We start from the raw sequence: 115,343 nt of genomic DNA on the forward strand, positions 1-115,343 counted from the left end.
ATACAAAACAAATTGATTGTACCAGGAGAATCCATAGATTTTATCAATATATCATGTTATACTATATAAAACATATTCAGCCGTATTGCCGCCGTCACTGCATACGGCCCGGCAAATCTCTTATGTCTGTCAGACTTACCGGGGATCTGTTCGAAGTAAAACATTCAGATAAACTTACGAAAGGAGTATTGAAAAATGAATCTGTATCATCTTCGCTATTTCGTGACACTGGCTCATCTGGAACATTATACAAAAGCTGCGGATGTTCTGGCCATCACACAGCCCAGCCTAAGTCACGCGATCTCTTCTCTGGAGGAAGAGCTTGGAGTGAAATTATTTGAAAAAAACGGACGGAATGTTTCTCTCACCAAATATGGCAAGTCTTTTCTGGAGGATGTGGAACAAACCCTGAACCGGCTGGATTCCTCCGTAAACGGTCTCCAGCTTGCAGGAAAGGGAGAAGGACAGATCGATGTGGCTTTTCTCAGAACTCTGGGTGTTGACTTTATGCCAAAGATCATCCGCAGCTTTCTTAATGCCAATAAGGGAAAACAGATCCATTTCAATCTGTTCTGTGATAAGGTTCTTACCGGCGATATCCTCACCGGACTGAAAGAGAAGAAATACGATATCGGCTTCTGTTCCAAATTTGACGACGAACCACTGATCGAATTTATTCCGGTTGCCAAGCAGGATCTGGTCGTCATCGTTCCGCCGGAACATCCTCTTGCTGAGAAATCCGAGATCCATCTGGAGGAAACGCTTCCATACAAGCAGATCATCTTCAAGAAGAGAAGCGGTCTCCGCCAGATCATTGACCAGTTATTTAAGAGCATCGGTCAGTACCCGGATGTGGCTTTTGAGATCGATGAGGATCAGGTTGCCGCAGGGTTTGTTGCCAATGATTTCGGCATCTGCATTGCACCGGATATCCCGATTCTGCACTCTCTGAACCTTAAGATCCTACCCCTTGTCTCTCCAAGCTGGCAGCGGAATTTCTACATGGCCATGCTGAAGGATGTATACCATCCGCCGGTCGTGGAAGCCTTTAAGAAATTTGTGATCGAGGAAACCTCGAGGGAGATTTTTTATAAGACCAATTAAACGATCTGTTCATCTGCAAATATATGGTCCGGATCTTTTATATCATAAAGGACAGCTGTCCGATCTCCGTTCTGTTTCTGTACGGTTTATCGGACAGCTGTCCCTTTTATATGTAAAACTATTCTGTTTTATGATCAGCAGTTATTTATTTGCCTCTGCCTCACGAAGTCTGTGGATCAGCTCCTCGCAGATCTCAAGCTCACTCTTTCCGTCTGTCTCAACAACTATATCTGCTGCTGCCTCATATTTCGCGCGACGTTTTTCCAACAGATCAGCGATAAATGAAACATTTTTGTTGTTCTCAAGTAAAGGACGGTCATGATTATCCTTTACACGTTCCAGAATAGTTTCCGGCTTTGCAGTCAGAAGTACAACACGGCCATTTTTTTTCATCTCGGTAACATTGCGCTCCCGCATCGGAACACCACCGCCACAGGATACTACAACATTAGATCTGGACTGCATCTCGATCAGAAGATTTGTCTCGAGCTCACGGAAATACTCTTCACCGTAAGTCTCAAAGATATCGGAAATGCTCATTCCCTGTCTCTCCACGATACACTGATCCATCTCCACAACATCCATGGCAAGAACATTCTTCAGATAATCGGAGATCGTAGATTTACCAGCTCCCATAAATCCGATCAGGAAGATATTATAATTGAAAAGATTTCTGGACTGGATCCTTTTACTGTTCTGTGTGATGCTTGCAAAAACATCATTGACCTCTTTCTTATGACGTCTGCCTTCCATTCTGGCTTCCAGCCATCCTTTCTGCTTCGCCTCCTGTTCCGGCTGAAGTACCGGAAGATCGTTAGCTTCCTTGTATACCATGATGTCCTCTACGATCCTGTTTCTCATAAGGAGTGCGTCCAGGATGATCTCATCGCACTGTCCAAGGCTTTCTCTTAATACTTCTAACTGGTTCATAATATCTCCTTTACTTCGTTCATTTTATTACGGATTTCCGTCATCACTTTATCACTTTAAATCAAGTATCTATCCTTATTATACCAACTGGTCATTTTTATCTCAACCCAAATTTTCATTGAATTTACGCATGTGATCTATAGATTATTTTTATATTTTTTAGGCACGGCAAAGATATCTGACGCAGGACTTCACGCTATGATGGACTGGATTGTTTGCAGTAATTTATGGAATTGCTATAGTATTCACGCCAGGATCTGTGTCAAAAAAATCTCCGCCCTTTTACAGAAGCAGAGATTTTTTACAGAAATTTTATCACCAAGATTCTACTGTATCACTTCATAGATCCGGTAATGCTTGTATATATAATCCCGGAACTGCTCCACAAGCGCACTTGGATACCGGTTTTTCATCATTCCCATGTATATGTAACGACGGCAGTGCAGATTCTCAATATTTAAGATTTTCACAGGAAGTGTATGGATCACCGGTACATCCGGCACAATGCCTACACCAAATTCCTCCGCCACCATACCTGCCAGTGCACCATCCTCTTCTACCTCAAAGGCCGTCTCCGGTGAAAGTCCTTCCTTTTCGAAAAGCTCCCGGATCACAAAATACAGTCCGCTTGCAGGGGTAAAGGTCACCTGCGGATACTGCCCCAGCTCTTTTATGGTCACTGAATTTCGGTCTGCAAGAGCATGGTTCTCAGGCACTACAGCCACCAGCTTTTCTTCTGACACCGGCACAAAGCTGATCTCCTTCTCACCCTCTGCCCGGGAACAGAAGATCACGTCGAATTTCTCTTCTTTCAGACCCCGGATCAGACTTCCGGTAGCTGCATTCTGAAAACGGAAATCAATCTTCTTCCCCTCCTGTTCATTAAGGAAGCCCCGGACAAGCTCCGGGATAAATCTGCGTCCCTGGGTATGGATATACCCGATGGAAATACTTCCTCCCGGAATCCTTGCCGCTTCCTGTATCCTCTCCACACCAAGATTCAGGATATGTAAGGAGTCCTGCACATATTTCAGAAACATTTCCCCGTATTTGGTCATGGTCACATTTCTTCCGTGACGCTCAAAAAGTGGAACCTGCAGTTCCTTTTCAAGGTTGGAGATCGCATGGCTCAGGCTTGGCTGGGTTATATCCAGCCTCTTGGCTGCTCTGGTATAATTTTCGATCTGGGCAAGAGTCACAAAATATGTGAGCTGATTTAAGTTCATATGTCAAAAAATCCTTTCTTTCCTCCGCGCGAGAGACTTTCAGGCAGGTAAGCTCAGACACCTCGCTGCCTGGTCTGTTTCACACTCCAAGGCTCAGGAGTTCTTTTCCCGCCGCAAGTCTCTCATAAAACTGCTCATAAAAATCCCGCTTCTCATCATAAGGCTTCCTGTAAAACTGGTTCACCACATACATGTTCAGGTTTCGGATCAGATCACTGTCCTCGCTCTCATAGAGAACCGACTGGACATCCAGAAGAAAATAATGCCAGTCACAGACAAATTTTTCGTAATTTCGAAAATCCGGAGTATCTACCCATTTCCGGACCTTGATCTTACTGCGGCTGGTCTTTTTGCACTCGTGGATCTGAAGGATGTATTTAAAACTCCCGTCCTCATAGTATCTTCCCAGCGGGAACAAACGGCAGAAGCCCGGACGGAAACTGTGGATGGAGCATCTTCCGTTGCCATTCAGAAATACGCATCGTTCCTCTGCCCCTGTCATCCTAAGATGCGGCAGAATATTTCCGTCTGTGACGCCAAGCTCTATTTTTCCGGCAAGCAGCTGGTCCACACTTAAGTGAAGTCCCTGACTTAACCGCCATACATCCAGCGGATCCAGTACAACAGAATCTCCCATTCCCGTACAGCAGTCAAAACAGCCCTTACAGTCCTGACAGTCTGCCTTTACCATGTCATTTGCCTCGTATAAACGACCGTCGGAAATTTCCTCCAGTGTAACCTCCCACCGCATCAGACAAGTGCCTCCAGTCCTGTAACTCCCCAGTCCTCAGCCAGGCTTTTCAACCCGTCCAGGATCTCCTCCCTGGAATAATCGTGATCATCCAGGTAATCTACGTCCATATCATTGAGATGCAGATAAAAGGTAAGGGCAAGCTCCAGATAATCCGGATCATCTTCCTCCATGTTCATAAGAAGCTCATTTTCCGCTCCGTTGATATCACCCTCATCAGCAAGTCCGATAACCTTCTTAAAAAGCTGGTCTGCCTCTGTATAATCTGCCTCTGCTGCAGGAAGTGTATACTGCGGCATATCTCCCTTAAGAAGAAGTCTTGTGATCAGTCTTGCGATATCCTGAATATTTCCTGACATTCTGTCATCCTGTAATCCCAAATCGTTTTCCTCTCTTTCTGCTGTCCTGTTCTGCCAGACACATTTCTCCGACCGATGTATCTGCATCCGGTCCTCCGCTCATCCGAACCCCGGATATCTGGACAGGCAATTTATTTAATCCAGTTTAATTCCTGACAACGCCTGTGCAAATGCATTGTTCACCGGCTCATTGGCCTCTTTCTGCTGTTTCTTAAGATAACGCTGCACATCACGCTTATTCACACCTGCACCCTCTTTGGCTCGTCTTGCCTGGAAGGATGAAAGCTTTTCTTTATAGCCGCACTGACATACAAAGGTCTCTTCTTTTCCCTTCAGAAGCATCTCCATACGCTTATGGCATTTCGGACAGCGCGCATTGGTGGTCCTGGATACTGTCTCTCTGTATCCGCATTCCCGGTCCTCGCACACCAGCATTTTGGCATTCTTTCCGTTGACTGCCAGAAGATGTTTGCCGCAGTTAGGGCACTTCTTGTTTGTCATATTGTCATGGCGGAAGGTTCCCTGTCCGCCTTTGATCTCATCTACGATCTCACAGGCATATTTACGGATCCCTGTGAGGAATTTATCCTGACGGAGCTTTCCGTTTGCAATATCACTGAGCTTCATCTCCCAGTCTGCGGTAAGCTCCGGCTTTTTCAGTTCTTCCGGAACCAGCTCCAGAAGCTGTTTCGCCTTGGAGGTAATGTAGATCTCATTGCCTCTTTTTTCCATCATAAAGCTGTTGAAAAGCTTCTCAATGATGTCCGCTCTTGTGGCTACCGTTCCAAGTCCACCGGTCTCACCAAGGGTTTTTGCCGCTTTTTTGTCGTGGCTTTCCATAAAGTGGACCGGATTTTCCATGGCACCAAGAAGTGTGGCCTCTGTAAATCTGGCCGGTGGTTTTGTTTTTCCGTTTGTAAGGGATGCGGATTCCACGGTAAGTTTCTGGCCTTCCGTAAGCTCCGGAAGCTGCTGGTCTTTCAGCTTATCCGATGAATCCTCTTCTTCCTCATCCTGCCAGCCTCCTTCATAAACCTCTCTCCACCCTGCACTTTTTACAATACGTCCGCTTGCAGCGAAAGTTTCTCCTGCTGCAGTTCCTTCCATGCTTACCAGCTCATATACAGCCGGCGGATACAGCACGCTCAGGAAACGGCGTACTACCATATCGTAAATCTTCCGTTCCTCGTTGGTCATATGATCCAGCTGTACAAACTGTTCTGTAGGAATGATGGCATGATGGTCACTGACTTTTTTGTCATCCACAAAGCCAGCACTGGTCTGGATCGGTTTATTGACCAGCGCACCGGCAAGTTTTCGATAAGGACCTGTCCCGCATGCCTGAAGACGCTCTTTAATGGTAGGAACTACATCTTTTCCTATATATCTTGAATCCGTTCTTGGGTAGGTAAGGACTTTGTGATTCTCGTAGAGCCTCTGCATGATATTCAGAGTTTCCTTTGCAGAAAAGCCGTATTTCTGATTGGCTTCTCTCTGAAGAGTGGTCAGGTCATAAAGCCCCGGCGCATAGGTCTTCTTCGGCTTTCTGGAAACCTTTGTTATGGTAAGGTTGCTTTTTCCTGCCTTTGTCTGGATCTCCTGGGCACGCTCCTTCTTAAAGGTGCGGAGGCTTCCGCTTTTTCCGTCACGCCAGGTCCAGCGTACATTTCCCGCCTGCAGAGTGATCCCGTAATAATCCTCCGGCTTAAATTCCCGGATTTCCTGCTCTCTTCTTGCGATCATGGCAAGGGTGGGGGTCTGCACACGTCCGCAGGAAAGCTGGGCATTATATTTACAGGTCAGCGCTCTGGTCCCGTTCATTCCCACCAGCCAGTCCGCCTCCGCCCTGGCCTGTGCCGCATGGTAAAGATCATCATAATCATGGCCGTTTTTAAGGTGGGCAAAGCCGTCACGGATTGCTTTGTCCGTTACGGATGAGATCCACAGACGCTTGATAGGTTTATGGCAGTCTGCCTTTGCAAGGATCCACCTTGCTACCAGTTCTCCCTCACGTCCGGCATCTGTGGCAATGATGATCTCCCCGATATCCTTCCTGTAAAGCTGAGTTTTCACCGCATTGTACTGCTTGGAGGTCTGGCGTATCACCACCAGTTTCATTTTCTCCGGCATCATGGGAAGCGTGGAAAGCTCCCATTTGGTATATTTTTTATCGTATTCTTCCGGATCTGCCAGTGTTACCAGATGTCCCAGGGCCCAGGTCACTACATAGTCTTTTCCTTCCAGGGTTCCGTTCCCCTTCTGACTGCAGTGGAGGACTCTAGCAATGTCTCTGGCAACGGATGGCTTCTCCGCAATTACTAATGATTTCATATTTTTTCTTTCACCTCTTACTCTTTGGAGCCTGTTTCCTAATGGCTCCGGGGTTCAACTATTATAGCATGAAAAAAGCACTTCGTCCAGAAAAGGGCCGAAGCCTTTTTCCGTCGAAATGCTCTTTACTTTCATATTACTCTCAGCAGCTGTTCATGCACATTTTCCGCTGATCTTATAACCCACTCCACGAACTGTTTCCACCAGATCTCCTGCCGAGCCAAGCTTCTGGCGAAGGGTACGGATATGTACATCTACGGTTCTGCTCTCCCCGTCGAATTCATATCCCCAGATCTGATTTAAAAGCTGTGTTCTGGAAAGAACCGTACCACTGTTTTTCAGAAGGAGACAAAGCATCTCGTATTCTTTCAGTGTCAGATTCACAGGCTCCTGATCAACAGTTACCTCATGTCTTCCCGGACATACATAAAGATTTTCCATACGATACTCCTCTGCGCCATTGTCCTCTGATCTCCGAAGAAGGGCACGTACCCTGGAGATCAGTTCCATCATGCGGAACGGCTTCGGAATGTAATCATCTGCACCGCTGTCCAGACCTACCACGGTATCAAACTCACTTCCTTTTGCAGTAAGCATGATCACCGGAAGTTTCCGCACATCCGGACGGATACGGATTTTTTTTAAAATAGACAGTCCGTCTTCCTCCGGAAGCATAATGTCCAGAAGCACCAGTGAAGGCAGTTCTTTTTCCAGCGCTTTCCAGAAAAGTGATGGCCGTTCAAAACCCTGTGCCTCCAGACCCTGACTGTTTAATGTATATACAACAAGTTCACGGATACTTTCATCATCTTCCACAAGATATATCATAATTTTCCTCCAGCTTCATTTTTCATCTGATACGTGCAAGTATAAAGTGCATTCGTAAAATCCAGCATAGAAAAAAGGTTAAGTTTATGTAAAATATAGAAATCCTTAAGAAATTTTAATTTGTAAAAGCCGAACGTCAATGTTATGATAAAGCAGAGAGTTGTTTGGAGGTTTTTTTTATGTATTCTTTTATTGTGAATCCCAATTCAAGATCCGGTGAGGGACGTAATGTCTGGAACCGGCTTCGCAGCATCATGGAAAGTCAGGGGATCTCATATCAGTATTTTCTCACAGAATATGTGGGACACGCCACAGTACTGGCACGAAGGATCAGTGCCGCCGGAACACCGGAGGATCCGGTAACTCTGGTAACAGTAGGCGGTGACGGCACTATTTATGAAGTACTTACCGGGATCATTGATCTGTCTTCGGTTGTTTTCGGATTTATCCCGGTCGGGTCCGGCAACGATTTCTGCCGCAGTATGGGCCTGCCCTTTGATCCTTTTGAAGCGCTTCGCTCTATCCTTGAAAACAGACGGACCATTTTCATGGATGTTCCTGTTCTCCACCTTGGCAGCCATTCCTACCGTTTCGGCATCAGTGCAGGAATGGGCTACGATGCGGCAATCTGTCAGGAAGTCCTGATCACACCTGGCAAAAAATTTCTCAACCGTCTCCATATGGGTAAACTCATCTACCTTATGGTGGCACTGAAGCAATTTCTCTTCCTTACTCCGTCCCCGGTCACGATAACACTTGACGGGAACAAGCCACAAACCTTCAGTAGGACTTGGTTTGCGGCTGTAATGAACCAGAAATATGAAGGCGGAGGCTTTAAATTCTGTCCAAACGCCAGTCCGGAGGATGGTTTACTGGATGTGATCGTTATTGAAGGAATCTCCAAGCTGAAAATGCTGTTCTGCCTGCCGAGCGCTCTCTGGGGAAAACATACCCGCATTCGCGGTGTACATATTTTACAGTGCAGGAACGTACATATTACAAGTGCCCATTCCCTTCCTGTGCATAAAGACGGAGAATCCGGCGGGATCCAGCGTGAATTTTCTGTGACCATTGAAAAGAAACCTTTAAAAATCATAATGCCTGTGTTATAGTAGCAGGTAGATACTTAACAAAAAAGAAGCTTAAGGCTGACATCAGCCATACCTCAAGAAAAGGAGCGGCAAAATGTTGAGTAAAATAAAAAAATACAGGCACGGTTTTATCATAGCTATCTATTTCGTTGCCTATCTTATCCTGTTTGGATATCTGGAGCAGCGGCCTGTACGAGCCTACCATATTGTACATACTGTTTTTGATGATATGATCCCGTTCTGCGAGATTTTTATTATTCCGTACCTTTTATGGTTTCCATATGTGATAATGACGGTTGTGTATTTCCTGTTTCGCAATAAGAATAAAAAGGAATATTTCCAGCTGATCTTCAACCTGATGATGGGAATGACGGTTTTCCTTGTTGTTTCCTACATCTATCCGAACGTTCAGTATCTCCGCCCTGCGGTATTCCCCAGAAGCAACATCTTTACACGACTGGTGGCTGAGATCTATCGGACAGATACTCCCACCAATATCCTGCCAAGTATCCATGTATTTAATTCCCTGGCTGTTTATTTTGCCATTCATCACTGCCAGGCACTAAAAGACAGGAAATGGCTTCAGCGAGGAGCTCTGATCCTTTCTGTTCTGATCATCCTGTCCACCATGTTTATCAAGCAACATTCTGTGATCGATGTATGTCTTGGCACCACACTGGCACTGTTCGGACATCTCCTGTTCTATCCACAGAGAGTGGATGATTATGAGGAACAGCGCTCCCTATCCCATATGCGTAAGAAGAAGCCGGAACAGAATTTATAAAAAAAAGCCCCGTTTGGGGCTTTTTTTAATTAAATCCATAAAACTTCTGACAGATCTTATAGGCTGCCACAAACATCTTTCTTCCACCTCTTCCGGGAAGATTGGACACCCTTCCGAAGAGACTTCTCCGAAGCTTCCGGTACAGTCCCATATTCTGGTCTTTGATGTAATCCTGCAGCTCCTGTTTTTTATCCAGGCATTCCTGCGTTGCAGCTCTTACCAGCATGATCGAAGAAACGGTTGTGATGATATCCAGATAGCTGAACATATAAGCACGAAGTCTGCGGTTGCTCACATTAGCCTTCAGATAGGCGTCCACCATCAGTTTGTTTACACGGATCTGCTGATCGATACGCTTGATCATCACTTTCTCATTGACAGACTGATCATCTCTTCCAATAAAATATCGATAGAAATTTACATCCAGATAATAGAGATTTTTTACATAGGGAAGCGGCTCAAACGCAAACAGGTTATCTACGTAGAACGTATGCTTCGGAAGCTCCATTCCACAGTCATGGAGAAGTTTTGTACGGTATATCATGGAATGCATAAGGAGATACTGGCCTTTTTTCATGTGGCGTACCTCATCCCATCCGAAAATCTGGTTTGTCGGAAAACAGTGTCTGTACTGCATGATCTTTTTGCGGGTAGCTCCCTGCTTCTCATAAACGAAATTACTGATGAGAAGATCCACGGTCTCAGCCCCACGTGTCAGTTCATAAAGTGTTTTCAGGACCTCATAGTAGGCGTCCTGATTTACCCAGTCATCACTGTCCACAACCTTGAAATAAAGTCCTGTTGCATTTTTGATCCCTGTGTTGACTGCCTGTCCATGGCCGCCATTTTCCTGATGTATGGCTTTTACGATAGTTGGATATTTCTCGGCATAATCATCTGCAATCTCGGCAGTACGGTCACTGGAGCCATCATCTACAATGATGATCTCCACTTCCTCTCCTCCGATCAGCAGGGAATTGATGCATTTTGACATATAAGCCTCTGAATTATAGCATGGTATTGCTACGCTCAAAAGTTTCATGAGTTTTCCTCCTTCATATATCTGGTGTATGCGCGAAACGCAGATGGTATTGCATATTTTTTATCGGATTCTCTCTTATCCACAAACAGGAACTCCCCCTGCGGTGCTTCTTCCAGAGAGGATACAGCGATACGATAAGCACACATCCTCCATTCAATATGGGAAAAAATGTGCTTCGCATCCGACAGTGCTTCGATCCGCAGTGGTTCCAGCCCCATGGCTTTTACCCGGGCAAGTGCCGCCTTCTCCGTCAGATGTCCTTCCACATTTGGAAGCTCATAAAGGCCTGCCAGAAGTCCTGTATCCGGACGTTTACGGATCGCTGTACCTGCTCCGTCCTGGATCACAAGGACCGTTCGCTGTTCTATGGTGCGGGCTTTCTTCGGTGCTTTTACGGGAAGTTCTTCTACAGTTCCATGCTTTCTGGCAAGGCAAAAATGCCCCAGCGGGCATTCTTCGCACTTTGCTACTCCGTTTGGAACACAGACTACAGCTCCCAGCTCCATCATAGCCTGGTTGAAATCCCCTGGTCTGTCCTCAGACATCTGCTCTGTAAGATCATTTTCCACCGATTTCCGTACAGACTGTTTCATGATATCTCCACGGTTTTCGGTGAGTCTTGCGTATACCCGCAGCACATTTCCATCTACTGCAGGGACTTTCTTTCCGTAGGCAATGGACGCAATGGCACCTGCCGTATATCTTCCTATTCCTTTTAACGAGAGAAGTGTCTCAAAATCCTCAGGGATCCTGCCTCCATATTCTTCCATGACCTGAACAGCCGCTTTCTGCATGTTGCGGACACGGCTGTAATAGCCAAGGCCTTCCCACAGCTTGATGATCCTCTCTTCCGGTGCCGCCGCAAGGGCTGCTACATCCGGAAGTTCCTGGATAAAGCGCTGAAAATAAGGTTTCACAGCTTCCACTCGGGTCTGCTGGAGCATGATCTCAGATACCCAGGTATAATAGGCATTGTCTTTATCTCTCCAGGGCAGGATCCTTTTGTTTTTATCGTACCATTTCAGAAGGGGTTCTGCAATGTTTTCAGGCATATCATTTCCTTTCTATAATCTTACCGGTATCGGATCACAGATCTTCATGGAATCTTCCGTGACGGCACAGTCATAGGCCAGGATGTGAACACCGGCATCTGCTGCCGCCTTAAGTGTCTCTCCAAATTCCGGATGTGTCTCCCGATTTGGTTCAAAATACCTTACACCCTTCATCTGGATCACCAGAAGAAGATACGCCTCATAGCCGTCAGCTGCTGCATGCATCAGCTCACAGAGATGCTTGATCCCCCGTTCTGTAGGTGCGTCCGGAAAGCGCACGATATTATTTTCTTCCAGAGTGACGCCTTTTACCTCGATAAAAGCCTTTCGCTTCCCGGATTCCACATACAGGTCAAAACGGGAATTTCCGTATGTCTTTTCTCTCCTGACAGTCACTTTCTCCGGAAAAAGATTTCCGGCCGCCACCCACTCTTCTGCTGCTTTATTTGGGGCCTGGGAATCCATATTGATCCAGCGGCCCTCCTTGTTCACACTGATCAGATCGTATTTCGTTTTCCTGGCAGGATTATCACTCTTTTCCAGGATCACTTCTGCTTCCGGAACAAGAAGTTCCCGGCATCTGCCTGTATTCTTCACATGGACCGTTTCCAGCTGATCCCCGATCTGCACATGAGCGATAAAACGGTTAGGCCTGTCTTTGAATATACCTCTGATCGTATTCTTATAATTCATAGTTTTTCCCTCGTAACCCTTACTATAACATAAAATCTTCAAAAGCGCAGTTGCTTTTTTTTCTTTTCTCATATAGAATTATTTTGATAACTGTTCACTGGTAATATTCCGCGAGGTGTTTTTTGTGAGCGAAGGCCACAGAAAACCCGAGACATACCGCGCGAATTTATGCGATTAACATAAATTCTGTGCATCGCGAAGCGTATTGCTGAGAACGGAGTGAACAGTAACTTGTTTTGTACTATGTCCAGTACAAAGGGTTGCTTTTTTTACATATCATAGTTTTTTGGGGAGGTTTTTCTGATGGACAGTATTATTTTTGATGTTGACGGTACGCTCTGGGATTCCACCGGGATCGTAGCTGAGGCCTGGAGTGATTACCTTATCCATACGGAGCACATGGATACCGATGTAAGCGCCAAACGACTGATGGGGCTTTTCGGCCAGCTGCTGCCGGATATCGCAAAGGCTCTTTTCCCTGAGCTTCCGGAAGCAGAACAGCTTCGTATCATCGACGGCTGCTGCCAGGCAGAGCACGAGGCACTGCTTCGCAAATGTGCTCCGCTGTATCCGGATCTTGAGGAAACACTGAAGATTCTTTCCAGCCGTTTTCCTCTTTTTATCGTCAGTAACTGCCAGGCCGGATATATTGAAGTGTTCCTGAAATCCACAGGCTTCGGACACTATTTCAAGGGCCATCTCTGTCCCGGTGACACCGGCATGGCCAAAGCGGAAAATATCATGAAGATCCGCGAGGATAATAATCTTTCCGATCCGGTTTATATCGGTGATACTATAGGAGACTTTAATGCCTGCCGGAAAGCAGGAGTTCCTTTTATCTTTGCTGAATACGGTTTCGGTCAGGTGGATAAACCGGATTACCGGATCACCAGGCCTTTTGACCTTACGGAGATATGCAGATGAGTATGAAAAGATCAAAATCCATAGACCTTACTTCCGGTCCGATCCTGAAAACGCTTTCAGAGCTTGCTCTTCCTATCATGGCATCTTCCCTTCTTGGAACTGCCTATAATATCACAGATATGGCCTGGATCGGGCTTCTGGGCTCCAAGGCAGTTGCCGGTGTCGGTGTGGGCGGCATGTATGTGTGGCTTTCCCAGGGACTGGTAGCCCTTCCACGAATGGGCGGACAGGTAAACACCGCACAATCCTGCGGCCGGAAGGATTATAAAGAGGCACGTTCCTACGCGGCCAGTGCCCTGCAGATGACCATTCTCTTCGGTCTCTTATTTTCTGCAGCAAGTATTATATTTCTTGATCCTCTGATCGGATTTTTTAATCTGACAGACCCGGAAGCATATTCTTCTGCCAGATCTTATATGCTGATCACCTGCGGACTGATCATTTTTTCCTTCCTGAACCTGACTCTCACCGGACTTTTTACAGCCCAGGGAGATTCCAGATCTCCGCTGATGGCCAATTTTCTTGGACTTGTGGGAAATATGCTCCTGGATCCGCTCCTGATCCTTGGCATTGGACCTTTTCCACGGCTTGAAACGTTAGGTGCTGCCATTGCCACAGTAACTGCACAGTTTCTGGTTTTTGCAGTGCTGGTTTTCCGGATCTTTACTTCCGGGCTGGAAACAAATGTACTTCGTGAACTTCATCTTTTTTCACGTTTTCCGGGAAAATTTTATAAAAATATCTTCCGCATTGGTTTTCCAACCGCTATCCAGAGCATGCTCTACTGTATGATCTCCATGGTACTGACCAGAATGGTTTCCGCCTTCGGTGCTGCTGCCATTGCTGTCCAGCGTGTGGGCGGACAGATCGAATCCGTTTCCTGGAACACCGCGGACGGCTTTGCCTCTGCCTTAAATGCTTTTACCGCACAGAATTTCGGTGCAAAAAAATACGACCGCATCCGCCAGGGCTACCGTATTTCCTTTGGTATCCTGACAATCTGGGGCCTTATCATAACTGCAGCCTTTGTGCTGCTCCCACGCCCGATCTCCGGACTGTTTTTCCATGATCCGGAATCCCTTGGGATTTCTGTAAATTACCTGATCATCATCGGCTTCTGTGAGGCTTTCATGGCCATTGAGCTGATGACCATCGGTGCACTGTCCGGCCTTGGTATGACCAAGCTCTGCAGTATCATCAGTATTATCCTGACAGGGGCCAGAATCCCGCTTGCCATGCTGCTGACTCATGCGGGAATGGGACTCAATGGTATCTGGTGGGCACTTTCCCTTACTTCTATCGTAAAGGGAATCATCTTTACTCTGACATTCCGGCAGACCAGCCGAACGAAATTAAACTAAATACAGACAGAAAAACTCCCCGCGGATACCGGAGCCTGATCAGACAGGTTACCGTTTCACGGGGAGTTCTGCTTTTTTACCTAAAGGATAGTTCTGATACTTCTGATCATTTTTTGATACATTTTGTTCTGAGTACAAACAGAAATACCGCAAGTATCACAAACAGAATTACTACATAGGCAATCTTTGCTGCTACACTTGTGGTGAATGCGTCAACTCCTGTAGCCACTCCGATAAGTATCAGACAGATTCCTGAAACTTTTTCCATTTTTTTCTCATCATACTTCTGGGCTCTGGCCTGTGTGTTTCCGCCTTTCATAAAAAAGGAACCGTGTCCGGTAAAAAGCATAAATCCTACTACCAGTGCTGCGATTGTAAGTATAAAGCTGAATGACTGATCAAACATAATATTTTCCTCCTGCTAAAGAACAGGAGCCACGCACCGGATCACCGGCTGGCTCCTGTTTGTTTTTTGACTACAGATCCGATCAATAGAAACAGACGATCGGAACATTATACTGGATAATGTTGTAAAGCTCTCCCGCTTTATCCGGCGGCATATTGATACAGCCGTGGGAACCTCCGGTTAGATACCGATCGCCTCCAAAATACGGCTGCCAGTCTGCATCATGAAATCCAATGCCTCCGTTAAACGGCATCCAGTAGGTTACTGGCTGTTCATAGGAATAGGTTCCGTCTGCTTTCTTGGTGCCCCGTAGCACATCCGGGCTCTTCTTATAGTACAAGGTGAAGATTCCAGGAGGTGTTTTTCTCTTGGGATCACTTGCAAGTCCGGATACGATATCTGATTCAAAGATCACATTTCCATCCTGATAATACCACATATACTGTTCTGTAAGGTCCACTTCAATGTAGGTATTTCCCAGATCATTCACACCATAGGAATTGGCTCTCATGGAATAAACCGGCTCTCTGGTCGTCTGAGCTCCGGACTGGATCTCCTGGGTAAGCTGTGCCACCTCTCCGTCCTGATCGATCTTCCAGCCATATGCAGAACCGGAAACCGAAACAGTTCTTCCGCTTGTTGTCTGGAACTGTCGCTCTGTACCTACTGTATCATGATCCGCTGCAAGCTGTGCCACATAATCCACGATATGCTGTTTGAAGGATGCATCATCCTGGATCAGCTGACCCTTTTCGTCAAACTGCAGCCAGTTCTTGATGGTGCTTCCATCAAGTGTTACTGTCTCATCTCCAAATGTGTAGGTGATGCTTGCCCTCGCAAAGTTATTATATGCATCCACCGTTGCCTGCAGATCTGCACTGTCGCTGGTCACATCTGCTTTCACATAAGCATCCGGGTTACTGCCAAGATCTACTTCCCCGTCATCGCTGCTGATAGCATCACTGATCATCTGATAGGCTTCTTTTACCTTCAGTTCACTTCCCACTGTCTCCGGCACGATCGTAAACTCGGAATCATTAAAGCTTACGTACGCATTCTCCGGTGCTACCTGATTCTCTTTCTGGGCACAGTTCAGTGCTTTCACTTCTGACTCCAGCTTTGACTTGTCAAAAGCTGTCTGCTCACTGGCTGTGTAAGTCGTCTTTTCAAAAAATCCTCTCACCCATTCATAGGGCTTCTGCGCTTTCAAAAGCTTCAGAACTTCACCACTGGATATATAACGATAACTGATATCCGTTCCTTCTATCGTCTGCGGTTCCTGATCTCTGGCCTTTACCTGGATGGAATAGCCTTCCATTTTTTTTGCGATCTCCTGCTCAACCTCATATGCAGTCCTGTTGGAGCTGTCGATCCCGTTAATCGTTGTGCCCTCAAAGAAATGACTGGTGTAATAATAAGATACTCCTGCATATGCACAGCCTGCCACTACCAAAACCATGGCGGCGATCATTCCGGTTACCTTCAGTGCCTTATGCTTTTTCTTTTCGGGTATAACGATAGGTTCAAATTCAGATTCATCGATAGGTACGTAGGTGATCTTCCTTGGCCTTGCTGATTTCGAAGGTCGTGCCGACTTGTGAGCAGCTGATCTGTTATTTTTATTTTCAGGCTGAGGCTCTCCTGCAGTATCACTGACGATCTTTGCCATGGCATCATTGATCCTGTCCTCGATATCCCTCTTTTCATCGTTGCTCATATTTATTCACCTCTATGTTCATGTGCCTTCAAAAAAGGCATCTTTCCATTGATACTTTCTGGTCTTACTCACCAGCTTTTTCATTATATCATACTTTCCGGAAATTGCATCTCATTTCACGGTTTTTTTATAACTTATTTGTACCGTACAGCTTCCGCGCCATATCTTTCATAACATAGAAATACATTACCCAAAGGAGCACTGACGCAAAGATCCAGGCCACCGGACTTGCAAGACAGGTACCGATATAGCTGCTTTTTCCGGCTGCAACGGTAGCGGTGATCCCTCTTCCTGCAAGCTCAGCCACACCGGCCATCATAGGAAGAAGACCATATCCCATTCCCTGGATCCCGTTTCGCAGTACATTGACAAAATACAGAGGAATAAAAAACAGTGCCACACATTTTACATAGATTGCTACCATAGGAAGCACTTCTTCAATGTTATCTGAGATAAACAGATATGCAAAATATTTTCCCGCAAAGAACAGAAAACTGCCAACAACAACAGAATATACAATTCCTATAAAATGCGAAGCCCGGAAGCCTTCCCGCACTCTCTCAAGTTTTCCGGCTCCGATATTCTGTGCATTGTAGGTAGCGCTGGCAGTTCCCTGTGCCACATATGCCTGGGTGAAGATCTGCTCGATCTTACTTCCTGCTGTAAACGCCGCCACCGCATAAGAGCCAAGCATATTTAAGGCTGACTGTACCATCATGGTTCCGATCGCCGTAATGGAATACTGCAGTCCCATTGGGATTCCCACACCGATCTGCTTGGCTGCGAGGTTACGTCTGAAATACCAGTCTTCTTTTTTCATACGGAGCTCCGGCACAAACTTCCAGATATATACCAGACATAAGACTCCTGAAACTCCCTGGGAAATAATGGTAGCCCAGGCTGCTCCAGGCGCTCCCAGCTTAAACACGATGATAAATACAAGGTCAAGCACAATATTCAGCATTGCAGATAAGATCAGAAAATACAGTGGTACCTTACTGTTTCCCAGTGCACGGAGGATACTGGCCAGGATATTATATAATGCCTGGGCAAAAATCCCTCCGCAGATGATCATAACGTAAGCATATGCATCCTTGAAAATATCATCCGGCGTATGCATAAATTTCAGAAGTGCATGCATACCTGTCATGCTGACTGCTGTCATCACTGCCGAGACCAGCGCTGTCAGGATCAGTGCATTGCCCACGGTCTGACGCATCTCATCCATTTTTCCCGCACCGTACTTCTGTGCAGTCAGTACGGTAAAACCGGCAGTAAGTCCCAGAAGAAAGCCTATGATCAAAAAGATGATAGTTCCTGTTGAGCCAACTGCCGCCAGTGCCTTTGTTCCTACAAATTTTCCTACAACCACCGCATCTACCATATTGTAGAACTGCTGAAATACATTACCAATAAATACCGGGATCGTAAATCCCAGGAGCACTTTTACCGGTTTTCCCTGTGTCATGTCTGTTTTCATGAAATCTTTTTTCCCCCCATTTAATTTGATCGTTCCTAAACTTTGTGCTGCTTTTTGTTATTCTTTTTATTATTCTTTCTGTAACTTTACAGTTGCTCAAAAGTTACCTGTTTTTATGTATCAGAGGGATTATAGTTGAAATGGAATGATTTTACAAGATGATTTTGAAATTTTTTTTCATGTGTGAAAACAGAAACAATCGGATGAAAAAATCCCGGCAGATCCGTAAAAATCTGCCGGGATTCCGTGAATCTTATTTATTTCTCAACAAGAAGAGACTCTCCTGTCATTTCCTTCGGCTGCTCCATACCCATAAGCTGGATCAGAGTCGGAACGATATCTGCAAGACATCCGTTCTCACGAAGTGTGTATTTCGGATCTGCGTTTACAAGGATAAACGGTACCGGATTAGTTGTATGAGCTGTCCATGGCTCACCTGTTTCATAATTTACAAGCTGCTCTGCGTTACCATGGTCAGCGCAGATAAAGAGCTGTCCGTCAACCTCTTTGATTGCCTCTACAGCCTTACCAACACACGCATCAACAGTCTCAACAGCCTTGATCGCAGCTGCCTCAACACCTGTATGGCCAACCATATCCGGGTTCGCAAAGTTGATGATGATCACATCATATTTGTCAGATTTGATCGCCTCTACAAGCTTTTCACAAACCTCCGGTGCACTCATCTCCGGCTGCATATCGTAGGTCGGAACCTTCGGGGATTTTACAAGGATTCTGTCCTCTCCTTTGTTTGGCTCCTCAACACCACCGTTGAAGAAGAATGTAACATGTGCATATTTCTCTGTCTCGGCGATACGTGCCTGTGTCATATCGTGAGCTGCAAGGTACTCACCGAAGGTATTGTGAAGAAGAACCTTGTGGAATGCTACCAGCTTATTCTGGATGGTATCATCATACTCTGTGAAGCATACGAATGTGGTATCCAGTCTCTTTGCTCTCTCAAAGCCCTTAAAATCGTCATCACAGAAAGCTCTTGTGATCTCTCTTGCACGGTCCGGACGGAAGTTGAAGAATACAACGGAATCCTTATCGGAAATAGTTGCAACCGGTTTGCCGTCCTTCTCGATAACAGTCGGAAGCACAAATTCATCTGTCTTGTCATCATCATAGGAAGCCTGAACTGCTGCTGCAGCATCTGTTCCCTTTACGCCTTCGCCCTGTGTAAGAGCTTTATATGCAAGCTCAACACGATCCCAGCGGTTATCACGATCCATTGCATAATAACGTCCGGAGATCACACCGATCTCACCAACGCCGATCTCTTTCATTTTAGCTTCCAGCTGCTCTACAAACTCTTTACCGGATGCAGGCGGTGTGTCACGTCCATCCAGGAAGCAGTGTACGTAAACTTTCTTGAGTCCCTCTCTCTTTGCCATCTCAAGAAGTCCGTAGAGATGTGTATTGTGGCTGTGTACTCCACCGTCAGAAAGAAGTCCCATAAAATGGATCGCGGAATCGTTGTCTTTTGCATTCTTCATAGCAGTAAGAAGTGCCTCATTCTTGAAGAAATCGCCGTCCTGGATCTCTTTTGTGATCCTTGTAAGCTCCTGGTATACGATACGGCCTGCGCCCATGTTCATATGACCAACCTCGGAGTTACCCATCTGTCCGTCCGGAAGACCTACCGCAAGACCGCTGGCATTGCCTTTTACAAATGGATAATCTTTCATGAGTCCGTCCATAACCGGTGTTTTTGCCTCATATACAGCATTTCCGTCATGTCTGTCATTGAGTCCGTATCCATCAAGGATCATTAAAACTGTTGGTTTTTTGCTCATAATTTTCCCCTTCTTATCTTTGATCGAAAATCTGTCCGGCACAGCTCTTCACTGATTCTGAAACCCTCTGTACCATTCAGGATTCTTTTGTTTTCCATTTTATATAGTACCAAAATCCAGAAATTTTGCAACGTTTTCTTTGACAAAAATTTGTCTGTTTTCAATTTCCCGACAACTGATACGGCTGATCTGTAAATTTACGCGAAAGATATTATTTCTGGTATACACGGATCATAGAAGAAATCTTTCTTACAGATGCGCTGTTTTCCAGTTCTTCCTTAACCTTAAAGAAAGCGCCCTCGCTTACAAGTTTGGTGATCACAACAACCTCTGCGGTATCCGGTCTCTTGCTTTCTTTCTGCATGATCTGTGCCACGCTTGCCTGATATTTTGCAAAATGCTCCAGGATTTCAGCCAGCACACCGCAGCGGTCCTCTACCTGCAGGCGGAGGAAATAACGGTTATGGGTATCTGCCATATTTTTTACCGGAAGTGTCTTATAGCAGGTGCAGCCTACTCTTCCGCAGCAATCTGCCTTCATATTACGGACTACCTCAAATACATCACCGGCAACCGCACTTGCTGTAGGAAGCTCACCTGCTCCACGTCCGTAGAACATGGTATCTCCTACTGCATCTCCGTGTACAAAAACCGCATTATAAGAATCATTGACGGATGCAAGGGGATGCTCTGCCGGGATCAGCATCGGGCAGACATAGGCCTCAACGCCGTCCTCCTGACAGCGTGCAACACCCAGAAGCTTGATCTCGCAGCCCATTTCTTTTGCGTAACGGATATCCTTTGCCGTGATCTTTGTGATTCCTTCTATATGAACATTATCAAGGGTAACTCTGGAATTAAAGGCAACTGATGCAAGGATGGCAACCTTTCTTCCAGCATCAATTCCCTCGATATCTGCAGTAGGATCTGCCTCTGCATATCCAAGTTCTGTAGCAAGAGCAAGAGCATCTGAAAATTCCATTCCCTCCTGGGACATCTTGGTAAGGATAAAGTTCGTAGTTCCGTTTACGATTCCCATAACTTCCGTTACATGGTTGGCCTCAAGACTGTTCTTCAACGGGCTGATGATCGGGATTCCTCCGGCAACTGCTGCCTCAAACAGAAAATCCTTCTGCGCTGCCCTGGCAGTTTCCAGGATCTCTTTTCCGTGGACTGCGATCAGATCCTTGTTTGCAGTTACAACGTTCTTGCCGGCTTTCAGTGCTGCAAGGATATAAGTACGTGCCGGCTCGATCCCGCCGATCAGCTCGATCACAATATCAATGGAAGGATCTCCCTCAATATCTGCCCAGTCTGTTGTAAGAACAGAAGGATCGTCTACCTTCCCGGACGCTTTCTCAAGGTTACGCACCAGGATCTTTGTGATCTTTACCTGGCATCCAAGCTTGGCTGTCATTTCCTGCTCCTGGCTTTTGATCACTTTATATACACCGGTTCCTACTGTTCCGAGACCAAGAAGGGCCGCATTTACGACTTTTTCGTTCATTTTCTGATGTCCCCTTTCCGTTTTTTCCAATTTTTATCAGAGTAACTCCTATGTTATGGCAGAAAACGCTTTTTGTCAAGTTCCGGCAGAGGAAGCAATTCCAGCCAGCTGCCAAAAAGTCCGGTGATCAGTTCCTGCACCATAGCTTTTGACTGTGGTTCCAGTTTATCCAGCTGGCGCACCATGGCAGCCAGACTTTTCAGACCACCTTCCTGGATTTGGGAAATGGTATCTGCTCCGGTTGCTTCCAACACAGAAAAGAGTTCCCCGATGAGATGCTCTCTCTGCTTTTTATCCATATGGTCGATCCATTTATGAAGACTTCGATTTGACGCCGCAGCTCTTCTTGTCAAACTTTCTTTCTCTATAAAGGATGACCCCATTACCTCCCAGGTAAAAGCATCATGCTGCAGGATTCCCTTCTGTGTACTGGCTACGATCCGCGGATCTTTCTGATGGCTGAGCAGCATACCGATCACAGATGCCTCGGGAATGATACGGGTGACTTTTGGCAAAACGCTTTCCACTCTTCCGGGACTGAAAAATCCTTCTGGAAAACCCGGGCCATCATTATCATAGACAGAAAGAAGCTTTTCCTGCAGGATGTCACTGCACTGCATCGCTGCATACATAGCCAGATTTCCTCCTTTGGAATGACCGCCGATCCGCAGCATGGACTGTATATAAGTTCCATGCGTTTCCAGATATTCCAACGCTTTTCTGTGCGAAGGAACAACTCCGTTGCTTAAGTTAAAATCCTCCTTCCATCCCACAATGGTATCATCGGTTCCACGAAATGAAATATATGTGGTTCCATCATCCAGTCCTATAGTCACTGCCGCAAACTGCTGAGCCTGACTGGAAATGATTTCATTGACAAAGCCCCCTACTGTACATTTCCGGAATCTCTCCGCACAGGCCATTTTTTCAAGGAGCACCGGTGTATTCTGCAGAAATGCACTTTCTGCTTTCAGATCCTTCTTCATTTCCTGTCTGGAAAAAGCCGCAAAGAGTTCTTCTACAGAAAGAGTATTTCCGTTTTTTACTTCTGCCATCTCATCCAGATCAAGATAGGAAAAACACGCCAGTATCAGATTGTCAACTTCATTAAAGGGTGACTGCTCAAAGGTAAGATCTCCTCTCCAGTCAAGATAATCCAGAATATTCCCCATAAAATCCTCCGCAAATGATCATATAAGCGTCTTACGCACAGCTGCAGGCTTTCTTTCTATTATAATACGTAACGGCTGCATCACAGCACAGCCATCTGATGCGTTTCTGCCGTTATCAGATAACCGTTTTCTGAAACGACATACCCTGCCAGATATTTATTGTTATCATACCATAAATCCTGATCATTTGCTCCTTTCATCCATTTTTTTTCTGAGATAAAGGATGTAATGAATGCAGCCGCAGGTAAAAGCCGGAAACAGTATCGACAGGCCTGCTGCTGACATCATATAGATCACTGCCCCTTTTCCGTCATCCGGTGTTCCTGCCACAAAGCAGTAGAACATGGTAGCTGAAAAATACAGTGTGATCACCACTGAAATTAAGATTTTAAAAAACTTCCTCATTGCTTCTCCTTTCTGTAGTGTCGATATAAGGACACTGTTGTGATTCCAATTTTACCTTCATAATAAGATTAATTCAAGGATGAATCGGACAGGATATATATATGATAAAATATGACAGATTTTGGGTCACGATGAAGGAGCGTGGAATCACTCAGTATGATCTTTATGAACATTACCAGATCACCCGTTCACTTCTGGACAGACTTCGAAAAAATAAAAATGTTGAAATTTATACCATAGACAGGCTGTGTTCCATTCTCCACTGCAAGATCGAGGACATTGTGGAACACGTTCCCGAGCCTGACGAAAGGAACGAACATACAGAAAAAGCTTCAGAGAAAAACAATCCTTACTCTGAAGATAAGAAAAACTCTCTCTGACTGTGATCAGATGCAGCTTTTTTGTTGGCTGTGCTATCCGTGTCAGGGAGAGTTTTTCTGGTTTTTTTTTTTAAAGATATAAAAAAAGGGGCCGAAGCCCCTTTTTAAGTGAATCTTATTTGTAGTTTACGATCTTTCCGAAATCTGGTTTCAGGGAAGCGCCGCCTACAAGACCGCCATCGATGTCAGCCTGAGCGAATAAGTCAGGAGCTGTTGCAGCGTTTACAGATCCGCCGTACTGGATACGGATCTCTGCTGCTGTAGCATCATCATAGATCTCAGCGATGCATTTACGGATATCAGCGCAAACTTCCTGAGCCTGCTCTGTTGTAGCTGTCTTACCTGTTCCGATAGCCCAGATCGGCTCGTAAGCGATAACTGCTGTCTTAGCCTGATCAGCTGTAACACCCTGGAATCCAACCTTAACCTGCTGACGGATGAAGTCCATTGTTACGCCCTGCTCTCTCTGAGTAAGTGTCTCACCACAGCACATGATCGGTGTGATGCCATGCTCGAAAGCTTTGAGCATTTTTTTGTTAACGTCCTCGTTTGTCTCACCGAAGTACTCTCTTCTCTCGGAGTGTCCAAGTACAACGTACTTAACGCCTGCATCTACGAGCATAGCCGGAGCGATCTCACCTGTGTAAGCGCCTTTCTCCTCGAAGTACATGTTCTCAGCACCAACCTGGATGTTAGAACCTTTAGCTGCCTCAACAACAGGGATGATGTCGATAGCCGGTACGCAGAATACTACGTCAACTTCATCGTTAACAACAAGCGGTTTTAAAGTCTCAACAAGCTTTACAGCCTCGCTTGGTGTCATGTTCATTTTCCAGTTTCCAGCAATAATTTTCTTTCTTGCCATTGTTTTTATCTCCTTTTTTGTGTTCTTGGAACACTTTATTTTTTATCAGTCTTTATCGTTAGCTGCTGCTACGCCCGGAAGCTCTTTGCCCTCAAGGAACTCAAGAGAAGCACCGCCACCTGTGGAGATGTGTGTCATCTTGTCGCCATATCCAAGGATATTTACAGCTGCTGCGGAATCACCACCACCGATGATGGTTGTTGCATCTGTCTCAGCAAGAGCTTTGGCAACTGCTTCTGTACCATGAGCGAAGTTCGGCATCTCGAAGCATCCCATCGGTCCGTTCCATACAACAGTCTTGGCATCTTTTACAGCGTCTGCAAAAAGCTTCTCAGTCTCCGGTCCGATATCCATTCCTTCCCATCCGTCCGGAATCTCACCACGTTTTACAACCTGGATATTGCAGTCATTGGAGAAGTTATCACCGATTCTGTTATCTACAGGAAGAAGAAGCTTCACGCCCTTCTCCTCTGCTTTCTTCATCATGTCAAGAGCATACTGAAGGTAATCATCCTCGCAGAGGGATGTTCCGATATGTCCGCCCATAGCCTTGGAGAATGTATAGGACATACCACCACCGATGATCAGTGTATCTACCTTGTCAAGAAGGTTGTTGATTACAGAGATCTTGCTGGAAACCTTAGCACCGCCAAGAATTGCTACGAATGGTCTCTCCGGATTGTTTACAGCGTTTCCAAGGAAATCGATCTCTTTCTGCATCAGATATCCTACAACTGCTGTTTTTACATATTTGGTAACACCTACGTTAGAGCAGTGAGCTCTGTGAGCAGTTCCGAATGCATCATTTACAAATACATCACAGAGGGAAGCAAGATCTTCGCTGAACTTGTCTTCGTTCTTTGTCTCTTCTGCACGATAACGTGTGTTCTCAAGAAGAACTACATCGCCATCTTTCATCTCTGCTACAGCAGCTTTTGCGTTCGGTCCTACTACCTCAGGATCTGCTGCAAATTTTACTTCCTGGCCAAGAAGCTCAGAAAGACGAACTGCTACAGGTGCAAGAGAAAGCTCCGGTTTCGGCTCTCCCTTCGGTTTTCCAAGGTGGGAGCAAAGGATAACCTTTCCGCCGTCTGCGATCAGTTTCTTGATTGTAGGAAGAGCAGCTACAAGACGGTTCTCATCTGTGATCTTTCCATCCTGAAGCGGAACATTGAAGTCGCATCTTACAAGTACTTTCTGTCCTTTTACATTGATATCGTCAACACTTTTTTTGTTCAGCATCTCTATATCTCCTTAACTTTTATTTCTGCAAAAGCAGATGAATAAGGGCGAGCGGTATTGTTGTCCGCTCTGTTAACAGTCATTCCTCAGACATTTTTTTGTTTGGTCTTTTGGAAAAAAAGGGCCCGGTCCTCTTCAGACCGGACCCTTTCTGAGTCTATTCTTCTACACCCGTTCGCAGAAAATTAAGCGTTCAGAAGTTTTCCGAAGTGCTTGATTGTACGAACCATCTGGCTTGTGTAGGAGTTCTCGTTGTCATACCAGGAAACTACCTGAACCTCTGTTGTGCCATTCTCAAGTGGAAGTACCATTGTCTGAGTAGCATCGAAGAGGGAACCAAATCTCATACCAACGATATCGCTGGATACGATCTCATCCTCGTTGTATCCGAAGGACTCATTGGAAGCTGCTTTCATAGCTGCGTTGATCTGCTCTTTAGTAACGTTTCCTTCAACTACTGCTGTAAGGATTGTTGTAGAACCTGTTGGGGTAGGTACACGCTGTGCAGAACCGATAAGTTTGCCGTTAAGCTCTGGGATAACAAGTCCGATAGCTTTAGCAGCACCTGTGCTGTTCGGAACGATGTTAACTGCAGCTGCACGGGATCTTCTCAGATCGCCTTTTCTCTGCGGTCCGTCAAGTGTCATCTGATCGCCTGTGTAAGCGTGGATTGTGCACATGATACCGGATTTGATCGGTGCAAGATCGTTAAGAGCCTTAGCCATTGGTGCAAGGCAGTTTGTTGTACAGGAAGCTGCGGAGATGATCTTGTCCTCGTTTGTAAGACCCTGATGGTTTACGTTGTAAACGATTGTCTTAAGGTCGTTTCCAGCCGGAGCGGAAATAACTACGTGCTTAGCACCTGCATCGATATGAGCCTGAGCTTTGTCTTTGGATGTGTAGAAACCTGTGCACTCAAGAACTACGTCTACACCGATCTCTCCCCATGGAAGCTCTGCAGCGTTAGCCTTAGCATAGATTTTGATCTCTTTTCCGTCTACTGTGATGGAATCCTCGCCTGCTGTTACTTTATCAGCAAGAGCATATCTTCCCTGTGTAGAATCATATTTTAATAAGTGAGCAAGCATCTTAGGAGATGTAAGATCGTTGATTGCTACGATCTCAAATCCTTCTGCTCCAAACATCTGACGGAATGCAAGACGACCGATACGTCCAAAACCATTAATTGCAACTTTTACTGCCATGATAAATTCCTCCTATGAATTGAATGGTGATTTAAATCGTTCCTTTGTTAAAGAAACATCAACCTGTTTCATATTGTACCTAATTCCAAACAAAAATTCAAGAGCTATTTATAAAAAAGAACATTAAAATAAATATTAAGAAAATTTCTGAAAAATGTGCTATAATTCTCTGATAGAAAGTTCTGTCCTGCTGATTCCCAAAACGGATATCTATATTCCCGCTGGGAGTTTGACTTTCCCGGATTCATAGCAGGCAGATACGATCATTGTCACAGAATATAAAGGCTTGAATATGGAGGTACAAAATGGACCAGAAAATTTTATGGGACTGCCATATGCACTCCTCTTTTTCCGCAGATTCCGATACACCGATGGAAGAAATGATCCAGACTGCCGCAGACCAGGGTCTCACGGGAATCTGTTTTACTGAACATTTTGATCCGGATTATCCCGATACTCCGGAAAATCTTGATTTTTCCCTGAACATCCCTGCATACCGCCAGAAACTTGAGAGTCTTGCGGATGCTTTTAAAGACCAGATCCAGGTTAACTTCGGGATCGAGCTTGGACTTCAGCCTCAGCTTGCAGAATCTTTTTCCGATCTTCTGAAAGAAGTTCCCTTTGATTTCGTTATTGGTTCCTCCCATGTGGTGCACGGATACGATCCTTATTATCCTTCTTATTTTGAGGGCCGTAAGGAATCCGCATGCTACATGGAATATTTTGAATCCATCCTGGAAAATATCGCTGCTTTTGACGAGATGGATGTGTACGGACATATCGACTATGTAGTACGTTATGGTCCAAATCAGAACCGTCAGTATTCTTACGGACGATATAAGGAGATCCTGGACGAGATCCTGCGGACATTGATCCGCAAAAATGTGGGAATCGAGCTGAACACAGGCGGTTATCACTACGGGCTTGGTGAACCGAATCCCTGTGTCAATATTATCCGACGTTACCGTGAGCTTGGCGGTGAGATCATCACCATCGGTGCAGATGCCCATACTCCGGATAAGATCGGCTATGCTTTTGACAAGGCGGCTGATGTTCTCCGTGAATGTGGTTTTTCCTATTATGCTGTATTTAAAAACCGCCGTCCTGTTTTTCATAAGCTGTAGCTCTGTTTCTCTCTCCGGTGAGAGAGTTTACATTTTTATACCGAAAATATCATTTTATCTAAGGAGGAACTCTATATGTCAACAAAAAGACTCCAGAAAAAGAAAGCTGCCATGCAGGCAAAAAAAGAAAAGCAGCTGAAAAAAAATACCTCTGCTGCCGGCACCAGTTCCAATGCTGCCAAATCTGTTGAAAATGCTAAAGCCGAAGTGAAAAAACTTGAAACCGTAAAGAAGGAAACGCTTAAAGTCGAAACTTCCAAAACTGAACCGATCAAAGTCGAGACTTCCAAGACCGAGCCGATCAAAGTCGAGACTTCCAAGACCGAGCCGATCAAGGTCGAGACTTCCAAGACTGAGCCGATCAAGGTCGAGACTTCCAAGACCGAACCGATCAAGGTCGAGACTTCCAAGACTGAGCCGATCAAGGTTGAGACTTCCAAGACTGAGCCGATCAAAGTCGAGACTTCCAAGACCGAGCCGATCAAGGTTGAGACCTCAAAGACTGAACCGGCGAAAGTTACTACTTCCAAGATTGAGCCTCTGAAAGTCGAAACTTCCAAGGAGGACACAGCTTACGATGCCCTCTACGAGAAACGTCTGAAATACTACTACAATGATCTGAAATGGCTTTACTGCGAACTGTTCCGCGATCACCCGGAAGTTACCGGCACATTCTCAAGCCTCACAAAAAAGATGAAAGAAATCTACCGTGAGCGTCCTCTTTCCATGAAGGAAGCCGACCAGAACTGCGCTGCAGATCCTGACTGGTTCCGTAAGACTACTTTCACCGGAATGGCTGTAAATCCTGCTGACTTCGCAGATACTCTTTCCGGTCTATCTAATAAACTGGACTATATCAGCGAATGTAATGCAGACACTCTGTACCTGACAGATCTTTTCCAGGCAACCTCCAATTGCTCCCTTCGCATTATCCCGGAGATCGGAACCTCCGAAGATCTGTACACACTTGCAGCTAACTGTAGGAAAGCAGGTATCCGCCTGGCTCTTGAGATCCCGTTAAGTCTTTCTGTGGATGACCCACAGTCCGGTGCGCCATGTGTGCTCCAGACTCCGGCTTATTTCAATGCAATGCTTCTTCAGATCCTGGAGCTTGCAAATGAAGGTGCTTCTATATTCAGCCTTGGTGTCCTTCCGATGATACCGGAAGAAAATCTCTGGAAGCTTCACTCTCTGCTGCGTATGACCCGAATGGTGTGTGAGATCGTATGCCCCGGAATTCTTCTCCTTGGCGAAACAGACCGCCCACCTGCAGAGGCTGCTGCATTCGGCGGAACTTCCGATATGCCGGAACTTCACATTGTAAACAGCACACAGCTGATGTCCGATCTCTGGCATACCGTTGCCACAAAGGACACTGCCCTTCTCCGCCGGGGAATCGACAGAGCTGCAGACCTTCCGCAGGCACCGGTATTCCAGAATTACCTCCGTAACCGCAACACGGTACGCTGGAATCTGGACTATGATTTCCTGAAAGGAAGCTTTATCACAGAAGGGCCTCACAGAGATTATCTGAATGAATTCCTGGCAGGTATTTTCCCTGACTCCTTTGCCCGGGGTGAAATTTATGTAAATCCGGAAACCGAGGAATCGGAGCTCTGCGGAACAACCGCATCTCTTGCAGGAATCGAGCGTTTTGATTATGAAGGAAATATGGAGGGTGTCAGCCGGGGAATCCGCTATGACGTAGCACTTCATGCATTGCTTCTTTCCCTCCCCGGAATTCCGGTACTTCGAAGCGGTGACGAGGTCGGACAGCTGAATGACTACACCTATAAAGCCGACATTTCCAAAGCAGCTGATCCTCGCTGGCTCCACAATGGACGTTTCAACTGGGCACTTGCCCGGAACAGAGCCGATGCCGAAACGATCCAGGGACGCATTTTCAACAGCCTTGAGCAGCTGGAATCCATCCGTGCCAGCCATCCGGTATTTGCACCTGAAGTTTCTGCACATACACTGGAAACCTGGGAAAAAGCTCTCCTTGCCCTGGTAAGAGAAACTTCTGAAGAAAAGCTGATCTGCATCTACAACTTCAGCGACCAGGATAAGGTAGCCTGGATCAACGAACAGGACGGTACCTACACAGATCTTCTCACAGGAGTTCAGAGAGACGCACAGGCTGTAGAGATCCCGGCCTTCGGATTTATCTGGCTTATGCACACAAAATAATAGCTTTGTCAGGCGGATATCCACAATCTGCATTCTCTACACAGCTCTGCACCGGATAACTGGATAACTGCTTCACAGTTTATTTGCAAAAAAAGGACACTGCCATTTTCAACGGGCAGTGTCCTTTTTTATTTCTCATATTATTATTTTCTCAGCTTATCAATAAATGCAGCAAATTTCCCCTGTTCCCCACTATCCAGCGAACGGCTGTAAATATTTCTGAGCCAGGCCGTGATCACATCGATCAGGATCGGAGAAAATGTCATCAGAAGGAACACCAGAATGATCATTCCGAATTCCAGCGATCCCAGTGTCAGAAGATTCTGCAGAACCACCGCCGCACCGAAAAAGATCACCTGCATACTGTAAATGATCACCTTTCGATACTTATTCAGAGGTGCGTAAACTGTCTTAAGTGCCGCCATATAATTCCATCCTGTTACAAGCACACAGGCTGTATTCAGCATAGCATTGGAATGGTATACATTCTGGCATACCAGCATCACACTGAACACACAGCCCGTGATGGTCACAGCAGCCGGAAATGCATTCATAAATACATGACGCAAAAATGTATGGTCGATCTTCTCATAATTATTCTCCTGTGCCAGAAGGAATGTAGGAATACCAACAGCGCAGGCACTGATCAGAGACATCTGGATCGGCTCAAAGGGATAGGAATCCCCGAAGAAGATCGTGATCAGTGACAGCAGCACGGAAAAAATCGTTTTGATCAGAAACATAGATGCCGCAGTGCGGATATTATTTACAACCCGGCGTCCCTGATTCACAATTTCCGGCATTGCTGCAAAATTAGAATCCAGCAATACCACATTGGCAATATTCTTGGCCGCATCACTGCCCTCAGCCATGGCAATACTGCAGTCCGCCTCTTTAAGCGCCAGAACATCATTGACACCATCACCAGTCATGGCAACCGTATGCTTCTGAGCCTGCAAAGACTTCACCATTGCCTGTTTCTGCTGAGGTGTTACACGCCCGAACACACTATATTCTGCAACTGCCTCGTCCATCTGTTCCTGAGTTGTGATCGTTGTCGCATCTATATAATGCTCTGCATTTTTAAGGCCTGCACGTCTGGCAATTGCAGAAACCGTCACCGGATCATCACCGGAGATTACTTTCAGATCAACACCCTGACTTTCGAAATATGCCAGCGTATCCGGTGCCTCTGCACGGATCACATCGGTAATAAGCAAAAGTCCGACAGGTTCCAGTCCCTCCGGAAGCTCCGCTCCCTCACTCACATTTACACTATGGGCAAGAACCAGCACACGAAGACCTTCCTCTGCAAATCTGCCACAATACTCCATCAGCTCCGGGTTCCCTTCCGGAAAAAGAAACTGCGCTGCACCCATCAGATAAGTACCTGTATCTGTAAATGCAGCTCCGCTGTACTTCCTGTCAGAAGAAAACGGGATCACATGATCCAGCTCCATATCCTGAGATACTTTAAATCTCGCCCTGAGTGCATCGGCAGTGGCATTCTGATCCTTCAGCACAGAAAGCAGATTTCCCATGATATGCTCAATCTCCCGGATCTTCTCCGGATCTTCCTGACTATGTTTCTCCGGGTCAGCTTCTGACTTTTCCTGTAATACGAGATTCGCGCTTCCATCCTCCTTTGCGATCGCATCTGTTGCTGAAACTACAAAAGTCGAAGAACTTTCAGTTCCATCGCTGTCACCTCCGCCGGATTCAGGATCTTTCCCGGATATTTTCTCTGAAATCTCATCATACACCGGCGGATAGCTCTCCACCGCCTCCACACACATGGTACCCTCTGTGATAGTTCCTGTCTTATCCAGGCAGAGCGTATCCACGCGTGCAAGAGTTTCTATACAGTACAGCTCCTGCACCAGCGTCTTCTTCTGGGCAAGCTTCAGCGCACCCAGAGTCAGTGCCACACTGGTAAGAAGGACCAGTCCCTCCGGGATCATTCCCAGGACCGCTGCAACCATATTGACAACAGAATCCCGGATATTGTCTCCCACAAAATAATACTGTTTATAAAAAAGCATCGCACCCATTGGTACGATAATGATACTGATCACCTTCAGAATGGCATTCAGGGAATTTCTAAGCTCTGAATTATGGCGTTTGAATTCCTTTGCCTCGCTGGTGATCCTTGACGCATAGTTGTCACTTCCCACATGGATGATCTGGCAGCAGGCCTGTCCCGCCGTCACAAAGCTTCCGGAAAAAAGTTCATCTCCCGGATTCTTCGGAAGATTGTCTGCCTCACCGGTAAGCAGAGATTCATTGACCTCAAGGCTTCCCTCCAGGATCTTCGCATCTGCCGGAACCTGTTCTCCGGCCTTCAGGAATATCAGATCATCGACAACCAGCTTCTCTGTAGAAATTTTCCATTTTTTTCCTTCACGCAGAACAACCGTCTTGGATTCTGTCAGGATGGCCAGCTTGTCAATCGTCTTCTTGGCACGGACCTCCTGAATGATCCCGATCACGGTATTAATAAAAATGATTCCTACAAACATGGAGTTTTTGTAGGAACCAACCAGCAGTACGAGAACCAGCAGCACCAGGTTCAGAAAATTGAAGAATGTCAACGTATTCTCCAGAATGATCTGCTTATATGTCCTGGTGTTGGGGTTTTCGTTATTATTTACCTGGCCCTGCGCAATTCTTTCCTGAACTTCTTCGTTCGTAAGTCCTGTCATGCTTCTTACTTACCTGTCCTTTCAATGGCTTACGGTTCTGTTCAACTGAAGCTTGCTCATGCCCCGGTTATGATCGTAAATAAAAGGAATCAATACTCCTCTTCTGTATCCTCTTCACCCTCGTGGATATCAGACTTCGGTTTGGAAAGACCCTCGATCTTAATGTGATGTTTCTCTGCATAATCCCAGAGAGCTGCATGAATTGCTTCCTCAGCAAGCAGGGAACAGTGGATCTTTACCGGCGGAAGTCCGTCCAGAGCCTCCATAACGGCCTTGTTGGTTACTTCCATAGCTTCCTCAATGGTCTTGCCCATTACAAGTTCTGTTGCCATGCTGCTTGTTGCAACTGCTGCACCGCATCCAAATGTTTTAAATTTGCAGTCTTTGATAATATGAGTTTCGTCATCGATATCAAGGAATATTCTCATAATATCACCGCATTTTGCATTTCCTACAGTACCCACGCCACTTGCGTTCTCGATCTCACCGACATTACGTGGATGCTGAAAATGATCCATTACTTTTTCACTATACATTATTTTTTCCTCCTGGCAAGTATTTTTATTATTTTTTCTGCTTTTTAATAAAATCTTCATATAATGGAGACATGCTTCTTAAGTTTGCAGTAATATCTTTCAGCTTATCTACTACAAAATCAACATCCTCCATAGTTGTCTCCTCGCTTAAGGTCATACGGAGAGATCCGTGTGCGATCTCATGAGGAAGACCGATAGCTAACAGAACGTGTGACGGATCCAGAGAACCGGATGTACATGCGGAACCGCTGGATGCACAGATTCCGAAATTATCAAGCATCAGAAGAAGTGACTCTCCCTCGATGAACTGGATGCTTACATTTACGTTGTTCGGAAGACGTTTTACTTTATCTCCATTGAGACGTACGTACGGGATCTCTGTGAGGATCCTGCTGATCATATGATCTCTGATCTCGATTTCTTTTGCAGTACGCTCTTTCATGGACTTGTTTGCACGCTCTGCTGCAAGACCGTATCCTACGATACCAGGAACGTTCTCTGTACCTGCACGACGTTTTCTCTCCTGTGCTCCGCCATGTACGAAGGAGCGGATCTTAACACCCTTACGGATATAGAGGAAGCCGATTCCCTTCGGTCCGTTGATCTTATGTCCGCTGGAGCTGAGCATATCAATATTGAACTCATCTACATTGATCGGGATCTGGCCGAATGCCTGAACAGCGTCTGTATGGAACAGGATTCCATGCTCATGTGCAATCTGTCCGATCTCTTTCAGCGGCTCAAGAGTACCAATCTCATTGTTTGCAGCCATAACAGAGATCAGGATGGTCTCCGGTGTAATGGCTTTCTGAAGCTCATCCAGGTCAATGAAACCATTCTCATCTACATCCAGGTATGTGACCTTGGCACCACGCTCTTTTTCAAGGTACTCGCAGGTATGAAGGATGGCATGATGCTCGATCTTTGTTGTGATGATATGGTTTCCTTTATTTTTATATGCCTCAAAGGTCGCTTTCAGAGCCCAGTTATCAGACTCGGAACCACCTGCTGTAAAATAGATCTCCTCTTTTTTGGCTCCGATCACATCTGCGATCTGCTGTCTTGCCTTTGCGATGGCAGCCTTGCTGTTTGCCGCAAAATCATAAACGGTTGAAGCATTTCCATAAAACTCTGTAAAATACGGCAGCATAGCCTCCACAACTTCCGGTGCGGTCTTTGTGGTAGCCGCATTGTCCAGATATATCATTTTTCCCATTTTCTTTTCCTCCTGTTCAGGATAATTATTTTTCGTGTATTCTCCGGCTTTCTTCGATCAGCTCACTGAGCATCAGGGTATCCACTGCATCTGTGATGCTGTCGTTGATCCTCTTCCACACTAATTTAGCCACGCAGAGATCAGAACCCTGGCAGCCACCGTCACCTTCTGTTCCCGGACATGTTGCAGCCTCCAGGCCACCCTCCAGGACACGAAGGATATCTCCCACTGAAATCTCTTCTGCCGGTCTTCCAAGAAAGTATCCTCCGGCTGCGCCGCGGACACTCTTCACAAGGCCCGCTTTCTTCAAAAGTGCCATCAGCTGCTCCAGATAGCTGACTGATATATTCTGACGGCCCGCAATACTCTGAAGCGAGACCGCTTCTTTTTCACTGTAAAGACCAAGGTCTATCAAAGCCTTAAGTCCGTATTTTGCTCTTGTTGACAGTTTCATCCGCTCACCTCTTTTTCAATTCCCAGTGTTTTCCTCGGATTTCATGTTTACTCTATCAGAAACATATGGTTCTGTCAAGACTAACTTCTTCATATACTGACAAAAAAGACTCAAGGTTATCCATGTCAAAAAAAATATTTCTCAAAGGAACCCTGATTCTTGCCTGCACAGGCCTTATCAGCCGTATCGCAGGTTTCTTTTATAGAATATTCCTCTCCCATGCCATTGGTGCGGAAGGTCTTGGTTTGTATCAGCTGGTTCTTCCTCTCCAGGGACTTATGGCCGCTTTATCCTATACAGGGATCCAGTCTGCCCTTTCACGCCTGATCGCGTCCAGACTTGCCCTTCAGGAGAAAAAGGAGGCACGTTTTTCGCTTGTCACAGGAACACTTATGGCTGTCTTTTTTTCTGCTGCAGCCGGTTTTCTGCTTTTTCAGCACGCATATTTTTTTGCTTCCGCAATTCTGAAAACACCGCAGACTGCCGGTCTTCTTCGCATAACAGCTGTCAGTATTCCTCTCTGTGCCATTCATTCCTGCATTGACAGCTATTATTATGCCCGAAAAAAAGCCTCTGTTCCGGCAGCCGTGCAGCTTTCGGAGCAGTCTGCCCGGATCGGCACTACCTATATCCTGTATCTGATCTTTCTTTCCGAAGGACGTCCGATCACTGCATTGATCGCAGCGGGAGGTTCCCTTGCCGGAGAGACTGCCGCTTCGCTAGTGTCGCTGCTGGTAGTTTCCTTTCATTTCGGAAATCACCCTGTACACGAAAAGACTCCCGTCAGGATCTTTCCGCTGATAAAGGACCTTTTCACACTGTCTTTTCCCATTTCCCTGAACAGGATCCTTCTGACACTTCTCGGCAGCATAGAAGCGGTCCTGATCCCACAGATGCTTCTGCGTTCCGGCATGACAGCCTCAGACTCACTGAAGATCTATGGGATCTTTACAGGAATGGCACTGCCCCTGCTCCTGTTTCCTTCCACACTTACGTCTTCCGCCGCTGTAATGCTGATGCCTTCCATCGCACAGCTTGATGCACTGGGAAAGCAGAAGCAGATCCGCCGTGTCACAGACCAGACCTTTTTTCTGTGCATGTTCCTGGGATTTCTATGCGGAAGCGGATTCTTTCTTTTTGGCCCATTCCTCGGAACATTGCTTTTTCACAGCCAGACTGCCGGAATCTACATACGGTATCTGTCTTTTATCTGTCCTTTTCTTTATACAAACACCATGCTCACCAGCATCCTGCAGGGACTTGGAAAACCGGGGCTCTGTCTGATCCACAGTATTGCCGGCATTCTCATCCGTATTTTCTCCGTTGTTTTTATAATTCCGGCAACGGGGATCCGAGGCTATTTTTACGGAATTTTTCTGGGTGAGCTGCTGCTTACTCTTCTACACGTGAAAGCGCTAAAATTTCCCTATCGACAATCGGCCAATAATCGTTTATAATAAATAATCGAAATGTCTATAGTTATGGAGGAATAAAGTACTATGAGTTTTGAATTCATAAAAAAACTGCCAACTCCTGAGGAAATCCGCAATCAGTATCCGCTCGATGCTGAACTTCAGGCACTCAAGGAGAAACGCGATGCTGAGATTCGCGACGTTTTCACCGGAAAATCCGATAAATTCCTCGCTATCATCGGACCATGTTCTGCAGATAACGAAGATGCCGTATGCGATTATCTTTTAAGACTTCGCAAAGTTCAGGAAAAGATCGAGGATAAAGTCCTTATCATCCCGCGTGTTTACACAAACAAACCACGTACGACCGGTGAAGGATACAAGGGAATGGTCCATCAGCCGGATCCTGAGAAAAAACCGAACCTTCTTGCCGGACTGATCGCGATCCGCAAGATGCACATGCGTGCTATCCGCGAAAGCGGCTTCACCTGTGCAGATGAGATGCTTTACCCGGAGAACTACCGTTATCTCTCTGATCTGCTTTCCTACGTTGCTGTAGGCGCACGTTCTGTTGAAGATCAGCAGCACAGACTCACTGTCAGCGGCATGGATGTTCCGGCTGGTATGAAGAATCCTACCAGTGGTGACTACAGCGTTATGCTGAACTCCATTGTTGCAGCACAGGGCGCTCATCGTTTTATTTACAGAAGCTGGGAGGTTGAGACCACCGGCAACCCACTCTCTCACGCAATCCTTCGCGGTGCGGTAAACAAGCATGGGGAAGCGATCCCGAACTACCATTACGAGGATCTTCGTCTTCTCTATGACAAATACCATGCAAAGAACCTTGCCAACCCGGCAGTGATCGTGGATACCAACCACTCCAACTCCAACAAGCATTACGAGCAGCAGGTTCGTATCGCAAGTGAGGTTCTTCACAGCCGTCAGGTAGATCCTGAGCTTCACTCCATGGTAAAGGGTCTTATGATCGAGAGCTATATCGAGCCAGGCAACCAGAAGATCGGTGGAGATCACATCTACGGAAAATCCATCACAGATGCCTGCCTTGGTTGGGATGAGTCTGAGAAGCTGCTTTACACGATCGCTGAAAATTGCTAAGTTCTGTCTGATCTGCAGTTCAGGAAACGGATATTTGTGATCCTTTTACACTTTATGTTCAAAAAAAGAACCGGCATTCTTCCATTTTGGAAGCTGCCGGTTCTTTTTTGAACGCGTTTTTTATATTATTTCTTACAGATCAATGCCTCGGATGTGCTTTCATATATACGTCTCGCATTTTCGCAACGCCAAAATTCAGATAGACCTGTGTGGTGGAAATATCCGAATGTCCAAGCATTTCCTGCACACTCTTCACGTCCGCTCCATTCTGCAGCATATGTGCGGCAAAAGAATGTCTCAGTGTATGCGGCGTGATATCATGCTGGATCCCGGCTTCCTCTGCATATCCCTTCAGAACCTTCCAGAATCCCTGTCTGCTCATGGATTTTCCTGAACAGTTGGTAAAAAGACTCTCCGTCTCATTTTCTTTCACAAATTTTCCACGGGCTTCCTTCAGATATTTCTCCATGGCTGTTTTGCATACATTTCCTATCGGGATCACCCGTTCCTTATCCTCATCGTGACAGACTACATAACCAAGCCGCAGATTGAGATCCTCCAGATTCAGCCGCAAAAGTTCACTGACACGCATTCCTGTAGCATACAAAAGCTCCAGCATGGCACTGTCCCGGATTCCCTTCGGTGTATTCAGATCCGGCTGTTTCAAAAGGCGGTCTACCTCATCCACAGTAAGGATCTCCGGCATCCGCTTCTCAACCTTGGGCGGCTTCAGTTCCAGAGACGGATCCCTCTCGATCCTGTTCTCCTGATAAAGATACTGAAACAAGGCACGGATAGATGCTACATTTCTGGAGATCGTTGAGGAAGCGAACTGTCCTCTCTCCATATAGCTGAGATAGCCTTCCAGCTCCAGTTCTCCTACATCTCGGATATCATAGATCCCACGATCTGCAAAATACACTGCCATCTTCTTCAGGTCTCTCTGGTAAGATACTTCTGTATTATGTGACGTCCTTTTTCTATTATGTAAATATGTAATAAATTCCCGTATCTCTATGTCCATTTCTCTGCATCCCGTTTCTCTAAAATCATACTCGTTTATGACTGAATTATACTGTGAATTTTACATAAAATCAAACAGTTTTTCATCGTAAAACCGCACAATTTCAACACTTTCCGGCACAAACCACCAAATATCGCAGATTTTATGGAAACCATCACTAGATATTGTGGAAATTTTCCTCAAAAAAATTTCAGGCCCTTTATAACTTTTTCTACGATCCAAGGATTCAGAAAACTTTCTGCGAGGATTCCTCCTGTATACAGCAGAAAAACTGTGATCCCCTGCCGAAAATAAGCCCCTGTTTTCTGCGGCACAAGTCCATAATTTTTCCAGATCCCATACGATTGTCTGTATACGATACCTGCAAGATAAAAATACGCCGGAATATAGACCAGATACTGCGGCATCAGAAGTCCGGCGCCGGCCACACCGCCATAAATACCAAATTCCAGAACCGATAATGCCAGAATCATTCCTGTCTCCATTCCCAAAAACAGCATATATGCGACCGTCAAAGGCACTCCGAATATTGTAAATCCGCATAAAAACAACAGAAGAAAAAAACCTCCTCTTCGTCGCAGCACTTCCAGGAAATAAGCTCCGCCGGAAATATCTTTTCCTGCAAAGCTGCGGATCAGATAAAAAGAAGCCAGGGTTTTCTGTTTCCACTCCATTTTCCAGATCAGATTCGGCAACACATTTCCCGCAAAAAATCCGGTCATAAAAAGAAGCTCCGCCGGAAAACGTCCGGCATTTTTCCACTTCCGGTTCTCTGTCTTACTCTCCATTTACTCACCCTGTACCAGTTTACGCCTGTTTTTCCAGTAATATGACCGTTTTTCCACATGACAAAAAAAGGCCGGCCAGCTAAAAAGCTGTCCGGCCTTTGATATTTCCAGAACTTTCTTCCATTGAAAGCTTATTTTGCGTAGTCAACCGCTCTGCTTTCACGGATCACATTAACTTTGATCTGTCCAGGATACTCAAGCTCTGCCTCGATCTGCTTTGCAATATCTCTTGCAAGGAGAACCATATCTGCATCACTTACATGATCCGGCACGACCATAACACGAATTTCTCTTCCTGCCTGAATAGCAAAAGATTTCTCTACACCCTTGAATTCATTGGTGATATCCTCAAGCTGTTTCAGACGATTGGTATAGGTTTCCAGGGTCTCACGTCTTGCTCCAGGTCTTGCTGCGGAAATTGCATCAGCAGCCTGTACAATACACGCGATCAGAGATTCCGGCTCCACATCACCATGATGAGACGCAACCGTGTTGATAACGATCGGGGACTCCTTGTATTTCTTGCAGAGATCTACACCGATCTGAATATGAGAACCTTCTACCTCATGGTCAATGGATTTACCAATGTCATGAAGAAGTCCGGCACGCTTGGCCATACGCACATCCACACCAACTTCTCCTGCAAGAAGTCCGGAAAGCTGTGCAACCTCAATTGAATGTCTCAGAGCATTCTGTCCATAGCTTGAACGGAATTTCATACGTCCAAGAAGCTTCAGAAGTTCCGGATGGATTCCATGTACCCCTACATCCATGGCAGCATTCTCACCGTCTTCCCGGATCTGTGCTTCCACTTCTTTCTGGGCTTTCTCTACCATCTCTTCAATTCTTGCCGGATGGATACGTCCATCCACGATCAGTTTCTCAAGAGCCACTCTGGCGATCTCTCTCCTGATCGGATCAAATGCGGAGAGTACCACTGCCTCCGGTGTATCATCAATGATCAGATCCACACCGGTAAGTGTCTCAAGTGTACGGATGTTACGGCCTTCACGACCGATGATCCTTCCCTTCATTTCATCACTTGGAAGCTGTACCACAGAAATCGTTGTCTCGGAAACATGATCCACTGCACATTTCTGAATGGCATTGACTACATATTCCCTGGCTTTCTTATTGGCATCTTCCTTGGCTCTGTTCTCAAGCTCTTTATAGAGTCTTGCAACATCCACCTTTACGTCATCTTCTACAGATTTCAGTAATTCTTCTTTTGCCTGTTCGGAGGTAAGACCTGAAACTCGTTCCAGTTCCTGTACTCCTTTTTCCTCAAGTTCATTTACTCGTTTTTCTTTTTCTTGTAACTCGTTAAATTTCGCTGTACATTCCAGCTCACGCTTCTCCACTGCATTGGCTTTTTTGTCAACAGATTCCTCTTTTGACAAAACTCGCTTTTCGTATCTCTGCAGCTCGTTTCTCCGTTCCTTGGTTTCCCTTTCCAGTTCATTTTTAGTTCGCAGAGATTCTTCCTTTACTTCAAGTAAAGTTTCGCGTTTCTTGGTCTCTGCTGCTTTCAATGCTTCATCAAGAATATTCCTTGCCTTATCCTCTGCTGTACCTATGATTTCCGCATCCTTGCGTACTTTCTTGTCAACAGCAACCTTGCAAGTAACAGGAACTGCAATAAGTAGCGTGACTACCACAGCGACAATAACACCGATAATTGTGCCTGCCACAGGAGCACCTCCTTATTTAGTTTTCATTGTACAAATACAACAATACAAGTTTAGCTGTTTTTCACATTTATGTCAAGTTTTTCTCATGAAAAAGCAGATTTTGGTTAGCATATATAAACTGGCTCTTTTTCTCCGCAGAGTTATTGTTACTGTTCACTCCGTTCTCAGTAACACGCTTCGCGATGCACAGAATTTATGCTGATCGCATAAATTCGCGCGGTATGTCTCGGGTTTTCTGTGACCTTCGCTCACAAAAAACACCTCGCGGGACATTACCGGTGAACAGTAACGAGTTATTCCATATCACGGTTCACCCGGATGTTCATTTCTTCCAGGGTATGGGAAATATCCTCATACCGGAACGCTCGTCTGGCCAGATATCCATACAACCTTCGCATCTGTCCTTCATCAAGCTCTGTGTCCGGCGCATATTTCTTTTCGATCGTCCTGCGTAATACCTCCCGCTCGTCCGGTTCCATAAGCTCTTCCATCTCATTCCAGGCATCCAAGGCAGTCTGACGGTCCACACCCTTTAACTGAAGTTCCGAGAGGATCTTCTGACGGCTCCTGGTTTCCATGCGGAAGGAGATATAGGTTCTGGCATAACGGGCATCGTTGATGTACCCATAGGACTTCACATAAGCAATGGCATCTTCTACTGCCTCCGGTGAAAATTCAGCCTGACGGAGTTTATCCGTCAGGCCTTTCTCTGTGCGGTCCATATGTTCCAGAAGCCGCATGGCTTTCTTTCTTGCACGGTTTCGTTCTTCCAGATCCAGCATGGATTACTCTTCCTTCTCTGTATCTTCTGCCTGTACTGCTGCTTCTGCTGTCTCATCTGCCGGATCCAGATGATAATGTACACGAACCTTCTTCTCGATCTCATCGCGGATCTCCGGATGCTCTCGCAGGAATAATTTGGCATTCTCACGTCCCTGTCCGATCTTATCCCCCTCATATGCATACCAGGCTCCGCTCTTGTTTACGATGGAGCATTCTGCAGCCAGATCCAGGATATCTCCCTCTCTGGAAATACCGGTTCCGAACATGATATCAAACTCTGCCTGCTTAAATGGCGGAGCGACCTTGTTCTTAACTACTTTCACACGGGTGTGGTTTCCGACCATCTCACCACCCTGCTTCAATGTTTCCACACGGCGTACATCCATACGGACAGATGCATAGAATTTCAGCGCACGTCCACCGGTTGTAGTTTCCGGATTGCCAAACATCACTCCAACCTTTTCACGAAGCTGGTTGATAAAGATCACCACGCAGTTGGACTTGCTGATAACAGCTGTCAGTTTACGGAGTGCCTGTGACATCAGACGGGCCTGCAGACCTACATGGCTGTCTCCCATATCTCCTTCGATCTCAGCCTTGGGGACCAGGGCTGCAACAGAGTCCACGATCACGATATCCACAGCACCGGAACGTACCATAGTCTCTGTGATCTCCAGCGCCTGCTCTCCGTTATCCGGCTGTGAAATATAAAGGTTGTCGATATCAACACCTATACTCTTGGCATAAACCGGATCAAGAGCATGCTCCGCATCGATAAATCCTGCGATTCCGCCTCTCTTCTGCACTTCAGCGACCATATGTAAGGCTACCGTTGTCTTACCACTGGACTCCGGTCCGTAGATCTCCACGATACGTCCCTTGGGAACACCACCTACACCAAGGGCGATATCCAGGCTTAAGCATCCTGTGGGAACTGCCTCCACCTGCATATGGGAACCGGAATCTCCAAGCTTCATAACAGAGCCTTTACCGAACTGTTTCTCAATATTTCCAAGAGCCGCTTCCAGCGCCTTCTGCTTCTCTTCACTGATCATTATGTAATCTCCTATTCTTTATTCTCTTTCTAATCAGGTTTCCTTTAATCCGAACCTTTGTTCGTGTTTTCTGTATTACATAGTATTATAAAACGGAATGATTGTCAATAAGATACTTGAAAATCCCTCTGTTTTTTTGTTGACAGGATCTCTGAAAATCCGACAAAAGGCTTCCCATACATGATTTCTTTTTCCTCTCTGAATGCAAAAAAGCAGATAAAAAGATTTCCCTCTTCATCTGCTTTTTATGCAATATATTTCCTGTCACTGATCGTTGGTCAGCTTCAGTTTGTCCAGAATATAGAATACAAGGCTTAATGCCATGGCAACCACACATGCCAGCACCATACCGGTAAGCTCAACATTTCCAAGCTTCAAGGCAATTCCGGAAAGACCTACAACAAAGACAACGCTTGTCAGCGTCAGATTTCTGGACTTACTGTAATCCACGTGATTGTCAACCAGCATACGAAGGCCGGAGGTTCCGATCATTCCGTAAAGAAGGAAGGAAATCCCACCGATCACCGGACCTGGAATGGTACTGATCAGGGCTGCCAGTTTACCAAGGAAGGAACAGCAGATAGAAAGCACTGCCGCACCACCGATCACCTGTACACTGTAAACCTTTGTCACTGCCATGACACCGATGTTCTCACCGTAAGTAGTTGTCGGCACAGAACCAAGGCATCCGGAAACTGTGGTAGAGAAGAAATCTGCAAACAGGGATCTGTGGAGACCCGGATCTTTCAGAAGATTTCTTCCAACGATCTTTCCAGTTACGATCTGATGGCCGATATGCTCGGAGGTTACCAGAAGCAATGCCGGAAAGATCGTCATAATGGCCTCAAAATTAAATTTCGGAGATGTAAAGTTGGGAAGAGCCAAAAATGCCGCTTCCCTTACCTGTGTAAAATCCAGAAGCCCGCATGCACCTGCTGCCACATATCCCACAATGATCGCGATCAGGATCGGAATCACAGAAAGGAAGCCCCGGAACAGGATCTGCCCGAATACCGCAACTCCAAGTGTGACCAGAAATACGATCACATTCTTCGGATCTACCTTCTCATCCAGAAGTCCTGCCGTACTTGCTGCATTTCCCGCAAGTTCCAGACCGATCAGTGCCACTACCGGTCCCATTGCCGCTGTAGGAAGCACGATATCGATCCAGTCTGTTCCGCACTGGCGGACGATCAATGCCACGCACATACCAGCAATACCCAGAACAACGAAACCACCAAGGGCATACTCATATCCATACTTGCTGATCACCAGAAGAGCCGGTGAAAGGAAGGCAAAACTGGAGCCCAAATAAGCCGGTGCCTTTCCTTTTGTGATGAAAATAAAAAGGAGTGTTCCCACACCATTCATCAGAAGCACAATAGCCGGACTGATACCAAAAAGGAATGGCACCAGTACGGATGCTCCGAACATGGCGAACATATGCTGGATACTTAACGGTATCAGCATCTTTGCAGGTACTTTTTCTTCGACCTGTATGATTCTTTTTTCCACTCTCAAATCCTCCTGTTTTTTATTATCTCACAGATTATAGCACAGGTTTTCACATCGTGGGATATTTTTTCTGAAAATATACGGATACTGTGTGGTATACTGTTATTATCTCCGGAAAAACAGGCGGATTCCATAAATACAGCTGCCGTCTGTTCCGGAAGGAATTTTTCAGAAAGGAATATTCTTCTATGAAAGCATACCAACGACTTCTATCCTATGTAAAAATATCCACCCCCAGCAATGAAGAAAGCTCTTCTTCCCCCTCTTCCCAGTGCCAGTTTGACCTGGCCCGGCTTCTTGTGGAGGAACTGAAAGGCCTTGGGATCTCTGATGTGTCTCTGGATGAACACTGTTACGTTTATGCACATCTTCCTGCTACCGAAGGTCTGGAGCACTGCAAAGCACTGGGCTTTATCGCTCATATGGATACGGTTTCCGATTTCTGCGACCATGCAGTCACACCGGTGGTCACAGAAGATTACGATGGAAAAGAGCTCCCTCTCGGCACAAGCGGCAGAACTCTTTCCCCGGAAATGTTCCCCCATCTTGCTTCACTTGCCGGGCGTACCCTGATCACCTCAGACGGAACCACGATCCTGGGCGCAGACGACAAGGCCGGCATTGCAGAGATCCTCACTGCGCTGGAGCATATCCTTACGGAAAAAATACCTCACGGACCTCTCTGCGTTGCTTTTACTCCGGATGAAGAGATCGGCATGGGACCGGCCCACTTTGATGTAAAAAAATTCGGTGCGGATTATGCATATACCCTGGACGGTGATACAGAAGGCGAGATCCAGTACGAAAACTTTAACGCCTGCAGTGCAAAAGTAACCTTCCAGGGTGTTAATGTACATCCCGGTTCTTCCAAAAATACCATGATCAACGCAGCCCTCGTTGCCATGGAATTTAACTCCATGCTTCCGGCAGCGGACACTCCCAGGAATACAGAAGACTACGAAGGATTTTTCCATCTGTGTTCCATGAAAGGAGATGTTTCCCAGGCTGAGCTTCAGTATATTGTCCGGGATCACGATGCCGCTTCTTTTGAGATCCGTCAGCAAACGCTCACACATATCACGGAGATCCTCAATGAAAAATGGGGGGAAGGTACCGTAACTCTTACCATCACCCAGCAGTACCGCAATATGAAAGAAATCATCGATACCTGCCCATGGCTGATATCTCTGGCAGAGGAAGCCTGCCACAGCTACGATGTCACACCGCTGATCCTGCCTATCCGCGGCGGCACAGACGGTGCACAGTTAAGCTTTATGGGACTGCCCTGCCCGAATCTCGGAACCGGCGGACATGCCTATCACGGGCCTTATGAGCATATTACAGCAGAAGGAATGGATGCCGCTGTGAACATTACTTTGGAGATCATAAGACTGTTTTCACAGAAAAAAGTCTAAAAGGAATCCATTCTTCAAAAGCCTGTATTTCCAGAGACCTGATACAATAAAAAAATACTCACAGATCCTCCGGCTGGAAATCTGCCGGAACAAATCTGTGAGTATTTTTTTCTATGCTAGCTGTGTTCACTTTAAGTTCTGCACCGAATAACTGTATTGCCGTTTACTGATCGGACTTACAGATCAGATGATCTTCATCATTCTCGCCAGTTTCTTCATATATCTTCCACCAGGCATCATACCCAGTTCTTCTTCACCGGGCTTGCTTACAAACAGATATACAATAAAGTATACAACTGCTGCCAGGATCACAGAAATACCAAGGCAGATCACATTGGAATGGATCAGTGCATACAGGCCGTAATACACCACTCCCGCAACGACTCCCATCGGGATAGATGCCAGGAACGGGCTTAAATAAGCACTTCTCCACGGATTCTTATAGCCCATATATTTCTTGATGGAACGATCATTGAGAAGACACATCACAACTGCATAAACGATCTGGGCAATGACAATGGTATAAACACCAAGATTGGTAAATACCAGAAGCAGGGCCATGGCTATCACATCTGCCACCAGTGCAATGGCTGCATGGATCATCGGGAGCTTCGGCTTGCCGATTCCCTGAAGTACACCGTTGGTGATATTGGAGTTGCCATTCAGGATAATGGTGATTCCTCCCAGGATCAGAAGCTGTCCGCCTACGCCATTGGTTCCCGGGAAGATCAGTCTCGTGATCGGTCCGGAAAGAACTGCAAGACCTACTGCCGCCGGAATGGAGATCAGCATACTGATCCATGTGGCACGGTCTGTCTTCATATTTGCACCTTCAATATCGTGCATTGCATAATGCGCGGAAACCTCAGGGATCATAGATGTCGGTGCTGTACTTGCCAGGGTAAGCGGGATATTGATCAACGTCATATAATATCCGTACTCGGAATACAAGGTCTGGATCACGTCCTTGGCAGCACCCTTGATATCCATGATACCGGAATACATATAGCTGTTGATATATCCGTTTACATTATAAATAAAAGCACTGAGAATGATCGGCATGATGATGAGCACGATATTACTCATTACATGACCCATACTCTCATTTATAGAATGGCGGTCATTGACGATCCTTTTCCGGATGATCTTACGGTTTACCCCATAAACGATCAGCATAAAGATCAGCGCAGAAGCCACACCTGCTCCGGTACCCATGGTAGCACCTGCCGCACCCCAGCGATGGACCAGATCCATATCTCCTGTTGCGGAAAAATGCTGGATAAATACATGTGACATCAGAAGCGCAAAGGTTGCCACAAAGATCTGCTCAATGATCTGCGAGATCGATGTAGGCATCATATTGCGGTATGCCTGGAAATATCCACGGAATACACCGCAGAGACCGGACATGAAAATTGTGGGCGCAAGCATCTGCAGTGCCAGACGGGCGTTCGCCATACTGTCGGGAACTAGGATTCCTGCACCAAATACACAGATCAGCGCCACGATACCGCCGGCAACTGCCGCATAGATCAGTGCACCGTAAAATACCTTCTGTGCATCCTTATATCTGTGAAAAGCGATCTTCTCCGCCATGATCTTGGATACAGCCTGAGGAATACTGAAGGACGCGATCATCAGCAGGATAAAATATACATTCTGTGCAAACTGGAAAAGTGCAAAGCTCTGACTTCCCAGTGTAGTTGAAAGCGGACTCTTGTACAGCATTCCGATGATCTTGGAGATCAGCGCCGCAACCATAAGAAAAGATGCGTTTTTCACAAGTGTGTTATCATTTTTTTTACCCATTTTACTTTCCCTAACTTAAATATTCTCAATCTGCCAGTCAACAGGTTCTACCCCATTGGCTTTCAAAAATTCATTAGCCTTGCTGAAATGCTTGCATCCGAAAAATCCCCGGTAGGCAGAAAGGGGACTTGGATGTGGTGCTTCCAGGATCAGATGCTTCGGATTATGAAGCATGGATGCCTTCATCTGAGCAGGCCGCCCCCAGAGAAGAAACACGATCGGGCGATCCTCCTGGTCCAGAATCCGGATGGCCGCATCGGTAAACTGTTCCCAGCCGATCCCTCTGTGGGAATTGGCCTGATGTGCACGTACAGTCAGCACTGTGTTCAAAAGAAGCACGCCCTGCTTTGCCCATTTTTCCAGATTACCGTTGTTTGGGATATAACATCCCATATCATCCTCAAGTTCCTTATAAATATTCACTAGAGATGGCGGTGTTTCCACACCTTTTTTTACGGAAAAGCAAAGCCCATGAGCCTGTCCGTCATTGTGATAGGGATCCTGTCCCAGGATCACAACCTTTACCTGATGCAGAGGCGTAAAATGAAACGCATTGAACATATCTTCCGGCGGCGGAAAAATCTTTCTTGTTCTGTATTCTGTCATCACGGTTTTATAAAGTTTGGCATAGTAGGGCTGATGAAACTCACCTTTCAGTGCCTCCTGCCAGTCTCCTGCTATAGGAGCCATATCTATCACCTCTCATCCAACTTATCTTCTCACGGAAATTCCTTTTTCCGCAAGGTAATCCTTCACTTCCCGGATCTCCAGCTCTTTGTAGTGGAACAGAGATGCTGCCAGTGCCGCATCTGCTCCGCCTTTTGTCAGTGCATCATAAAAATGCTCCAGGGTTCCGGCACCACCGGAGGCGATCACCGGGATGGAAACCGCATCTGCAACGGCTCTTGTAAGTTCAATATCATACCCGGCCTTGGTTCCGTCACAGTCCATACTGGTAAGAAGGATCTCACCTGCGCCAAGTTCTTCCACCTTCTTTGCCCATTCAAGAGCATCAATACCGGTATCCAGTCTTCCGCCATGTTTGTAGATATTCCAGCCGCCATCCTGTCTTCTCTTGGCATCAATGGCAACTACTACACACTGGCTTCCGAATTTCTGTGCGGCCTCATGGATCAGCTCCGGACGGTCGATAGCTGCGGAATTTACAGAAATCTTATCTGCACCTTCACGGAGAAGCTTCCGGAAATCATCTACGGTACGGATTCCTCCGCCTACGGTAAACGGGATAAATACGTTGGCTGCAACAGCTCTTACCATATCCACCACGGTATCACGCTCCTCGCAGGAGGCAGTGATATCAAGAAAAACAAGCTCGTCCGCACCGGCTGCATCGTAAGCTTTGGCAATTTCCACCGGATCTCCGGCATCCTTAAGATCAACAAAATTCACGCCTTTTACTACACGTCCTTTATTTACATCCAGACATGGAATGATTCTTTTTGTAAACATGATTATGCCTCCTTTCCGGTGCCTGACTCAAGTGCCGCAAAATTCTCAAGGATCTTCAAGCCCCACCGGCTGCTTTTTTCCGGATGGAACTGACACGCAAATACATTTCCCTTCTCCACAGACGCATGGATGCATGTGCTGTACTGAGTGGTCGCTTTCACGATTTCTTCCTCCTCTGCCTGAAGATAATAGGAATGTACAAAGTAAACGTATGTGTTTTCCGGAATACCCTTAAATAATCTTCCGCTGTTCTGAATATGCAGGGAATTCCAGCCCATATGCGGAATCTTCAGTCCCGGACTTGGCGGGATGCGCAGGATTTTCCCCTTCAGGATTCCAAGACCTTCCACTCCCGGTGTCTCATCACTGCTCTCAAAAAGCAGCTGCAGTCCCAGGCATATCCCAAGAAAGGGCGTTCCCTTTTCCACGATCTCATGTATTACCGGAACAAGTCCGTATTTTTTGAGATTTTCCATAGCATCACCAAAGCTTCCAACCCCCGGAAGGATTACTTTATCTGCTTTCAGAAGCACCTGGGGATCTCTTGAGACGACAGTCTCCTGTCCCAGATACTGAAGTGCTTTTTCCACACTTTTGATGTTTCCTGCATCATAATCAATGATTCCTATCATAATAATGCTTCCTCCTGCTCTTTTGTATCTCGATATTCCTCTCTCACCTTCGATTTACATTGCTTTAGTATAACGCAAAAACAGGCGGTTGCAAAGACTTTTCTCTGCTGCCGCCCATTTTTTCACATTATCACGGTAAAGTTTTATTATTTCCGGTCCAGTGTAAACCAGAATTCCACGCCATTATCAAAGTTCTGTACGCCATATTCCTGGTTCATGCTTTCCATGATGGCCTTTACAATGGATAAACCGATACCGCTTCCGCCGTATTCCCTGGTTCTCGCTTTATCAACTTTATAAAATTTATTCCAGAGATTCGGTACATCTGCCTCAGGGATCGGAGTCCCTGTGTTAAACACACTGATCTTCACACGGTTACCCTCATCCTGCAGCTTGATCTCGATTTCTTTCTCTCCCTCCAGATGGTTCAGGGCATTGCTTACATAGTTTGTCACAACCTCTTCGATCTTAAACTCATCGGCCCATACATAAACCGGCTTCTCCGCCTCAAAGATCACTTTTGCATTCTTCTGCCCGATCATGATATTCATGGTCTGAAGCACGCCGCGGATCAGGGATACGATATCAAACCGCTCCATTACAACTGCATCTTTGCCGGATTCCAGCTGATTCAGTGTGAGAAGATTTTTTACCAGTTTATTCATCTTGGAGGCTTCATCCATAATGACATCGCAATAGAACTCTCTGCTCTCAGGATCATCAGAAATATTTTCTTTTAAGCCTTCTGCATAGCCCTGGATCAGGGCTATGGGAGTTTTCAGTTCATGGGACACGTTATCCAGAAATTCCTTTCGCATCTTGTCGATCTTGATCTTGTCCTCAATGTCACGCTGCAATTCATTATTTGCAGATTTCAGTTCACTGATGGTAGTCTCCAGCTGTGAGGACATCCGGTTGAAATTATCTCCCAGAACATCGATCTCATTGCCGACCTTGCTCTCGTATTTTGCCTCAAAATCCAGATCTGACATTTTTCTGGAAAGTTCCGTAAGCTCACTGATGGGACGGGTGATCCTCCTGGTCACGACCATAATGACCAGACCACTTAAGATTATGATCATCAGACCTACCGCAAAGTAAAACTTATTGGAAATATCAGCGCTCTCCCGGATGCTCTCAAGGGGTGTCCTTATGATAAAATAATGTTCCTCATCCAGCTGTCCCCAGCATTCCACATAATCCATTCCCGCAAAACGGTCATGCGACTGCTGGATGGTATAATTGTCACCCTGCTTCAAGGTCCGGCTCTTATCTCCGTCCTCATCCAGATCATAGACATATCCGAACAGCTTGCTCTGAAGCATTTTTTCATTTTCGCCCCAGGAAAGCCAGCTAGTATTGCTGCTGTCAATGATAACCCAGGAAAGATTGTTTCTGGAGCAGGCTCTCTGGATCTCATCGGGAATACTCTCCATACCTTTCGAGCTGTTGCTGTTCATCATCTTGTCAATATCTGTATTTTCCAGAGTTGTTCGGAGATTCAGAAGTACATCGATCTTTTTTGTCACATAATATTTTTCAAGAAAGGCTCCGTTGATCACGGTAATAGTCAGAATGGATAAAAACAGCAGACCGATAAAGTATGCTGTGATCTGATGGCGGAGACTGTGGATCTTTTTTATTTTTTCCTTCGTTTTTTTCATTCTCCTACCTCAAACTTATAGCCCATCCCCCAGACTGTCTTGATATACTCGCCCTTATCGCCCATTTTACTTCTCAGTTTTTTGACATGAGTATCAATGGTTCTGGCATCTCCGAAATAATCATAATTCCACACAGAATTCAGGATCTTTTCTCTGGAAAGAGCGATTCCCTCATTCTCCAGGAAATAAGTCAGAAGCTCAAATTCCTTGAAGCTCAGATCCATCGGTTTATCATCTACCGTTGCCTGATGCGCTGCCTTGTCAATGACAATCCCACCTGCTGAAAGTATCTCATCCGGGTTGCTCTGTCCCGTTCTTCGAAGAATGGCTTCTACACGTGCTACAAGGATCTTGGGGCTGAAGGGTTTGGAGATATATTCGTCCACCCCGAGTTCAAATCCCAGAAGCTCATCACGCTCATCTCCTCTTGCTGTCAGCATAATGATGGGAACCTTGGAATTTTTGCGGATCTCACGACATACTTCCCAGCCATCCATCTTCGGCATCATCACATCCAGGATCAGAAGCGCAATGTCCTTTTCTTTATAAAAAATATCCATGGCCTCCTCACCGTCACCAGCTTCCAGTACCTGGAAATTCTTTTTGGTGAGAAAATCCTTTACCAGTTTTCTCATTCTGCTCTCGTCATCTACTACAAGAATTTTTAATGCATCCATTCTATCTTCCTCCGTTTCTCAGTCGCTGTTCCGGACAGCTGCTGACAGCCCGAAATGCTCTGTATCATCCCTCTTTACAAAAAGCTGAGCTTTTACTTCCGGTTCATTCTAAAGCGGATATTTCCATTCCGCTTTGCTACTGCTCATAATATATCACAGGTTTGTGTTGTGTGTGTGAACGTAATTTCATTTTTTTAATTTTATCCGCAAAAAAGGAGAACCCTCTAAAAGGATTCTCCGATCTTTTCTCCCATAAATACTCTTGTTTCAATTCCTTCACGGGAATTGTTTAAAATATCTTCATCCGGCTTTACCGCATTTTTTTCGGTGATCAGCACAATGGTGGAGCCGCCGAAAGCAAAATTCCCTTTTTCGTCTCCCCGTTTCACAAATGCTTTCCCTGGCCGGTTTTCGATTCTTCCGACAAGAAGAGCACCTACCTCCATCATCAGCACGGTACGGAAATTCTCTGTTTTCAAAAGAGAATACTCTCTGCTGTTTTCCTTGTAGATCGGATAGACATCGTTGGCCACGGGGTTGACTGTATGCAGGATCCCCGGGATCCTGATGCGTCCGGACTCCGCCGCATTGTCCGGATAAATATATCTGTGATAATCCTGAACACAGAGACGAAGCACCCACACATAGCCACCCTGATATCTTTTTCCAAGAGAAGGATTCCTGAGAAGCTCATCTATGGTATATTCGGTCTGTTTGATATGAAGACGGGCTTTTTCATCTACCGGATACACACTCACCCTGCAGTCACAGGGACTGATAAAATGTCCCGGTTCCATATCAATATGGCGGGCACCCTCCCGGATCTTCCGCTTGAAAAAATCATTGTAAGAGATGTATTTACGCTTTTCATAATCACTTATATCCAGATGATTGAACCGTATAAAGGGTTTCACCGCTGCTGCCGAAAGCCTGGAATCCAGAAGCTTTCCCATGGCAATGGAAACAACAGGAGTGACCAGTGGACGTATCAGCATGCGTCCGGCTACAGAACCGTAGATTTTTTCCAGAAGGTTGTTCTGAAAGGAATCCTCCTCTGTAATATGCCCCATTCTGTCCGCTGTCCGGATCATAGATTACCACCTCTCTCCATGGAAAGCTTATAGAGATAATTGAACTTCCACCATCCTTCGTTGTAGAAAAGTACAAGAAGAACTGCCACAGCAACTACCGCAACAATGATCACCAGCTCCCTGTTGGTGGGCTTACGGAATTTAAAATCCAGGATAAACAGAAGTCCTACCGTCAGCATTGCGATATGAAGGAGCACCACAAACCATTTATACTCCGGAAAAAGCAGGGATACCACAAACAGAAGCGGCAGGACCACAGACATGGATGTGATGGGAAGTCCCTGATAATATTTTCGGTTTTCGGAGGTTTCATTCTGACGTTTTTCCTCCATAACATTGAAGTATGCCAGACGGATCAGGCCTGCCAGACCGTAAAATAAAAGAATAGCTATTCCGTAAATATGACACATTCCAAGCTTAAATCCCAGCACAATGGGAAGGATCCCGAAACAGACGATATCTGCAAGGGAATCGATCTGGATCCCGAAGCATTTCTCTTCCTCCGTTCTGTTCTTCTTAGTTCTTGCGATCTTTCCGTCAAACATATCGCACAGTCCGGAAAATGCAAGACAGCACACCGCTGCTGAAATATGGTCCGTCACAGCGCAGAAGATTCCGATCATGGAAGAAACTACGCTTATGTAAGTCATTATTACCGTATAATCATAAAATCCTATCATTTGCACACCTCTTTTTTCTTTTTCATGTCAGGCTATATTCACAGTCCCACAGGGGACTTACCTGATCTGGGTCAAGCAGATCTCCGCGATCTGCATTCGATCAAATCTTTTCAGGATTCCTTTTTCCGATAGTGAGCTGAGCCACCGCAGTAAACACCGCACTGATCAGCAGCTCTCCGTAATATCCCAGCCCTCTGCTAAGCACCATTCCCGGAAGCAGCAGGCCACCGAATACCGGACTGAAAATGGTAAGAAACAAAGTCTCACTGATTCCCATTCCTCCCGGAAGCGGCAGCATATCCACAGATACCGATATCACTGCCTGGAGAAAAAGGATATCCCAGAAACCGGTTCCATGGAGTCCAAAAGCCTGATATACGAACCAGGTTACTGCAAACAGTGCCATACGCTGGATAAAAGTGATTCCTATCACTTTAACGATCACCAGCGAATTATTCTTCAGATATGCCGCAGTATTTCGGTAAGTATCCATGGAAGCTTCCAGTTTTTTCAGCCGTCCCTCTTTTTTCCTCATCAGATGAAACCGTTCCAGAAGCTTCATGCCCTTCACCAGGATCGCTTTTGCCAAAAGCGGATGAAATACCAGAATGGTCATAAAAGTGACACAGAAGATATTCAGCATCAGCCCCAGATAAAACACCGGCAGGATTCCTTCCAGATATTTGTGAAGAAATCCTCTTCCGAAAATCGCGATCCCAATACCGATCACCACAAGCACCAGCTTATAGGTAATCGTCACGATCATCAGGATCACCGTTGACACCGGAATGGAAATCTTCTCTTTTTTCATATAGTAGATCTGCATGGGCTGTCCGCCGCTGGCGGATGGTGTGATACAGCTGAAAAAGAATCCTACAGACGAAAACAGAAAGCAGGTTCTTTTTTTCAGATGGATCCCGCTGGAACGCATCATATACCAGATAATGATGGATTCCCCCCAGATAAAAAATGCTACCAGTACAATTCCCGGAAGCAGCCACCGTTTATCTGCCCTATGTATGGCATCCATCATGGAAGACAGGTCTTCTCCATGAAAAACGCCGTAGATAGTCAGGGCAAAAACTACTGCCAGGAACACTCCGTTAAATATGATCTTTTTTCTGCTCTTCATCACTTGACACCTTCTGTATAGCTGTTGATCTTCTTTTCAATTTTAGTTCCAAACCGTTCATAAATATGCCAGAGTTTTGTTTTCTGTCCCAGAATAAAGCATACCTGAGCCAGGATCACACCACCTGCCACATCCACAAGTACATGCTGCTTGGTAAAAATGGTAGACAGAAAAACCAGCACAGCCAGTGTAAACGATACCCCCTTATACCATGTCGGAATTCTTTTCTGATCCTTGATCCCCAGAAAACAGAACCAGCTTACCAAACAATGGATAGATGGAAACAGGTTATCTGCCGCATCAATGGAATACAGCCAGCCGGCCAGCAGATCCCAGATTCCGTTTCCTTCGATCACCGGTCTTGTATTGGTAGTGGGATATGCCAGAAATATGATCAGACACACACAACGGGATATAATATCCGCAGTAAAAAAACGGTAAACCTGTTCCCGCTCCTGCCTTGCCGCAAGGATATAATTCACTGCCCAGAATACATAACAGCCAAAATAGATAATCAAAAACTGCGGCACAAATGGGAGCCGCAGATCAAGATTACTTTCTATATTGTGATGATACCAACCGCCTGCGATCGCCCTTGAACCGGAATATACAAGACAGTTAAATACAAATGAAAAAACAAGGGGAAAAAGCCCGTACGCAGGTACGATCCCTGTTACATATTTCCAAAAACGTTTCATAAATTCACGCCTCATTATTTTATTGATATCAGGAATAAAACATATTCTTCTCCTGCTAACATCTGCTAGTCACAGTATAACAGTCGGGGCGTATGGTTTCAACTAAATATGGAAAGTTTAAGAATTGTTAAGATTTGAGTTCAGTTATTTTTTCTTTTTTGTTCATACTTTTTTCAGAATGACGTCACAGAATGACCACAAAATATGAGTATATTATTAGATGTGCAAAGGGTACTACCTTTGATAACACTTTTTTCTTTTTCATACTGCCGGGGCTGCCTCCAAACAAAGCCCCGGCCTCCTTCCTTTTTATTTTCCCATTTTTTAATTATGCCATGCAAGACGTACACTGGACGGATGTACTTCTTTTGTCATCCAGTCCACATCGTTGGTGATCCAGTCCATGATCCCGAGCTGGCGTGTCTCCCATGCGATGGTTGCCTCTCTTGCTTCCGGTGTTTCTTCCACTTCCATGGTTGTGTCGATCTCATCATATCCAAAAATATATCCGCCTGCACTCCAGATGCTGAAGTTGCTGTCCGGGCCCGGATCTATTGTTTCGCCTCTCTGCGCCACAAGTCCGTCATGACGGGCTTTATATTCTTCCTCACAGCCGTCTTTTAATTTTGTCATGAACATTCTGTGGCGGATCAGCTCTTTGTTTTCTCTCACAACACCAAAATTATGATACATCAGGCGCATGTCTTTTCCAGGAGTAGAGATCCAGGTAAAGGTATCTCCGATCTTTTCAGTCAATGCTGCCTTTACTTTCTCCTCTTCCGGAGAGATCACCTCTCCGTCTGCATTTTCGTAATATCCGCAAAGCATGTTGCCTGACACAAAGTTATCCGTAACGATTCCCTGAGATGCTCAGGCAAGATACAACATGACCATCAGTGGCATGGTTATGATACTTACCAGCGTTGTCATTACATTGATGGTGCTGGCATAGACCGGGTCCTGATCGTAGAGCTGTGCCAGCTGTACAACCGTTGTTGCCGACGGTGTGATCACTGCCATCAGACTGATAAGCAGAATGGTTTTTCCATCCTTTACCATTGAAGCCAAGGGCAGATACTTCAAAAACAACAGTATGAGCAGCGGAGTCACCACCATTTTCAAGATCGTGATCAGATAGATCCTGGAATGGCTGAAAATATCTTTCCATTTTACCTCCGTCATGGTCATTCCAAGCATGATCATACATACAGGTCCCAGGGTGGCTGAAATCTGGCTCATGGTATTTCCAAGAATCACCGGCAGTCTGATCTGCGTGAAGAACAGAACGATGCCAAGGACAATAGCGATCAGATTGATGTTGCAGAGGATTTTTTTCCAGTTGATGCCGGCCTTCGCCTCCATCAGCGACTGTCCGTGGGTCCACATCAGGATCATCTGCACACTCAGGAAAGCACTGGCATAGATCACCCATTTTTCACCAAGAACTACCGTTACAAGAGGGATCACCAGATTTCCGGAATTGGAATAGATGATGGATTCTTTTTCTACCACACTTAATTTCAGTGGCTTGCCGATGATCTGTACAAATACCAGAAGAAAAATATGGATCAGGATGGCCGCTGCCACTGCCAGAAGGAAGCCATTCCGGATGCTTCTGGAATATTCGATCTGAAAAGCATTGATCATTACACAGGGCATGATGATGTAGATACAGATGACTGAAAGTGTCCTGCTGCTTTTTGCATCGATAAGTCCGCATTTTACCACTGTAAATCCACAGGACATCATCAGAAAAAATACGATGATCTGCTGCAATAATTGTAAAGTTATCATTTTTTCTCCCCTCCGAACGCGTCAGCTCTGTCCGATCTCTTTCAGGGCTGTCTGAAGTTGCGCGTCTTCTTTATGTGTAAGTTCTGTCCAGTCTGTGATGTCTCCGGAAAGCTCTGCTTCCACATCCGGAGTGATTCCTTTTTTGTTGATATCATTGCCCTTTGGCGTAAAATATTTTGCGATGGTGATCTTTACCGCACTGCCATCGGTAAGAGGCTGGATGGTCTGCACCACGCCCTTCCCATAGGTAGTTGTTCCTACAATCGTTCCAATCCCGTAGTCCTTTACCGCCCCCGCAAAGATCTCCGATGCACTGGCACTGTTTCCGTTTACCAGAACAGCCAGCGGCATGTCCAGTTCATTTTTTCCGTCGCAGGTTTCCTCTTCCCTTTTTCCGTTTTTGTCCTCTGTATAGACGATCAGTCCTTCCGGAAGTATTTGGCGGAGTACGCCGCAGACTGCAGTAAGAAGGCCTCCCGGATTATCACGGAGATCCACAACCAGCTTCTTCATTCCCTGATCCTTCAGATCTGCAAATGCTTTTTTATACTGATCGCTGGTCACCTCAGAAAATTCGGAGATCCGGATATAGCCGGTGTCTCCGGAAAGCATCTCATGGGAAACGGTCTGAATCTCCACATCCCGGATCTCCACTTTGACATCCCGGGTTTTCTCTTCGTTTTCCCGCTGTATGGTCAGCATTACGGAATCTTTCTCACTGTCACGGACCATGGAAGCAATATCGGAAGTTTCTTTGTCTGTAACATCAGCTCCATCTACTGCCTTGATCACATCTCCCTTTTTCAGTCCCGCCTGTTCTCCAGGGCCGCCCTCATAAAGCTGTATGATCTTTGCCCCTCCGGTGTCATCCTTCTGAAGAACGGCACCGATCCCTACGTAGGAGCCTTCATTGGAAGTATTCAGCTCTTTATACTGTTCTGCTGTGTAATAGGTGGAGTACGGATCCTTCAGGCCGGCAAGCAGGCCAGCATAAAGCCCCTCACGCAGGCTGCTTTCGTCTTTTTCATCCAGATATTCTTCATCGATCAGTTCTTCCAGGTAATTCAGCTTCTGAACCGTTTTCACATCGGAAAGCGCATTGCCTTTCGGAAACAGTACTTTCTGATAGCTGGTAAAAACAGCGCCTGTCACAACCAGCGTTGCTGCCACTCCAATGGCTATACCTTTTTTGAATTCTTTATTTTTCATATTTTTCCTTTCTTCTGCACAGCCGGTAAAGCCGATAAGATCACAGATTTTCTGTACTCCTCTGTGCGCCGTCCGGTTTTTATATACCGAAAACGGCTGCCGATATTCCGACAGCCGCTGTATATCTTATGATCACACATCATGCGGATACATAAGATTCTCTGCTATTTGGTTATACTCTGAGATGTTTTCTTGTTGTGAAAAAGCTTCCCAAAAGACCGATTCCCACACCAAGTCCAAGTCCCATGGGAACCAGACCCTCATAAATCTGCCAGATCGGAATGAAATCCACGATTCCTGTCAATACATTGAATTTTGTCAGAATAAACTCTACAGCGGAATTATACAGGAAAAACAGGCAGATCAGCGGTATCGCCGCACCGATCACACCGAGGATCATACCTTCCAGAAGGAATGGCAGTCGTACAAAAGCATCTGTAGCTCCTATGTATTTCATAATTCCGATTTCTTCCTTGCGGACAGAAATACCCATAGATACTGTATTGCTGATCAGGAATATGGAAATGATCAAAAGGATTGCGATCACGGCAATCGACACATAAGAAACCAGCTTGTTAATGGAACCAAGTGTCCTGGATGCCTGTTCAGACTGATTTACCTTCCGGACATGTTCCAGTCCCTGGATATAATTCACCAGTTCTGTCTGCTTGGTAATATCATTAAGATATACCTGATAATTGGATGAATTGGCAAGAGGGTTATCATCTTTAAATCCATCTGCCGCATCTTCATCTCCAAAATATTTCTGTTTGTATTCTTCCCATGCCTGATCTGCGGACTGATAGTCCATCCTGGCCACTTCCGGCCTGGACTGAATAGCATCGCCGATCGCCTGGATCTCTTCCTCTGAAGTGCCCTCATCAAAGAATACTGTGATCGGTACTTCTTCTTCCACCTTATGGGCAATATTACCGACGTTGTTCACGATGGAATAGAAAATGCCTACCAGAAAAATGCAGGCTGCCATCGTGATGATACATGCCAGGGAAAACATCCAGTTTCTTTTTATATTCTTAAAGCCCTGCTTCAGGGTATACCAGATCGTACTAGGCCTCATGATATCCTCCCTCTTTCTCATCGCTGATGATCTTGCCGTTGTGCATGGTGACTACTCGCTTGCGCATGGCATTGACGATGTCCTTATTGTGGGTAACTACCAGAACTGTGGTTCCTCTGTCATTGATCTGCTCCATCAGAGCCATGATCTCTTCGGAGGTTTTCGGATCCAGGTTTCCGGTCGGCTCATCTGCCAGAAGGATGTCCGGGCGGTTTACCAGTGCTCTGGCAAGAGCAACTCTCTGCTGCTCACCACCGGAAAGCTCATCCGGGTATGCCTTATACTTTCCTGCAAGTCCTACCTCCTGGAGAACCTCCGGCACACGTTTGCGTATCACACGGGTAGGTCTTCCTATGACACGCTGCGCAAATGCTACATTCTCATATACATTACGGTCTTTTAAAAGACGGAAATCCTGAAATACTACCCCAAGCTTTCTGCGATACTTGGCAACGCGTCTGTGTTTCATCTTCTCCAGACGTTCCCCGCTGACTGTGATCGTTCCGCTGGTAGAATCCAGTTCTTTCATCAGAAGCTTGATCAGTGTGGATTTACCGGAGCCACTGCTTCCTACTACAAATACGAATTCCCCTTTATCAACATGTAAGTTCGCATGATTCACAGCCGGAAGACCCGGGCCGTAAGATTTGCTCACATCTACAAGATCGATCATATATATCCTCCTCTATATTATAAAAACATAATTTTCTTAATTTTTTTGTAACATTATTGTAATATATATTCTGTTTAAATGCAAGAATAAATTTCCCGGGCCCTACAACGGTTACTGTTCACGTTACTGTTCACTCCGTTCTCAGTAACCCGCTTCGCGATGCACAGAATTTATGCTGATCGCATAAATTCGCGCGATATGTCTCGGGTTTTCTGTGACCTTCGCTCACAAAAAACACCTCGCGGGACATTATCAGTGAACAGTAACCTGTTCACTCCATTCTCATTAATGCGCTCCGCGGAATATTACCAGTGAACAGTAAGCAACAGCCCTCTTCAAATTATTTATTTTAACGTAAAAATACCAAAATTACAATAGAGTCATGGATGTTATCTGTGAAGTTCATGTGAATTCGTTACTGCTCACTCCGTTCTCAGTAACACACTTCGTGAATGCTTCCAAACAGGAGGGACATTTACAACAATATTCCATGATGAAAAACGCTCATACAAAAACTGCCACCTATTCCGGGAAGGAATAAGCGGCAGTTTAAAAGTTCTAATATGTTGCCTTAATATATCAAACTATCATCCTGCATTCCGAATGCTATTAGTACTCTAAGGTCTCCATATATTTCATATATCGAACAACCATCAGCGCGATCTTAAATGTAATGGCATCCTCAAACACTCTCAAATCAAGGCCTGTACTCTTCTGGAGTTTATCCAGACGATATACCAGCGTATTTCTGTGGATATACAGCTGACGTGAAGTTTCCGATACGTTCAGACTGTTCTCAAAGAATTTATCGATGGTGACAAGTGTCTCCTCATCGAAATCATCCGGAGATTTGTTGTCAAAGATCTCGCGGATAAACATCTTACACAGAGGAATAGGCAGCTGATAGATCAGACGTCCGATTCCAAGTGAGCTGTATGCGATAACTTCCCTGTCTCCGAAGAAGATCTTGCCTACATCAAGGGCCATACGCGCTTCCTTGTAGGAACGTGAAACTTCTTTCAACTCATTGACAATGGTACCGTATGCCATGTGGACATCCTCACCATCTTTATTCAGATCCAGAGTATCCATAATCGTATGAGCCAGCTTATCCATCTCCGGATAGCCCTCTCCCTCTTCCAGTTCCTTGACTATAATGATGCTCTTCTCATCAACAGCAGTGATAAAATCTCTGCTCTTTCCGCCAAAAAGGCTTTTCACGCTCTCTACAGAGCTGTGATCTTTCTCCTGGTTCAATTCCAGGATCATAACTACACGACGGACATCTGCTTCAATATGAAGTTTCTTCGCTCTGTTGTAAATATCCACCAGAAGAAGATTATCAAGAAGAAGATTCTTGATAAAGCTGTCTTTGTCAAAACGCTCCTTGTACGCAACGATCAGATTCTGGATCTGGAAGGCTGCAAGCTTGCCTACCATATAAGTATCCTCATCATCTCCGTGGGCTACCAGGACATATTCCAACTGATAATCATCACAGACCTTAAAGTACTGAAATCCCTTGACAAGCTGGCTGTCCGCCTGGGATTCTACAAAAGCCTGGATATCTGCCGGCTGGATCTCAAAATCAGAAAAGGTAGACGCAAGTACCTTGCCGTCTGTGTCAATGACACAAAATTCCGTCCTTGATATTTCTTTAAGTCCCTCGAGCGTATTCTGTAACACCTGATTCGATATCATTCCGTTCAATCCCTTCTCACTTATGTGTATGCTTATCTTCTGTCTTTCCCTCTTTATCTATGGCTATTTTAATACAAAATCACCAAAAATGAAAGAGTAAAACTGAAAAAATTTACAAATTTTTGTTGAAATCCGCCTAATTTTTCTCTATAAAACCTTCTCCATGAACTTCTCTTGCATCGGAAACGATCACAAAAGCGTTGGGATCAATATCATCTACCAGCTCTTTCAGCTTCACAATTTCCTTTTTGTTTACCACACAGAAGATGATCGTCTTCTCCTGACCGGAATACATCCCCTTGCCACAGATCCCTGTCGCTCCGCGATCCAGGTCTTCCATAATGACTCTGGCAACCTCATCCGGCTTCTCCGTGACGATAAATGTCTGTTTGGAAAACTTCAGACCTTCGATCAGACTGTCGGATACTTTTGTTACCAGATAAACCGCAATGATGGCATACAGGGCCCGCTGGATACCGAACACATACATTCCTACGATCACAATAAGCCCATCAATAAACTGCATGATCTGTGCGATGGAATAATGACGCATATACTTCTGGATCAGTGCTGCCATCATATCCGTTCCGCCTGTGGTTCCCTGTCCAAGGAAAACCATTCCAATGCCGATTCCCAAGATCACACCACCGTATACAGCAGCCAGAAGGAGATCATCTCCCGCAATATTCCACACCGGCTGAATGGCAAGCCAGGTTGAGAGGGAGATCTCACCGACCAGAGCTTTTTTTACAAAGGAAAAGCCTTTGATCCGCCATCCCAGAAAAAACAGCGGAATGTTCAGCGTGATATTGGTAAGCCACAGCGGAACCCCGCCATCTATGATCTCACCGGTCCAGTGCTTCACCAGGATCGCTATACCGGAAAAGCCGCCTGTTACCAGCCCGGTTGCATCAAAAACGGAATTGATGGCAAGTGCCATCAGCCCGGTTCCTACTATGATCAGAAGATAATCCAGATACCAGTCCTTTTTTTTCACAAGACTCATAAAGTGCTCCTTTCATTTTTTACAGCAATTCCCGGAATTTCTGTCTTGAAATGTCCTCAATATTTCTATTCCGCTGTGAAAATCCCAGAAATGCTATAGTATCATATGACAACTGCATCAGTTTCCCGCACTGACGTGTCATAAAAAGAACGGGACCGTACACTATTCTGCGTCCGTTCCCGTTCTCCATGCTATTTTTCTGTCTTTTTATTTATAAAATGAACAAATTCATAGCTTTCCATTATCTGAAAGTATTTTACGATTCTCGGATAAAGCGGTTCTGCCTTATCTCCGAAATGCTCTTTCACCAGCAGGGCAAGCTCCTGCACGGTTTTGGCTCCATCGATCTCAGGCCAGATAAAAGTTCCCATTTCATCAAGATGAACCTTGGAAAACCTTGGCTTGCCAAAAACCTTCTGCGCGATGGTATTGAACATACCCTTATTCTCTATCTCAAGAATGATCCGCTGCTTCAGGTCCCGGTGCCACCGGATCGACTGGTTTGTTTCCGGGATCAGATCAAGATAGTTGATATCCTGTTTCTTATCCTTTTTGTTTTTTCTCATCAGGCTTTCTTCTTTCTCCAGATAGAGAATTTAAGCAGTGACAGGATCATGATGATCATCAGCACAACGCCGCCGATATTTCCAAGGTTTACAACGCCGGACATATCAAGGCTGATACCGACAACTGCAAAGATCGCAAGAAGAATTCCAACAAGACCCTCGCCGGCGATCATACCAGCACAGTACAGGGTACCATCTGTGGACTGAGCTGTCTTGGTTTTTTCGTCAACACCTTTTCTGCTGTCAAGTAATCCACGAACGATACCACCGATCATGATGGTTGCGTTCAGGTAGATTGGAAGGTAAAGACCGATTGCGAAAGGCATTACCGGGATACGGAGGATCTCAAGGCAGATTGCAAGGAATACACCTACAAATACAAGTCCCCATGGAAGGTTTCCGCCCATGATTCCCTCAACGATCATCTTCATAAGCTGAGCCTGTGGCGCAGGGATCTCTGCTGTACCGTAGCCCCATGCTGCATCCAGAAGATACAGAACACCGCCGATAGCAAGACCGGAAACAACAACACCGAGCATCTCGCCCATCTGCTGCTTCTTAGGTGTAGCACCGAGAAGGTATCCTGTCTTAAGGTCCTGAGAGGTATCACCGGCGATCGCTGCGATGATACAGATAACAGAACCAACAGCGATCGCTGCTGTCATTCCGTCGATACCTGTTTTACCGGAGCTCTTGATCGCAAATGTAGCAATCAGAAGAGTAGCGATAGCCATACCGGAAACCGGGTTGTTGGAGCTTCCTACAAGACCTACCATACGGGAAGATACTGTTGCAAAGAAGAATCCAAAAACTACGATGATACATGCACCAAGAAGAGTTACCGGGATTGCCGGAACGATCCAGATGATAAATACCATTGCTATAACACCGAGAAGGATGAACTGCATCGGAAGATCCTGTGCGGTTCTCTCTGTGCTTGTGTTCTTGCTTCCCTTCATGCTCTTCATGGAGTCACGGAAGGTTGTAACGATCAGCGGCAGGGATTTGATCAGGGAAATGATACCACCTGTTGCGATAGCACCTGCGCCGATATATTTAACATAAGTAGACCAGATTGCTGATGCTCCGCCGTTTGCGTAAAGCTGGGCAATGGTCGTTCCCTCTGCTGCCGGATACATCCATGTATCAGGTCCGAACAGGCAGATCAGCGGAATGATGACCATCCAGCCGATAAGAGAACCGGTAAACATGTAGGATGCGATCTTCGGTCCTACGATATAACCAACACCGAGAAGTGCCGGATAAACCTCCATACCGATCTCACCTTTGAAGGATTTAAATGCTGCAGAAACATCTGCCGGAAGAAGCTTCAGTCCATCAACAACAAATTTGAAGACAGCTGCAAGTCCCATACCGGAGAATACTGTGGAAGCATTTGCTCCGCCTTCCTCACCGGCAAGAAGAACGTCTGCGCAGGCAGTTCCTTCCGGATAGAGAAGAGTTGCATGCTCTTTAACAATGAGGGCATTACGAAGGGGTACCATGAAAAGTACACCAAGGATACCACCGCAAAGTGCGATCAGAGTGATCTCAACGATGCCTGGTTTGCTTGTAAGTCCTTCCTCTGCCCAGAGGAACAGTGCAGGCATGGTGAAGATAGCACCTGCTGCAAGAGACTCACCGGCTGAACCGATAGTCTGGACCATATTGCTCTCCAGAATGGAGTTTCTGCGAAGAATCACGCGGATAACACCCATGGAGATAACTGCCGCCGGAATGGAAGCAGATACTGTCATACCAACACGAAGACCAAGGTAAGCATTGGCTGCGCCGAAGATGACAGCAAGAATACATCCCATGATCACAGATGTAACTGTGAGCTCCGGAGTGATTTTCTCCGCAGGAATGTAAGGTTTGAACTCTGTGTTTTTGTTCATATTTCCTCTCCCTTTATCTAGTAAATTAGTAACGTTATATAGTATAGCAAATTTCGCAGTATTTTGCAAGAAATTATATCTGAGATATTATATATTATTTACAATTTTCTGTATAATTATAAGCAAATAATTGGTCACTATGCAGCTTTTATGCTAACATAGTGACCTTATTCCTTACAATTGAATATTATACATTTAAAATAAAATACTTTTTTTTTTCAGTTGTCCGTTTCCAGCTGTTTTGTCAGATATCGCCCTACGATCTTTGAGAAATTTCCGATATCCCGGATATAGGCAAAATCCTTTCCAAAAATCTTCTTTTCCGCCGGAAGATCCTTCTCTTCACCTGCAAATACCCCCAGAACACTGACGCCCTGGCTCCGAAGACGCCGCACCTCTGTTGCAGTATCTGAAATGGCATATTTTCCCTGATAAGGGGCCGGATTTTTTGCATTGGGGCGGTTTATGATCACATCGTAGGGGCGTCCGTCACTTAAGATGATCAGGATCTTTTTTTCCTCTTCCCTCTGCAAAAGACTATATCCCGCTGCTTTTATGGCAAGCCCGTCCCGATTATTGGAGGAAGTCACATAATTGAAAATATCCTCATCCGCCGAAACCGGATCATCATATTCCCGGAACCTGTGCAGGATCGTATGATCCCAGAATGTGCAGTAGCTCATAACCCGATGAGGGATGTCCACATTGCTCAGGGCAGAGCTGATCATATAAGCCTGCAGTGCCACATCTCCCTGTCGACTCATCTGTGAACCACTGGCATCGATCAGTATATCCACCACAAAATCCGTATTGTCTCCACGAAGAATCCTTTTGAAAAGATTTGCCTCACCGCTTCTGCCTATACGCCACAGCCTGGAAGGAACGATAGTTCCCCGGTCTGATAGGACTTCCTGGTTTTCACTTCGGATCACCAGTGCTTTTTTCAGGAGTTCAGTCAATATGGCAATATTTCGTTTTGCAATTCTGTGCTTGTCATGATAGATCCATATGTTCTTATTACGCAGACGCTTTGCATACTGGTACTGATAATTATCACGAACCGGATTTTTCAGGATTCCTTCTGTAAAATACAGGCTGCAGTCTCCGTGTATTCCTCGGCACATAAGATGGTTCATTCTTTTTTCTTCCGCAGGTGTGAGATAGGTTTTTCCAAAATTCAGTTCCACATAGGTATGAGCTTTCTGAAGAGCTTCCTCTGAAATCACCGTGATCTTGTTTTTCACCTTACGTTTTTCTTCCATATCCTGTGTCAGCGAGGAATCTTCAATATCTGTCATCCGGTCTGTGAGCTTTTCCACATAATTTTCCAGAGCTTCCTCATACATCTCTTCATTAAGGTAGTCTTCCCAGCCAAATTCCGTCAGTTCTTCCAGCGTCACCGCCATTACCCGTTCAAGGGAACCGTTTTTCTTCTCAAAGTCCGGATCGATGACCGCATTATAGAGGCTGTCGATGATCCGAATCAGTTCCATGGTGTCTCTGCTTTCTGCGCAGGCATAAATCTGATCCCGGAATGCAGACAGTTTTTTCTCCAGAGGCTGTACGCTTCCTGTAAGTACATCACGGAATACTGCAATTTTCAGCCTGTCTAACAACTTATCGTAGGAAGGCAGGGTTTCATATTCCTGATCCAGGATATCTTCCAGAGCTTTTTTTCTCATGCGGCGAACCCCGGGGCGCTCTTCACAGATCCGCTCTCCCACTGCCGCTTCGATACAGAGCTGTGTCAGCCCGGTCAGCTCCGTCTCAGAGGCATCCAGATAGATTTTTTTTACAAGATAAAGGCCAAGCAGATTTTTGTCAAAATATCTGGCAAAAGCCCCCTGTTTGATCCCATCGTAAAGAGCGATCTCTTTTGAGCGGAGAAACAGCGATACATCCGGCTTCACATCCAGTGTATAGTCGCCGCTTACCGTCCAGAGGAGATTACGGATCCGGTTTTCCAGCTCCATCTTGTAATCTTCTATAGAAAGTTCTTCTGTCAGATCTTTATGCATAGACATCGTCCTTTGTCCACTCTTCCGGGATCCTTGTACGGACTACATCGTCCACGATCTCCTTTTCAAAAATATCGAAGGTTTTGTTCACCACTCCCATCTGCACTGCTGCCAGGGGAGAAAGTCCTGCACGAACGATCTTCATGGCAGCCAGAAGGCCTCGAAGATCCAGCGCTTTTGTGGAGATCTCACTGTTTACGGATTTCTTCTGAAGATCCATAAATACACCGATAAACTGTTCCACTGCCTTTTCCTTTGCCTCCGGGAACATTTTGCGAAAAATAAATCCCAGGGTTTCTTCTGTCTGCGCTGGCATATCGATCACCAGGAAACGAGAAACCAGAGCTTCGTTCAGCTCCTTTGTTCCTGCATATCCGTAGTTCATGGTTCCGATAAAACGTGCCGCAGGATGAAGGTCGATCCGGTCATAGCCCGGAACATCAATGGAGCGGCGATAGTCCAGAGTTGCATGAAGGACAGAGACCGCATCGTTCTTTGCCATATTGATCTCATCCAGAATACCGAAGCCACCATACTCGGCACACTGATAGATGCTGCCCTTTCGGAGGCAGACTTCATTGTTTACAAAGGTATCCGTTCCGATCAGGTCTCCGCTGTTTGTATTGACATGGAAAGATACATTATAAACCGGGCGGCCAAAAGCATATGCCAGATTTTCTGCCAGGATATTTTTTCCCGTGGCCTTTGGGCCTGCAAGAAGAAGATTTTCTCCTTCCAGAAGTCCTGCAATGGCCATTTCCAGGATTTCTTTTCCGTAGAACGGTATGGACGGTCTGGTAACTCTGGCTGCAGCCCCCTCGTCAACGTTATAATTTTTTCGAAACTCCTCGATGCCGTGGATCAGGCTTTCGGAAACGTTCTGTTCTTTTAAAAATTCTAATTCTATCATATATACTTACTCCTGAATCTGATTGAATGCCGCAGATATCCTCATCCGCAGTTATTATATGATCCTATGACGGATAACCGCTTACAGATTTTTTCTCCGCCAGGTAAAAAACGGGACAGATCTTACATCTGTCCCGTCATTTGATTTCAAAGATGCCGCTGCACCCAGGGAACATCTCTTATTTCCTGATTTTATTTAACCGATCATACCTCAAAGATCAGATCACCGTAGGATGGCATCGGCCACATATCTTTATCTACGATCATCTCAAGCTCGTCTACAGGTTTTCTTAAAGCCTGCATTGCCGGTACCACGCTCTCTCTGAAGAATACAGCACGGTCACGTCCCTCTTCATGGGATTCCGACTCAGCGATCAGTCCGGAAAGCTTATCCATAGCTGTCTTGGTCTCAGCAAGAAGTGCGGAGGTTTTTTCCAGAAGACTTGTCTGTACACTGACATCAAGCGCTGCGCTCACTGCCTTCACAGAATTGATGGACTCTGCAAGAACCGTTGTATAACGGATCACTGCCGGGATGATCTGCTTAGTAGCTACATCCACCATGGTCTTGGCCTCAATGTTGATAGCCTTTGCATAGCCTTCATACTGGATCTCTGCTCTGGACTCAAGCTCTGCTCTTGTAAATACATTAAAGGATTCAAAAAGCTTCACAGCTTTATCTGTAGTCAGCGCAGGAATGGCATCTACCATGGACGGAAGGATCGGAAGTCCACGTCTCTTTGCCTCTGCCTCCCACTCCGGTGCATATCCGTTTCCGTTGAATACAATACGCTGATGCTGGATCGCATACTCCTTGATCAGGTCATGTACTGCAGTATCAAAATCGTCTGCTGCTTCCAGACGGTCGCATGCATCGCGGAATACTTCTGCTGCAATCGTGTTCAGAACTACGTTGCACTCGGAAATGGAATCACGGGAACCAACCATACGGAACTCAAATTTGTTTCCTGTGAACGCAAATGGTGATGTTCTGTTTCGGTCTGTAGCATCCTTCATGAAATCCGGAAGTGTCTTAACACCGGTATCCAGGATCTCGCCGGTCTTACTGTGTGTGGCGGTACCTGTGCTGATCAGCTGCTCCAGAACATCCTGAAGCTGCTCTCCAAGGAATACGGAGATAACTGCCGGCGGTGCCTCGTTTCCTCCGAGACGTTCATCGTTTCCAACGTCTGCTGCAGACTCTCTCAGAAGATCTGCATGCTCATCAACGGCTTTTAGGATACAGGTGAGAACAAGAAGGAACTGGATATTCTCATGAGGAGTTTTTCCCGGCTCAAGAAGGTTGATCCCGTCATCCGTTGTCAGGGACCAGTTGTTGTGCTTACCGGAACCGTTAACTCCTGCAAACGGTTTCTCATGAAGCAGGCAGCGCATACCATGGCGGCTTGCAACTTTTTTGAGGATACGCATCATGATCTGGTTGTGATCTGCTGCAATATTTACCGGTGCGTAGATCGGTGCCAGCTCATGCTGTGCAGGTGCAACCTCATTGTGCTGTGTCTTTGCTGTTACGCCCAGCTTCCAGCACTCCTCGTTGACTTCCTTCATGTATGCGGAGATTCTCTGACGGATGGTTCCGAAATAATGGTCATCCATCTCCTGTCCTTTCGGAGGCATGGCACCGAAAAGTGTTCTTCCTGTGTAGATCAGGTCTTTTCTCTGGAGCCATTTCTGTTTGTCAACCAGGAAATATTCCTGCTCAGCTCCAACGGAAGGCGTTACTTTTTTAGAAGTTGTATTTCCGAAAAGGCGGAGAAGTCGAAGTGCCTGTGTATTAATTGCTTCCATGGAACGAAGAAGCGGTGTTTTCTGGTCAAGCGCCTCTCCTGTGTAGGAGCAGAATGCTGTGGGGATACATAAGATCCCGCCGGCTGCGTCATGACGTACAAAGGCAGGTGATGTGCAATCCCATGTTGTATAGCCTCTTGCCTCGAATGTTGCACGAAGTCCTCCGGATGGAAACGAGGATGCATCCGGTTCCCCCTTGATCAGCTCCTTGCCAGAAAAGCTTAAGAGTACCTTTCCGTCCTCTCTTGGCGCTGTGACAAATGCGTCATGTTTCTCGGCAGTAACACCTGTCAGCGGCTGAAACCAGTGACAATAATGAGTAGCACCTTTCTCAATAGCCCATTCCTTCATCTCATGTGCAACCACATCAGCGATCTCCATGGACAGCTCCTTACCCTCTTCTATTGTCTTTTTCAGTTCGCGGTATACCTTCTTCGGCAAACGGTCCTGCATAACAGAATCGTTAAATACATCGCAGCCAAAGATTTCCTTTACGTTGATATAATCTCCCATTTCTTCCTCCTTTTCGTTCCTGTATATCCAGTCTTTCTTATGAGGAAAGACATTTTCACCTCTGTATGATCACCTTGTCTTCGGATACTCGGATCATTCTTCGCTCTTCTGGGTAATCTCCTTGATCTCCTGCATTTTCTGGTTCAGCCGGCTTTTTTTCTGTTCTTACTGCTGGTAAGATAAAGGTTCATGGCCTCATGAAGATTATCGATTTCCACATGGGTCTGATCTCCACCGAACTCTCCATCCAGCGTCCACGGAACAGCCTCCTCTGACTCTATCACAACATGCGCAGACTTAAAAGAATAAATCAGATCTGTATTATCCTCTGCAGTAAGAAGCGCAGTCATGATCTCCTGAAGCTCCAGCGGATTCTTCGGATTGGTGATCAGTGTCACCTCAAACAGTCCGTCATTCATATCCACGTTTTTTCCGGTAAGATTCTTAAATCCGCCTACAGATCTGGAATTGCTGATCATACCGTAGATAAAATCATTCTCCACAGTCAGCTCATCGGAGGTTACCTTCAGATGATAGGATTTCACCTCAAAAAGCTGCTTCATCCCTTCCAGCACATAGGCAACATGTCCCAGGATATTTTTCAGATCCTGGTCTGTCTCATAGGAAACATTGGTAAACAGTCCAAACGCAGCCACATAGGCAAATGTCTGGTTATTAAATTTACCGATGTCACAGTGATAGATCTGCTCCTCCATGATCATGGATGCAGCTGCAGTCATACTCTTCGGCATAAACAGACTGTTGGCAAAATCATTGGTGCTTCCTGCAGGGATATACCCGATCGGTGTCTGGCTGCCCACTTCCACGATTCCGGTAACCACCTCATCCAGTGTACCGTCACCTCCACTGCAGGCGATCAGATCTACCTGATCTGCATATTCCTTCACCTGTTCATAAGCATCCTTCGGTCCCTGCGTGGCACGGATGATCACTTCGTACCCACCTTTATTAAAGATATCCACAATGTCCAGCAGATGCATCTTGATTCTTCCTTTTCCTGCTTTGGGGTTGAAAACAAAAAGCATTCTTTTTTTCATTATACAATCCTCATTTCCCGAAATGATTCGTTCTGTCTATTCTTTTACTATGATAAAAAAAACGATGTAAAATGTCAATCTTAACTTTTCACATCTGGTCTTACCACAGGCAGCCGGGATTTTATAACAAAAAAAGTCCGAAAACCCAATAAAATTGAATCTTCAGACCTTTTGTTAAATAGCGAGAGGGGGATTCGAACCCTCGACACCACGGGTATGAACCGTGTGCTCTAGCCAACTGAGCTATCTCGCCATATTCTTTTGTAACATGGGACCTATAGGGCTCGAACCTATGACCCTCTGCTTGTAAGGCAGATGCTCTCCCAGCTGAGCTAAGATCCCATATAAATAGCGAGAGGGGGATTCGAACCCTCGACACCACGGGTATGAACCGTGTGCTCTAGCCAACTGAGCTATCTCGCCATATCTTTTTGTAACATGGGACCTATAGGGCTCGAACCTATGACCCTCTGCTTGTAAGGCAGATGCTCTCCCAGCTGAGCTAAGATCCCATAACAGTTGTTCGTCTTAGGAACTCTTCCGTTCCGCAACTCGCTTTGCTATTATATAATGGTTTGTGACTTGTGTCAACAGTTTTTTTCACTTTTTTGTATTTTTTAAAAAATATATGCTTTTTTGTATTTTTACAGTGGCAGGGAGGTCTGAAATCCCCTGCCACTGCATGCAGCTCACGTAACCCTGGTATTATCTAAAGTACTCAACACCAGATTCGAAAATCTTGATATCCTGCTCTCCGTAGATATTGACAGCCACGCCTGCGTCACGACGCTCACTGTGTGCCATCTTTCCGAGAACACGTCCATCCGGGCTTGTGATACCCTCGATGTTCATATAAGAGCCGTTTACGTTAAACTCACCCTCATATCCGGTCTCATCTACCGGTACATACTCTGTTGCGATCTGTCCATTTTCCTTGAGTTTCTTCAGCCACTCATCGTTTGCGACAAAACGTCCCTCACCATGAGAAGCCGGATTACAGTATACACCGCCAAGCTGTGCTTTCTGAAGCCATGGAGACTTGTTGCTGACAACCTTGGTGTAAACCATCTTGGATACGTGGCGTCCGATGGTGTTGTAGGTCAGTGTCGGAGAATCCTCTTTCTGTCCGCAGATCTCACCGTACGGTACCAATCCCAGTTTGATCAGTGCCTGGAATCCGTTGCAGATACCAAGAGCAAGACCGTCACGCTCATTGAGGAGCTTCATAACTGCCTCCTTGATCTTCTCGTTCTGGAACGCGGTAGCAAAGAATTTCGCGGATCCGTCCGGCTCATCTCCGGCTGAGAAGCCGCCCGGGAACATGATCATCTGTGCCTGATCGATGGCTTTCTCAAAGAGCTCTACAGAATCATGGATATCTTCTGCTGTAAGGTTCTTGAATACCTTTACGTCTACCTCAGCGCCTGCTCTCTCAAATGCACGGGTGCTGTCATACTCGCAGTTTGTTCCAGGGAATACCGGAATAAATACACGCGGTTTTGCAACCTTATGTTTGCATACATAGATGCTGTCTGCTTTGTAAAGGGAACCGTCATCTGCCTTGACGTCCTCGGTTCCTGCTGCTGTTTTAAATACATTCTCCAGAGTTCCTTCCCATGTGGAAAGCGCCTCTTTCAGAGTGATCTCTGTATCACCGTAGGTGAACTTCGCATTATCCGTAACCTCACCGATCACAGTATAGGTAATAGCAAGCTCACCGACTTTTCCATCCGGAACCTCACAGATGATATCGCCGAATGCCGGAGCAAAGAAATCTCTTGGATCAAGGTTATGCTCGATCTTTACACCCATGCCGTTACCAAAGGCCATCTTGCTGACTGCAGCAGCGATTCCATGACGGTCAAGTGCATATGCGGAGATCACACGGCCTGCCTGGATATCCTGGTGTAATTTATCATACTGCTCCATAAGAGCCGGGTAATCCGGAAGATCATAGGAATCCTTCGGTGCACGGAGCCATACCAGCTTGCTTCCTGCTTTTTTGAGCTCCGGTGTGATCACATCTTTTACCTTTGCAACATCCACTGCGAAGGACACCAGTGTCGGAGGAACATCAATGTCATTGAAGGTTCCGGACATACTGTCCTTACCGCCGATGGAAGGAAGGCCGAATCCGATCTGTGCCGCATAAGCACCAAGCAGTGCGGAGAACGGCTGGCTCCATCTCTTAGGATCTTCTGTCATACGACGGAAGTATTCCTGGAAGGTGAAACGGATCTTCTTATAGTCACCACCGGTTGCAACGATCTTGGCAACAGACTCGGTTACTGCGTAGGTAGCTCCATGATACGGACTCCATGAGGAAAGGTATGGATCAAAGCCGTAGCTCATCATGGTAACAGTCTCTGTTTTTCCGTTCTGTACCGGAACCTTTGCAACCATGGACTGTGTCTCTGTCAGCTGATATTTGCCACCGTGAGGCATAAATACACTGCCTGCGCCGATGGAGCCGTCAAACATCTCCACAAGACCCTTCTGTGAGCATACATTCAGGTCAGCAAGAGTATCCATCCATTTTTTCTTTACATCTGTTACATCCGGACGTTCCTCGAAAAGATTTCCGTCCTTTGACGGGATCTCAACCTCAACGGAGGTCTCCTGATGTGCACCGTTGGTATCCAGGAATGCACGGGAGATATTTACGATTTCTTTTCCTCTCCAGTTAAGGACAAGGCGTGGCTCCTCCGTTACAACTGCAACCGGAATTGCCTCGAGATTCTCTTCATTTGCAAATTTCAGGAAAGTATCCACATCTTTCGGGTCAACTACAACAGCCATACGCTCCTGAGACTCAGAGATGGCAATCTCAGTACCGTCAAGACCTGCGTATTTTTTCGGAACCTTGTCGAGGTCGATCTGAAGTCCCGGTGCCAGCTCGCCGATGGCAACGGAAACACCGCCTGCGCCAAAGTCGTTACATTTCTTGATGATATGACTGACTTCCTCTCTGCGGAACATCCTCTGGATCTTACGCTCGGTAGGCGCGTTACCTTTCTGCACCTCAGCGCCGCAGACCTCGATGGAAGCCTCTGTGTGGACCTTGGAGGAACCGGTTGCACCGCCGATACCGTCACGACCGGTACGTCCGCCAAGAAGGATGATGATATCTCCAGGATCGGAATTTTCACGGATGACCGCACGTCTCGGAGCCGCACCCATAACCGCACCGATCTCCATACGTTTTGCAACGTAGTCCGGATGATAGATTTCTTTTACAGCACCGGTTGCAAGACCGATCTGGTTTCCGTAGGAACTGTAGCCGTGGGCTGCGCTGCGGACAAGCTTCTTCTGCGGAAGTTTACCCTTCAGAGTTTCCTTTACGGATACGGTAGGATCTGCTGCACCTGTCACACGCATTGCCTGATATACATAGGTACGTCCGGAAAGCGGATCACGGATGGCTCCGCCAAGGCAGGTTGCCGCACCACCAAAAGGCTCGATCTCCGTCGGATGGTTGTGTGTCTCGTTCTTGAAGTTGATCAGCCACTCTTCTTCTTTCCCGTCCACGTCCACCGGTACCACGATACTGCAGGCATTGATCTCATCAGATTCTTCCTGGTCTGCAAGCTTGCCTTCTGCTTTCAGTTTCTTCATTGCCATAAGTGCAAGATCCATCAGGCAGACAAACTTATCATCACGGCCCTTGTACATATCCTTATGGGCATCCAGATATTCTTTGTATGTTTTTTCAATAGGAGTCTTATAATCACCTTCGTCAAACTTCACGCTGGTAAGCTCTGTGGAGAAAGTAGTATGACGGCAATGATCAGACCAATAGGTATCCAGAACACGGATCTCTGTCATGGAAGGATCGCGTTTCTCTTCATTTCTGAAATAATTCTGGATATGCTGGAAGTCCTTAAATGTCATGGCGAGGTTCAGAGAAGCGTACAGCTCCTTCAGATCAGCCTCAGCCATATCCTTGAATCCGTCAAAAATCTTCACATCCTCAGGATCCGGGAATACTGTTACCAGTGTTTCCGGCTTCTCAAGACCTGTCTCACGGGAATCCACAGGGTTGATGCAGTGATGTTTGATTGCCTCAAACTCTGCATCTGTAACGGTTCCTTCGATTACATAAGTAGTTGCTGAACGGATGATCGGTGCTGCATTCTCATCCAGGAACTGTACACACTGCACTGCAGAATCGGCTCTCTGGTCAAACTGTCCGGGAAGGAATTCTACGGAAAATACACGTGTGCCCTCTGCCACATCAAATTTTTCAAGATACAGATCATCTACCGGCGGCTCTGCAAATACGGTCTTGCAGGCTTTCTCAAATACTTCATCGGAGATATTCTCCACGTCATAACGGATCAGCTCACGGACTGCTGTCACAGTGCTGATACCAAGATAATGTTTGATCTCATGTTTCAGTTCCTTTGCTTTTACTGCAAAGGCAGGTTTCTTTTCTACATACACACGTCTTACGTTGCTCATAGAAGGCTCCTTTCTCTATATCCGATAATAAGGATGGTAAACGTGCAGAAAGCATTTCAGTCTTTCTTTTCTGCTGAAAATATAGTATCATAGGAAATATCATTAGTAAAATTAATATATCTTATATCATTTATAAGCGGAGGATTTTTCACATATGGATATCAATCTTGAACTTTACAAAGTGTTTTATTATGTGGCCACGACGCTGAGCTTTTCGGAGGCTTCCAGACAGCTTTTTATCTCACAGTCTGCAGTAAGCCAGGCCGTCAAAAACCTTGAAAAAAAGCTGGGCCATACTCTGTTTGTGCGCAGTACCAAACGGGTCATCCTGACTCCGGAGGGAGAGCTTCTTCTCCAGCATGTAAAGCCGGCCCTTTCCATGCTAAACGAGGGAGAGGCTGTCCTTTCCGGAGAAGGAAATCTTACCGGTCAGCTGCGGATCGGTGCCAGCGATACTCTGTGCCGCTATTTTCTCATCCCCTATCTCCGCCGTTTCCACAAGGATCATCCGGAGGTACGGATCAAGATCATCAACAGTACCTCCATCGGATGTGCGGAGCTTCTGGAAAACGGCCAGGCTGAGCTGATCGTCACCAACTATCCGAATTCCCGGCTTTCAGCCCACACCAAGCTTCAGACTGTGCTGGAATTCCGGGATATCTTCGTGGCAAATCCGGACTATTTCACCATGGGCAAATCGCCTCTTTCCATGGAAAATCTTCTGGATTATCCCATCCTGATGCTCGCTCCAAAGAGTACCACCAGCGAATATCTTCATCAGGTGTTTGCAGCCCAGGGACTGAAGCTGCTGCCTGAGGTTGAACTGAACAGCAACGATCTGCTGATCGATCTTGCAGAGATCGGACTTGGTATTGCCTGTATCCCGGATTATATGCTCCGCAACCGTCCGGGTCTGGAACCTGTCCATCTGAAAACACCTCTGCCCGCAAGAAGTGCCGTGATCGCTCATCATGAGGCACTGCAGCTTTCCCAGGCTGCCCAGTGCTTTCTTAAATATTTTTCCCAGATCTGATACGATCAAGTTCCTGCCGCTTACTGCTTTTCGCGATCGAAGCAGGATACTTCCCTGATTCAGTAAAAAAAGCCACCGGAATCTGCCATAAGGTTATTACGATCCTTATGTACTCAATTCCGGTGGTCTTTTCTGTTATTGATATCGGTCAGATATTATTCTTATTACTTACGCTTCAGCCTTCGGCATCACGTCTGCTGCCGCAGTGATATACTCATTCTCGATCTTACTGAACAGACCGCTGTCTGCAAGCTCTGCAAGCTTCACGTCAATCGGCATCTTGCCCAGGACCGGAACCTTCAGTTCTGCAGCGATCTCATCGATATGGCTCTCGCCAAAGACCTTGATCTCTTTTCCGCAGTCCGGACATTTCACATAGCTATAGTTCTCCACGATTCCAAGGACCGGAACCTTCATCATATCAGCCATGTTATAGGCCTTCTTGACGATCATGCGGACCAGATCCTGCGGAGAAGTAACGATCACGACACCCTCGATCGGCAGGGACTGGAATACTGTCAGCGGAACATCTCCGGTTCCTGGCGGCATATCTACAAAGAGATAATCCAATTCACCCCAGATCACATCACTCCAGAACTGTTTTACCATATTTGCAAGGACCGGACCTCTCCAGATCACCGGTGTCTCCTCATCCGGGAGAAGAAGGTTTACAGACATAACCTCGATTCCGTTTGCAGTTGGCATCGGATAGATCCCATTGTCACTGCCCTGTGCATTGCCCTTGATGCCATACATCTTCGGGATGGACGGACCGGTGATATCAGCATCCATAATGCCCACTTTATATCCCTTGGAAGCCATCAGGTTTGCCAGGGAGCCTGTTACGAATGATTTACCCACGCCTCCCTTTCCGCTGACAACTCCGATCACATGTTTTACGTCAGAAAAAACGTTTGGTTCTGCCATGAGGCTCTGGGGCTGTTTCTGTCCGCAGCCTTCACAGCTTGATTTGTTGCAGGATGTATTGCTACACTCTTTTGCCATAATAGATTCCTCTCATTCTTTGTATTTACACAGACAGAACTGGCTCTCTGTCCGTGCATTTTTCTCATTCATGAGCTCTCATGAACTCCTTACCTTACTTCATAAATCTGTCGATTGCTTTTTCCAGTTCCTTGATAGCATCCCTGTCTCCATGCTCCACTGCATCCACGATGCAATGTTCTATATGATCCTGCAGGATGATCTTGCCTGTATTATTGATCGCAGATTTTACGGCTGACAGCTGGATCAGCACTTCGCTGCAGTCACGTCCTTCCTCCACCATACGCTTAATGGATTCCATATGCCCGATGGCCCTGGAAAGTCTGTTGAGTACGGCCTTGGTCTGTGCGTGGCTGTGATGATGAGGATGTGTGCCATCGTGAGTATGCACATGTTCCTGATCCCCGTGGGTATGTTCAAGAACGGTTCCATCCTCGAGAACGTGCACATGTGTTTCTTTCATGTGTATTTCCTCCTTCAGATCTCCGTGAAAGAACAGCGCTGCCGAATCATAGATGTCTGAATGTCAAAAATGATGGTTCCGTCTTCCAGTACTGTCTTCTCGTAGGAGACATCCTTCCCCTGAAATTTCTGTTTCACATACGCTTCCGGATCTGCAATCTCCACTTCTTCCACAAATACATCACGCATCTGATTTCTCGGACATTTGTTAAAAATTTCCCAGATTACTTCGTACTCTTTCATCTGTGCCTGTTCCTTTCTTAGTCATCCTATCCATTATAATAATTTTATGTTTTTTTGTCAAAAATAATTGCACTCACGCAAATATTGTCGTATGATACATATTAAAAATATTACTGCTCTGTCCGTGGGCAGTAAACATATATTAATGTGATAAATCAAAGGAGATAAATTTCATGCAGCTTTTAAAAGACAGAATTCTGACAGACGGCGTAGTAAAAGAAGGAAATATTTTAAAAGTGGACAGCTTCCTGAATCATCAGATGGATATTGACCTGATCAACGAGGTCGGCAAAGAATTCAAGAAACGTTTTGACCACTGTCCAATCACCAAGATCCTTACCATCGAGGCTTCCGGTATCGGTATTGCCTGTATTGCGGCACAGTATTTCCATGTACCGGTTGTATTTGCCAAGAAAGCACAGAGTGTGAACCTTGACGGCGAGATGTACACCACCAAGGTAGAGTCTTTCACCCACAAGAAAGTTTACGATGTGATCCTTTCCAAGAAATTTCTCGGACCGGAAGATCACGTACTCCTGATCGATGATTTTCTTGCCAATGGCTGTGCACTTCTCGGTCTGATCGACATCGTTAAGAAATCCGGCGCAACTCTTGAAGGAGCCGGAATCGTTATCGAAAAAGGCTTCCAGTCCGGCGGACAGACCATCCGTGACATGGGTATCCATCTGGAATCCCTTGCTATCATTGATTCCATTGCTGATGGCAAACTTACTTTCCGTGAATAAGATTTATCATAAAAAATACTCCTGGAAACTTATATACATTGTTTCCGGGAGTATTTTTATTTTTATCACAGCCAGATCATGATATCATTTCTGATCTATGCATCTGCACCCTTTTCCGCTTTCTCTGAAGGTGTCGGAGTTACTGTTTCCTCCGGTGTCGGTGTTCCGGAAATTTCCGTTTCTTCCTTTTCCGATGAAGCCGATGCAGTTTCCGGTGTATTTTCATCTATATCCGGTTCTTCCGTCACCGTAGCTTCCGATGTCACTGTCGGCGTTGGTGTGGCAGTTGCCTCCGGCATGATCTCTTCCTCTTCATAATATCCGTCATCCACAAGCATCTGATAATTATCTGCATCGATCAGCTGGATATCACTGGTCACAGTTCCCACGATCTTGGTCCCGTTGTCATACTGCTCATAATCGGAGATCTCCGGCTTCTCCCCTTTCAGAAGAGCATCCACCATCGTCACACAGTCATTTGCCAGTACACGGTTATCAAACAGCAGATCATCCTCAATCTTTCCCTGGATCACAGCGGTCACTGCTTCTGCCTCACAGCCGCCTCCTGTGATCATAGGCCAGCCATCCTCTCCAGACACATGTCCTGCATCCTCCAGGGCATCCACAGCCCCAAGTGCAAGGTCATCAGCACCTGTGCAGATAATATCCGGCGCACCCTCTGTATAATTCTGAGAAAGGATCTCCGCCATATCATTCTTTGCGGTATTTCTTCCGGAACGCATCACTGCAGTATCATCAAAGGTCAGCTTTCCTGAAGTACATACCAGTGTTCCATCGTCGAAATATTCCTGAAGCTTCTCCAGCACGCCATTATAAAAGAACAGTGCGTCACGATCATCCGGAGAGCCCATAAGGAACTCAATGGTCAGAGTTTTCTTTTCTTCCCGGGCTTTCTCCAAATCCATTTTTTTTATGATGGAATCTCCCACCATTTTTCCTGCTTTTCTTGTATTAAAGGTAACATAATAGTTGACCTTATCTGTATCCATGATCAGCTGATCGTAAGAAATCACAGGGATAGATTTCTCATACACCTGCTCCAGCACATCGTTCAGGCTGTAAGCATCTGAAGGTGCGATGACAAGTGCAGAAAGCTCTTCATCGTCCAGAATGGACTGGATCTGTGATACCTGCGTATCACTGTCTTCATCTGCCCAAAATATCTCTGCATCATATCCATCATCTTCCAGTGTATTCTGAAGAGTTTCTCCATCAGCAGACCAACGGGGATCATCTGCTGATGAAGGCAGAAACACACCTACTTTCTTATCTGCTGCCGCAGTTTCTTTTGCAGTTTCTTTTGCTTCTTCCTCTGCATCATTGCTGTTTTTGGCTTTTCCTTCCGGGTCTTCAGACTCCACACTTTCATTGGCTGCCTCTGTCGCCTCTTTGTTTTTTCCACAGCCGGAAAAGGCTGCTGTAAAGACAAAAGCTCCCACAAGCAGGATTGCTGTTTTTTTCTTCATGATCAAATCTCTCCTATAAGCCTTTATAGTCCTTTGCCAGTGATTTCAGATAGTCTCTGTAGGCGGCTGCAGATTTCTTGGGTTTCAGGATACGTACACTGCCGCCCATCCCGGTCAGCCAGCCGTAGAATTTTCCATTTTCCGGAAGCTCTGCAGTTACCGTCAGATCTCCGCTATCTTTCATCTTATATTCTGCATCTGTACCGAAAAAGTCACGCACCTCCGCCTGTACAGCTCCGGTACAGAGAAGTTTTATTTCTTTTTTTATGGTTCCGGCTGAAGCCTCAAGAAGCTTCCGGTACCCTGTCACAGAGGTCTCATGAATATCTTTAGTTTCATGAATCTCCTTAGCTTCCGCAGTCAGCCCGGGTTCTTCAGACGGCTGTTCCTCTCCGGCACTCTCACCGGCAAGATAATACCCACCCGGCCGTTCTCTTGTATAACGGATATCCATTCCAAAAGAACGTAATACCTCCACATCATCATAAATGCTCTTTCGCTCTGCACGGATTCCCTGTTTCTCAAGATTCTCAAGGATCTTCTGCATAGATATTACCCGATGCTCCCCTGTTTCCCGCAGCATTTTTTCAAGGTACAGGATCTTCGCCTTCTGATTGTTTGATTTTGCCATACTGTCCTCTTATCCTTCGTTTTTTACAAAGCGATGGAAAATATAGGAGTTTGCCTCCTGTTCCTCGCTGTCGTCCAGTTTCTCAAGTTCGATCTTTTTACCGTATTTCTTTTCCAGTGCACGGCTGATCAGAAGATCTGCAAGCTGCGGGTTCTTGGGAAGAAGCGGTCCGTGAAGATACGTACCGATCACATTTTTGTATACAACCCCTTCCTCACCGGATTGTCCGTCATTTCCGTATCCTGACAGAACCTTTCCCAGGGATCTGTTGTTTCCGATGGTGGTACGCCCTCCATGATTTTCAAAACCTACGATGGGCATATCAAAAAGATCGCTCTGCATCACAATGTTTCCAATAAGGCGGCCTTTTCCCTGCTCAGTGCTCATATCTACAAGCTTCAGACCCTCGATCATTCCCTGATCCGTCTTATAATAATTTCCAAGGAGCTGATACCCTCCACAGATTGCGATCACAACTCCATTATCTTCCACATACGCCTTGAAATCCTTCTGGATTTCCTTCAGCTTTTCACATACCAGCATCTGTTCTCTGTCGGAGCCACCGCCAAGAAGTACGATATCCAGTTTGGAAAAATCGATTCTGTCATCCAGTTCATAAGCTATGGTTTCTGCCTCGATTCCTCTCCAGAGACAGCGCTTCATCAGACACTGGATATTTCCTCTGTCACCGTAAAGGTTCAGAAGATCCGGATATAAATGCCCTATCGTTATCTTCATTTCTCACCCTCCAGTTTCTTCAGGATATTTCTGGTGCCAAACAGCGCCGTATAATTTACAAGTACATAAAGATTGCCGCATCCATCCCCGATTCGTTTGCGGATGGCTGTCTCCACATCATTTTCCAGTATGGACGGGATATCCACATATTTCAGACGGAGGCGCATATCCTGACACCGGATACCACTGACTGTAATGGAATTGATATTGTCCCCTCCGAAAAGATCAAAATCCACATCCCAGAGCCAGGAGATATCTTTTCCATCCTGTGCATTATCATTGATCACAATGATGATATCCTTTGGTGATCCGTCCTGCATCACAGCTGAAATGTTCTGGTTAAAACCAGCCGGATTCTTGGCAAGATTCAGAACAACACTGGTGCCCTTGATCCGAAACTGTTCATTGCGTCCGTTTTCCGGATTAAACTTCCGGAGCATCTCATTAAAATGCTCCGCCTTAAAGCCTGCGGTACGAATTCCCGCATAGGCAGCCAGAATATTATACACATTATAGAATCCCTTATAATTGGCCACAATCCGTTTATCCTCCACTGTAAAGGCAATCTGATCATCCACCTTTACATCTGTGGCATCAAAGTCGATCTCCGGACGTTTAAAGCCGCATTTCGGACATCTGTAGTCTCCCAGCTGACTGTAATGATAGAAGCTGTAGATCAGCCTTTCTCCACAGCACTTACAGAACCGGCCCTCACGGATCTCGTTTGTTTTGTTCTCGATCACCGGTTTGCTGATCCCGTAGGTTACAAAAGGATTTCCGCAGTCCATGGCAAGATATGCAGACAGTGCATCATCACCATTGACAATGACCTTCATATCCGGAACCTTTTTCATCATTTCTTCCAGAATGTTCATAGTGATATCGATCTCACCATAACGGTCCAGCTGATCACGGAACAGATTGGTCATAACCATATAATCCGGTCTGATCCTTGTGAACACATGTCTTGTGGATGCCTCATCCACCTCGATACAGGCATAATCCGCATCCAGTTTTCCGCTGAATTTTGCCCCCAATACAAAGGCTGCCACAACTCCGTTGAGCATGTTGGAACCGGTATGATTGCAGATGACCTTTTTTCCCTCTGCCTCAAGGCCTGCGCACAGCATGTTATTGGTTGTGGTCTTTCCGTTTGTTCCGCATACTACAAATATTTTTTCTCTTACCTGAGAAGAAAGCTCTTCCAGGATATCCGGACAGATCTTCATCGCGACCTTACCGGCCCAGGTCACACCCTGCCGGCCCATAAGCTTACAGACATGTCCTGTGATCTTTGCTGCCATCACAGCAATGGTTGTTCTTATTTTCATAATCTTCTGATTCCTTTGTTTTTATTTCTCTTACCACAGATCTTCCGCTGTCAGGAAATCGGTACAGATTCCTTCTGCTCCCTGCGAAATGTATCTTCTGGCCTGGTCACGGTCATTAACCGTATAAACATACAGACTGATCCTGTTTTTTTCAAAGATCTTCTCCGTTTCTTCTGACCAATACTCCCAGTATACTGTTGCTGCCGGAATTCCCTTTTCTTTACAAAAGGATGCAATATACTCCAGCTCTTCCACAGAATACTCCTGCCACAGTGAATATACATAGGAAGGAAAAGAATAGAGCATGGCCGTTCCGGGAAACATTGCTTCATTGTAGATTTCCGGAATGATCCGATCCAGCGTCTCACCGGCACCTGCATTCCTGGCGATTTCCACATAATCACTGTAATCCTCCAGTGTTCTCTGATAATTGCGAAGAGAATACTGTTTGGAATCGATCAGCACATATGCATCCGGATAATCTTTCAGAAGAAGGAAAAAATCCTCCAGTGTCATGGGGGTGTATTTCCCATATATTTTACTTTGTCTGAATTCCTTTTCTGTAAGGACTTTTTTTCCGTTGCCATCCCACTGTCCCATGGAATCGTTCCAGTTATGCCTGCAGACCCATACTCCATCGGATGTCCTGGAAAGATCCAATTCAAAAAGACGAACTCCCTGTTCATACATGAACAGAAATCCCTCTCTGGAATTCAGGTAATCCTTTCCGTCCATACCTCCCAGAGCATGTGCAATGGTCCTGTAGTCCTTCCAGCTAAATCCTCCTGATGTATTCCGGGCAGCTTCTGTTTCCGGGAAACTTCCTCCCAGAAGAAAAAGCGACACAAACAGTATTTCCAATGTCAGTATAAAACGTCGCATCATCTCAGGCAACAAAAAAATGCACAAGACGTAAAGGAAAACATTTCCTCGCTGCTTTCCTTTTTATCTTCTGCAAATTTATCATATCCGGGAACCTGTCCCAAATCATTCCTATATTGTTTCTGTCCGGTAATACCAAAAGTCCCACCGACCATGTTTATCATCCTTTCGCATACGTGTAGTCGTATTTCATACATTACCGATTGTACGCTAAAAAAGGATAATAATCAAGTTAATCCTCTTCTTCCTCGTCATATTCCTGCTGAAGTCTCAGATATTCATCATATTTCTCGTGTGCATTCCGATTATAGGATCGGGAGATCGGTATTACATGCTCTCCGATATGGAAGCTGTCATTTTCAGCTCCTGTGACCCGTTCCATATTTACTATAAAACTCTGATGACACCGCAGAAATGTACCGTCGTCAAGCTGTTTTTCGAAGTCTTTCAGCTTACCTCTGCACTGGAGTATGCTTCCGTCTGTCCTATGGAAATTCACGATATGCAGACTGCTGGTAATATAGCTAACCTGACTGTAGCGTAAAGTATACACACGGGCACGATACTGAAAATGGATCACCCGCTCATCATTCCCGTCGCTAAGTCGCTTCTTCAGTGGTTCCATTACATATTCCAAAGTTTCTTCGGTTACAGGTTTCAGTAAATAGTTATATGCAAACAGGTCAAAAGCATTTCTGTAATATTCATCGCTTCTACTCATAAAAAGCACTGCCACTGACATTTCTTTTTCACGTATCTTCCGTATTGTTTGCAGTCCGTCTACTTTCTTTGAATCAATGTTCACAAAGATTGCATCATAAGGTTTCCTTTTCTTTTCCAATTCTTCCAATAAAAGCTCGCCGCTTTTAAATATCCGAATTTCTGACCCTGGAACGATCCGCTCAAGCTGTTTGTGAAGTTTTCTCGCATCCGCCTGCATATCATCACAAATGGCAATGGTCATCATCGTCATATTTATGTATCCCCTTTTACTCCATCATTGTTACTTTTTGTTCTATATATTATACCATGATTTGTTATTCAAATTATGATATCTTAATGTAATTTATGGTCGAAAACCCACCATTTATGCATTTTTTCGAGTTTTTTGGAATATTAAAAAAGGACATCTGCATTTCTGCAAATGTCCTTTAAATCGGTCAGAAGTAAATTATACAAGCTCGATAAGAACTTCCATTGCTGCATCGCCTTTACGCTGTCCGATCTTAACGATTCTTGTGTAACCACCGTTACGATCTGCGTATTTCGGAGCGATCTCGCTGAACATCTTGTCAACCATGTCAACTTCTTTTGTATTTTTCTTTCTGCCAGCGCCCTTAGCAGGAACCTCTGTTACAGGATAGAAAACTTTCATCATCTCACGACGTGCATGAAGTCTGGAAGGAGCATCTTTCTTGATCTCTTTCTGAACTTCATCGTAAACTGTTTTCTTTTTGCCGTCTACGACTTCTTTTACACGTTTTCCGTCAGCATCTTTACGAGCAACCTTAGCTGTTACTGTAACTGTCTCGAAATTGTCTTTCTCACGTACAGCCATAGCGATAAGTCCCTCAGCGATCTTACGAATCTCTTTAGCCTTAGCTTCTGTTGTCACGATCTTTCCGTGATGAAGAAGGTTTGTAACCTGATTTCTGAGAAGTGCTTTTCTCTGGTTAGATGTTCTGCTTAATTTTCTATATTTTGCCATTTTATTATCCTCCATCTGTGGGACACCAGGACATGCTTGTTCGGTCTTACTGCCCTGCTGCTGACACCCCACTCATTACTCTGTTTCCGGATTATTCCTCTGTAGGCTGGAGCTGAAGTCCCAGCTCTTTGAGTTTTGCAAGTACTTCCTCTAAGGATTTGCGGCCCAGATTACGAACCTTCATCATATCGTCAGAAGTCTTGTTGCATAATTCTTCAACCGTATTGATACCGGCTCTCTTAAGGCAGTTGTAGGAACGAACAGAGAGCTCAAGCTCATCAATGCTCATCTCCAGAACCTTTTCCTTCTCATTGTCTTCTTTCTCGATCATAACCTCTGCGGTCTTAGCATTCTCGGAAAGATCAATGAACAGGTTTAAATGCTCGCTGAGAACCTTCGCTGCAAGGCTGACTGCCTCATCCGGATCAAGTGTTCCATTGGTATATACATCCAGTGTAAGCTTGTCGAAGTCAGTTACCTGACCAACTCGTGTATTCTCTACGATCATGTTGACTCTGTCTACCGGTGTGTAGATCGCATCCACTGCGATCATACCGATCGGCATGTCATCGGTTTTGCCTTTGTCTGCACTGATATAGCCACGTCCCTTGGTAATGGTAAGCTCCATGGCCAGTCTGCAGTCTTTTCCACCGTTCAGGGTTGCAATCACCTGATCCGGGTTCATGATCTCAATATCCTGATCTGCCTGGATATCAGCTGCTGTAACAACACCTTTGCCCTCACACTCAATGTATGCGGTCTTCGGCTCATTGTCACTGCTGTGATTCTTAATGGCAAGAGATTTCAGATTCATGATGATTTCGGTCACATCTTCCTTCACGCCCGGAATAGAGCTGAATTCATGAAGTACACCATCGATCTTCACCTGGCTTACTGCAGCTCCCGGAAGGGAGGACAGCATAATTCTTCTTAAAGAATTGCCAAGGGTAGTACCATAACCTCTTTCCAGAGGCTCTACAACGAATCTTCCAAACTTCTTATCTTCGGATATTTCGGTAATTTCGATTTTTGGTTTATTGAAATCAAACACTATAAGGTTCCCTCCTTCTGGGTTAATCAACATTCGAGGGTATTACCAATTTTTATAACTGTAGACACAGTAAACAGTTACTAATTATTTAGAATACAGCTCGACGATAAGCATCTCGTTTACAGGAACATCGATCTGCTCTCTTGTAGGAAGCTCTTTAACTACACCCTTCAGGTTCTCCTGATCAACGTCGATCCACTCCGGAACAAGTCTTCCGCCAGTGATCTCAAGGATTCCTTTATATCTCTCAGAGCCTTTGCTCTTCTCTCTGATCTCAATTGTGTCTCCTGCTTTGCACAGGTAGGACGGAATGTTTACACATTTTCCGTTAACAAGTACGTGCTTGTGATCTACGATCTGACGAGCCTCTCTTCTTGTTCTGGCAAATCCCATACGGAAGACGATGTTGTCAAGTCTGCTCTCAAGCATAACCATAAGGTTCTCACCTGTCTGGCCCTGCATTCTGTCGGCTTTCTTGTAGTAGTTACGGAAAGGTTTCTCAAGAACTCCGTAGATAAATTTTGCTTTCTGTTTCTCTTTTAACTGAAGACCATACTCAGACACCTTGCGGTTTGCACGTTTTAACTGTCTTGTGGACTTCTTATCAATTCCTAAGTAAATCGGATCCAGGCCAAGGGATCTGCATCTTTTCAGAACAGGTACTCTATTTACTGCCATTTCAACTACCTCCTAATTAGACTCTTCTGCGTTTTGGTGGACGGCATCCGTTGTGAGGAACCGGAGTTACGTCACGAATGCTGGTTACTTCAAGTCCGCATGCCTGAAGCGCACGGATTGCAGCTTCACGGCCTGAGCCCGGGCCTTTTACCATAACGTCTACTGTTTTTAATCCATGAATTAAAGCAGCCTTTGTTGCAGTCTCTGCTGCCATCTGTGCTGCATAAGGGGTAGATTTCCTTGAACCTTTAAATCCAAGACCACCGGCACTTGCCCATGAAAGAGCGTTTCCTTCGTTATCTGTCAGTGTGACGATTGTATTGTTGAAGGAAGACTGAATGTGTGCCTGTCCGTGTTCAACGTTTTTCTTGACACGACGTTTTGTCGTTTTCTTTGTAACTTTTGCCATTTTAAAACTAACCTACACTTTCCTTTTATTGAAATTAATTAGTTATATCTATAAATTATTTCTTCTTGTTTGCAACAGTTCTCTTCGGTCCCTTGCGAGTTCTCGCATTTGTCTTAGTCTTCTGACCACGAACCGGGAGTCCTTTACGATGACGGATACCTCTGTAGCATCCAATCTCCTGCAGTCTCTTGATGTTAAGGGCGATTTCCCTTCTCAGATCACCTTCTACTGTCATTGTCTCATCAATAACAGCACTCAGTCTCTTAACCTCGTCATCAGTCAGATCTCTGACACGTGTGTCAGGATTAACCTCTGCTTTAGCAAGAATTTTGTCTGCGCTTGGTCTACCAATTCCATAAATGTAGGTAAGACCGATTTCAATACGTTTCTCTCTTGGTAAGTCTACACCAGCTATACGAGCCATGTACTGTTTCCTCCATTTTCTGTTTCTGAAAGTTCCGCATATCGTATGTCACTTGCTCTCGCAAGGTGAAATGGGACATATCGACCTGCCGCTTTCTTTTCTAGTTTCCTAATTGGGGTGCCTCGGTAAAACACCCAGCTGTAATTGGCGAATCACAGCCTTTCCGAAATTGCGGATCTTAACCGCTGTTGCCTCTCGGTATTAGGCAATACATGCTTATTATCTGTTCAGTAAAACAACCCTGCCGGGTGTTTCATACTGCAGCCGCACGTTTCACAAACATTCCAAAGAAGTCCCGATATGGAAATCAACCCTGACGCTGTTTGTGCTTCGGGTTCTCACAGATGATTCTGATGGATCCCTTTCTCTTAATGACCTTGCACTTCTCGCAGATCGGCTTTACAGATGATCTTACTTTCACTGGAAATCCTCCTTCCGTAAATTAGTCTCATATCTGCAGTTTCACAGGCGCACTCATACACAGTATTTGCGCGCTTGAAATATATACTAACACCTGTTTTCCTGAAATGCAAGAAAAAATTTAAAAAATTTTTGATTTTTTTTACAGGCTGTATTATAATGGGTGGCAAAGTCCGGCAGACATATGGAATCTGCCTATTTTAATGAAAGGAATCTTTACATATGCATACGGAAATGAAATATCGTTTTCTGATACATTACACCTTATCTTTTATCGGTGGATACCTGGGGCTTTATGCCATTGTGTCAAGAGCAGATCTTTTCGGCAATGCCCAGACAGCCAATCTTCTTGGTGTTGTGCGGGATCTCATAGGCAGGAATTTTTCGGATATGCTTCTGCGTGTGGGTGCGCTTCTCATATATATGGCTGCTGTTATCCTTACGGTCTGGATCCCAGAGCATTTTTCCGCAGATCTTCGTTTTATCAGTATCGGGATCGATATCTTTGCGATCCTGCTCCTGGGATTCTTTCCTTCCGGAATGTCTCCGGTTGTGGCTCTTTACCCCGTGTTCTTTGCAATGCCTTTCCAGTGGTGTACCTTCAAGGCTCCCGGCGGATATAACAGCTCCACGATCTTTTCCACCAACAACCTTCGCCAGTTCACCACAGCTGTCACTCAGTTCCTTATGAAAAGGGACAGCGCACAGTGCGATAAAGCAAAATTCTACGGAATGACGCTGCTTTCTTTTCATACAGGTGCAGCTTTGTCTCTGATCCTGTATATGACCTGCGGTCTCTCAGGTATATGGCTCTGTCTGGTTCCTGCCTTCTATGCTGTATGGCTGATCAGTGCAGACCGGAATACCACAGTCGATACACCGGCAGTTACCCGAAGCACAGCTTCTGACGGCAGCAGCTTCAGAAATCTTTCCTATAAGAAAAAAGAGGCCTGACTTTATTTTAGCTTTGATAAAATAAGAGGAAATGTGATCTGTTTTTACACTGTCACATTTCCTTTTTTGTTTACGCGTAAGCCCCTCTGGCGCTTACAGCTTATATGCGTTCGAAATCCAGTATCATGATTTTGAATGGCCGCAAATTGATTTCATCTATATTTCTCATACTATCCTCATAACATATCAATATGCTCTGTAACTTGTTTAAACATTCCACGGTATTTACATTGCGCTTACCGGGAAAATCTTTTATAATTATTCCAGAAATCATAAATCCTGCTATATATTTTTGACCGAACATGAATGGAGAATTGAAATGCCCAAAAGTATTTACGAAGATATCTATAAAGATCTGAAAATGAAAATAGAGGACAACACCTTTGCCTATCAGGAGCTTCTGCCTTCCGAAAACACTCTGATCCAGACTTACGGCTGCTCCCGCAATACCCTGCGACGTGCGGTCAGTCTTCTTGTCAGTGACGGCTATGTACAGACCATGCAGGGAAAAGGTGTCCGCAATATCTACCGTCCAAACGAGAAGACTGCTTTCACCATCGGAGAGATCGAAACCTTCAAGGAATCTGCTGCAAGGAACGGTCAGAATGCCCATACGGAGGTGGCTCTTTTTACAGAGCTTTGTATCAGCAAAAATCAGTCAGCTTACACAGGATTTCCCGCTGGTGCAGAAGTATATTATATTCAGCGTATCCATTATCTTGAAGATATCCCGCTGATCATCAACCATAATTATTTTCTGAAGGAATCCGTTCCCGGCCTTACTGCCGAGATTGCCAGTCATTCTATCTATGAATATCTGGAACAGGTGCTTCATATGACCATTGTCAACAGCAAACGTATCATGACTGTGGAAAAGGTTACAGAAATTGATGAAAAATATCTTCATCTGAATGTAAAGGATTATAACTGCGTGGCTGTGGTGTCCAGCCAGACTTATAACAGTGACGGTGTGATGTTTGAGTATACCCAGTCACGGCACAGACCGGATCATTTTCGATTTTATGATAATGCCCTGCGCCGATGAGCCCGGCTCATAACTGCTTCGCAGCTATACGGTTATGAGCAGGTGACAAATGTGGCTCACAAATATCCGCCTAGATCTGTATAGATACCTGGATCTGTATAGATGCTGCAGTTTCCTATTTTCCAAAATTATGTTATACTGAAACGATCAACGGAGAGAGGAAATTTTATTTTTATGAAAAAACGAGAATCTTTTAACAGCCGCTGGGGGTTCATTCTGGCCTGCATCGGGTCTGCGGTTGGAATGGGAAATATCTGGATGTTTCCCACCAGAGTTTCCCTGTATGGCGGGGGATCGTTCCTGATCCCGTATTTTATTTTTGTGGCACTGATCGGCTTTACCGGGGTGATCGGTGAGATGAGCTTTGGCCGCGGGACACGTTCCGGGCCCATTGACGCCTTCGGCATGGCCTGTGAAACCAAATGCAGACGAAGGCTGGGTGAAACACTGGGCTGGATACCGGTGATCGGTGCACTGGCCATGGCTATCGGTTATACCGTTGTTATGGGATGGATCTTCCGATATATGCTCGGAGCCTTTACAGGATCTACTCTGGCACCGGCAGATATTGAGTCCTTTGGCACCAAATTCGGAGGCATGGCCTCTGCCTGGGGAAATAATCTCTGGCAGCTGGCTGCTCTTGTGATCTGCATGTTTATCCTGATGTACGGCGTTGGAAGCGGCATCGAAAAAGCCAATAAAGTGATGATGCCCATCTTCTTTATTCTGTTTGTGATCCTTGGCATCTATGTTGCCTTTCAGCCGGGAGCTGCTGCCGGATACCGCTATATCTTCCGCGTGGAGCCGGAAGTTCTGGCAAAGCCTTCCACCTGGATCTTCGCACTTGGACAGGCATTTTTCTCCCTGTCTGTTGCAGGTAACGGTACACTGATCTACGGATCTTATCTTCCGGACAGCGAAGATATCCCTGCATCTGCTGCAAGGGTAGCACTTTTTGATACTCTGGCTGCTATGCTGGCAGCACTTGTTATCATTCCGGCCATGGCTACCACAGGTGCCAAGCTTGACCAGGGCGGTCCCGGACTTCTGTTCATCTACCTGCCGCACCTGATCAAAACCATGCCTGGCGGACGGATCATTGCCATCATCTTTTTCGTAGCTGTGTTCCTTGCAGGCATGACCTCGCTTATGAACCTTTATGAAGCTCCTATTGCCACAGTTCAGGAAAAAACAGGTCTTGGCAGGATTCCCTCCTGCATGGTGATCGCAGTGATCGGTGTTGTGGTTTCGCTTCTTATCCAGGGCATTGTTTCTGACTGGATGGATGTGCTTTCCATCTATATCTGTCCTCTCGGCGCGGGACTTGCAGGGATCATGTTCTTCTGGATTTTCGGCCGGAGCTATGTGGAAAGCCAGGTCAACAAAGGCCGCGAGAAACCATTCACGAAATATTTTTATCCGGTGTGTAAATATCTTTATATTCCGGTGTGCTTTCTGGTGCTGATCCTTGGTGTTGTGCTGGGCGGGATTGGATGATAAGGTGATAACATAAGTAAAATAAAAAATTATCTGCATAAACAAATCCCCCGAAAAATGATTTTTTAATCATTTCCGAGGGATTTTTATGTTTTATCTTATAATATTCGTAAAGCCAGGATTTTCGATTTGCTGCATATCCCGAATACACTCACTTCACAGTTTGTCAACAAGTTTAAGTTTTACACTGATTTTCAATTATTCTGCATTCTTAGAGTGTATCCGGTTTCTCCACTTCGTAGTCAGACCAGGATGCAGCCGTATCGCTGCCTGAGAAACGTAAAAAAATGTGAGTGATAAATTCCACTTCAGATTCTTTTCTGCAGAAAAGGCAAAAAAAGACCCGGCAGCTTGACGCCACCAGGTCATCTTTTACAATATTTCTTATTTATCTCTCCAGATGATTCTTCCCTTGGAAAGATCATACGGAGAAAGTTCGATCGTTACTTTATCTCCCGGGAGAATACGGATAAAATTCATACGGAGCTTGCCACTGATATGTGCAAGTACCACATGTTTGTTTTCCAGTTCCACTTTAAACATCGCATTAGGCAGTTTCTCCAGAACAGTGCCTTCTACTTCGATCACATCTGCTTTTGACATTTTTTACCTCCTATGTCATGACAACAATTGCTGCTTACAGATTCGTAAGCGTCAGAATCTCTGGTTCCCCATCGGTGATGAGGATCGTGTTTTCATAATGGGCGGAAAGTGAACCATCCATGGTTACCACTGTCCACTCATCGTCCAGCCATGCCACGTCCGCACGACCAAGGTTGATCATGGGCTCGACGGCCAGGGTCATTCCCGGAAGGAGCTTGATGCCCCTGCGCTTCTGCGGGAAGTTTGGAATCTGCGGATCCTCATGAAGATGAGTTCCGATTCCATGTCCTACAAGGTCACGTACAATACCGTAACGGTATTTCGCTGCGTGGGCTCCGATGGCTTTGGAAATATCATTTAAATGATTTCCGGCTTTTGCCATTTTCAGTCCTTCAAAAAAGCACTCTCTTGTAACCTTAATGAGCTGCTGTGCTTCTTTGGATACTTCACCTACCGCATAGGTACGTGCTGCGTCAGAATGGTAGCCCTTATAAATCAGGCCGGCGTCGATCTTAACCAGATCCCCGTCCTGGATAATCTTCTCCTCGGATGGAATTCCATGCACAACCTCATCATTCAGGCTGATGCAGAAAGAAGCCGGAAAACCTCCGTAGTTCAGAAAGTTCGGAATACAGCCCATAGACCGGATCATTTCTTCTCCGATCTTATCAATCTCTTTGGTGCTGACACCCGGTTTGATGTAAGGGATCAAACCGTCATGCACCTTCTCAAGAAGATGGCCTGCTTCTCTCATAAGTTCGATTTCATGCTGTGTCTTAATTGTTACGGACATTCTTATTCTCCTAAGATGTCAACGATCTCCTGGAATACCTCATTCAGATCCCTGGTTCCGTCTACCGTCTTCAAAACACCCTGTGTGGTGTAATAGTCAATCAATGGCTGTGTCTGCTCATGATAAACATTCAGACGCTTCTGGACTGTTTCCGGCTTGTCATCATCACGGAGTACAAGCTTGTCACCACAGGTATCGCAGACCCCCTCTGTCTTCGGTGCTGCAAATACAACGTGATAAGTTGCACCACATTTCACACATGCACGGCGTCCGCCCATACGTTTCACGATGTTATCATCCGGCACATCCACATCGATCGCATAGTCAATTTTGCTTCCAAGTTTGTTCAGAGCCTCTGTCAGACATTCTGCCTGCGGAATTGTTCTCGGGAAACCATCCAGAACATACCCTTCCCTTGCGTCATCCTGCTGGATTCTGTCAACAACAAGGTCGCAGGTCAGTTCATCCGGAACAAGAAGTCCCTGATCCATGTAAGTTTTTGCTTTGTTTCCAAGCTCGGTACCGTTTTTGATGTTAGCACGGAAAATATCTCCTGTGGAGATGTGCGGAATCCCATATTTCGCCGCAATTTTCTTAGCCTGAGTACCTTTACCTGCCCCCGGTGCACCCAACATAATAATTCTCATAGCATACCCTCCATTTTCCTGTTTTCTGCCTGATTTTCAGACAGTCCTGTTTACAAATCAAGGCTGCGACACTTTCGCACCGCAACCTTCATTTTCAATTAGTTCAGGAAGCCTTTGTAATTACGTACAAGCAGCTGAGATTCCACCTGCTTAACGGTCTCCAGGATAACACCTACGATGATGATGATAGATGTACCGCCGAAGGAAACATCCGCACCGAACACACCGTTGAAGAAGAACGGTATAACGGCCACGATAACAAGACCTACTGCACCTATAAATATAATATAATTCAGGATTTTAGTCAAATAATCTGAAGTCGGTTTTCCCGGACGGATGCCTGGGATAAAACCGCCCTGCTTTTTGATATTATCGGCTACTTCCAACGGATTAAAGGTAATTGATGTATAGAAGTATGCGAAGAATACGCAAAGTACCACATACACGATCAGACCCCAGCTGTACTGGATCTGACTTGGATTACACCAGTTATTGGAGGAAAGTCCTCTTAAGATCTCACTTCCGATGCCCGTTCCGTTTCCTTTGCCAGCGAACTGAGCAATGATCGACGGGAAAGACATGATAGAGGAAGCAAAAATAACCGGGATAACGCCGGCAGTATTTACCTTGAGCGGGATGTTTGTGGACTGACCGCCCATCATTTTACGTCCAACCATCTTTCTGGAATACTGAACCGGAATTCTTCTCTCTGCTCCGTTGAGGATAAGTACGAGCACTACAACAAACAGAATAATCACAGCAATGATGCAGGCTGCAAGCATTCCTTTTGCAATTGTTTTGCCCTTGACGAAGTTCTCATAAAGAAGGGACATATCACTCGGGATCCTGGACACGATATTGATAGTCAGGACGATGGAAATACCATTTCCAATGCCCTTCTCTGTAATACGCTCGCCCAGCCACATAAGCATTGCGGAACCCGCTGTTAAACTTGCAACAACTACGATTCCTTTAAGGAAGCTCATGTTCGGGATCATACCCTGACGTCCAAATCCGATTGCCATGGCAACAGACTCAAACAGAGCAAGACCAACCGTTACATAACGTGTGATTGCTGTAAGCTTTTTTCTTCCTTCTTCTCCGTCACGCTGCATCTCTTCCAGTGCCGGAATGGCAATGGTAAGAAGCTGAATGATAATGGAAGAAGTAATGTAAGGTGTGATGTTCAATGCGAAAATTGACATCTGAGTAAAGGAACCGCCGGTGAACGCATCAAAGAAATTGAATGCGTCACCGGTATTAGATTCAAACCACTGCTTAAAGAAGTCACTGTCGACTCCCGGTACAGGAAGCTGGGATCCGATTCTGATCACGAATATCATCCAGATCAGATAGAGAAGCTTTCTTCTCATTTCCTTTACTTTGAAAACACTCTTAAGAGTCTCAAACATTAGATCACCTCTACTGTACCACCAGCAGCTTCAATTTTTGTTTTTGCAGTCTCGCTGACAGCGTTTACTTTAACATTAAGTTTTTTTGTAAGCTCGCCGTTTCCAAGGATCTTAACACCATCACCGATCTTGGAGATTGCACCGCTTGCAAGTAAGCTGTCAACTGTAACCTCTGCGCCATCCTCAAAACGATTGAGAACGTCTACATTGATTGCGATAATTTCTTTAGAGTTTCTGTTAGTGAAACCTCTCTTAGGAAGACGTCTGTATAAAGGCATCTGACCTCCCTCGAATCCCGGTTTCTTATGTCCGGAACGAGCAAGCTGTCCTTTATGTCCTTTACCAGCAGTTTTGCCGTTTCCTGAACCATGTCCACGGCCTCTTCTGAAGTTATCGCTATGCTTGGAACCCTCTGCGGGTCTTAAGTTTGATAATTCCATTCTGGCACCTCCTTAATCTTCTACTTTTACCAGGTGCTGCACCTGCTGAATCATTCCTCTGGTTGCAGCGTTGTCTGGCATCTCAACTGTTTTATGCATCTTTGTAAGACCCATAGCTTTTACAGTTTTTTTGTGTTTCGGTACTGCACCGATTGGAGATTTTACCAGTGTAACCTTGATTGTATCTGCCATTTCCATATCCTCCTTAACCCAGAATCTCATCTACAGATTTTCCGCGGAGCTTTGCAACCTCTTCCGGAGTCTTTAACTGGCTCAGGCCTGCGATTGTTGCCAGAACTACGTTCTGTTTATTTCTGGAACCCATACATTTTGTACGGATGTTTTTGATACCTGCAAGCTCGATTACGGCACGTGCCGGGCCACCGGCGATAACTCCAGTACCTTCCGGAGCTCTCTTCAGAAGCATCTCAGCGCTTCCGAATTTTCCGATGAAGTCATGTGTAATGGAATTGTTCTCGTCTCTTGCAACAGTAACAAGCTTCTTCATAGCGTCCTCTTTACCTTTGCGGATCGCCTCCGGAATTTCTGCTGCTTTTCCTAAACCTGCACCAACGTGTCCATTGCCGTCACCTACAACAACTAAAGCTGTGAAACGGAAGTTACGACCACCTTTAACAACCTTGGTAACACGCTTGATTGATACTACTTTATCTTCTAACTCTAACTGACTAGCATCAATAAGATTACGTTTCATGTGTTCTTTTCCTCCTCTTAGAATTTCAGTCCAGCTTCTCTTGCTGCATCTGCCAGTGCTTTAACTTTTCCGTGGTAGATATATCCACCTCTGTCGAAAACAACGCTCTCGATACCAGCCTCAACAGCTTTTTTACCGATCACTGTTCCAACTTTTGCTGCAGCCTGTACATCATCAGTGTTCTCAAGCTCTGCTTTTACGTCCTTCTGGAGAGTAGAAGCGGATACTAAAGTTTTACCAACTGTGTCATCAATAATCTGTGCATAGATGTGCTTGTTGGAACGAAATACTGCCAGACGAGGAGTAGTTGCAGTTCCGTTTAAATGATGACGTAATCTTCTATGCTTCTTTTCGCGAATTTCGCTTCTGGATGCTTTGTTAATCATATTCTCACTCTCCTTAATTATTTCTTACCGGTCTTACCGACTTTACGTCTGATAACTTCGTCAACGTACTTGATTCCCTTGCCCTTGTATGGCTCAGGTCTTCTCTTGTCTCTGATCTCAGCTGCGTACTGGCCAACTTTTTCTTTGCTGATACCAGATACGATGATCTTGTTTCCGTCAACTGTGGACTCAAGACCTTCTGGATCTTCCATCTCTACCGGGTGAGAATATCCGAGGTTAAGTACAAGTTTCTTGCCCTGCTTAGCAGCTCTGTAACCAACACCGTTAACCTCAAGCTCTTTTTTGTATCCTTCGCTTACACCAACAACCATGTTGTGGATAAGGCTTCTTGTTAAGCCGTGAAGGGCTTTGATTCTCTTTAAGTCGTTCGGTCTTGTTACAACTACATGACCGTCTTCAACTTTAATCTCTAACTCTGTCGGGAGTGCTCTCTCAAGTGTTCCCTTAGGTCCTTTTACTGTTACAACGTTTCCATCTGCGACTGTAACCTCAACGCCAGCTGGAATTGCAACCGGAAGTCTTCCGATTCGTGACATAAATTTGTCCTCCTTACTTAGATTGTCGGAGAGGGCCCATGCCCTCTCTGTTTTCAGTTTAAAAGCTATATGACTGCTTCGTTAAGCGGCTTTGGCCTACCAAACGAATGCAAGTACCTCGCCACCAACCTGAAGCTTACGAGCCTCTTTGTCAGTGATAACGCCTTTGTTTGTGGAAAGGATTGCGATACCAAGTCCACCAAGAACCTTCGGAAGCTCATCCTTGCCTGCGTATACACGAAGACCTGGTTTGGAGATTCTCTTAAGTCCTGTGATGATCTTCTGGTTTTTGTCCTCACCATATTTCAGTGTGATGTGAAGAGTTTTAACAACTCCATCCTCAACCAGATCATATTTTGCGATGTATCCCTCATCTACAAGGATGTTTGCGATAGCAATTTTCATCTTGGATGCCGGTACGTCTACAGTGTCATGTTTTGCAGTATTTGCGTTACGGATTCTTGTAAGCATATCTGCGATCGGATCGCTCATTGTCATGTAAGTTTCCTCCTCTTTCTTCAGACTTTACATGTCGTGTGAATATTATTTAAATGATTAAAAAGTTGCTTTCGCCTCGGCCTACCAGGAAGCTTTCTTAACACCCGGGATCTGACCTTTGTATGCCAGCTCACGGAAGCAGATTCTGCAAATTCCGTATTTTCTCAGGTATGCATGTGGACGGCCACAGATTCTGCAGCGAGTATACTCTCTTGTGGAGAATTTAGCTTTACGCTGCTGTTTAATTTTCATTGCTGTCTTAGCCATGAATCTTTTCCTCCTATTTAGCAAATGGCATGTTGAATAATGTCAGTAATTCGCGTGCCTCTTCATCTGTTTTAGCAGTTGTAACGAAGATAACGTCCATTCCTCTTACTTTATCAACCTTATCGTACTCAACCTCTGGGAAGATCAGCTGCTCTTTGATACCAAGAGCATAGTTTCCTCTGCCGTCGAATGCGTTCGGGTTAACACCACGGAAGTCACGTACACGTGGAAGAGCAAGGTTGATAAGACGATCAGCGAACTCATACATCTTCTCGCCTCTCAGAGTAACTTTACATCCGATCGGCATACCCTCTCTGATTTTGAAGTTAGCGACAGATTTTTTAGCTTTTGTAGCGATTGCTTTCTGTCCTGTAACAAGTTCCATATCTGCGATTGCAGCGTCAAGAAGTTTAGCGTTCTCTTTTGCCTCGCCAACACCCATGTTAACAACGATTTTCTCGAGTTTTGGCACTTCCATTACGTTTTTGTATCCGAATTTCTTGGTCATGGCATCCATGATCTCGTTCTTGTAAAGATCTTTTAATCTACTCACCTTTATATGCCTCCTCTCTTAATTAATCGATTGTCTTTCCTGTTGCTTTGGCAACACGAACTTTTTTGTCTCCATCCATCTTGAATCCAACTCTTGTAGCTTTTCCGTCTACAACGAGCATTACGTTGGAGATATGAAGCGGAGCTTCTTTTGTCACGATTCCACCGTTCTGATTAGCTGCGGACGGTTTAGCGTGCTTTGTAACCATGTTTACGTTCTCAACAACTACTGTGTTGTCTTTTACGTTAACTGCAAGGACCTTTCCGTCCTTACCTTTATCTTTTCCAGCGATTACCTTTACAGTATCACCTTTTTTAATTTTCATAGCTGACATTCGGCACCCTCCTATAATACTTCCGGAGCTAAGGAAACGATCTTCATGAATTTCTTCTCACGAAGCTCTCTGGCAACTGGTCCAAAGATACGTGTTCCTCTCGGAGTTAAGTCATCCTTGATAATTACGGCAGCATTTTCATCGAAACGGATGTAAGATCCGTCTTTACGACGAGCGCCTTTTTTAGTTCTAACAACTACAGCTTTAACAACGTCACCTTTTTTAACAACGCCGCCTGGTGTTGCATCTTTAACCGTAGCAACGATTGTGTCACCGATGTTTGCATATCTTCTTGTAGAGCCGCCCATAACACGAATACAAAGGATTTCTTTTGCACCAGTGTTGTCGGCAACTTTCAGTCTAGTTTCCTGCTGAATCATACTGGTTTCCTCCTTATTTAGCTTTCTCTACGATCTCAACCAGTCTCCATCTCTTGTCCTTGGACAGCGGTCTGGTCTCCATTACCTTAACGGTATCTCCGATGTTGCACTCATTGTTCTCGTCATGAGCTTTTAATTTATATGTTCTCTTCACGATTTTTTTGTAAAGAGGATGTTTTACATGGTCTTCAATTGCAACTACGATGGTCTTATCCATTTTGTCGCTGATAACCTTACCCACGCGGGTTTTTCTCAGATTTCTTTCCACGATTATGTCCTCCTGTCCTATTTGGAAGCGTTTGCCTGCTCAGTGATTACTGTCTGGATTCTGGCAATATTTTTACGAACCTCTTTGATTCGTCCTGTATTGTCTAACTGGTTTGTTGCATTCTGAAATCTCAGATTGAAAAGCTCTTTTTTAGCAGCTACTAATTCTTCATTCAGTTCTGCAACTGACTTTGCTTTTAAATCTTCCACGAACTTATTAATTTTCACTGTTATCACCGCCTTCTAAGTCTGCACGAGAAACGATTTTACATTTACATGGTAACTTGTGCATTGCAAGACGTAATGCTTCACGGGCAACCTCTTCGGACACGCCTGCAATCTCAAACATAACACGACCTGGTTTTACTACTGCTACCCAGTACTCCAGAGCGCCTTTTCCGGAACCCATTCGAGTCTCAGCTGGTTTAGCTGTTACCGGTTTATCCGGGAAAATCTTAATCCAAACTTTACCGCCACGTTTGATGTAACGGGTCATAGCAACACGGGCTGCCTCGATCTGATTAGATCTGATCCAACATGGCTCAGTAGCAACAAGACCGAAATCACCATAGTTGATAACATTGCCTCTAAGGGCTTTTCCTCTCATGGAGCCACGGAATTGTTTACGACGTTTTACTCTTTTTGGCATTAACATTATTTATCGCTCCCTTCCTTAGTTCCTTTTGTCGGAAGAATCTCACCATTGTAGATCCATGCCTTAACACCAACTTTACCATATGTGGTGTCTGCTTCCGCAAAGCCATAGTCGATATCTGCACGAAGTGTCTGAAGCGGGATTGTTCCCTCGCTGTAGAACTCTGTACGAGCCATATCAGCTCCGCCGAGACGTCCGGATACGGAAGTCTTGATTCCCTTAGCGCCAGCCTTCATTGTTCTCTGCATTGTGGACTTCATAGCACGTCTGAAGGAAATACGATTCTCAAGCTGAAGAGCAATGTTCTCAGCAACCAGCTGTGCATCTTTGTCCGGTCTCTTAACTTCTTTGATGTCAACGATAAGCTTCTTGTCTGTGTATTTCTGAAGCTCAGCTTTAACTTTCTCGATCTCTGCGCCGCCCTTACCGATTACGATACCAGGTTTTGCTGTGTAGATGATGATCTTAACTCTGTCAGATGCTCTCTCGATCTCGATTTTGGAAACACCTGCGCTGTATAATTTCTTTTTAAGGAATGTTCTGATGTTGTAGTCTTCTACCAGGTAGTCAGCAAACTTGTCTTCTGCATACCATCTGGAATCCCAATCCTTGATAACTCCGACTCTAAGGCCATGCGGATTAACTTTCTGTCCCATGCTTTTCCTCCTTACCTTTCATCAAGCACAACAGTGATATGGCTAGTTCTCTTCTCGATTCTGTAAGCTCTACCCTGTGCTCTCGGCTGAATTCTCTTCATTGTAGGTCCCTTATCTGCATAGCATGCTGCAACATAAAGGTTGTCTGCGTTCATTCCGTTGTTGTTCTCAGCGTTTGCTACTGCTGACTCAAGCAGTTTTTTGATCACGCTGGAAGCGTATCTCGGATTGTATGTCAGGATACCAAGTGCTGTCTGTACATCTTTGCCACGGATCGCATCTAATACGTAGCAGGCTTTCTGAACAGAAATTCTTGCATAAGATAACTTTGCAGACGGCCTTGTCTCTCTATTATTCTCATTTCTGGCTCTCTTTATCTGGCTTCTATGTCCTTTTGCCATCTTAAAGTGCCTCCTTTCTTAAATTCGATATCTAAGTTATCTGCCAGCTGTCTTAAATTGACAGCGGGCAGTTATAAATCTGATGACTAGCGTACTCCGGACTTCTTCTCGTCTTTTCCGTGTCCTCTGTAAGTTCTTGTTGCAACGAACTCACCAAGTTTGTGTCCTACCATATCCTCTGTGATATATACCGGCACATGTTTTCTTCCGTCATGAACAGCGATTGTGTGTCCTACGAAAGACGGGAAGATTGTGGAACGGCGAGACCAAGTTTTGATTACGGATTTATCATTTGCAGCGTTAAGAGCGTCTACTTTTTTAAGTAAGCTCTGGTCTGCAAAAGGTCCTTTTTTCAGTGAACGAGACATGCTTTCTCCTCCTTATTATTTCGATAATGCTTTTCCATCGCGTCTTCTTACGATGTACTTGTTGGACTGTTTGTTTTTCTTTCTGGTCTTCAGGCCGAGAGCAGGTTTGCCCCACGGTGTGCAAGGACCTGGGCGTCCGATACCGGTCTTACCTTCACCACCACCATGTGGATGGTCATTCGGGTTCATTACGGAACCACGAACTGTAGGTCTGATACCCATGTTACGTTTACGTCCGGCTTTACCGATGTTAATAAGGTTGTGATCTCCGTTTCCGATTACACCAACAGTTGCGCGGCATACGATCGGAACCATTCTCATCTCACCGGAAGGAAGACGAAGTGTTGCGTACTTTCCTTCTTTAGCCATGAGCTGTGCGCCGTTTCCTGCAGAACGAACCATCTGTCCGCCTTTTCCAGGATGAAGCTCAATGTTGTGAACCATAGTACCAACCGGGATAAGCTCCAGTGGGAGGCAGTTTCCAACACGAACCTCAGCTTCCGGACCATTGTAAACCTTCTGGCCTACTTTAAGTCCCTCTGGAGCGAGGATGTAAGCTTTCTCGCCATCTGCGTAGCAGATCAGAGCGATGTTAGCTGTTCTGTTCGGATCGTACTCGATTGTTTTAACTGTTGCAGGGATTCCATCTTTTCTTCTCTTGAAGTCGATGATTCTGTATTTTCTTCTGCTTCCGCCACCCTGATGTCTTACAGTGATCTTACCCTGATTGTTACGTCCAGCGTTCTTCTTAAGGGAAGTAACGAGGGATTTCTCTGGTTTTGCAGCTGTAATCTCAGAGAAGTCGGAACCAGTCATATGTCTTCTTGACGGTGTATATGGGTTATAGCTTTTGATTCCCATGATGTTTCTCCTTTCGAATTTGTTCTCGTGCTTTCGTGCACATATTCGGACTTATCTGTTAATTAAAGTCCCTCAAAAATCTCGATATCTTTGCTCTCTTCTGTAAGAGCTACGATAGCTTTTTTAGTCTTAGCAGTTTTTCCAACTACCATTCCACGGCGTTTTTTCTTTCCATCACTGTTGATGGTGTTTACGCTCTTAACTTTTGTTCCCTCGAACATCTTCTCAACAGCCTCTTTGATCTGAGTCTTGTTAGCTTCCGGATGTACAAGGAATGTATATTTCTTCTCACCCATGTCTGCCATGGATTTCTCTGTGATAACCGGACGGATGATTACGTCATAGTACTGAATACTTGCCATTATGCGTATACCTCCTCGATAGATGCAACGGCATCCTTTGTAACAACTACGGTGTTGTGTTTCATAACATCGTATGTGTTGATTGTAGCCGGTGTTGCAGTTTCCACGTCAGCGATGTTTCTTGCGGAAAGAACTACGTTCTGATCGTTGTCAGCTGTGATTACAAGAGCTTTCTCTGCTTTCAGGTTTGTAAGAACCTTCTGCATCTCTTTTGTCTTAACCTCAGCAAGTGCAAGGCTGTCAACAACAACAAGTTTATTATCCTGAACCTTGGATGTCAGAGCGGATTTAAGAGCTGCTCTTCTTTCCTTCTTGTTCATTTTTACTTCATAATCTCTCGGAACCGGAGCGAATACAACACCGCCGCCTGTCCACTGTGGTGCACGGATGGAACCCTGTCTTGCATGACCTGTTCCTTTCTGTCTCCACGGTTTTCTTCCGCCGCCTCTTACCTCAGAACGAGTTTTCGCTTTCTGAGTTCCCTGACGGTTATTTGCAAGCTGACGAACAACTGCAAGATGAACGAGATGCTCGTTGATCTCAACGCCGAATACTGCGTCATTCAGCTCCATTGTGCCAACTTCATTGCCTTCCATATTATAAACAGTTACATTAGCCATTCTGATGCTCCTCCTTTCCTATTATAAGGACTTTACTGTCTCTTTGATTGTAACCAAAGATTTCTTAGGTCCTGGAACAGCACCCTTAACTAACAGTAAGTTATTTTCTGTATCTACACGTACGATCTCAAGATTCTGAACAGTTACCTGAACATGTCCCATGTGACCTGGCATATGTTTTCCTTTGAAAACCTTGCTTGGATCGGAGCAAGCGCCGTTGGAACCTGCATGACGATGATATTTAGAACCGTGAGCCATAGGTCCTCTGGACTGGCCATGTCTCTTGATGGCGCCCTGGAAGCCTTTACCTTTGGAAACTGCAGTAGCATCGATATGATCTCCTGCTGCAAAGATATCAGCCTTGATTTCCTGTCCAACCTCATACTCGCCGGCATTGTCAAATCTGAACTCTTTTACAAATCTCTTTACAGCTACACCAGCTTTGTCAAAGTGGCCTTTCTCCGGTTTGTTGACCAGTTTCTCTCTGATCTCGCCGAAGCCAACCTGAACTGATGTGTATCCATCGTTCTCCTCAGTTTTAACCTGAGTTACAACGCAAGGACCTGCCTGTAAAACAGTTACCGGAATTAACATTCCATCTTCATTGAAGATCTGAGTCATTCCGACTTTAGTAGCTAAAATAGCTTTCTTCATTTCTTTCTTCCTCCTTATAGCGGATTACCATTCGGTAATCATATAGTTAATGTCAAATGACATTATTAGCGGTTTTTCATCTTGATATCGATGTGAACACCAGCTGGCATTTCCAGTCTGGAAAGTGCATCTACTGTTTTCTGAGTTGGTGTCAGGATATCGATAAGTCTCTTATGTGTTCTCTGCTCAAACTGCTCTCTGGAATCTTTGTATTTATGAACAGCTCTTAAGATTGTAACAACCTCTTTCTTAGTAGGAAGCGGAACCGGTCCACTTACCATTGCTCCGTTCTTCTTTACTGTCTCGATGATCTTTGCTGCAGATGCATCAACGAGCTGATGATCATATGCCTTTAATGTGATTCTCATTACCTGATTTGCCATAAAAAAAGTCTCCTCCTATTCGTACTTATATAGCAGTACGACAAGCGGCGACTGTACACATCTCCGTGTGTGTCATGGTATATTTGCACACACGTCCCATCCCAAGATGGTTATTGAACTTTGTACAGTGACTTGTCGTCAGTTTCCTAACTTGACATTCGCTCCACGGAAAACCTGCCAGTGTGGCAGCAACCTCGCGCTTCATAGCTATCAATGTCACAGCAAGGATTAGTATATACGATGATTCTTCAGAATGCAAGCCTTTTTTTAAATTTTTTTGATTTTTTTTAAAAAAGAAGAAAATGGCTCATTTCTGAACCATTTTCTTCTTATATAATAGGTACTTATTTTATTCTTCCATATCGTCCACATCACCACTGATGATATCCGAGTAATCAAACAGTGTAACCTTCGTGATGTCATCCTTAACGATATCCGGTGCATCACCGGCCTTCTTTACGCGGCTTGCAAGCTGCGCTGCGGAATAAGACGGCATCGCAAGGCTTCCAATGGTAACCGGCTCCTCTTCCTCTTCCGGAACCTCTTCGACCTTTCCGGCCGGATGCGGCTTTCTGTTTTCTTCAACCGTACGTTCTGCCATTTCCAGTCTGGAAAGCATATCTGCTTCTTCTGAAGTGGCTGCTGCAATCTCTTTCTTAAGTTCCGCATGAGCTTCACTTGCGGCAGTCTGTGCAGTCTGCTGTATGGCAGCCTTCTTTTTATTCTCCGAATAGCCTGTAACATCCTCTTCGTCAATCTCATCTACGAAACCGCCCGTACGGACCTTACGCTTATCTGCTTTTTTATTTTTGTGTTTTCGTGCCTTTTCTTCCTGAATGATCTCTTTTTCTTCTTCCTTCATTCTTATGGCACGTGCTTTTTCTTCCTGCTTCAGTTCTTTCCTGGACTTCACATAACCCGGTTCCGGATCGTTCACATCTTCCTCAATATCATCCGGCTCTTTCTTCCAGAGTTCTGCGATCACATACAGGATGATCAGGAACAATACGACCAGACCAAGAATGATCAGGCCTTCAATACTTTCTGTAGCCACCATAAGATATCCCACATAGCCAATGGTAACTACAACTTTTGGAACATAATCTCCAACCTTAATGGTAAAAGTCTTTCCTCCGGAAACGGACTGATCTGTTACTGTTCCGGTTCCCTTGGAGGCATCGAGATTGGTGATCGTATATTTATATGTCTCGGAATCTTTCTGTACAAGGATCGGAGTACCTGCGCTGATCGCAGAACTCTTCTCCGGGATCGCATATGTAACAGATCCGACTGGGAGGTTCGTTGCCTTATCGGATTTATCCACGATCACTGTTCTCACCCCGAAGAACGGCGGAAGAACAAGTCCCAGTACACAGATCAGTGTGCATATCACAACAAAATGTACGATAAATTTCAATACTTTTGACATAGGTAATCTTCCTCTTTCATATTTGTAGGTACTTTGAAGCGGAAAGGGATACAGCGGGAATCGGTCTTCCTTTCCGTCTGTATCCCTTTATATTCCACATCCGCAGGAATCTACCATTTTCCGCGGACTGCTCTGTTCCAACTGATTACTGGTTGCTTAAATACTGTTCAATGCTCTCCATCGCTGCATTCTCATCATCACCGTTGGCAGACAGTGTAATCTCTTCTCCAGCGTCAAGTCCCAGAGTCATCATTCCCATAATGCTCTTTGCATTGACTCTTTTTTTGCCAATCTCAACATAAATTTCACTGTTAAACTGGCTTGCCACCTGAACAAGCTGTGCTACAGGTCTTGCCTCCAGTCCAGTGGATAAGTTGATAGTGATTGGTTTTTTAATCATAATAGCTCCTCCTTGTTCTCCCGCAGCTCATCTGCGATCTCACTCAGCTTGCGAAGCCGGTGATTCACACCTGATTTGCCCACCTGCGGATTCAACATCATACCTAATTCTTTCAGTGTGGCATCCGGATACTGCAGTCTCAGCCTGGCTATCTGTGCCAATCCATCACTTAAGCTCTCAAAGCCGATAGTTCTGCTGATCAGCTGTATATCTTCCACCTGTCTCACTGCCGCATTTACCGTTTTATTGATATTCGCAGCCTCACAGTTCACCTTACGGTTTACCGTGTTACGCATTTCCTTAAGTATCCGGATGTTCTCCAGATCCATAAGGGCTACGTTCGCCTCCATGACTGCCAGCATGTCAACGATCTGCGCGCCTTCCTTCACATAGACCACATATGATTTCTTGCGCACCACAATTTTAGCTTCTACGTGAAAACTGCGGATAATCCCCTGTAATTGTTCTGCTTTCCTGCTGTCCGGACACACGATCTCAAAATGATACCCTTTCTCTGGATCACTGATCGAACCGGACGACAAAAAAGTACCGCGAATAAATGCCCGCTTGCAACAGTTCATCTGAACCACAAGCGAATTATCCATTTCAAGTAAACCGGTTTCGTTATCCACAGAAAGCTTTGTCCCCTGCAGTACTTCCTCTGTTCTGGCAGGATCCGTAACCTCAACAAGATATACCTTACCCCGTTTGAGATGAGCCCCTTCCCGGATAACAATCGCTGTCTCTATATTAAAGGTTTTTCGCAATAATGTAAAGCTTTTTCTTGCAACTGCTTCATTTTCTGTCTGGATCCATAGTTTTCTGTTTCCATCCGACATTTTTTCCACACGGCCGCAGCCGCAGAGCAGTGCCGCCAGTTCTGCCACCTGACAGTGCCTGGCCAGACTAAGCTGTCCTGAAAGTTCTTCTTTGACTTTTCCTGAAAATGACATCCCGAACCCTCTTTTACTGTTTCCCTGCCACCCTTTTCATCGCGGCAGTTATTTTTTCAGAAGTCTGTCCTTCTCCGCATCCCTGTGCTCCAGGCGGATGCCGTATTCATCCGATTTGGAAAGCCTGGAAAAAAGTTCTCTGGCAATCGTAACAGAACGATGTTTCCCCCCTGTACATCCGATACCGATCACAAGGCTTGTTTTCCCTTCTTTAATGTAGTTAGGGATCAGAAAACGGATCATATCCTCCAGTTTGTCCGCGAAGGCTTTCGCCGTATCACTGGCCATCACATAATTGAACACTTCATCGTCAAGGCCTGTCAGAGGACGCAGTTCATCCACATAATAGGGATTGGGAAGAAATCGCACATCAAACACAAGATCTGCATCTGCCGGGATTCCATACTTAAAGCCGAAGGAAAGCACAGAGATCATGATATTGCTGAACTCTCTGTCATCCACAAAGATCTTTTCGATTTCCTGGCGAAGCTCCCTGGTAAGCAGATGGCTGGTATCAATGATATAATCCGCACGTTTCCGGAGAAATTTTGTTTTCTCACGTTCCAGGCGGATTCCCTCATCCACTCTCCCTGCTCTTGCCAGCGGGTGGCTTCTTCTGGATTCTTTATAGCGTTTTACAAGGACCGAATCCTCTGCATCCATAAACAGGATCTCGTAATCATACCCGGTCTGCTTCATACGGTCCAGAACTACTTCCAGTTCATCAAGGGCACTTCCGCTTCTGGCATCGATCCCAAGAGCCACATTTCTAACATTTTCGCTCTGCATCTCAGGAAGAAGGGAAGCAAATTTTTCCAGAAGCTGGATTGGAAGATTATCCACGCAGAAATATCCCATATCCTCCAACATTTTAAGTGCAGCTGTTTTTCCTGCTCCTGACACACCTGTAACGATCACAAAACGCATAGTCTCTCTTCCTTTCCATTTCTTCTTCCGTTATCTGCAAAGCGTACATACGCATTCCTGTTACCTCTGTTTCGTATCCTGGGTACCTGAAAGCCGGACTACGCTGAGCCTTTTAGGTCTGTGCGATCGGATCCACAGACAAGTAAGTGGTATAATTATTTTGAAAACGATGTACCAGAAATGGTCATCAGGCTTCAAAATCACCCAGGAACTTCACCTCCGGTTCCAGCGTAACTCCATATTTCTTATAAACGATATCCCTGACATTATCCATCAGCGTGCGGACATCCCTGGCAGTTGCACCGCCTGCATTGATCACAAAGCCACAGTGTTTCTCAGAAACCTGTGCACCACCTACCTGATATCCAGCAAGACCGCTGTCCATGATCAGCTTACCTGCAAAATATCCCTCCGGTCTCTTAAAGGTACTTCCAGCACTGGGATACTCCAACGGCTGTTTGGTGGTACGACGGATCGTCAGATCTTTCATGGTCTCACGGATCACTTCCGGATTTCCCTCCTTCAGCTGCAACTTTGCTTCCAGCACGATATAACCTGCGGTTTTGATGATGCTGGTACGATATCCCAGTTCCAGTTTATCTGCCGGAAGGGTAACGATCGCTCCCTCCTCATCCATCACAGTTACCTCTGTGAGAACATCCTTCATCTCGCCGCCATAGGCACCTGCATTCATCACAACCGCACCGCCCATAGTTCCCGGGATCCCGCCTGCAAACTCAAAGCCTGTAAGAGCTGCATTTTTTGCTGCTGCTGCCACCGATGAAAGCAGCGCACCTGCCTGTACGGTGATCTCTGTTCCTTCTACGGTAACGGCAGACATATTTTTGTAGATCTGGATAACCGCACCACGGTAACCGCCGTCTCCTACTAGAAGATTACTTCCATTTCCGAGGATAAAATAAGGGATCGCACTTTCTTTACAGATTTTTACGATACGCCCCACATCTGTGTCTTTATCCGGCATCAGAAAATAATCCGCCGGACCTCCGATCTTAAAAGTTGTATGACGGCTCATTGCTTCGCCTGTAAAAACACGTTCTTCTCCAAGAAGATCGCAGAACTTTTTTATGATTTCTGAATTCACTTTTTATTTCCTCAGTCTTTCTGTTTTATTTCTGTAAAGCAGACATTACTGTTCCGCCTTGACTCATGCTCATGAACTGGATCTGTCCGTGATCTGCGCTCCATTTCTCATTTGCTGTCAGCTGTGTGAAACGTTTCCGGCTGACAGTATATCCCGCACAACTTCTCCCGCCAGCAGATATCCCGCAGTCCCTGTCACAAAGGAAATATTTCCTTCGGCAGGCTTCTTCACCATAGTTCTTCTCCGTCTGAAAAGCTTTTCTTTTGCCGGTTGTTCTCTGGAATACAGTACTTTGAGTTTACGTATTCCCTGTTTACGCAGTTCTTTTTTTATGATCCTGGCCGCCGGGCATACTGTGGTCCTGCTGATATCCGCAACCTCAAGTCTAGACGGGTCTATCTTGTCCCCGATGTCCAGGCAGGAGATCACAGGCACACGTTCCTCCCTTGCTCTGCTGATCAGAAGCAGTTTTGACGACAGTGTTCCCATTGTATCCACAATATAATCAAAGGAACGCAATTCAAACATTCCCGCAGTCTCCTCATTATAAAAGGTTTCGTAGGTATGCACCAAAATATTCTCATCAATATCCCGGATTCTCTTCTTGGCCGCCTCTACCTTGCTCATTCCCAGAGTAGAATGAAGTGCCAGCACCTGGCTTCCGATATTCGTCAATGTGATCTTTTCATGATCGATCAGTGTCAGACTCCCCACACCGCAGCGCGCAAGTGACTCTGCCACCTGTGATCCGGCTCCGCCAAGACCGAATACTGCAATTTTCGCCCTGCTGAGTTTTTTTACACCTGTATTTCCAACGAGCAATTCCATACGTGAAAAAGCATCCTGCATATCCGTCCTCCTGACACTGTTTTTTCTTTTGATTGAGAAAGACAGCGCCTGTCCGCCGCTGTCCATATTCTTTTTTATTATACTATCTCTGTCCGTAAATGTACAGATATTCTTGTTTTTTAAGATTTTCGCATAAAAAATTTATATTTTCTCATACTATTCCCATACAATCCCACAAGGAGGTTCTGTCCATGCTTCAACAGCTGATTCTGTGCTTTATCGGTTTCTGTGCCGGGATCATCGTTGCAGGAGGTGTCTCCGGACTGCTGATCGGCCTTTCCATTGTTCCCCGCTATGCAGGTATCACGCATACAGCTGACCAGATTTTTCTTTATGAAGATCTGACACTTCTGGGAACAGTTGCCGGAACCGTCGTCACCCTGTTTCCGATCAGAATTCCGCTGGGACCTTTTTTCCTGGCTGTCTGCGGAGTATTTTTCGGAATTTTCCTGGGCGGCTGGATCCTTGCACTGGCAGAGATCGCAAAAGTCTTTCCCGTCTTTGCCAGACGGCTGAAGCTCTCTCAGGGGCTTTCTCCAGTAATAATTTCCATTGCCGCCGGAAAAGCCCTGGGCTCCCTGTTTTATTATGCCATGAGCTGGATGTAATTCTTACTGTCACTCTACCATCTCACGAAAGGATTTTCCATATGCAAAATATCAACAAAAAAAAATATGAACAATATGTCAAGCAGCTTACTCCCACCCACAGTCTGCCGCTGAATATGGCAAAAGCTTTTCTCACAGGCGGACTGATCTGTCTTCTTGGACAGGTTATCTTAAACACAGCACAGGCTCTCGGTGCAGATGCTTCCGATTCCAGAACCTGGTGTTCTGTCCTTCTCATTCTCTTAAGCGTCCTTCTCACGGGCTTTGGTATTTATCCCAAAATCGGTAAATTCGGCGGTGCAGGAAGTCTTGTTCCCATTACCGGATTCGCCAACTCAGTGGCTGCATCCGCCATTGAGTTCCGGGCAGAAGGACAGGTTTTCGGCATAGGGTGCAAGATCTTTACTATTGCAGGCCCTGTGATCCTCTACGGCATCTTAAGCGCCTGGGGACTGGGTGTAATCTATTATATCCTAAAGATCCTGGAGGTGATATCATGAGCAAAAGTCTCAGACTTGGCGCAGCCAGCATTGCATTTTCACAGCCTTTGTATATCGAAAGCGCCGCATCCATCGTCAGTCAGAAAGAGGCGGACGGTCCTCTTGGAGATCTTTTTGACCTGGTCTGTAAAGATCCCATGTTTGGCTGTGACACCTGGGAATCTGCGGAAAGCACACTGCAGAAAGAAACTGCCACTCAGGCCATAAGCAAAGCCGGACTGAGCTCCGAAGATATCCATCTGATGTTCGCCGGAGATCTTCTCGCTCAGACATCAGCCACCTGTTTCGGCTCCGCTGGACTTGGAATTCCCTTTTACGGTCTTTACGGCGCCTGCTCCACCATAGGGGAAGCACTTTCTCTCGGTTCCCTTGCTCTGACCGCCGGATTCGGCACACGAGTCTTATGTGCCACTTCCAGCCATTTCGCAAGTGCGGAAAAAGAATTTCGTTTTCCCCTGGGATACGGAAACCAGCGGCCGTTTTCTGCCACCTGGACAGTAACCGGAAGCGGTGCCTGTATCCTAAGTACATCTCCTCCCGGAGAAAAAGCTCCTCTGCGCTCCGGCAAAGGCTGTGCTGCTATCACCGGCCTTACTGCCGGCCGTGTGATGGATTACGGTCTCAGGGATTCCATGAACATGGGAGGCTGTATGGCTCCTGCGGCCTGCGATACCATTGCACGAAGCTTTTCGGATTTCGGGCGGACGCCTTCGGATTATGATGCCGTCTTTACCGGGGATCTGGGGATCATCGGGCAGAAAATTCTCCTGGATCTTCTGGAGGAACAAAATATCCGGCTTTCTCCCATTCATAAAGACTGCGGTATCCTGATCTATGACAATCCTTCTCAGGACACCCACGCAGGAGGAAGCGGCTGCGGCTGTTCTGCTGTAGTCCTTGCCTCCTATATCCTTCCGAAGATTGTATCCGGAGAATGGAAGCGGATCCTTTTTGTACCAACAGGAGCGCTTCTTTCCAAAGTAAGCTTTAATGAAGGTGACAGTATTCCGGGTATTGCCCACGGAGTTGTCATCGAGCATATGGAGGTATGAGCATGGATTACTTTAACGCATTCTGGTTTGGCGGCCTTGTCTGTGCCCTGATCCAGATCCTTCTGGACAAGACAAAGCTGATGCCTGGCCGTGTGATGGTACTTCTGGTATGTAGCGGCGCCCTGTTAAGTGCCGTTGGCGTCTACCGGCCGCTGGTGGATTTTGCAGGTGCCGGGGCCTCCGTCCCGCTGATCGGTTTCGGACATGTATTATGGGAGGGTATGAAAAAAGCCATTGAAGAAGACGGCATCCTTGGGCTTTTTACAGGAGGCTTCACTGCCTGTGCTGCCGGAGTTTCCTCCGCCCTGATCTTCTCTTATCTGGCCAGTCTCTTCTTCCGTCCAAAAATGAAAAAATAATATTCCGGGAAAGGAGTTTTTTCTCATGAGTGATACTCTTTATCTGCAGCTGGATCAGAACATTGAAGTCACCAACCCACATGTATATCTTCAGGATATCGCTGCACTTTCCATGAGTGACCCCAAAATCCTCAATCGTCTGCGGGTCATGCCTGTGATCGTTCTGGATGCGAAAAATCCCGGACGCTATGTGATGTCTGTCTCGGATCTTCTGAAAAAGATCCAGAAGCTGGAACCCTCCATTGATATTTCTCCCATCGGGGAAACGGATTTTATCATCACCTACCGCATCAGCTCTGCCACAGGGAAAATTTTCCGGTATGTGAAAATCCTTTTTGTATGCCTGGTTTCCTTTTTCGGCGCCGCTTTTTCCATTATGACCTTTAATAATGACGTAGATATGGGCAGCCTTTTTAGCCAGTTTTACACTCTTGTTACGGGAAAAAGTTCCTCCGGCTTTACCATCCTGGAGATTTCCTACTCCATCGGGATCGGCCTCGGCGTACTGATCTTCTTTAATCATTTCGGGCATCTGAAGCTAAGCGATGATCCCACACCTATGCAGGTGCAGATGCGGACCTATGAGGATGATGTAAACCGGACACTGATTGAACAGGCTGCACGAACAGAAAATCCAGAAACTGACTCATAACCAGAGCACACTCTCATATCCGTACAATTCCGCCGCCTGTCGCACAAAAAAAGCTCCCTGCAGATTTCTCTGCAAAGAGCTTTTTTATATAATATGGGTTTACTTTTTTTCTGAAATGATATTTACAGAAGTCCTCCGATGGATAAGAACAGAGGAGCAAATACCAGTGATACAATAGTCATAAGCTTGATCAGGATGTTAATGGAAGGCCCTGATGTATCTTTGAACGGATCGCCGACTGTATCGCCGACAACGGCTGCTTTGTGCGCCTCGCTGCCTTTTCCGCCATGATGACCTGTCTCGATGTATTTTTTTGCATTATCCCATGCACCACCTGCGTTGGACATGAAGATCGCCATCAGTACACCTGTTACAAGAGCACCGGAAAGAAGTCCTCCAAGAGCCTCAACGCCAAGAACAACACCTACGATAACCGGAACAACGACCGCCATGATTCCAGGAAGCATCATCTCGTGAAGAGCTGCTGTTGTGGAGATCGCAACGCATGATTTGTAATCCGGTTTCTCGGTACCCTTCATGATACCCGGTTTCTCACGGAACTGGCGTCTTACTTCCTCGATCATCTTGTAAGCAGCCTTGGAAACGGATTCCATTGTGAAGGCCGAGAAGAGGAATGTAAGCATACCACCGATAAAGATACCGATCGTAACACGAGGAGCAAGGATATTGATCGCATCCAGATTTACTGCATTCGCATAAGATACAAAC

At 45.7% G+C, this 115,343-nt stretch carries 121 protein-coding genes and 4 tRNA genes (1 of these 125 running past the window's edge); 21 read left to right on the plus strand and 104 right to left on the minus strand.

Annotation, left to right across the window (positions count from 1 at the left end; translation table 11 throughout):
• Positions 1-195: 195 nt before the first annotated feature.
• Positions 196-1,104 carry a LysR family transcriptional regulator gene (locus NCY57_RS03370; RefSeq protein WP_021652297.1) on the plus strand — a complete coding sequence of 303 codons (909 nt, stop codon included), beginning with the start codon at positions 196-198 and terminating at the stop codon, positions 1,102-1,104.
• Positions 1,105-1,245: 141 nt separating this feature from the next.
• On the opposite strand, the gene NCY57_RS03375 is transcribed toward NCY57_RS03370, so the two are convergent.
• The 6 genes from NCY57_RS03375 to NCY57_RS03400 form a co-directional block, all read right to left on the minus strand.
• The gene (locus tag NCY57_RS03375) at positions 1,246-2,034 is read right to left on the minus strand and encodes a shikimate kinase (RefSeq protein ID WP_021652296.1); all 789 of its coding nucleotides are present in this window, start codon (positions 2,032-2,034) and stop codon (positions 1,246-1,248) included.
• A gap of 326 nt (positions 2,035-2,360) precedes the next feature.
• Positions 2,361-3,260 carry a LysR family transcriptional regulator gene (locus NCY57_RS03380; protein WP_015527022.1) on the minus strand — a complete coding sequence of 300 codons (900 nt, stop codon included), beginning with the start codon at positions 3,258-3,260 and terminating at the stop codon, positions 2,361-2,363.
• Between the two features lie 79 nt (positions 3,261-3,339).
• On the minus strand, positions 3,340-4,011 hold the full coding sequence (locus NCY57_RS03385) for a YkgJ family cysteine cluster protein (protein ID WP_161208698.1): 672 nt from the start codon (positions 4,009-4,011) through the stop codon (positions 3,340-3,342).
• Entirely contained in the window at positions 4,011-4,457 is a 447-nt protein-coding gene (locus NCY57_RS03390; protein ID WP_242981955.1) for a DUF6483 family protein, read from the minus strand. The genes NCY57_RS03385 and NCY57_RS03390 overlap by 1 nt, the downstream gene beginning before the upstream one ends.
• Positions 4,458-4,505: 48 nt before the next feature.
• Positions 4,506-6,701, minus strand: a complete 2,196-nt coding sequence (locus tag NCY57_RS03395; RefSeq protein WP_195635121.1) for a DNA topoisomerase III — start codon at positions 6,699-6,701, stop codon at positions 4,506-4,508.
• A gap of 153 nt (positions 6,702-6,854) precedes the next feature.
• Positions 6,855-7,529 (minus strand): response regulator transcription factor, encoded by a 675-nt coding sequence (locus NCY57_RS03400; RefSeq protein WP_148447401.1) that lies wholly within the window; start codon positions 7,527-7,529, stop codon positions 6,855-6,857.
• A 179-nt stretch (positions 7,530-7,708) separates the two neighbouring features.
• Here NCY57_RS03400 and NCY57_RS03405 point away from each other — a divergent pair, with 179 nt between their 5' ends.
• Positions 7,709-8,641, plus strand: coding sequence for a diacylglycerol/lipid kinase family protein (locus NCY57_RS03405; protein WP_173739614.1), 933 nt, complete (start codon positions 7,709-7,711; stop codon positions 8,639-8,641).
• A 73-nt stretch (positions 8,642-8,714) separates the two neighbouring features.
• A complete protein-coding gene (locus NCY57_RS03410; protein ID WP_059085370.1) occupies positions 8,715-9,404 on the plus strand; it encodes a phosphatase PAP2 family protein in 690 nt (229 codons plus the stop codon).
• A gap of 25 nt (positions 9,405-9,429) precedes the next feature.
• Here the strand turns inward: NCY57_RS03410 and NCY57_RS03415 are convergent, their stop codons facing one another.
• From NCY57_RS03415 to sfsA, 3 genes are read right to left on the minus strand one after another with little or no spacing between them, the layout of a single operon-like run.
• On the minus strand, positions 9,430-10,446 hold the full coding sequence (locus NCY57_RS03415) for a glycosyltransferase family 2 protein (RefSeq protein ID WP_114002018.1): 1,017 nt from the start codon (positions 10,444-10,446) through the stop codon (positions 9,430-9,432).
• Entirely contained in the window at positions 10,443-11,498 is a 1,056-nt protein-coding gene (gene mutY / locus NCY57_RS03420; protein WP_250789486.1) for an A/G-specific adenine glycosylase, read from the minus strand. Before mutY ends, NCY57_RS03415 begins: the two co-directional genes overlap by 4 nt.
• 12 nt (positions 11,499-11,510) lie before the next feature.
• Positions 11,511-12,191, minus strand: coding sequence for a DNA/RNA nuclease SfsA (gene sfsA / locus NCY57_RS03425; RefSeq protein ID WP_044961964.1), 681 nt, complete (start codon positions 12,189-12,191; stop codon positions 11,511-11,513).
• A gap of 303 nt (positions 12,192-12,494) precedes the next feature.
• Between sfsA and NCY57_RS03430 the strand changes: the two genes are divergently transcribed.
• Both NCY57_RS03430 and NCY57_RS03435 read left to right on the plus strand, forming a co-directional pair.
• Entirely contained in the window at positions 12,495-13,115 is a 621-nt protein-coding gene (locus NCY57_RS03430; RefSeq protein ID WP_021652286.1) for an HAD family hydrolase, read from the plus strand.
• Positions 13,116-13,117: 2 nt separating this feature from the next.
• Positions 13,118-14,476: an MATE family efflux transporter gene (locus NCY57_RS03435; RefSeq protein WP_044962002.1), complete on the plus strand. Its 1,359-nt coding sequence runs from the start codon at positions 13,118-13,120 to the stop codon at positions 14,474-14,476.
• A gap of 106 nt (positions 14,477-14,582) precedes the next feature.
• Here the strand turns inward: NCY57_RS03435 and NCY57_RS03440 are convergent, their stop codons facing one another.
• The 7 genes from NCY57_RS03440 to NCY57_RS03470 form a co-directional block, all read right to left on the minus strand.
• The gene (locus NCY57_RS03440; protein ID WP_015527011.1) at positions 14,583-14,882 is read right to left on the minus strand and encodes a DUF3784 domain-containing protein; all 300 of its coding nucleotides are present in this window, start codon (positions 14,880-14,882) and stop codon (positions 14,583-14,585) included.
• Positions 14,883-14,964: 82 nt separating this feature from the next.
• Entirely contained in the window at positions 14,965-16,599 is a 1,635-nt protein-coding gene (locus NCY57_RS03445; protein WP_250789487.1) for a L,D-transpeptidase family protein, read from the minus strand.
• Positions 16,600-16,726: 127 nt separating this feature from the next.
• The gene (locus NCY57_RS03450; RefSeq protein WP_059085366.1) at positions 16,727-18,079 is read right to left on the minus strand and encodes an MATE family efflux transporter; all 1,353 of its coding nucleotides are present in this window, start codon (positions 18,077-18,079) and stop codon (positions 16,727-16,729) included.
• A 257-nt stretch (positions 18,080-18,336) separates the two neighbouring features.
• Positions 18,337-19,878: a 2,3-bisphosphoglycerate-independent phosphoglycerate mutase gene (gene gpmI, locus NCY57_RS03455; protein WP_059085365.1), complete on the minus strand. Its 1,542-nt coding sequence runs from the start codon at positions 19,876-19,878 to the stop codon at positions 18,337-18,339.
• 211 nt (positions 19,879-20,089) lie between these two features.
• The gene (locus NCY57_RS03460) at positions 20,090-21,385 is read right to left on the minus strand and encodes a homoserine dehydrogenase (RefSeq protein WP_021652282.1); all 1,296 of its coding nucleotides are present in this window, start codon (positions 21,383-21,385) and stop codon (positions 20,090-20,092) included.
• Positions 21,386-21,438: 53 nt separating this feature from the next.
• Entirely contained in the window at positions 21,439-22,557 is a 1,119-nt protein-coding gene (locus NCY57_RS03465) for an Mbeg1-like protein (RefSeq protein ID WP_059085364.1), read from the minus strand.
• 183 nt (positions 22,558-22,740) lie between these two features.
• A complete protein-coding gene (locus NCY57_RS03470; RefSeq protein ID WP_021652279.1) occupies positions 22,741-22,962 on the minus strand; it encodes a hypothetical protein in 222 nt (73 codons plus the stop codon).
• Positions 22,963-23,063: 101 nt separating this feature from the next.
• On the opposite strand from NCY57_RS03470, the gene NCY57_RS03475 reads away from it, so the two are divergent.
• The gene (locus NCY57_RS03475; RefSeq protein ID WP_059085363.1) at positions 23,064-23,342 is read left to right on the plus strand and encodes a helix-turn-helix domain-containing protein; all 279 of its coding nucleotides are present in this window, start codon (positions 23,064-23,066) and stop codon (positions 23,340-23,342) included.
• Positions 23,343-23,457: 115 nt separating this feature from the next.
• On the opposite strand, the gene tpiA is transcribed toward NCY57_RS03475, so the two are convergent.
• The 3 genes from tpiA to gap all read right to left on the minus strand — a co-directional run bounded on the left by tpiA (position 23,458) and on the right by gap (position 26,654).
• Positions 23,458-24,207, minus strand: a complete 750-nt coding sequence (gene tpiA, locus NCY57_RS03480) for a triose-phosphate isomerase (RefSeq protein ID WP_021977259.1) — start codon at positions 24,205-24,207, stop codon at positions 23,458-23,460.
• A 45-nt stretch (positions 24,208-24,252) separates the two neighbouring features.
• A complete protein-coding gene (locus NCY57_RS03485; RefSeq protein WP_015527000.1) occupies positions 24,253-25,449 on the minus strand; it encodes a phosphoglycerate kinase in 1,197 nt (398 codons plus the stop codon).
• 185 nt (positions 25,450-25,634) lie between these two features.
• On the minus strand, positions 25,635-26,654 hold the full coding sequence (gene gap / locus NCY57_RS03490) for a type I glyceraldehyde-3-phosphate dehydrogenase (protein WP_021652276.1): 1,020 nt from the start codon (positions 26,652-26,654) through the stop codon (positions 25,635-25,637).
• Positions 26,655-26,959: 305 nt separating this feature from the next.
• Here gap and NCY57_RS03495 point away from each other — a divergent pair, with 305 nt between their 5' ends.
• On the plus strand, positions 26,960-27,778 hold the full coding sequence (locus NCY57_RS03495) for a histidinol-phosphatase HisJ family protein (protein WP_022426901.1): 819 nt from the start codon (positions 26,960-26,962) through the stop codon (positions 27,776-27,778).
• A gap of 75 nt (positions 27,779-27,853) precedes the next feature.
• On the plus strand, positions 27,854-29,968 hold the full coding sequence (locus NCY57_RS03500; protein ID WP_173739616.1) for a hypothetical protein: 2,115 nt from the start codon (positions 27,854-27,856) through the stop codon (positions 29,966-29,968).
• A 143-nt stretch (positions 29,969-30,111) separates the two neighbouring features.
• Here the strand turns inward: NCY57_RS03500 and NCY57_RS03505 are convergent, their stop codons facing one another.
• The 4 genes from NCY57_RS03505 to NCY57_RS03520 all read right to left on the minus strand — a co-directional run bounded on the left by NCY57_RS03505 (position 30,112) and on the right by NCY57_RS03520 (position 34,876).
• Positions 30,112-32,670 (minus strand): HAD-IC family P-type ATPase, encoded by a 2,559-nt coding sequence (locus NCY57_RS03505; RefSeq protein WP_173739617.1) that lies wholly within the window; start codon positions 32,668-32,670, stop codon positions 30,112-30,114.
• An 89-nt stretch (positions 32,671-32,759) separates the two neighbouring features.
• A complete protein-coding gene (gene nifU / locus NCY57_RS03510) occupies positions 32,760-33,206 on the minus strand; it encodes a Fe-S cluster assembly scaffold protein NifU (RefSeq protein ID WP_015526995.1) in 447 nt (148 codons plus the stop codon).
• A gap of 28 nt (positions 33,207-33,234) precedes the next feature.
• Positions 33,235-34,422, minus strand: a complete 1,188-nt coding sequence (nifS, locus tag NCY57_RS03515; protein WP_021650819.1) for a cysteine desulfurase NifS — start codon at positions 34,420-34,422, stop codon at positions 33,235-33,237.
• 25 nt (positions 34,423-34,447) lie between these two features.
• Positions 34,448-34,876 (minus strand): RrF2 family transcriptional regulator, encoded by a 429-nt coding sequence (locus NCY57_RS03520; RefSeq protein WP_015526993.1) that lies wholly within the window; start codon positions 34,874-34,876, stop codon positions 34,448-34,450.
• A 122-nt stretch (positions 34,877-34,998) separates the two neighbouring features.
• On the opposite strand from NCY57_RS03520, the gene NCY57_RS03525 reads away from it, so the two are divergent.
• Both NCY57_RS03525 and NCY57_RS03530 read left to right on the plus strand, forming a co-directional pair.
• Positions 34,999-36,333 (plus strand): polysaccharide biosynthesis protein, encoded by a 1,335-nt coding sequence (locus NCY57_RS03525; RefSeq protein ID WP_173740422.1) that lies wholly within the window; start codon positions 34,999-35,001, stop codon positions 36,331-36,333.
• A 42-nt stretch (positions 36,334-36,375) separates the two neighbouring features.
• Entirely contained in the window at positions 36,376-37,407 is a 1,032-nt protein-coding gene (locus tag NCY57_RS03530) for a 3-deoxy-7-phosphoheptulonate synthase (protein WP_015526991.1), read from the plus strand.
• Positions 37,408-37,546: 139 nt separating this feature from the next.
• Here the strand turns inward: NCY57_RS03530 and xerD are convergent, their stop codons facing one another.
• The 6 genes from xerD to uraA all read right to left on the minus strand — a co-directional run bounded on the left by xerD (position 37,547) and on the right by uraA (position 44,263).
• Positions 37,547-38,431 carry a site-specific tyrosine recombinase XerD gene (gene xerD, locus NCY57_RS03535; RefSeq protein ID WP_015526990.1) on the minus strand — a complete coding sequence of 295 codons (885 nt, stop codon included), beginning with the start codon at positions 38,429-38,431 and terminating at the stop codon, positions 37,547-37,549.
• Between the two features lie 179 nt (positions 38,432-38,610).
• Positions 38,611-39,219, minus strand: coding sequence for a stage II sporulation protein M (locus NCY57_RS03540; RefSeq protein ID WP_092069579.1), 609 nt, complete (start codon positions 39,217-39,219; stop codon positions 38,611-38,613).
• 131 nt (positions 39,220-39,350) lie between these two features.
• A complete protein-coding gene (gene rny / locus NCY57_RS03545; protein WP_021650814.1) occupies positions 39,351-40,910 on the minus strand; it encodes a ribonuclease Y in 1,560 nt (519 codons plus the stop codon).
• Between the two features lie 293 nt (positions 40,911-41,203).
• The gene (locus NCY57_RS03550) at positions 41,204-41,692 is read right to left on the minus strand and encodes a regulatory protein RecX (protein WP_022426695.1); all 489 of its coding nucleotides are present in this window, start codon (positions 41,690-41,692) and stop codon (positions 41,204-41,206) included.
• Between the two features lie 3 nt (positions 41,693-41,695).
• The gene (recA, locus tag NCY57_RS03555) at positions 41,696-42,748 is read right to left on the minus strand and encodes a recombinase RecA (RefSeq protein ID WP_110102526.1); all 1,053 of its coding nucleotides are present in this window, start codon (positions 42,746-42,748) and stop codon (positions 41,696-41,698) included.
• 264 nt (positions 42,749-43,012) lie between these two features.
• Entirely contained in the window at positions 43,013-44,263 is a 1,251-nt protein-coding gene (uraA, locus tag NCY57_RS03560; protein WP_022426696.1) for a uracil permease, read from the minus strand.
• Positions 44,264-44,451: 188 nt separating this feature from the next.
• On the opposite strand from uraA, the gene pepT reads away from it, so the two are divergent.
• Entirely contained in the window at positions 44,452-45,678 is a 1,227-nt protein-coding gene (pepT, locus tag NCY57_RS03565) for a peptidase T (RefSeq protein WP_250789488.1), read from the plus strand.
• Between the two features lie 183 nt (positions 45,679-45,861).
• Here the strand turns inward: pepT and NCY57_RS03570 are convergent, their stop codons facing one another.
• From NCY57_RS03570 to NCY57_RS03705, 28 genes are all read right to left on the minus strand, one after another.
• Positions 45,862-47,487 carry a putative polysaccharide biosynthesis protein gene (locus NCY57_RS03570; protein ID WP_250789489.1) on the minus strand — a complete coding sequence of 542 codons (1,626 nt, stop codon included), beginning with the start codon at positions 47,485-47,487 and terminating at the stop codon, positions 45,862-45,864.
• A 15-nt stretch (positions 47,488-47,502) separates the two neighbouring features.
• Entirely contained in the window at positions 47,503-48,177 is a 675-nt protein-coding gene (gene ung / locus NCY57_RS03575; RefSeq protein ID WP_021650805.1) for a uracil-DNA glycosylase, read from the minus strand.
• A 21-nt stretch (positions 48,178-48,198) separates the two neighbouring features.
• Positions 48,199-48,957, minus strand: a complete 759-nt coding sequence (hisF, locus tag NCY57_RS03580) for an imidazole glycerol phosphate synthase subunit HisF (protein ID WP_015526984.1) — start codon at positions 48,955-48,957, stop codon at positions 48,199-48,201.
• A 2-nt stretch (positions 48,958-48,959) separates the two neighbouring features.
• Positions 48,960-49,589, minus strand: coding sequence for an imidazole glycerol phosphate synthase subunit HisH (gene hisH / locus NCY57_RS03585; protein WP_021650803.1), 630 nt, complete (start codon positions 49,587-49,589; stop codon positions 48,960-48,962).
• A gap of 146 nt (positions 49,590-49,735) precedes the next feature.
• A complete protein-coding gene (locus NCY57_RS03590; RefSeq protein ID WP_021650802.1) occupies positions 49,736-51,253 on the minus strand; it encodes a sensor histidine kinase in 1,518 nt (505 codons plus the stop codon).
• Positions 51,250-51,930, minus strand: coding sequence for a response regulator transcription factor (locus tag NCY57_RS03595; protein ID WP_015526981.1), 681 nt, complete (start codon positions 51,928-51,930; stop codon positions 51,250-51,252). The genes NCY57_RS03590 and NCY57_RS03595 overlap by 4 nt, the downstream gene beginning before the upstream one ends.
• A gap of 224 nt (positions 51,931-52,154) precedes the next feature.
• Complete coding sequence (locus NCY57_RS03600; protein ID WP_250789490.1) at positions 52,155-53,021, minus strand: phosphatidylserine decarboxylase; 867 nt, start codon at positions 53,019-53,021, stop codon at positions 52,155-52,157.
• Positions 53,018-53,701: a CDP-alcohol phosphatidyltransferase family protein gene (locus NCY57_RS03605; RefSeq protein WP_021650799.1), complete on the minus strand. Its 684-nt coding sequence runs from the start codon at positions 53,699-53,701 to the stop codon at positions 53,018-53,020. The genes NCY57_RS03600 and NCY57_RS03605 overlap by 4 nt, the downstream gene beginning before the upstream one ends.
• Before the next feature lie 100 nt (positions 53,702-53,801).
• Complete coding sequence (locus NCY57_RS03610; protein WP_250789491.1) at positions 53,802-54,833, minus strand: lysylphosphatidylglycerol synthase transmembrane domain-containing protein; 1,032 nt, start codon at positions 54,831-54,833, stop codon at positions 53,802-53,804.
• Positions 54,833-55,531 carry a phosphatase PAP2 family protein gene (locus NCY57_RS03615; protein ID WP_044961052.1) on the minus strand — a complete coding sequence of 233 codons (699 nt, stop codon included), beginning with the start codon at positions 55,529-55,531 and terminating at the stop codon, positions 54,833-54,835. Before NCY57_RS03615 ends, NCY57_RS03610 begins: the two co-directional genes overlap by 1 nt.
• A 324-nt stretch (positions 55,532-55,855) precedes the next feature.
• Positions 55,856-56,371, minus strand: a complete 516-nt coding sequence (locus tag NCY57_RS03620) for an L-rhamnose mutarotase (protein ID WP_250789492.1) — start codon at positions 56,369-56,371, stop codon at positions 55,856-55,858.
• Positions 56,372-56,401: 30 nt separating this feature from the next.
• Entirely contained in the window at positions 56,402-57,325 is a 924-nt protein-coding gene (locus NCY57_RS03625) for an AEC family transporter (RefSeq protein ID WP_250789493.1), read from the minus strand.
• A gap of 21 nt (positions 57,326-57,346) precedes the next feature.
• Positions 57,347-58,534, minus strand: a complete 1,188-nt coding sequence (locus NCY57_RS03630) for a S41 family peptidase (protein WP_173745730.1) — start codon at positions 58,532-58,534, stop codon at positions 57,347-57,349.
• A 172-nt stretch (positions 58,535-58,706) separates the two neighbouring features.
• Positions 58,707-59,612, minus strand: a complete 906-nt coding sequence (gene ftsX, locus NCY57_RS03635) for a permease-like cell division protein FtsX (RefSeq protein ID WP_015526973.1) — start codon at positions 59,610-59,612, stop codon at positions 58,707-58,709.
• Positions 59,602-60,285 (minus strand): cell division ATP-binding protein FtsE, encoded by a 684-nt coding sequence (gene ftsE, locus NCY57_RS03640; protein WP_015526972.1) that lies wholly within the window; start codon positions 60,283-60,285, stop codon positions 59,602-59,604. Before ftsE ends, ftsX begins: the two co-directional genes overlap by 11 nt.
• Before the next feature lie 609 nt (positions 60,286-60,894).
• Positions 60,895-61,986: a PucR family transcriptional regulator gene (locus tag NCY57_RS03645; RefSeq protein ID WP_015526970.1), complete on the minus strand. Its 1,092-nt coding sequence runs from the start codon at positions 61,984-61,986 to the stop codon at positions 60,895-60,897.
• 136 nt (positions 61,987-62,122) lie between these two features.
• Positions 62,123-62,992: a YitT family protein gene (locus NCY57_RS03650; RefSeq protein ID WP_022426731.1), complete on the minus strand. Its 870-nt coding sequence runs from the start codon at positions 62,990-62,992 to the stop codon at positions 62,123-62,125.
• 191 nt (positions 62,993-63,183) lie between these two features.
• A complete protein-coding gene (locus NCY57_RS03655) occupies positions 63,184-63,558 on the minus strand; it encodes a PqqD family protein (protein ID WP_021650789.1) in 375 nt (124 codons plus the stop codon).
• Entirely contained in the window at positions 63,558-65,456 is a 1,899-nt protein-coding gene (locus NCY57_RS03660) for an OPT family oligopeptide transporter (protein ID WP_044961039.1), read from the minus strand. Before NCY57_RS03660 ends, NCY57_RS03655 begins: the two co-directional genes overlap by 1 nt.
• A 218-nt stretch (positions 65,457-65,674) precedes the next feature.
• Positions 65,675-67,474 carry a nitric oxide reductase activation protein gene (locus NCY57_RS03665; protein WP_192926459.1) on the minus strand — a complete coding sequence of 600 codons (1,800 nt, stop codon included), beginning with the start codon at positions 67,472-67,474 and terminating at the stop codon, positions 65,675-65,677.
• Positions 67,467-68,384, minus strand: a complete 918-nt coding sequence (locus NCY57_RS03670; protein WP_015526964.1) for an AAA family ATPase — start codon at positions 68,382-68,384, stop codon at positions 67,467-67,469. The genes NCY57_RS03665 and NCY57_RS03670 overlap by 8 nt, the downstream gene beginning before the upstream one ends.
• 203 nt (positions 68,385-68,587) lie before the next feature.
• Positions 68,588-70,705: a glutamine synthetase III family protein gene (locus NCY57_RS03675; RefSeq protein ID WP_250789494.1), complete on the minus strand. Its 2,118-nt coding sequence runs from the start codon at positions 70,703-70,705 to the stop codon at positions 68,588-68,590.
• Between the two features lie 143 nt (positions 70,706-70,848).
• Positions 70,849-71,763, minus strand: a complete 915-nt coding sequence (locus NCY57_RS03680) for a diacylglycerol/lipid kinase family protein (protein ID WP_250789495.1) — start codon at positions 71,761-71,763, stop codon at positions 70,849-70,851.
• Positions 71,764-71,942: 179 nt separating this feature from the next.
• Positions 71,943-72,016 (minus strand) — tRNA-Met (locus tag NCY57_RS03685).
• A 16-nt stretch (positions 72,017-72,032) separates the two neighbouring features.
• Positions 72,033-72,105 (minus strand) — tRNA-Val (locus NCY57_RS03690).
• 7 nt (positions 72,106-72,112) lie between these two features.
• Positions 72,113-72,186 (minus strand) — tRNA-Met (locus NCY57_RS03695).
• Between the two features lie 16 nt (positions 72,187-72,202).
• Positions 72,203-72,275 (minus strand) — tRNA-Val (locus NCY57_RS03700).
• 193 nt (positions 72,276-72,468) lie between these two features.
• A complete protein-coding gene (locus NCY57_RS03705; RefSeq protein ID WP_250789496.1) occupies positions 72,469-76,224 on the minus strand; it encodes a phosphoribosylformylglycinamidine synthase in 3,756 nt (1,251 codons plus the stop codon).
• Positions 76,225-76,378: 154 nt separating this feature from the next.
• On the opposite strand from NCY57_RS03705, the gene NCY57_RS03710 reads away from it, so the two are divergent.
• A complete protein-coding gene (locus tag NCY57_RS03710) occupies positions 76,379-77,257 on the plus strand; it encodes a LysR family transcriptional regulator (RefSeq protein WP_021650784.1) in 879 nt (292 codons plus the stop codon).
• Positions 77,258-77,425: 168 nt separating this feature from the next.
• On the opposite strand, the gene NCY57_RS03715 is transcribed toward NCY57_RS03710, so the two are convergent.
• The 3 genes from NCY57_RS03715 to NCY57_RS03725 form a co-directional block, all read right to left on the minus strand.
• Positions 77,426-78,262 (minus strand): Mrp/NBP35 family ATP-binding protein, encoded by an 837-nt coding sequence (locus tag NCY57_RS03715; RefSeq protein ID WP_015526958.1) that lies wholly within the window; start codon positions 78,260-78,262, stop codon positions 77,426-77,428.
• Between the two features lie 94 nt (positions 78,263-78,356).
• Positions 78,357-78,725 carry a metal-sensing transcriptional repressor gene (locus tag NCY57_RS03720; RefSeq protein WP_118752591.1) on the minus strand — a complete coding sequence of 123 codons (369 nt, stop codon included), beginning with the start codon at positions 78,723-78,725 and terminating at the stop codon, positions 78,357-78,359.
• A gap of 14 nt (positions 78,726-78,739) precedes the next feature.
• Positions 78,740-78,967: a hypothetical protein gene (locus tag NCY57_RS03725; RefSeq protein ID WP_015526956.1), complete on the minus strand. Its 228-nt coding sequence runs from the start codon at positions 78,965-78,967 to the stop codon at positions 78,740-78,742.
• Positions 78,968-79,140: 173 nt separating this feature from the next.
• On the opposite strand from NCY57_RS03725, the gene NCY57_RS03730 reads away from it, so the two are divergent.
• Positions 79,141-79,713 carry a xanthine phosphoribosyltransferase gene (locus tag NCY57_RS03730; RefSeq protein WP_015526955.1) on the plus strand — a complete coding sequence of 191 codons (573 nt, stop codon included), beginning with the start codon at positions 79,141-79,143 and terminating at the stop codon, positions 79,711-79,713.
• A gap of 95 nt (positions 79,714-79,808) precedes the next feature.
• On the opposite strand, the gene NCY57_RS03735 is transcribed toward NCY57_RS03730, so the two are convergent.
• The 12 genes from NCY57_RS03735 to rpmJ form a co-directional block, all read right to left on the minus strand.
• Complete coding sequence (locus NCY57_RS03735; RefSeq protein WP_250789497.1) at positions 79,809-81,200, minus strand: substrate-binding domain-containing protein; 1,392 nt, start codon at positions 81,198-81,200, stop codon at positions 79,809-79,811.
• A gap of 13 nt (positions 81,201-81,213) precedes the next feature.
• Positions 81,214-81,831, minus strand: coding sequence for a WYL domain-containing protein (locus NCY57_RS03740; RefSeq protein WP_015526952.1), 618 nt, complete (start codon positions 81,829-81,831; stop codon positions 81,214-81,216).
• Between the two features lie 9 nt (positions 81,832-81,840).
• Positions 81,841-82,569 (minus strand): type 1 glutamine amidotransferase, encoded by a 729-nt coding sequence (locus tag NCY57_RS03745; protein WP_015526951.1) that lies wholly within the window; start codon positions 82,567-82,569, stop codon positions 81,841-81,843.
• A complete protein-coding gene (locus NCY57_RS03750) occupies positions 82,566-83,900 on the minus strand; it encodes a MurT ligase domain-containing protein (protein WP_118608603.1) in 1,335 nt (444 codons plus the stop codon). Before NCY57_RS03750 ends, NCY57_RS03745 begins: the two co-directional genes overlap by 4 nt.
• 30 nt (positions 83,901-83,930) lie before the next feature.
• Entirely contained in the window at positions 83,931-84,746 is an 816-nt protein-coding gene (locus tag NCY57_RS03755) for a phosphatidylinositol-specific phospholipase C/glycerophosphodiester phosphodiesterase family protein (RefSeq protein WP_250789498.1), read from the minus strand.
• Positions 84,747-85,014: 268 nt separating this feature from the next.
• Positions 85,015-85,755 (minus strand): LytR/AlgR family response regulator transcription factor, encoded by a 741-nt coding sequence (locus tag NCY57_RS03760; RefSeq protein WP_173740430.1) that lies wholly within the window; start codon positions 85,753-85,755, stop codon positions 85,015-85,017.
• Between the two features lie 198 nt (positions 85,756-85,953).
• Positions 85,954-86,490: a bL17 family ribosomal protein gene (locus NCY57_RS03765; RefSeq protein ID WP_021976084.1), complete on the minus strand. Its 537-nt coding sequence runs from the start codon at positions 86,488-86,490 to the stop codon at positions 85,954-85,956.
• Positions 86,491-86,581: 91 nt separating this feature from the next.
• Complete coding sequence (locus NCY57_RS03770; RefSeq protein WP_059085345.1) at positions 86,582-87,541, minus strand: DNA-directed RNA polymerase subunit alpha; 960 nt, start codon at positions 87,539-87,541, stop codon at positions 86,582-86,584.
• 84 nt (positions 87,542-87,625) lie between these two features.
• The gene (gene rpsD / locus NCY57_RS03775) at positions 87,626-88,219 is read right to left on the minus strand and encodes a 30S ribosomal protein S4 (RefSeq protein ID WP_015526943.1); all 594 of its coding nucleotides are present in this window, start codon (positions 88,217-88,219) and stop codon (positions 87,626-87,628) included.
• A gap of 16 nt (positions 88,220-88,235) precedes the next feature.
• The gene (gene rpsK, locus NCY57_RS03780) at positions 88,236-88,628 is read right to left on the minus strand and encodes a 30S ribosomal protein S11 (protein WP_015526942.1); all 393 of its coding nucleotides are present in this window, start codon (positions 88,626-88,628) and stop codon (positions 88,236-88,238) included.
• Between the two features lie 55 nt (positions 88,629-88,683).
• Entirely contained in the window at positions 88,684-89,052 is a 369-nt protein-coding gene (gene rpsM, locus NCY57_RS03785) for a 30S ribosomal protein S13 (RefSeq protein WP_008707282.1), read from the minus strand.
• 307 nt (positions 89,053-89,359) lie between these two features.
• Positions 89,360-89,473, minus strand: a complete 114-nt coding sequence (gene rpmJ, locus NCY57_RS03790) for a 50S ribosomal protein L36 (RefSeq protein ID WP_003022746.1) — start codon at positions 89,471-89,473, stop codon at positions 89,360-89,362.
• A gap of 221 nt (positions 89,474-89,694) precedes the next feature.
• Between rpmJ and NCY57_RS03795 the strand changes: the two genes are divergently transcribed.
• From NCY57_RS03795 to NCY57_RS03805, 3 genes are all read left to right on the plus strand, one after another.
• On the plus strand, positions 89,695-90,426 hold the full coding sequence (locus NCY57_RS03795; RefSeq protein WP_250789499.1) for a YoaK family protein: 732 nt from the start codon (positions 89,695-89,697) through the stop codon (positions 90,424-90,426).
• A gap of 319 nt (positions 90,427-90,745) precedes the next feature.
• On the plus strand, positions 90,746-91,471 hold the full coding sequence (locus NCY57_RS03800; protein ID WP_059085343.1) for a UTRA domain-containing protein: 726 nt from the start codon (positions 90,746-90,748) through the stop codon (positions 91,469-91,471).
• A gap of 174 nt (positions 91,472-91,645) precedes the next feature.
• A complete protein-coding gene (locus tag NCY57_RS03805) occupies positions 91,646-92,968 on the plus strand; it encodes a sodium-dependent transporter (protein WP_250789500.1) in 1,323 nt (440 codons plus the stop codon).
• 384 nt (positions 92,969-93,352) lie between these two features.
• Here NCY57_RS03805 and infA read toward each other — a convergent pair whose 3' ends face one another.
• The 31 genes from infA to NCY57_RS03960 all read right to left on the minus strand — a co-directional run bounded on the left by infA (position 93,353) and on the right by NCY57_RS03960 (position 111,443).
• Positions 93,353-93,571 carry a translation initiation factor IF-1 gene (gene infA, locus NCY57_RS03810; protein WP_005428560.1) on the minus strand — a complete coding sequence of 73 codons (219 nt, stop codon included), beginning with the start codon at positions 93,569-93,571 and terminating at the stop codon, positions 93,353-93,355.
• 34 nt (positions 93,572-93,605) lie between these two features.
• Complete coding sequence (gene map, locus NCY57_RS03815) at positions 93,606-94,364, minus strand: type I methionyl aminopeptidase (protein WP_015526936.1); 759 nt, start codon at positions 94,362-94,364, stop codon at positions 93,606-93,608.
• A gap of 2 nt (positions 94,365-94,366) precedes the next feature.
• Positions 94,367-95,011 carry an adenylate kinase gene (locus tag NCY57_RS03820; protein ID WP_015526935.1) on the minus strand — a complete coding sequence of 215 codons (645 nt, stop codon included), beginning with the start codon at positions 95,009-95,011 and terminating at the stop codon, positions 94,367-94,369.
• A 98-nt stretch (positions 95,012-95,109) separates the two neighbouring features.
• Complete coding sequence (gene secY, locus NCY57_RS03825; protein ID WP_015526934.1) at positions 95,110-96,423, minus strand: preprotein translocase subunit SecY; 1,314 nt, start codon at positions 96,421-96,423, stop codon at positions 95,110-95,112.
• Positions 96,423-96,863: a 50S ribosomal protein L15 gene (gene rplO, locus NCY57_RS03830; RefSeq protein WP_015526933.1), complete on the minus strand. Its 441-nt coding sequence runs from the start codon at positions 96,861-96,863 to the stop codon at positions 96,423-96,425. The genes secY and rplO overlap by 1 nt, the downstream gene beginning before the upstream one ends.
• 12 nt (positions 96,864-96,875) lie before the next feature.
• Positions 96,876-97,055: a 50S ribosomal protein L30 gene (gene rpmD, locus NCY57_RS03835; RefSeq protein ID WP_015526932.1), complete on the minus strand. Its 180-nt coding sequence runs from the start codon at positions 97,053-97,055 to the stop codon at positions 96,876-96,878.
• A 13-nt stretch (positions 97,056-97,068) separates the two neighbouring features.
• A complete protein-coding gene (rpsE, locus tag NCY57_RS03840) occupies positions 97,069-97,578 on the minus strand; it encodes a 30S ribosomal protein S5 (protein ID WP_015526931.1) in 510 nt (169 codons plus the stop codon).
• 17 nt (positions 97,579-97,595) lie between these two features.
• The gene (rplR, locus tag NCY57_RS03845; protein ID WP_015526930.1) at positions 97,596-97,964 is read right to left on the minus strand and encodes a 50S ribosomal protein L18; all 369 of its coding nucleotides are present in this window, start codon (positions 97,962-97,964) and stop codon (positions 97,596-97,598) included.
• A gap of 17 nt (positions 97,965-97,981) precedes the next feature.
• Entirely contained in the window at positions 97,982-98,521 is a 540-nt protein-coding gene (gene rplF, locus NCY57_RS03850) for a 50S ribosomal protein L6 (protein ID WP_015526929.1), read from the minus strand.
• A gap of 96 nt (positions 98,522-98,617) precedes the next feature.
• Positions 98,618-99,019: a 30S ribosomal protein S8 gene (rpsH, locus tag NCY57_RS03855; protein WP_015526928.1), complete on the minus strand. Its 402-nt coding sequence runs from the start codon at positions 99,017-99,019 to the stop codon at positions 98,618-98,620.
• An 81-nt stretch (positions 99,020-99,100) separates the two neighbouring features.
• Complete coding sequence (locus NCY57_RS03860) at positions 99,101-99,286, minus strand: type Z 30S ribosomal protein S14 (protein WP_015526927.1); 186 nt, start codon at positions 99,284-99,286, stop codon at positions 99,101-99,103.
• A gap of 13 nt (positions 99,287-99,299) precedes the next feature.
• On the minus strand, positions 99,300-99,839 hold the full coding sequence (gene rplE / locus NCY57_RS03865; RefSeq protein WP_021650765.1) for a 50S ribosomal protein L5: 540 nt from the start codon (positions 99,837-99,839) through the stop codon (positions 99,300-99,302).
• Positions 99,840-99,861: 22 nt separating this feature from the next.
• A complete protein-coding gene (gene rplX / locus NCY57_RS03870; protein ID WP_021650764.1) occupies positions 99,862-100,173 on the minus strand; it encodes a 50S ribosomal protein L24 in 312 nt (103 codons plus the stop codon).
• Between the two features lie 11 nt (positions 100,174-100,184).
• Positions 100,185-100,553 (minus strand): 50S ribosomal protein L14, encoded by a 369-nt coding sequence (rplN, locus tag NCY57_RS03875; protein ID WP_019162495.1) that lies wholly within the window; start codon positions 100,551-100,553, stop codon positions 100,185-100,187.
• A gap of 13 nt (positions 100,554-100,566) precedes the next feature.
• Entirely contained in the window at positions 100,567-100,821 is a 255-nt protein-coding gene (gene rpsQ / locus NCY57_RS03880) for a 30S ribosomal protein S17 (RefSeq protein ID WP_021650763.1), read from the minus strand.
• Between the two features lie 17 nt (positions 100,822-100,838).
• The gene (gene rpmC, locus NCY57_RS03885) at positions 100,839-101,048 is read right to left on the minus strand and encodes a 50S ribosomal protein L29 (RefSeq protein WP_021650762.1); all 210 of its coding nucleotides are present in this window, start codon (positions 101,046-101,048) and stop codon (positions 100,839-100,841) included.
• On the minus strand, positions 101,038-101,475 hold the full coding sequence (gene rplP / locus NCY57_RS03890; RefSeq protein ID WP_015526924.1) for a 50S ribosomal protein L16: 438 nt from the start codon (positions 101,473-101,475) through the stop codon (positions 101,038-101,040). Before rplP ends, rpmC begins: the two co-directional genes overlap by 11 nt.
• Positions 101,475-102,131, minus strand: coding sequence for a 30S ribosomal protein S3 (gene rpsC / locus NCY57_RS03895; RefSeq protein WP_015526923.1), 657 nt, complete (start codon positions 102,129-102,131; stop codon positions 101,475-101,477). Before rpsC ends, rplP begins: the two co-directional genes overlap by 1 nt.
• Before the next feature lie 11 nt (positions 102,132-102,142).
• The gene (rplV, locus tag NCY57_RS03900; protein ID WP_015526922.1) at positions 102,143-102,532 is read right to left on the minus strand and encodes a 50S ribosomal protein L22; all 390 of its coding nucleotides are present in this window, start codon (positions 102,530-102,532) and stop codon (positions 102,143-102,145) included.
• 86 nt (positions 102,533-102,618) lie between these two features.
• Positions 102,619-102,900 carry a 30S ribosomal protein S19 gene (gene rpsS / locus NCY57_RS03905; RefSeq protein ID WP_015526921.1) on the minus strand — a complete coding sequence of 94 codons (282 nt, stop codon included), beginning with the start codon at positions 102,898-102,900 and terminating at the stop codon, positions 102,619-102,621.
• Positions 102,901-102,915: 15 nt separating this feature from the next.
• Positions 102,916-103,761 (minus strand): 50S ribosomal protein L2, encoded by an 846-nt coding sequence (gene rplB, locus NCY57_RS03910; protein WP_015526920.1) that lies wholly within the window; start codon positions 103,759-103,761, stop codon positions 102,916-102,918.
• 62 nt (positions 103,762-103,823) lie between these two features.
• A complete protein-coding gene (rplW, locus tag NCY57_RS03915; RefSeq protein WP_015526919.1) occupies positions 103,824-104,123 on the minus strand; it encodes a 50S ribosomal protein L23 in 300 nt (99 codons plus the stop codon).
• Complete coding sequence (rplD, locus tag NCY57_RS03920; protein ID WP_015526918.1) at positions 104,123-104,743, minus strand: 50S ribosomal protein L4; 621 nt, start codon at positions 104,741-104,743, stop codon at positions 104,123-104,125. Before rplD ends, rplW begins: the two co-directional genes overlap by 1 nt.
• Positions 104,744-104,764: 21 nt before the next feature.
• Positions 104,765-105,397 (minus strand): 50S ribosomal protein L3, encoded by a 633-nt coding sequence (rplC, locus tag NCY57_RS03925; protein ID WP_015526917.1) that lies wholly within the window; start codon positions 105,395-105,397, stop codon positions 104,765-104,767.
• Between the two features lie 65 nt (positions 105,398-105,462).
• Entirely contained in the window at positions 105,463-105,780 is a 318-nt protein-coding gene (gene rpsJ, locus NCY57_RS03930; protein WP_015526916.1) for a 30S ribosomal protein S10, read from the minus strand.
• A 349-nt stretch (positions 105,781-106,129) separates the two neighbouring features.
• Positions 106,130-107,209 carry a hypothetical protein gene (locus tag NCY57_RS03935; protein ID WP_173733873.1) on the minus strand — a complete coding sequence of 360 codons (1,080 nt, stop codon included), beginning with the start codon at positions 107,207-107,209 and terminating at the stop codon, positions 106,130-106,132.
• Positions 107,210-107,354: 145 nt separating this feature from the next.
• Positions 107,355-107,609, minus strand: a complete 255-nt coding sequence (locus NCY57_RS03940; RefSeq protein WP_015526913.1) for an HPr family phosphocarrier protein — start codon at positions 107,607-107,609, stop codon at positions 107,355-107,357.
• Positions 107,606-108,562 (minus strand): DNA-binding protein WhiA, encoded by a 957-nt coding sequence (gene whiA / locus NCY57_RS03945; protein WP_110103642.1) that lies wholly within the window; start codon positions 108,560-108,562, stop codon positions 107,606-107,608. Before whiA ends, NCY57_RS03940 begins: the two co-directional genes overlap by 4 nt.
• A gap of 48 nt (positions 108,563-108,610) precedes the next feature.
• On the minus strand, positions 108,611-109,489 hold the full coding sequence (rapZ, locus tag NCY57_RS03950) for an RNase adapter RapZ (protein ID WP_015526911.1): 879 nt from the start codon (positions 109,487-109,489) through the stop codon (positions 108,611-108,613).
• Between the two features lie 187 nt (positions 109,490-109,676).
• Positions 109,677-110,594, minus strand: a complete 918-nt coding sequence (gene murB, locus NCY57_RS03955) for a UDP-N-acetylmuramate dehydrogenase (protein ID WP_250789501.1) — start codon at positions 110,592-110,594, stop codon at positions 109,677-109,679.
• Positions 110,595-110,711: 117 nt separating this feature from the next.
• Positions 110,712-111,443 carry a tRNA threonylcarbamoyladenosine dehydratase gene (locus NCY57_RS03960; protein ID WP_022426384.1) on the minus strand — a complete coding sequence of 244 codons (732 nt, stop codon included), beginning with the start codon at positions 111,441-111,443 and terminating at the stop codon, positions 110,712-110,714.
• Between the two features lie 191 nt (positions 111,444-111,634).
• Here NCY57_RS03960 and NCY57_RS03965 point away from each other — a divergent pair, with 191 nt between their 5' ends.
• The 5 genes from NCY57_RS03965 to NCY57_RS03985 are packed head-to-tail and all read left to right on the plus strand — an operon-like array spanning position 111,635 to position 114,614.
• Complete coding sequence (locus tag NCY57_RS03965) at positions 111,635-112,051, plus strand: stage V sporulation protein AB (protein ID WP_015526908.1); 417 nt, start codon at positions 111,635-111,637, stop codon at positions 112,049-112,051.
• Positions 112,052-112,092: 41 nt separating this feature from the next.
• Positions 112,093-112,551, plus strand: coding sequence for a SpoVA/SpoVAEb family sporulation membrane protein (locus NCY57_RS03970; protein ID WP_118368442.1), 459 nt, complete (start codon positions 112,093-112,095; stop codon positions 112,549-112,551).
• Positions 112,548-113,603: a stage V sporulation protein AD gene (locus tag NCY57_RS03975; RefSeq protein WP_250789502.1), complete on the plus strand. Its 1,056-nt coding sequence runs from the start codon at positions 112,548-112,550 to the stop codon at positions 113,601-113,603. The genes NCY57_RS03970 and NCY57_RS03975 overlap by 4 nt, the downstream gene beginning before the upstream one ends.
• Positions 113,604-113,605: 2 nt before the next feature.
• Positions 113,606-113,962 (plus strand): SpoVA/SpoVAEb family sporulation membrane protein, encoded by a 357-nt coding sequence (locus tag NCY57_RS03980; RefSeq protein ID WP_059085334.1) that lies wholly within the window; start codon positions 113,606-113,608, stop codon positions 113,960-113,962.
• Positions 113,963-113,987: 25 nt separating this feature from the next.
• The gene (locus tag NCY57_RS03985) at positions 113,988-114,614 is read left to right on the plus strand and encodes a stage V sporulation protein AA (protein WP_250789503.1); all 627 of its coding nucleotides are present in this window, start codon (positions 113,988-113,990) and stop codon (positions 114,612-114,614) included.
• A 122-nt stretch (positions 114,615-114,736) separates the two neighbouring features.
• Here NCY57_RS03985 and NCY57_RS03990 read toward each other — a convergent pair whose 3' ends face one another.
• A protein-coding gene (locus NCY57_RS03990) for a sodium-translocating pyrophosphatase (protein ID WP_059085332.1) crosses the window boundary here: on the minus strand, positions 114,737-115,343 show its final stretch. 1,376 nt of this gene lie beyond the right edge of the window; the window shows 607 of its 1,983 coding nt (coding positions 1,377-1,983); its start codon lies off the right edge, out of view — the gene reads right to left on this strand; the stop codon is at positions 114,737-114,739.

The sequence above is a fragment of the Blautia sp. MB18-30 genome (assembly GCF_023669475.1).
In the GTDB taxonomy this organism is placed as follows: Bacteria; Bacillota; Clostridia; order Lachnospirales; family Lachnospiraceae; genus Blautia_A; species Blautia_A fusiformis.

Excerpts from the sequence above, each read along its gene's own strand:
- NCY57_RS03625 (WP_250789493.1), bottom strand. The coding sequence starts at position 57,325 with ATGATAACTTTACAATTATTGCAGCAGATCATCGTATTTTTTCTGATG.
- NCY57_RS03730 (WP_015526955.1), top strand. The coding sequence starts at position 79,141 with ATGCAGCTTTTAAAAGACAGAATTCTGACAGACGGCGTAGTAAAAGAA.
- whiA (WP_110103642.1), bottom strand. The coding sequence starts at position 108,562 with ATGTCATTTTCAGGAAAAGTCAAAGAAGAACTTTCAGGACAGCTTAGT.
- mutY (WP_250789486.1), bottom strand. The coding sequence starts at position 11,498 with ATGCCTGAAAACATTGCAGAACCCCTTCTGAAATGGTACGATAAAAAC.
- rplV (WP_015526922.1), bottom strand. The coding sequence starts at position 102,532 with ATGGCAAAAGGACATAGAAGCCAGATAAAGAGAGCCAGAAATGAGAAT.
- gpmI (WP_059085365.1), bottom strand. The coding sequence starts at position 19,878 with ATGAGCAAAAAACCAACAGTTTTAATGATCCTTGATGGATACGGACTC.
- infA (WP_005428560.1), bottom strand. The coding sequence starts at position 93,571 with ATGTCAAAAGCAGATGTGATCGAAGTAGAAGGCACTGTTCTGGAGAAA.
- NCY57_RS03805 (WP_250789500.1), top strand. The coding sequence starts at position 91,646 with ATGAAAAAACGAGAATCTTTTAACAGCCGCTGGGGGTTCATTCTGGCC.
- NCY57_RS03670 (WP_015526964.1), bottom strand. The coding sequence starts at position 68,384 with ATGATAGAATTAGAATTTTTAAAAGAACAGAACGTTTCCGAAAGCCTG.
- NCY57_RS03645 (WP_015526970.1), bottom strand. The coding sequence starts at position 61,986 with ATGATATCGAATCAGGTGTTACAGAATACGCTCGAGGGACTTAAAGAA.
- ftsX (WP_015526973.1), bottom strand. The coding sequence starts at position 59,612 with ATGAGGCCTAGTACGATCTGGTATACCCTGAAGCAGGGCTTTAAGAAT.
- NCY57_RS03675 (WP_250789494.1), bottom strand. The coding sequence starts at position 70,705 with ATGGGAGATTATATCAACGTAAAGGAAATCTTTGGCTGCGATGTATTT.
- NCY57_RS03940 (WP_015526913.1), bottom strand. The coding sequence starts at position 107,609 with ATGATTAAAAAACCAATCACTATCAACTTATCCACTGGACTGGAGGCA.
- nifS (WP_021650819.1), bottom strand. The coding sequence starts at position 34,422 with ATGGGAAAAATGATATATCTGGACAATGCGGCTACCACAAAGACCGCA.
- ung (WP_021650805.1), bottom strand. The coding sequence starts at position 48,177 with ATGGCTCCTATAGCAGGAGACTGGCAGGAGGCACTGAAAGGTGAGTTT.
- NCY57_RS03590 (WP_021650802.1), bottom strand. The coding sequence starts at position 51,253 with ATGAAAAAAACGAAGGAAAAAATAAAAAAGATCCACAGTCTCCGCCAT.
- NCY57_RS03935 (WP_173733873.1), bottom strand. The coding sequence starts at position 107,209 with ATGTCAAAAGTATTGAAATTTATCGTACATTTTGTTGTGATATGCACA.
- NCY57_RS03595 (WP_015526981.1), bottom strand. The coding sequence starts at position 51,930 with ATGGATGCATTAAAAATTCTTGTAGTAGATGACGAGAGCAGAATGAGA.
- NCY57_RS03400 (WP_148447401.1), bottom strand. The coding sequence starts at position 7,529 with ATGATATATCTTGTGGAAGATGATGAAAGTATCCGTGAACTTGTTGTA.
- hisF (WP_015526984.1), bottom strand. The coding sequence starts at position 48,957 with ATGTTTACAAAAAGAATCATTCCATGTCTGGATGTAAATAAAGGACGT.
- pepT (WP_250789488.1), top strand. The coding sequence starts at position 44,452 with ATGAAAGCATACCAACGACTTCTATCCTATGTAAAAATATCCACCCCC.
- NCY57_RS03415 (WP_114002018.1), bottom strand. The coding sequence starts at position 10,446 with ATGAAACTTTTGAGCGTAGCAATACCATGCTATAATTCAGAGGCTTAT.
- NCY57_RS03435 (WP_044962002.1), top strand. The coding sequence starts at position 13,118 with ATGAAAAGATCAAAATCCATAGACCTTACTTCCGGTCCGATCCTGAAA.
- NCY57_RS03470 (WP_021652279.1), bottom strand. The coding sequence starts at position 22,962 with ATGAGGAAGTTTTTTAAAATCTTAATTTCAGTGGTGATCACACTGTAT.
- rpsJ (WP_015526916.1), bottom strand. The coding sequence starts at position 105,780 with ATGGCAAATCAGGTAATGAGAATCACATTAAAGGCATATGATCATCAG.
- NCY57_RS03500 (WP_173739616.1), top strand. The coding sequence starts at position 27,854 with ATGTCAACAAAAAGACTCCAGAAAAAGAAAGCTGCCATGCAGGCAAAA.
- NCY57_RS03460 (WP_021652282.1), bottom strand. The coding sequence starts at position 21,385 with ATGAACGAAAAAGTCGTAAATGCGGCCCTTCTTGGTCTCGGAACAGTA.
- NCY57_RS03450 (WP_059085366.1), bottom strand. The coding sequence starts at position 18,079 with ATGAAAACAGACATGACACAGGGAAAACCGGTAAAAGTGCTCCTGGGA.
- rpsD (WP_015526943.1), bottom strand. The coding sequence starts at position 88,219 with ATGGCAGTAAATAGAGTACCTGTTCTGAAAAGATGCAGATCCCTTGGC.
- NCY57_RS03525 (WP_173740422.1), top strand. The coding sequence starts at position 34,999 with ATGTCAAAAAAAATATTTCTCAAAGGAACCCTGATTCTTGCCTGCACA.
- NCY57_RS03715 (WP_015526958.1), bottom strand. The coding sequence starts at position 78,262 with ATGGCAAAAGAGTGTAGCAATACATCCTGCAACAAATCAAGCTGTGAA.
- NCY57_RS03710 (WP_021650784.1), top strand. The coding sequence starts at position 76,379 with ATGGATATCAATCTTGAACTTTACAAAGTGTTTTATTATGTGGCCACG.
- xerD (WP_015526990.1), bottom strand. The coding sequence starts at position 38,431 with ATGGACATAGAGATACGGGAATTTATTACATATTTACATAATAGAAAA.
- NCY57_RS03720 (WP_118752591.1), bottom strand. The coding sequence starts at position 78,725 with ATGAAAGAAACACATGTGCACGTTCTCGAGGATGGAACCGTTCTTGAA.
- NCY57_RS03740 (WP_015526952.1), bottom strand. The coding sequence starts at position 81,831 with ATGGCAAAATCAAACAATCAGAAGGCGAAGATCCTGTACCTTGAAAAA.
- NCY57_RS03570 (WP_250789489.1), bottom strand. The coding sequence starts at position 47,487 with ATGGGTAAAAAAAATGATAACACACTTGTGAAAAACGCATCTTTTCTT.
- NCY57_RS03760 (WP_173740430.1), bottom strand. The coding sequence starts at position 85,755 with ATGACGATGATGACCATTGCCATTTGTGATGATATGCAGGCGGATGCG.
- rpsM (WP_008707282.1), bottom strand. The coding sequence starts at position 89,052 with ATGGCTCGTATAGCTGGTGTAGACTTACCAAGAGAGAAACGTATTGAA.
- NCY57_RS03495 (WP_022426901.1), top strand. The coding sequence starts at position 26,960 with ATGGACCAGAAAATTTTATGGGACTGCCATATGCACTCCTCTTTTTCC.
- gap (WP_021652276.1), bottom strand. The coding sequence starts at position 26,654 with ATGGCAGTAAAAGTTGCAATTAATGGTTTTGGACGTATCGGTCGTCTT.
- rplW (WP_015526919.1), bottom strand. The coding sequence starts at position 104,123 with ATGGCAAGTATTCAGTACTATGACGTAATCATCCGTCCGGTTATCACA.
- sfsA (WP_044961964.1), bottom strand. The coding sequence starts at position 12,191 with ATGAATTATAAGAATACGATCAGAGGTATATTCAAAGACAGGCCTAAC.
- NCY57_RS03405 (WP_173739614.1), top strand. The coding sequence starts at position 7,709 with ATGTATTCTTTTATTGTGAATCCCAATTCAAGATCCGGTGAGGGACGT.
- NCY57_RS03395 (WP_195635121.1), bottom strand. The coding sequence starts at position 6,701 with ATGAAATCATTAGTAATTGCGGAGAAGCCATCCGTTGCCAGAGACATT.
- NCY57_RS03800 (WP_059085343.1), top strand. The coding sequence starts at position 90,746 with ATGCCCAAAAGTATTTACGAAGATATCTATAAAGATCTGAAAATGAAA.
- rpsE (WP_015526931.1), bottom strand. The coding sequence starts at position 97,578 with ATGAAACGTAATCTTATTGATGCTAGTCAGTTAGAGTTAGAAGATAAA.
- NCY57_RS03610 (WP_250789491.1), bottom strand. The coding sequence starts at position 54,833 with ATGAAGAGCAGAAAAAAGATCATATTTAACGGAGTGTTCCTGGCAGTA.
- NCY57_RS03725 (WP_015526956.1), bottom strand. The coding sequence starts at position 78,967 with ATGAAAGAGTACGAAGTAATCTGGGAAATTTTTAACAAATGTCCGAGA.
- NCY57_RS03795 (WP_250789499.1), top strand. The coding sequence starts at position 89,695 with ATGCATACGGAAATGAAATATCGTTTTCTGATACATTACACCTTATCT.
- NCY57_RS03960 (WP_022426384.1), bottom strand. The coding sequence starts at position 111,443 with ATGCAGGATGCTTTTTCACGTATGGAATTGCTCGTTGGAAATACAGGT.
- NCY57_RS03970 (WP_118368442.1), top strand. The coding sequence starts at position 112,093 with ATGCAAAATATCAACAAAAAAAAATATGAACAATATGTCAAGCAGCTT.
- NCY57_RS03475 (WP_059085363.1), top strand. The coding sequence starts at position 23,064 with ATGATAAAATATGACAGATTTTGGGTCACGATGAAGGAGCGTGGAATC.
- NCY57_RS03665 (WP_192926459.1), bottom strand. The coding sequence starts at position 67,474 with ATGCATAAAGATCTGACAGAAGAACTTTCTATAGAAGATTACAAGATG.
- NCY57_RS03965 (WP_015526908.1), top strand. The coding sequence starts at position 111,635 with ATGCTTCAACAGCTGATTCTGTGCTTTATCGGTTTCTGTGCCGGGATC.
- NCY57_RS03650 (WP_022426731.1), bottom strand. The coding sequence starts at position 62,992 with ATGAGTCTTGTGAAAAAAAAGGACTGGTATCTGGATTATCTTCTGATC.
- rplN (WP_019162495.1), bottom strand. The coding sequence starts at position 100,553 with ATGATTCAGCAGGAAACTAGACTGAAAGTTGCCGACAACACTGGTGCA.
- NCY57_RS03505 (WP_173739617.1), bottom strand. The coding sequence starts at position 32,670 with ATGACAGGACTTACGAACGAAGAAGTTCAGGAAAGAATTGCGCAGGGC.
- tpiA (WP_021977259.1), bottom strand. The coding sequence starts at position 24,207 with ATGGCAAGAAAGAAAATTATTGCTGGAAACTGGAAAATGAACATGACA.
- ftsE (WP_015526972.1), bottom strand. The coding sequence starts at position 60,285 with ATGATCGATCTTGTAGATGTGAGCAAATCTTACGGCCCGGGTCTTCCG.
- rplF (WP_015526929.1), bottom strand. The coding sequence starts at position 98,521 with ATGTCACGAATCGGAAGACTTCCGGTTGCAATTCCAGCTGGCGTTGAG.
- NCY57_RS03540 (WP_092069579.1), bottom strand. The coding sequence starts at position 39,219 with ATGGAGAGTAAGACAGAGAACCGGAAGTGGAAAAATGCCGGACGTTTT.
- NCY57_RS03680 (WP_250789495.1), bottom strand. The coding sequence starts at position 71,763 with ATGAAAAAAAGAATGCTTTTTGTTTTCAACCCCAAAGCAGGAAAAGGA.
- NCY57_RS03750 (WP_118608603.1), bottom strand. The coding sequence starts at position 83,900 with ATGAAAATAAGAACAACCATTGCTGTGATGGCAGCAAAGATCACAGGA.
- NCY57_RS03520 (WP_015526993.1), bottom strand. The coding sequence starts at position 34,876 with ATGAAACTGTCAACAAGAGCAAAATACGGACTTAAGGCTTTGATAGAC.
- NCY57_RS03655 (WP_021650789.1), bottom strand. The coding sequence starts at position 63,558 with ATGAGAAAAAACAAAAAGGATAAGAAACAGGATATCAACTATCTTGAT.
- NCY57_RS03660 (WP_044961039.1), bottom strand. The coding sequence starts at position 65,456 with ATGAACAAAAACACAGAGTTCAAACCTTACATTCCTGCGGAGAAAATC.
- NCY57_RS03630 (WP_173745730.1), bottom strand. The coding sequence starts at position 58,534 with ATGAAAAATAAAGAATTCAAAAAAGGTATAGCCATTGGAGTGGCAGCA.
- NCY57_RS03530 (WP_015526991.1), top strand. The coding sequence starts at position 36,376 with ATGAGTTTTGAATTCATAAAAAAACTGCCAACTCCTGAGGAAATCCGC.
- NCY57_RS03705 (WP_250789496.1), bottom strand. The coding sequence starts at position 76,224 with ATGAGCAACGTAAGACGTGTGTATGTAGAAAAGAAACCTGCCTTTGCA.
- NCY57_RS03440 (WP_015527011.1), bottom strand. The coding sequence starts at position 14,882 with ATGTTTGATCAGTCATTCAGCTTTATACTTACAATCGCAGCACTGGTA.
- rplB (WP_015526920.1), bottom strand. The coding sequence starts at position 103,761 with ATGGGAATCAAAAGCTATAACCCATATACACCGTCAAGAAGACATATG.
- NCY57_RS03985 (WP_250789503.1), top strand. The coding sequence starts at position 113,988 with ATGAGTGATACTCTTTATCTGCAGCTGGATCAGAACATTGAAGTCACC.
- NCY57_RS03600 (WP_250789490.1), bottom strand. The coding sequence starts at position 53,021 with ATGATCCGGACAGCGGACAGAATGGGGCATATTACAGAGGAGGATTCC.
- rplO (WP_015526933.1), bottom strand. The coding sequence starts at position 96,863 with ATGGAATTATCAAACTTAAGACCCGCAGAGGGTTCCAAGCATAGCGAT.
- rpsC (WP_015526923.1), bottom strand. The coding sequence starts at position 102,131 with ATGGGACAGAAAGTTAATCCGCATGGCCTTAGAGTCGGAGTTATCAAG.
- NCY57_RS03465 (WP_059085364.1), bottom strand. The coding sequence starts at position 22,557 with ATGGGGAATATTCTGGATTATCTTGACTGGAGAGGAGATCTTACCTTT.
- rplP (WP_015526924.1), bottom strand. The coding sequence starts at position 101,475 with ATGTTAATGCCAAAAAGAGTAAAACGTCGTAAACAATTCCGTGGCTCC.
- rpsH (WP_015526928.1), bottom strand. The coding sequence starts at position 99,019 with ATGACAATGAGCGATCCGATCGCAGATATGCTTACAAGAATCCGTAAC.
- NCY57_RS03390 (WP_242981955.1), bottom strand. The coding sequence starts at position 4,457 with ATGCAGATACATCGGTCGGAGAAATGTGTCTGGCAGAACAGGACAGCA.
- NCY57_RS03445 (WP_250789487.1), bottom strand. The coding sequence starts at position 16,599 with ATGAGCAACGATGAAAAGAGGGATATCGAGGACAGGATCAATGATGCC.
- NCY57_RS03485 (WP_015527000.1), bottom strand. The coding sequence starts at position 25,449 with ATGCTGAACAAAAAAAGTGTTGACGATATCAATGTAAAAGGACAGAAA.
- NCY57_RS03430 (WP_021652286.1), top strand. The coding sequence starts at position 12,495 with ATGGACAGTATTATTTTTGATGTTGACGGTACGCTCTGGGATTCCACC.
- NCY57_RS03980 (WP_059085334.1), top strand. The coding sequence starts at position 113,606 with ATGGATTACTTTAACGCATTCTGGTTTGGCGGCCTTGTCTGTGCCCTG.
- NCY57_RS03975 (WP_250789502.1), top strand. The coding sequence starts at position 112,548 with ATGAGCAAAAGTCTCAGACTTGGCGCAGCCAGCATTGCATTTTCACAG.
- secY (WP_015526934.1), bottom strand. The coding sequence starts at position 96,423 with ATGTTTGAGACTCTTAAGAGTGTTTTCAAAGTAAAGGAAATGAGAAGA.
- NCY57_RS03615 (WP_044961052.1), bottom strand. The coding sequence starts at position 55,531 with ATGAAACGTTTTTGGAAATATGTAACAGGGATCGTACCTGCGTACGGG.
- recA (WP_110102526.1), bottom strand. The coding sequence starts at position 42,748 with ATGATCAGTGAAGAGAAGCAGAAGGCGCTGGAAGCGGCTCTTGGAAAT.
- NCY57_RS03820 (WP_015526935.1), bottom strand. The coding sequence starts at position 95,011 with ATGAGAATTATTATGTTGGGTGCACCGGGGGCAGGTAAAGGTACTCAG.
- NCY57_RS03745 (WP_015526951.1), bottom strand. The coding sequence starts at position 82,569 with ATGAAGATAACGATAGGGCATTTATATCCGGATCTTCTGAACCTTTAC.
- nifU (WP_015526995.1), bottom strand. The coding sequence starts at position 33,206 with ATGTATAGTGAAAAAGTAATGGATCATTTTCAGCATCCACGTAATGTC.
- hisH (WP_021650803.1), bottom strand. The coding sequence starts at position 49,589 with ATGATAGGAATCATTGATTATGATGCAGGAAACATCAAAAGTGTGGAA.
- rplD (WP_015526918.1), bottom strand. The coding sequence starts at position 104,743 with ATGGCTAATGTAACTGTTTATAATATGGAAGGCAATGAAGTTGGCACA.
- rpsK (WP_015526942.1), bottom strand. The coding sequence starts at position 88,628 with ATGGCAAAAGTTACAAAGAAAACGACAAAACGTCGTGTCAAGAAAAAC.
- map (WP_015526936.1), bottom strand. The coding sequence starts at position 94,364 with ATGTCCGTAACAATTAAGACACAGCATGAAATCGAACTTATGAGAGAA.
- NCY57_RS03860 (WP_015526927.1), bottom strand. The coding sequence starts at position 99,286 with ATGGCTAAGACAGCAATGAAAATTAAACAGCAGCGTAAAGCTAAATTC.
- NCY57_RS03385 (WP_161208698.1), bottom strand. The coding sequence starts at position 4,011 with ATGCGGTGGGAGGTTACACTGGAGGAAATTTCCGACGGTCGTTTATAC.
- rplX (WP_021650764.1), bottom strand. The coding sequence starts at position 100,173 with ATGTCAGCTATGAAAATTAAAAAAGGTGATACTGTAAAGGTAATCGCT.
- NCY57_RS03410 (WP_059085370.1), top strand. The coding sequence starts at position 8,715 with ATGTTGAGTAAAATAAAAAAATACAGGCACGGTTTTATCATAGCTATC.
- rpsS (WP_015526921.1), bottom strand. The coding sequence starts at position 102,900 with ATGTCTCGTTCACTGAAAAAAGGACCTTTTGCAGACCAGAGCTTACTT.
- NCY57_RS03370 (WP_021652297.1), top strand. The coding sequence starts at position 196 with ATGAATCTGTATCATCTTCGCTATTTCGTGACACTGGCTCATCTGGAA.
- NCY57_RS03605 (WP_021650799.1), bottom strand. The coding sequence starts at position 53,701 with ATGATAGGATTTTATGATTATACGGTAATAATGACTTACATAAGCGTA.
- rplC (WP_015526917.1), bottom strand. The coding sequence starts at position 105,397 with ATGAAGAAAGCTATTTTAGCTACTAAAGTCGGAATGACTCAGATCTTC.
- rpmD (WP_015526932.1), bottom strand. The coding sequence starts at position 97,055 with ATGGCAGATACAATCAAGGTTACACTGGTAAAATCTCCAATCGGTGCA.
- rplR (WP_015526930.1), bottom strand. The coding sequence starts at position 97,964 with ATGATTAACAAAGCATCCAGAAGCGAAATTCGCGAAAAGAAGCATAGA.
- NCY57_RS03550 (WP_022426695.1), bottom strand. The coding sequence starts at position 41,692 with ATGCTGGATCTGGAAGAACGAAACCGTGCAAGAAAGAAAGCCATGCGG.
- NCY57_RS03375 (WP_021652296.1), bottom strand. The coding sequence starts at position 2,034 with ATGAACCAGTTAGAAGTATTAAGAGAAAGCCTTGGACAGTGCGATGAG.
- NCY57_RS03380 (WP_015527022.1), bottom strand. The coding sequence starts at position 3,260 with ATGAACTTAAATCAGCTCACATATTTTGTGACTCTTGCCCAGATCGAA.
- NCY57_RS03735 (WP_250789497.1), bottom strand. The coding sequence starts at position 81,200 with ATGAAGAAAAAAACAGCAATCCTGCTTGTGGGAGCTTTTGTCTTTACA.
- rapZ (WP_015526911.1), bottom strand. The coding sequence starts at position 109,489 with ATGCGTTTTGTGATCGTTACAGGTGTGTCAGGAGCAGGAAAAACAGCT.
- NCY57_RS03765 (WP_021976084.1), bottom strand. The coding sequence starts at position 86,490 with ATGGCAAAATATAGAAAATTAAGCAGAACATCTAACCAGAGAAAAGCA.